The following is a 113,891-nucleotide window of genomic DNA, read 5'->3' as shown; positions in this document are numbered from 1 at the left end:
TCGCCATCAAGGCCCCCGTGCTGCAATCGGATCTCATTGAATGGCGGGGCAGCGTGGCCTACGACCATATCGCTAACCTGCTCAAGCACAAGCTAATCACCAAGCGCCGGGAAGGCCGCTCTTACCAGTTAAACGTGACCCGCCACTTTCATGAGTATTTCAAGCTGACCGCGGATCGCAAGGATTTGGCCCATTTAGTGAAGCTGATCGGCAAGGAAAACCGGGGGGAGCCTGAGATCCCGGAAATCCAGCGCCACGAGGGCGACTACGAAGACGCCGCCGCCGAGGATGTAGTGAGTTAAACCACCAGTCTTATGAACAAAACATTAAGAAATCAAGATAAATGGTTGATAATAAACCCGCCAAAAAGCATCACTATATTCCTCAAATGCTTTTATCGAGATTCACACCAAATAGCAGTAATAACTCAATGCTCTGGGCTTTGGATCATAAAACGATTAAGCAATTTTCTATATATCCTAAGAACATAGCCTTTGAAAACGACCTCTATAAGATTGAGAAGGTAAATGAAGATAGTCAAATAAAGCCTGACTACCTAGAGCAAAAAGTATTCGCGGCCATTGAAAGTAAGGTAGCGCCAGTCATAAAGTGGATTGATGAAAAGGAGTGTCTGCCAAATAAATATAGTGAAGACTTTTGCACACTGATGGAGTTTATTTGTCTCCTTTTTGTAAGAACTCCTCGATTCAAAGAGAATACCAACGAACAGTTCGATAAGGTCTTGAAGTGGTATCTCAATACAGATTTAGCCCACATGAAGCAATATGAATCTTACAGAGCCCAAACAGAAAACACCCTAAAGCAATTTGATCCAAGTTTGAATTTTGAAGGCTATAAAAAATACGTGAAAAAAGTTACAAGCGATAACTATCAATTTGAGTGGACCCAAAACCATTTTCTGAAATTTCTACTCGAAGCTTGGAAGGAAAATACTCCATACTTTTTTAAGAGAACTTGGGATATTTACATAGCTGACTCAAATGACAATGATAATTTTATAAGCTGTGATAATCCTGTCAGTCTTGACTGGAGTGATCCTAATTTTAATTCAGGCTTATACGGGGTGGGACTAGCCTTAAAAAAAACACAAATCAGTATCCCTTTAACAAAGAAGATAGCGCTTATCGGCACATTTGAAAATGAGGGTAAAGTTGTAAAAGCTTCTCGGTACGAAGTAGCAGCCATAAATTCTTTAACAGGTATGAATGCTAAGCGTTTTGTGTTTTCACCTTATAAGAACTTCTACTGGCTAGATACTGTTCAGAAAGTATGTCGCTCCGAAGAGCTAATCAGGCTTAAAAGACAAGAATCACTTGGTTCTTTCAAAGAGGCAACACAATGACTTCGAGTTAGCATTTTAAAAGGGAAATACGGGACGTCCCTATCCTTTCCATTCCCGACCGTAAGATAAAGGAGGGAGTGATTGCAGACTTCTGAGAAAAAGAGTGGTACCTGGAATCAAAACAAAAATTTTGCGAAGCTCTGAAGTAAAACTGACCTAGCGCAACTTGTCCAGCCGGGTACCCACGGTTTTGGGATTGCCCCGGGCGATGTCACCTTCCACTTTTTCCACCTGGGCCTGAAGCAACTGAATCCGCTGCTGGGCCATTTTCCGGTTCTTTCCCAGGTTGGCCAGGGTATGAATCATGCGGCCGATATCCCCCACCAGTATTTGAATGGGATTCCGCTCCGTCACAAAAGAATTCAGGCTGGCCGCGTACAGATAGGGATCCACAGGCGGCTGGGCCGGAGGAGGAGAATCATTCGAATTTCCGGTCGGAGAACGATCCATGGCAACAAATCTCGTGGTTCTCTGTTCAATGAGCGATACCCGGGAAGTGGCGAATTTTGAAGCAGACTCCGCCTAGATATTTTCCAACGCTTTTTTGTCACCTTCTACGGATTCCTTGAGCAACTTCCGCAAGATTTCTTCTTGCGCGTCGATCTGCTTGACCGTGGTTTCCAGGTTTTTGATTTTGGAGGACAAAATCGTATCGGCGTTCACCAACAATCGGTTGGAAATAGTCTGGAAACTGGACAACACCGCCCCGGAGACGCCACTTAAAATCGATCCGCCCGCGGCGGCGGCCAGACCAAACGGCCCGAAAAATGGCCCTAATGTGGTCAGTAAGCCCCCAATCCCGCTGACAATCCCTGCGGCAGGCATGACCCAGTTTCGTCCGAAACCAGCACCGGCAGCCGTACCCAAGGCCAATCCGCCCGCCGTGGCCGCCCCCCCAATACCAGAGGCACCCCCGGCGATAAAACCGCCATTCAAGGCCCCCACATCGCCACCAATGGGACTGGCCCCACCAGTAAAAACACCACCAATGGTGCCCGTGGCCATGGGAAAGCCAATGCTTCCCAATCCGGAAAACCCCAGCGCACTGGCCCCCAGTGAGCCAGCACCCAACGCTGAAAACAAACTCAGTGGCCCAATGGCTGAGTTGCCAATGGGGGCCGCGCCACCGGTGGTAATACCGGTCACATTGGAAAACGGTGCCAGACCAAAGGCGGCCTGACCGCCCGGTAAAATGCCCGTTCCGCCCGACATTGGAGAGTAATAGGACGTGCCGGGAATGTTAATGGCCTCGCTGCCAAAAGTAGGAAGAAAAGGGGAGCCACCGATCATGCGGGCCACGTTCATCAGCAAACTGCCGAATTTACCCACGCCGCTGCCACCGAGAGCAGGGCCCGAGACCGTCAAATCCCGCAAACGATCATAGGTTTCAAACAGCTCGGCTTTGGCCGCGCTGCCCGCTTTATCGTAGCTGCCCATAATGACAAGGTATGAATCGTTTTTGTAGCTCATGGCTTTGGGTGGACCTCCCGGTCAATTATCCAATCTGATAGATCCGCGGTATCTTGATGGACTAAATTTTCCTCAGTCTGATTCTCTCTTCGGCTGTTATGCAAAAGTCTTGAATGTAAGTTCAACATTCTTATCAATTACTTTTTTAACCGCTTCCAGTTCGGTCTGTACAGCCTGCTGCTGAGTGTCTACCCGCCGCAATTGAAGCTCCAGCGCTTTATCCAGACTCTGAATGGCGGTGATCCTTAACTGAATCCGGATGGCCTCATCAGAGTCAGGTTCCAGGTTGGTGCTGGAGTTATAGAGATCATTCTGAACATTGGCAAGCGTTAACCGTGACTGGTTAATTTGTTGTCCGGTTAATTCCAGGTCGTTCTTGCGGGCGGTCAGGCTAAGATACCTGGATTGGCTGGCTGCAAGTCCCATGATGGATCAATCCTTTTAATCAAGTGTCTTTCTCAAGCGTTTAAAAAATAGTTCCAAGTCTTCCAGATTACTATCGGACCGGGCCATCCAAACCTTTAATCCACAGTCTCATCACAAGGCGGAATTCCTCTTTTTGGGGGAATTTTCAAATTCGCGCAAAAATTGTCTTTTCCCGGCTTTAAGCATCCCTTTTGGGTTTTCAGCACTGCTGCCGACTCAGTCGATTACCGAGATATTGGAAGTATAAGCAGATTCAGGACAAGATCAGGTAAAATTTGTGAAGAAATGGCGCACTGAAATTTGGCAGGCCTTTTGAGCAAAATCACCAACGTTTTTCCCTAACCAAATGGATAGAATCACAAGCAAAAGCATAAAATTTAAAAAAGCAATGATACAATAACACTGATAATTTCTGGATAGCGAGAGGAGTTTCAACATTGAAAACCAAGAAGGCGACAGCCTCCAAAAGTTCGGCAACCAAGAAGCCTGCCAGCATCAAAAAAACCACTAAAAGCAGTGTGAAATCCGCGGTTAGTAAAGCCAGCACCAACGGCAAGGCACACGTTAGCCCCCGGAAAACTCAAAAAAATGATTCTCTGGAAGGCTTGAAAAAAGCGTTTCTGATCGGCTTGGGCGCCACCGTGATGACCGCTGAAAAGCTGAAAGACGCGGTCACTGATCTGGTGGATGAGATGGTGGCCCGGGGAGACATCAAACCCAACGAAGCCAAAAAAGTGGCCGAGGATCTGAAAAAGCGTTTTCAAAGCAGCAAATCCGATTTTGACAGCACCCTCCGCAAGGCCATTGCCTCTGCCAGCCAGACCATTGGCAAGGTGGCCTCTGATTTAAAGAAAGCCGCCAGAAAAAAAACGACGGCCAAAAAGCCCGCCGCTAAAAAAGTCACCGCCAAAAAACCGGTCGCTAAAAAAGCGGTAGCCAAGCCCGCCGCTAAAAAAGTCACCGCCAAAAAACCGGTCGCTAAAAAAGCGGTAGCCAAGCCCGCCGCTAAAAAAGCCACCGCCAAAAAACCGGTCGCTAAAAAAGCGGTAGCCAAGCCCGCCGCCAAAAAAGCCACCGCCAAAAAACCGGTCGCTAAAAAGGCAGCCGCCAAGCCCGCCGCTAAAAAAGCCACCGCCAAAAAACCGGTCGCTAAAAAGGCAGCCGCCAAGCCCGCCGTGAAAAAAGTCGCCGCCAAAAAACCGGTCGCTAAAAAAGCGGTAGCCAAGCCCGCCGTGAAAAAAGCCATCGCCAAAAAGCCCGTTGCTAAAAAACCGGCAAAACCGGTGAAGGCTCCTGTCAGCAAAGCACCGGCAGTGGAGTCCAAACCAGCCCCGCAAGAGGCTCCGGCAACGGCTTAGACCTTAATCAGTCCGGTCACGGTAGCGATGGCATAATCGCCGTCGTGAGAGAGGCTGAAACGCCAGCATTCAATGTTTAACTGTCTTGCGCATTGCAGAGCCCTCCCGCTCAAAACGAGTTCGGGGGGGCTTTGTTTATGGGCAACCACTTCCACATCCTGCCAGTCAATCCCCTGCCCCCAGCCCAGCCCATTCAGACCCGAGCCCAGAGCCTTGGCCACGGCTTCCTTCACCGCGATGCGCGCAGCCACCCGTTTCAGGAAAAACGCTTCCCGAAAAACGCCGTCTCCCTGACAGTAGGCCAACTCCCGGGGTGTGAGCAGACGTTGTACAAAACGCAGCCCCAATCGGGCATAACTCCGGCGCAAGCGAGGGATATAAACCAGATCGGTACCCACGCGTAAGTCTCTAAAAGTGTGTTGATTCAACGGACACTCCTGCAAAAATAAACGGCACCCATCAATTCATAACCCGACTCTCAACATCAGGGAACCGGGTTTAAAAAACCGAGCCATCGGATTTACGGCATGCCAACGATTCACCGGGTAAGCCCCATTGGGGTGAGGAAAGGGTCGGATGCCAAATTGTACCAGACCCGCTGGCGAGGCTGCGGCTGCCACAGTCGGTCTGGGGGCGGGCTGCGGTGGCAGAGTGGTCGGGGGCGGCAAGGTGGCCGGTTTCTCATCCTTGGAACCCAGACGGTTACTCACGGCGTCCACAATTTGCTCGGAATGATCCCGGGTCATGCGCTCCAGAAAATATCCGGCCAAAGCCACACTGGGAATAGAACCCACCAGAATGGGAGCCAGTTTGTAAACGCCGTTGACGATAAAGGCTTTGTTTTTGGCCAAAGCGGCGGCAGCTTCCGACAAGCCTTCCGTTTTCACCTGGGCAGCCGCTTTTTCTTTCAACCCGTTAAGAATCGGCGCATCAAAGACACGGGACACCAGCCGGGCCAGTGGTTTTAACTCCCCGGGAGCCATGAACGGATCGGTACTGTAGGCCAGTTTCGGATTAAAGGCAGCCGGTCTGGTTTTGGAAGTCAAATCCTGCCAAAGTTGCTTGAAACTGTAGCCGTCACTCAGAGAGGAAACTTCAACGCCCAAATGCTTGCGCAAGGCCTTTTGGGTAAAAACCTGAAATCCCCGCAGTAAGACAAAACCACTCAGGAAGCCGCCGATTTCACGCATATCGGTACGAATCGACTCTCGGTAGCGAAACGGACCCTCGGAAGTGCCCTGAGCCTTGACCGCTGAAATATTGGCTACCACAATCCGGGAAATGACCAATGCCAACGAGGCCAAAATAAGGGATTGATCCCGGAAAAAGCCGGGTTTATTCACAATACTGCTGCCCACATTTTGCAGGACCCGGGGCGTATTTTGAAGCACATGCATCATACGCCACCGCCCGGCCAGGGTTTGGGCGTCAGGCTCATGGGGGTAAGGACTGGCTGCTGGGCCTTAAAAATAGGCGGACGCGCCTGTGTCTTGGGGTTGGGCAAATAAACGGGCACCGGCGGCACAAGGGGCATTACCGATGGAGCGGAAACCAGAGACAGGGCCTTGTGAGTCACCGCCGGATCGCTGGCCGCAGAGGGCACGGGGGACAATGGGGAAGCGGCCAGCGGGATCGCCCCTTTTTTTTGTTGTTTGCGGTTAAAAAACTTTTTGGCACTCGGAGCGATCACCCGGTCATTCATCCATTGGGTCAAGGAACCGCCCACCAGCGCGCTGCCCACCACGCCGGTAAAAATACCCAAAACCGCCAGCTGGTTATTGCGCTTGGCGAAATCTTTCAAAGGCTTCACTTCATTCACAATCTTGCTCAAAGCGGCATCCAGCTGTTGATGCTCTAGAGCCACGCCGCTTTTTTCAGCGACCTGCTCCACTTTTTTCTTGAACTGGTTTTTCACCGTGACCAGGTTGGCCTTCCCCAAGAGCGTTTTTTTATCCGTAGAGCCCGGTAATTCATGTTCGTATAGGGTTTTAAATACAGGGCTTTTAAATGCCGATCCTTGGGGACCATAAGTTTCGGCCACGGATTCTTTCAGCTTGGCATCTAAATCATTGACGGTGATGTTGAGCTTGTCCAGCATTTTTTTGATGCCTGAGAACTGGGACTCATCAAGACTCTTCAGATCTTTCACCAGACTTTCATCGGAAAATTTCAGGACACGGTCTTTACATCGGGTCAGCCCATCCACCAGATCCTGCCCCAGATGCAAACAGGCCATATAGCCCATAGTGCCCAGAATTTCCACAAAAAAGCGTTCCGCCATGGCCTGCTTTTTTTGACCCTCGGACAGGGTGGGATTTTTCTGCTTGGAGGGCCGGTTTTCCAGCACACGGGTCAATCCAGTGGCCAAGCGGGTCAGCACGGCTACTTCCGCCAGGTACATTAAGTTCCTTGGCCGAGGCAATAACTTGGATGTAACAGGCATAAAACCGCCCACTACAAGGCCCTCGTGTTCTTCAGTTGATACAGTGTGTCAATGTATACCGGTGTATTTAACGCAGCAAAACTTCCAGAATGAAGATGATCCCAAGGAAGCAGATAATCCCGACGGGCTGCTTTGTCTATTATAAGAAACCCACTCACGCCAATTTGATGCTAATTAAGCTCAAAAAAAAGACTTATCAAGCCTTTTGAGGTCGTCGCGCCTCAAATTGTTTTGCTTAACATTTTTGTTTACAATAGACTGATATTTGCTCTTGGGGGCTTAAGTTACCATATTGAGCATCCTTACAGTATGAGGAAAAGCACTTTAGTTATGGCCTTATCGTATTTTTCCACACTCCGGCGTTATGCCCCGTATCGGCCCTCGATGATTGCCACAGTCATTGGCGCCTGGCTATTGATGGTGCTTTGCGTCAACATGGCCGGAGTGGCCCAACAGACCGCCTCTCCCACGGAGAAAAAAAGCACCGCCGACACCGTGGCACCTCCGTTGGCCCTTGAGCGCAAGCAGTTTCCCCAAGGCGAAATTTTCGTTTTAAAAGTGCCCGTCCGCAGCGGTTACAAGGTGATACCCGCAGTTTCCAAAACCCTGCTTACCCTGAAGTCGCCCGGCTGGCAGTCCATCCCGCAACCCGGCATGACAGGCCAGAAGCCTCTTTTTATCATCAACGGGGGCTTTTTTGACCCCGGCAACAGCCTGACCACCTCCTTCATCTTTCAAGGCGGCTCCCTGGTGGCCGATCCTCGCATCAACCCCAATCTGGTCAGCAACGAAAAACTGGTGCCCTACCTGCCCAAAATTTTTAACCGCCCGGAATTGCGGCTTTACCTCTGTCAGGGCTCTAACGGCTCTTTCCAGACCCAATATGACATTACCCCCCGTAATGCCAGCATCCCCAAGGACTGCCTGCTGCAATCCTCACTGGGGGCAGGCCCCACGCTCCTGCCCCAGGTTCAGGATCTGGCCGAGGGCTTTGTGGATTATAACGCCGCGGGCAAGCGCACCCGGGATCCCATCGGGGTATGTGCCCTGAACGCCCGCAGTGCTGTGGGCATTACCGCCAAAGGGGACATTCTACTGCTGATGGGGGCCCAGAACGCCAGCAAGCCGGGCGGCTCCGGCTTTACCCTAAGCGATGTCGCCAATCTGCTAAAGGCCCGAGGCGCTGTGAAAGCAATGGCTCTGGACGGTGGCAGCTCATCCAGCCTGTGGTATCAGGGGCAAACCATTTTCGGCAAATACGCCGCCAATAAGGCTCCCGTCATCCGACCGGTAAAATCGGTATTAATGGTAGTCCCCAGCACCTGAGAGTCAATTTAGCCTCTCAGGCCGCTGACTTTACAAAAAATTTCTACATTCGGGCCAGTTTCCATTACAATAAACCGAATTGCAGATCTTGACGGGCGCGTTTCTTTCTGAAAAAAGCTGAAAGGCCAGTTAGAAACCTTACGCTGAGGATCTCCTGATTGCCAGGGCCTGCAAACTTCGGGGGGCTTCGGGTATTAGCCCCTTCCACGTGGCAGAATGACGCGAGAGAGCCGCTGCCCAACCAGACAGGTATTACAAGAAATTCAGACCAAAAGAGAATAAACCCATGTTTAAAAATCCCAAAGTCAACCTGCTCATCATCGTAGTGCTGATCATGGCATCCCTGTGGACCGTGGTCAAAGACAAGGATAATATTCGTCTGGGTCTGGACCTGAAAGGCGGCACCCGCCTGACTCTGCAAGCGGAGCCCACCCCGGACGTCCCCAAAATCCGACCGGCAGATATGGACAGCCTGCAAACCGTGATTGAGCGCCGTGTGAATGGCATGGGCATTGGGGAATCGGTCGTTCAACGGGCCGGAGAAAACCGCCTGATCGTGGAAATCCCCGGGGTTAAAGACCCCGATGAAGCCAAGCGCCTCCTGGGGCGGGTGGGCAAGCTGGAATTTAAAAAGCTGGATGCCCAACGCCAGTGGGTCAACACGGGTGTATCCGGTAAAGACTTCACCAAGGCCGATGTGGCCACCCAGCAATCCGGAGAGTGGATTGTCCAGTTCACCCTCAGCCCGTCAGGCGCCAAAAAATTCGCCGATTTAACCCGTGAGCTGGCCCCCACCCGAGCCCCCATCGGCATCTTCTTTGACGATGAACAGGTTTCCGCCCCAGCTGTGAACGAGCCCATTCTGGATGGCAGCGGCATGATTGAGGGGAACTTCACCCATGAAACCGCCAAGGAGCTGGTGGATACCCTGAACGCCGGTGCCTTGCCTGTGGACATTGACGTAGTAGAAGAAAACACCATTGGCCCCCTGCTTGGACAATCCTCCATCAAGCAAAGTCTTTTTGCCGGACTGATTGGACTGGGGCTGGTGCTGGCCTTTATGATTCTGTGCTACCGCATGCGGGGCTTTGTGGCTGGAATGGCCCTACTGGTTTACACCTTGCTGACCTTCGCCATTTTTATGACCGTTGGGGTGACCTTCACGCTGGCGGGCATCGCCGGTTTCATCCTCAGTATCGGGATGGCCGTGGATGCCAACATCCTGATTTTCGAGCGGACCAAGGAAGAGTTACGGGCCGGGCGCTCCAAGTGGAAAGCGGTTGAAGTCGGCTTTGACCGGGCCTTTCCCTCCATTTTCGATAGCAACACCACCACCCTCATTACCTGCCTGTTGCTGTGGGTGATGGGCACTGGCGCGGTGAAAGGCTTCGCCCTGACCCTGGCCATCGGGGTGGGCGTCAGCATGTTCTCCGCCATTACCGTCACCCGAACCTTCTTACACCTGATTGACAATGCCAGTGGCGAGCCCACCGGCGCCCCCGTGAAGGCCTAGCCTTTGCCTTCCCGCACAAGCATTTGATGAAGAGATCGCACGATATGTCGAAACAAATCACCCCTGAAACCACTACCACCGTCAATGAAGGCCCCTTGAACCTCTACAAGTACCGCTGGCTGTTTATTGGCATTTCCCTGCTCTTTCTGCTGCCGGGAATCTATTACATTGCGGCCAACATGTTGGACCCGGAAATCCGGGCCCCACTGAAGCTGGGCATCGACTTCAAGGGCGGAACCCTGCTGGAATACGGCTTCTCCAAGCACGTTTCCCAGCCGGATGTGGAAAAAATCAAGCACGTGTTCGATGAGCATGGCTACGCAGGCTCGGTGGTACAAATTCAGGAGCCCCGAGTGGGCATCAATAAAAAAGCGGTGGAAATCGGCGCCGAACGTACGGCCCCCTCCCAGGCCGAAGCCCCCACAATGACGGGCGACGCTTCTGCGGAAAAAGCTGGCGCCCAGACGGCAACCGTGACCACGAACCAGCACGAAAAGCAGCCTACCGGCGAGATTGCCTCCATCGTGTCTGTTCGGGCCAAGCACATGCAGGGTCAGGTGGATCAGGAAATCCTGAAAGATCTGGAAAGCCAGTACGGACACATCACGGTGCTTCAGAAAAACTCTATTGGCCCGGCTTTGGCCAAGGAGTTACTGAGCAACGGTTTGCTGGCCCTGGTTTTGGCTTACATCCTGATTGTGGGCTACCTGACCTATCGCTTCCAGTTTGACTTTGCCGTGTGCGCCGTGGTGGCGTTGCTGCACGATACCGTTTTCCTGCTGGGCATGTTCGCCATGTTCGGTCGCCTGTTCAATACCGAGGTAGACAGTCTGTTCATTACCTCTGTGCTGACGGTGATTGGTTTCAGCGTCCACGACACCATCGTGGTCTTTGACCGTATTCGGGAAAATTTAAAAATTTACTACACCAAAAAACTGCCCTTTGTCACCATTATGAACATGAGCGTGAACCAGACCCTGACCCGCAGTATCAACACCTCGCTCACGGTTCTGCTCACCATGCTGGCCCTGTACTTCTTTGGCGGGGAAACCACCAGGGACTTCGTTTTGGCAATTATTATCGGGGTTGCCGCAGGAACCTACTCCAGCATCTTCAACGCCAGTGTCATGCTGGCCATGTGGCGCAACCGGGCAGCGGCCCCGCAGGCACTCAAGCCAGCCACGGCCTAAGCCAGCCCAGCTACTAGCTACAATACCCAACGTTTAAAGCCCTTGCCCAAGCCACCCTTTGGTAAGGGCTTGGGGTTTCAGGGCTTCAGCAAGGGCCCCATCACCCGTCGGCGGGCCGCAATCAACTGACGCTGCTTGTACTGGGCATGGGCCCCATCCCCAATTCTGCTGTCCAGATAGCTGCCTTTGTCCAGCACCTGAATTTCGTAGGGGAAGGCAAAGCGGGTTTCCGTGTGCCCGGCCCCGGATTTCACCCGCAGCAAATGGCGGCAGGTAATATGCAGGGAGCGATACTGCGGAGAACTCAACGGATTGGCGTTGTGGGGGCCTTCTTTGGGCTGAACGTAGTCTGCGGTCTGAAAGAAGTCCTGAAGGCTCTGCAAGCTCCGCTGCCCCTGTTGATACTCGGACAGGGCCTGCTCGTAAAGGGCCTGCAAATGCTCAAAATCCACCAGCATATTGCGGGAACGACTGGGAATGACGTTAGGAAACAGAATGACCTTCTGCTCCCGCAAAATATCCACGGCCAGCAACGCCTCCGCCGGGCGAAAGGTCACCAAACGAACACCCACCAAATCCCACACATTCTCAGCCACGTTTTCCTTCTTGCAAAGGAGTTTAATCAGAATACTCTCTCTGGGCTTGTGATGCTTGGCCTCAAAGGCGTACAGCCTGAGTTGGCGTGCCCGACGACCCTTCAGCAGAATGGTGCCGTCGCCCTGCGGCAGTAATACCTCCCGAAAGCGGGACAGAATGGCTTCGCTGGCCTGGGCATGATGCTTGTAGAGGGGGCTATTCTGGATATAAACCAGGGTGTGAATCACCTTAAGCAGGGCGCAAGCCCAGGGCCGGTTGGGGTGATTGGGCTGAGAGGCCAACAACAGGAGATCCAGCACGTTCCGGTTGGCTGTCACCGACAGCGGGATTTTCTCAAGGGGGATGACCGGCTCACCAAGCGCTTCCCAGTCCACGGAGCGGGTCAGAAAACGATGCTCGATAAAATGAACTGCCTCGATAAAATAGGCTTCCATCTCGGCCTGATCTTCCGGCAAATCCAGATCAAAGCCATAACTGGCCACAAACTCCCGGGCCTCTTCCTCCGTGTAAACCGGCATGGCCGTCAAATCAATGGAGGATCGGCCCTGAATCATGGCCCCCAGAACCTCCCAGGGCATTTCAATCCCGAAGGGGTCCGGCAGGCTCAGCTCATATCCCGTCAGGGCCAGCTCCGCTTCAGTGCCTGTGAGGAGGCCGGAGGGAAGCTGGGAATCATCGGTAAGAAACGTATCCGACACGCGGGCGTGGTCCCTTTCTTGCGTTCAAACAGAATACAAAGCCCCGAAGTTCAACTTGTTAACCGGTGTAAGCTTTGGGCGAATACTAAATCCTATCGGCAGCCGTTTAAAAATATTGAGCCCCTGATGAAAAAATTAATTTTATGGCGAAACATACTCCATTATCAGGAGTCGAGCCGGTTCTAACACCTCTAAACTAATTATAGATCAAGTTTCAGCGTTATCGCTGCCGGATGTCACCCCACGGCCTGCGGGAATAAAAGCAGCCTGTTTTCCGGGAGCCTGCCCTGAATGGAAGCCGGGACGCCCCCGGGCCCTACGTTGGCAACTTCCATTCAAGTCCTGATGAAACTTGCCGATAGCCGATTTAAATATTCCCCCCGAAGCGCTACCAAGCCCCAAAGGAGTGCAGTCCCATGAAATCCAGCCATTTCCCCGCCGACCGATTGATTCTGACAGCCAGTGCCCTTCTATTGCTGGCCAGTCCGTGTCTGGCCTACGCACCGGACGGGGATCTCATGAAAATCAAAGGGTACTCGCCAGAAGTTATTCAGACGGCCAACCAGCAACGCAGCCGTCAGGAGTGGAAAGAACCTTCCGTGCAAACCAAGTCCACCACGGAACAGTTTTTCCACAACATTTACTACGGCAACTGGATGGGCCCATTGGATGATTTTGGCTCTGAGGTCATTCGCAAAAACTAGATCCGGGCTGCCAGCGGACACACCCTGTCAAAGTTCAAAGTCAAAAAATTCAAACGCAAAAAACGACGGGAGCAACACCCGTCGTTCTTGCCAGTTCTTAAAAACCAAGGCTTACAGCAAGCCTTGCAGCATCAGCACCGCCTGCGCGCCCAGAAAGGCCTCTTCGCTTTGCTCGTCTTTTAGCAGCAATTCACGAGCCTGTTTCAATGCTTCCTCGCTGCCGTATTTCTCACCCAGCACGTCCCGTTTTTTATGCCACTGCATCATAAAGTTCCATCCTCCCGATCCGGTCATCTACCCAATAACCCAGCCTGGTCGCTCTTGTTAGTTCAACTCAGCCCTAAAACCTTCAACCCAGCGTTTCAACCAGCCTAACATCCAACCTGTATAAGCATAAAAGCAAACATTCGGGATTTGATGTTAGCTTGTAAACGATCATTAACAAAATAACGCTCAGGCCCTACAATAAAGGGATGGAACTACGCATTGCCTACCTGTACCCGGATCAGCTGAATATCTATGGCGACCGGGGCAATATTCTAACCCTGTATCAACGCTGCCAATGGCGGGGCATTGCCGTGCAAATCCTGACCCCGGGTCTGGGGGAGCGGCTGAACCCGGAAGAGGCGGATTTATATTTCATGGGCGGGGGGCAGGACTCCCAGCAGATTCAGGTCTGCCAGGACCTGCACAAAGTGAAGGCCGACAGTTTAAGAACCGCCGCCACCCTGGGCGCGGTGTTTTTGACCATCTGCGGGGGGTACCAGTTGCTGGGCCATTATTACAAACCGCACAACGGGGATGAACTGAAAGGGCTGAGCCTGATTGACGCCTATACCGTGGCAGGCGATACCCGTTTCATCGGCAACGTGGCCATTGAACGGCCCAACGGGCAACGGGTGGTGGGCTTTGAGAACCACAGTGGCCGCACCTATCTGGGAAATGGCCTGACCCCGCTGGGCAAGGTGATCCACGGGCACGGCAACAACGGAGAGGACGGCTTTGAAGGGGTGGCCCACGATAATTTTTACGGCACCTACCTGCACGGATCGTTGTTGCCCAAAAACCCGGCGCTGGCCGATGAAATTATCGCCAAAGCGCTACAGCGCCGTTATGGTAATGTCCAGCTAGCCGCCTTGGACGACACGCTGGAGCAGCAGGCCCATCAGCGGGCATTGTCCTTAAAGAATTAGGTGAGGCTGCCCCCACCCAAATTCAAGACCGACGCCCATCAAACGGGGCCCCCATCATTCAACCCTTTCCTTACCGGTTTGCCTGTAGGAGAATGGAGCCACTGTAAAGCGTGACTCCGAACGAGGCTAACCCGACTTATGACCGCATCCCCTCACTCCAACCAATACCTGCTGGAAATTGGCGCAGAGGAACTCCCGCTGGAGTTTCTGTTGTCCGCCCCCACCGAGCTGACCGACAAAGTCAAGGCCGCTCTGGATGAACAGGCATTGCCCTATGGCGAGATGGCGGTTTACGTCACCCCCCGACGACTGGCCCTGATCATTCAGGCCTTGCCGGAATTACAGGCAGAACGCACCTTTAAAACCAAAGGCCCGCCCATTCGGGTGGCCCTGGATGCTGAGGGCAACCCCACCCAGGCCGGTCTGGGCTTTGCCCGCAAGCTGGGCGTGGAGTTTACCCAACTGGTGCAGGAAACCATTGAGGGTGAAATCTACATGGTGCTGAATCAACAACTTAAAGGCCGCCCCACCCGGGAACTGCTGGCGGAACTGCTGCCCGGCATTGTGCTTGGCCTGAGCGGCTCCCACTTTATGGCCTGGGGCAGCAACACCATTCGCTTTTCCCGCCCCATTCGCTGGCTGGTGTCCTTGTGGAACAACCAGCATCTGCCGCTCAGCATTGGCCCGGTGAACTCGGACACCGTCTCCCACGGGCACCGGGTCATGGCTCAGGGGCCGGTGACCATCGCCTCGGTGGATGAGTACCTGAACAAACTGAAAGCCGAAGGGGCCGTGCTGGCGGATCAGTGTGTGCGTCGTCAACTCATTTGGGAAGAGCTGCAAGCCAGCGCCCAGCAACTGGGCGGCACCGTTGTGGAAAACGAGCGCCTGCTGGATACGGTCACCATGCTGGTAGAACAACCCTCTGTGGTCGTCGGACGCTTTGAGGAGCGCTTTCTGGACATTCCCGAAGAGGTGACCACCACGGTCATGACCGCCCACCAGAAGTATTTTCCGGTGCGGGCCGCCGATGGCCGACTGATGCCCTATTTTATGACCGTTTCCAACGGGCGCAAACAGGCCGCGGAAACCATTCGCCACGGCAACGAGAAGGTGTTGACCGCCCGGCTGGAAGACGCCCGATTCTTCTTTCTGGAAGATCAAAAAATCCCCCTGATCGACCGGCTGGAAAGCCTGAAGGGCATTACCTTCCAAAAAGGGCTGGGCAGCATGTACGAAAAAGCCTTGCGTCTGGAGAAACTGGCCCAGCAGGTAGCCGCCGCCTTGGGATACGATGCCCCGCAACAGGCCCTGACTCAGCGGGCCGCCCAATTGGCCAAAACCGATTTGGTGACCGGCATGGTCTTTGAGTTCACTGAACTCCAGGGGGCCATGGGTCGCAAGTACGCCAGCCTTTCCGGAGAGCCCGAGGCGGTGGCCGAAGCCATTTTTGAACATTACCTGCCCCGCTTTACGGGAGATCTGGTGGCTCAGTCCCCGGTGGGCATTGCCGTCAGTCTGGCCGATAAGATTGACACCATCGTGGCCGTGTTCAGCCAGAAGAACGCAAAACTGCCCTCCGGCTCCAAAGATCCGCTGGGTCTGCGCCGCATGGCCAGCGGTATTATCCAGACGGTGCTGGAAAATAAACTGACCGTGGATTTGCTGGCCCTGATGGGGCAGGCTTATCAGGCGCTGGTGAGCAGCGCCCCCCCCACGGCCAAATTCGAGGATGAGAAAACCACGCTGAATTTGGTAAACACGTTCATCCTGCAACGATTCCGGGGCTGGTTACTGGAGCAGGACAACCGGTATGACCTGATTGACGCCGTGCTGGAGTCCGACACCTCACCCTTACGGGATTTGGCCGACGTACTGACCCGTCTGGAAGCCCTGAAGCAACTGACCCAGAACGAGGACACCCTGAAAAAGGTCTATGAGCCCGCCAACCGGATTTATAAAATTCTGGGGCAGCATTATAACCCGCAAGCCACCGTGGCCCTGGTTCAGGCGGCTCACTTGCGGGACGAGGCTGAACAGGCCCTGCTGGATCAGTTGAGCCATCTTGAGTCGCAAGGCATTCACGCCAGCTATACCCAGCTCAGCGAACAATTGTCCGCTTTGTCTCCCGCCGTGGAATCGTTCTTTGAAAAAGTCATGGTGAACGATCCGGATGATGCAGTGCGAAAAAACAGATATAATCTTCTCAGTGTGCTAAATCGTTTTTATCTGAAATTGGCCTGCTTCACCCGGTTGGTTGTTTAAGGATTTTCTCAAGCCAGTTCAGAGTTTGAAAAACGTTGCTGATGAAGAGTGATGGCAGAAAATGGCTGACCGACAATTTGAGTTGCCCGTAGACGTTCGCCGTAAAAGCGAAGTGGTTCAGGACAGGCTGGGGTTAATCATCCTCATCACCACGGTGTCGGTCTTTACCTTCCTGATTTTTCTGCTCTCCGTACTGTTGGGAAACAAACTGGCCGAAGCCGCCGCCGCTTTACCCAACGTCAAGGTGCTGCATGAGTGGCACCCGTATGAAAGCACCCGGATTTACGACCGTAACGGCACGCTAATTGCCAATATCCACGGGGATGAAGACCGGGTGGTGGTCCCCCTGAAAGACATTTCCCCCAACATCCAGCGGGCGGTCATGGCCATTGAGGACAACCGCTTTTATGAGCATAACGGCGTTGATATCCGGGGGACCCTGCGGGCCGCGTCAGCAAACTTCCGGGGCGAGGACGTGCAAGGGGGAAGCACCCTGACCCAGCAGCTGGTGAAAAACCTGTTTCTGAGCCCGGAACGGGCCATTACCCGTAAGGTGGCGGAAGCCCTTCTGGCCATGCGGGTGGAGCGGCACTACGATAAAAACAAGATTCTGGAAATGTACCTGAACCAGGTGTATTGGGGCAATCAAAGCTACGGCATTGAAAAAGCGGCCCGCCGATATTTTAAAAAACCCGCCCGAGACCTGACCATTGGAGAAAGCGCCCTGCTGGCGGGCTTGTTAAAGGCCCCTGAAGGTATCTCCCCCTACGCTTACCCCAAAGCGGCCCGCAAACGTCAGCTGGAAGTATTGGGAGCCATGGTGACCTTTGGCTATATTACCGAGGAACAACGGGCCAAGGCCGCCACCGAGCAACTGGAGCTGAACCGCCAGTTGCCCAAGCCCTCCAAGCACCCGTTCTTTATTCAGTACGTGGTAGAGCAACTGAAAGAAAAGTTTGGGGACAGCGCGGTGCGTCAGGGTGGCTTGAAAGTCTATACCACCATGGATCAGCCGGTACAGGAACTGGCAGAGAAGGCGCTGTATGATGAGATGGATAAAATCAAATACTCCGGCGCTTCGGAAGGCTCCTTCATCGTCCAAAACCTGGCCAACGGGCATATTTTGGCCCTGGTGGGCGGCCGGGATTTTGAAAAAAACCAGTTCAACCACGCCACCCAGCAGCACCGGGCCATTGGCTCCACCTTCAAACCGCTGGTATACCTGACGGCCTTCCGCTTGGGGCTGGTGTCCCCGGAAAGCCAGATTTCCGATAGTCCGGTGTGCTTTAACAACGGCTACAGCAACTGGTGCCCCCACAACTGGGACGGTCGCTACATGGGCTCTATGACCATTCGCAAGGCCTTAACCCTCTCTCGTAACACCCCCACGGTTAAACTGGGGTTAAAAATGGGCATCGATCCGGTCATTGAGACCGCCCGGCTGGCGGGTATCACCTCCCCCATTGACGCCAACTTCTCCAGCCTGCTGGGCTCCGCGGGGATTTCTCCGCTGGAAGTGATTACGGCCTACTCCACCATCGCCCGTGGCGGAATTTACCTACCCCCCACGGTGTTGATGAAAGTGGAAGACAGCCGGGGCCGAGAAATCCATCTGGAGCGCCCCCAGCCAGAGCGTCGCTTTGAGGAAGGGCCGGTCTACAACCTGATTTCCATTCTGCAGGACGTGGTGGAAAAAGGAACCGGCAAGAACGCCATTATTCCCGGTCGGGCCGTTGCCGGAAAAACGGGTACCACCGATGAGATGCGGGACATCTGGTTCAGCGGCTTCACCGCCGACATGGTGGGCAGCGTGTGGATGGGCAACGACAAATACGTGCCCCTGCGTGGCGTTTTCAGTTCCAACTCGGTTACGGTGTGGGGTAACTTTGCCCGGGAGTACTACAAAATGTACCCCATTCAGGCCGTTGAATTTCCCAAACCGCCCAAAATCCTGGTGGAAAAAAAGTATCTGGGGCCAAAGCAGGAAAGTGCTGAAAGTGCAGCGCTGGATGAAGAGAAGCCCAGCGCTTCGCCCGCCAGCCCCACCGCCAAGGCCCCAGCCGTGGACGATCCGGCCTATGGCTATTCTCCCTTGCATCCCGGCGCGGGCGGGGTTCCCATGAACAACGACAACAACAGCGGAGAACTCAAACCCCTCATCGATCCCAACGCCAACCGCCGCCCCGCCACGCTGGCGGCGCCGTTACCAATCACGGGCGGCGGGGCCAACACGAACCCTGAAAGTGGTGTACACTAGTGCTATGAAGTATCATTTTGTGCCCGAAGAAACGCCTTATACAGGCAAGGAACTCAACAACCACTGGATTTACCGGAACTACGGTATTCTGGGGGACTCCGTCGTGGCGTTTATCGGCCCCTGCGAAGTGGATCAGGACAGCATGGTCGATCTGGAAGACGTGCTGAATGATGACTACATCTATTCTAAAAAAATGCTGAATTTTATTGTGGAAGTGTTCGGCATCACCCTGCAGGAAGGCGTCCTGCTGCAGCGCCTGTTCACCTCCATCATTCAGGATCGCATCAACCTGTTAAACCCGGAAGCCCGCATCCGGCGGCGGGGAGATGATCTGTTTTTTGAGGACACCGCCAAGCTGTCCGTGTCGATTTGCACGCTCAGCCCCACCTCCATCCTGATTCATACCGGGATCAATATCGACCCGCAAGGCGCTCCGGTGGAGGCCTCCGGTCTGGCCACCGAGCTGGGCATGGGCGATCAGGTAGAACCCTTTGCCCTGGCCTGCATGCGCACTTTGGCCGAAGAGTGGGCCGACATCCGGTTATCCTGTTGCAAAGTCCGGGCCGTGGTCTAGGGAACCACAACCCTCGTATTTCAACCAGAAAGCAGAACCAAAAGCAGAAAGAGACTCAGTGTAATGGGCCCCAAGAACTTATTAATCCTCTTTTTCTCCACCGTGGCCGTTTCTCTGGTGATTCTGATCATCTTTTTCAGCCTGTTTTTCAAAAACGTGAATCTGGACTTTAATACCCGACTGCCAGAATCGGCCCCGGACATTGGCGGCGCCTTCAACCAGACCTCCACCATGAGTCCCGACAGCAAGGCCGATGGGCTGACCCGCTCCACGGTCAACGTACCGTCAGACTCCCGGGAGATTGACTTCGGTGGAAAAGCGGGAGAGGCCGGTAAAAAAGACGCGGATGAGCCCCCCATGGCCAGCGATGTAAACCTGCCGCCCATTTCAGATGATGCGTTGCTGGAAAACGAGTACCCTCAGCCTTTACCGGACAAACTACCCCCGCCGCCCACGGGTAGCGAAAAGCAAGCCCCGCCGGGCAGCGATAAAAGCACCGTAGGCCCCAGTGGCAATCGTGCGGCAATGACAGCCCCGCCCCCCCGTCTGCCACGTCCCTCGCAGGGTCCCTCACAGGAAATACGCCGAGAGGCGCCACCGCCTGTGCAAGCAATGCCCCAACCCCTGGAAGCCCCCATGAGCCCGGAGCCTGAGGCGCAACAAGGTCCACCCGTACCCTGAAGCACCTAAGCGGACGCAGGGTTGAAACGGACTGAAAAACGGACGGAAAAGTGAAAAGAGACAGCCATAAGCCGGGTTCTGTTGTAAACGATCATCTGTCTCGACTGGCTGTTTCCAACCAGCTCTAGCGGGATACGGGAAGCGGACGAGCAGCCCTTGCAATTCAATGCGGCTTCCATTGGAGACTTGTAAACAGTTGCCTACAGTATCTCCGGCACCTTGCACCTGTCGGGGTTTACCTGGCCAGGGCCTCTCGACCCTGCCGGTGGGCTCTTACCCCACCGTTGCACCCTTACCTGTGCCTCGCCTTGCGGCTCGGCCATCGGCGGTCATCATTTCTGTGGCACTATCCTCACGGTCGCCCGCACCGGGCATTACCCGGCTACATGCTCTGTGGTGCCCGGACTTTCCTCAGGCGTAACGCGTACGCCCGCGATCGTTTGTCCGTCTCTTTTCAGGGGCCATCATACCCCTTCCGCACAAAACTGTATAGGGTTAACAGGCGCAAAAACTATCAACATTTTTGAGGTTTCTGGTTTTAAATAATTAATGTGTGTAGTTTGTTGGATAAATCGACTTATAATCTTAATGGTTGTTGGTTTATTCGAAGTTAGGAAAACCAGTTATGCTTCCCCCTGTGGGCTTCTCCCTATTTCCGACCAACCTGGCCATTGATAGTGCCGGTGCGGCTTTTGGGGCCAATCAAGCCAGAATGGCTCTGGCCAATACAGCCCCCGCCGATGGCAATCCGGCCAGCGTGGTCTCTTTGGCCGCCCAGGATAAAGCGCTGGCCTTGCAAGGCATTAGTGCCCAAACCAACTATCTGGTCGCCCAAGCCATGCAGGAAGGCACCCGGGGACTGCTGAAAAAAAACTTTGAGCAACGTCAGCGCATGATGGATAACGGGGCGCTATTCTTCTAAACCACCTCAAAATGCGCTCATGACAAAGCCGCCGGATTCTATTTGCGTTAAAACGCCGTGGTCACAATAGGCATGTGCTGACCCGACAGGTTGGGAAAGACCATCAGCTTGCCGTCATCGTTCCGCCAGCGTACCCAACCAATGGGGGTGTTGCGCTCAAAGTCCAGCACTTCCACCAGTAGCCAGTTGCCACGGACGTGCTTGACTTTTAAATCCCGGATAATGGTCACCGGAATGAGTTTGGCCTCATCCGCATCGCTGCTGCGAATGGAGCGATTGTATTCTTTCACCCCGGTCAGCCAGTAGATCCCGTGGGCCTTGGCATTCAGCTTCATAAACTCCTGCCAGGTCTGATAAACCCCAAAGTGGGCGGGTTCCGTAGCCGCTACCTTAGAGCCGGACTGGGCACTGGCCGGACTGGCCGCCGCCGGTTCCGGTTGCAGCCGGGTTTGCACCCAGCCGGTTTTACCACTGGCCTGATCGTAAATCACTTCCACCCAGCCATCGTCCGTATCACTGGTCACGGCCATCATGGCCACATCCAGCAGGGGATAGAAACAGAAGAAGGTGTGATCGGCGTAAATGGCATGGCGATCGCCAGCCGGAGAAATCCACTCAATATTGTTGCCGCTGGTTTTATGGCTCCAGCGAATCGTCCCAATAGACTGCGCGCCTGATTTCGGCTCGCTGTAAAGGGTAAAGGCGTAGGGGGCAAAAAAGATGCCATTCCCGTAACTGTACCCGCTTTGGTAGCGCTGCGGGGCAAAGCCGTAGCCGTTTCCAGCCGCCTGGGCCACCTCAGTCAGAGAGGGAAACGTCATCGACGGGCCCAAAAGCGTCATCATCAAAGCCATGCCTGTCAGCGCCACCCCGGCCAAAAAGGGTCGTTTTAATCGCTGGTAAATCCCGTGCATCAACCGATTCTCCCCAGTTTGAGAAACTTTTGAGAAGCCCTGTGACCGACTACTGACTCGACGGGTCTCCCGCCCCGTGAAAAGGGTTCGACTTCCCCGTTCGTGCCTGATACTATTCTTTTCTATTCTTTTTTCATTTATTATCCCCTTTTTCAACGCATTGGCCACCCCTTGGCTGGTGGAGAAACCGAAACCCTCATGAAAATCCTGACCGCCGATTACATCATCAGCGCCCCCAGCCTAAAGGACTGCCCCGACTTTCAGGGCTGCCCGGAAATTGTGCTGGTGGGCCGCTCGAATGTGGGCAAATCCTCCTTTATCAACAGCCTGACCCAGCGCAAAAACCTGGCCCGCACCAGTAACACCCCCGGAAAAACCCGCTACATCAACTTCTACGATGTCAACTACGCCAAAACCAAGTCCAGCAAAGACAAAGTCATAATGGTGGACTTGCCCGGCTACGGCTTCGCCAAAATCTCCAAAACCGAGCAGGAGAAGTGGCGTAAGAATCTGGAAGCCTACCTGTCCAAGCGGGAAAGCATCCGGCTGGTCATCCAGCTGATCGACTCTCGCCATGGCCCCCAGGATAACGATATCCAGATGTATGAATGGCTTCAGTACAACGGCAGGCGGGTTCAGGTCATCCTCACCAAAACGGACAAACTGTCCAAAAACGAAGTGGCCAAACAAATGGCCCTGTCCGCCCGGGCCCTGGATTTGAGCGCCAGTGACTTAATCGCCTTTTCCGCCGAAACCAACGCGGGCCGGGATCAAGCCTGGGCCGCCCTGCTGGAAGCGTTGTCCATCCCCCCGTTACCCGCCCTCGATAATGACAGCGAGGACTCGGCAGAAGGTGTGGCCGAATCAACGACGACTTAGGCTGGTGCCCGCTTGAGCTTTTGTTTGAAAACGGGGTGTGTTCCGGCTACGCTATGGGGATATTTCAATGATTCTATCCAGAGAAGGAGCATCCCATGCCTGCCACTGAAGTCAATGAAGTCCCTCAAACCGCCGTTAAAGGCTTACTGGCCGGAAAAACCGGCTTAATCTTTGGGGTGGCCCACAAAACCAGTATCGCCTGGGCCATTGCCCAAGCCCTCAGCGCCGCCGGCATGCGGTTGGCCTTCACCTACCAGGGCGAGCGTCTGGAAAAAAACGTGCGTGAACTGGCGGAAACGCTGGAAGGCTCTTTAATTTTGCCTTGCGATGTCACCAACGACGCTGAAATCCAGTCCGTATTCGATGCCGTGGGGCAGGAGTTCGGCCAACTGGATACGCTGGTACACAGCGTGGCTTTCGCCAAAAAAGAAGATCTGTCCGGTTCCTTTGTAGATACGTCTCGTGATGGCTACCTGCTGGCTCAGGACATCAGCGCCTATTCCCTGACCGCTTTGACCAAGGCCGCGGTTCCTCTGTTTGAGAAAGCCGGTGGCGGCAGCGTGGTGACCTTGACCTATCTGGGTGGCGAGCGCGTGGTGGAAAACTACAACGTCATGGGTGTGGCCAAAGCCGCTTTGGAGATGAGCGTGCGCTATCTGGCCGCCGACTTGGGCCAGAAAAACATTCGGGTGAACGCCATTTCCGCAGGCCCCATTAAAACCCTGGCCGCCCGTGGTATTTCCGGGTTCTCGAATATTCTGGGCTACATGGAAGAACATACCCCCCTCAAACGGAACACCGAAACCGGCGAAGTGGCCGATACCGCCTTGTTCCTGGCCAGCCATCTGTCCCGTGGCGTCACCGGTGAAGTCATCCACGTGGATTCCGGCTTCCACATCATGGGTTTCTAAACTTTCTCCAAAGAATGCACACCCTTTCAAAGCCCGCTTCTGCTACCAGTGGCGGGCTTTGAGCATTAGCATAAAGTGTTATGTTAGCGTGAGTCGGTTCGTTCCGCCGACACTTTGCCCATGTCATCGGTGGGCAGGGAGTAACAGGTGCAATTGGCGTGCCCGCACCCCGGATAATTCTGGTGCCCTTCGGCACATTGTTTGCCGCAATAGTACAGACCGCCCTTAATCACCACACCGGGGTCCTGGTGATCCACCTCACACAAACAACGGGGACAAGCGCAAACTTCCATAATCGTTGTCATTCCCAAACCCTCCCGTTCAAAAGTCCCGACCTCGGCAAACCGTTGAATCCGACTCCCCCCTTTCAAGCATCAGGTTTTCTGCGTCAGATTTCCCGCATCAAATTTCCAGCGGGATCAAACCCCTGCGGGAAACGCGTCTGTCCATCATAGAGCGCCCCAGCCAGCAAAGCCTGGCTTAAATGGCTCTCCTCATCAAAACTGGTATCGCGCAAATCGGCTTTTTCCAGATGGGAATCAACCATATCGGTGCCCTGAAAATAGGCATGCCGCATATTGGCTTCTTGCAGGTTATTCTGATGCATAGGCACGCCTTCCAAATGGGCACCCTCCAGATTGGCCTGTGACAGATCCACTTCCACCATGCTGGACGGGTTTCCCTGCGGGGCCATCAGATGTCCCTCATGCCCCATATCCATGCGAAACAGATTGGCCTGTCGCAAGTTCACCTGCTTCAGCCGGGCCCCCTCCAGATCCGCGCCGCTCAGGTTGGCACTCATCAGGTTGGTGCCGGAGAGAATGGCGTTAAACAGGGTGGTACCGGTCAAGTCCGCCCCTTGCAGGTTGGCATCGGTTAAATCCACCCCGGTTAAACTGGCGTTAAAAATTTTGGCCCCTCGCAAGTCGGCCCCTACCAGAGAAGCGCCTTTTAAAACCGCACTGGCCAGGTTGGCGCCCACCAGACTGGCCCCGTCCAGAATGGCCGCCGACAGGTCGGCATTGACCAGACTGGCCTGATTCAGGTTGGCCCCCTGCAGGCGGGCCTGCTTGAAATTGGCCTCATCCAGAGTGGCCCGGGCAAAATTGGCCTCGTGCAAAAAGGCGCTCTCAAAAACGGCCTGGGGAAACCGGGCATACGCGTAATTCACCCCTTCCAGATGCTGGCCCTTGCAGCAGCGCATGGCTCATTCTCCCCTGGATTGCTGACTGGAAAGTGCAGAGTTTGCAGGCTTTTTTCTGGATTCAGTTTAGCACCTTGCCCCAATCCCGCCATTCGCCACTCGGACATTTCGACGGTCAAACCCCATAGGCAAGAACCGACGGGGCGGACACCGCCTCGCATCTACCCCTATCCTACCTTAGGAGATACTTGGGGGATACTTGCAGAGCCGCTTGTGAGCGTCCTTCTGAAGTCGAGGCCTTACAAGCCCCGCAACCGTTCCGCCGGGGAGATAATGCTGGTAATCCGCAAGCCAAAGTTATCTTCAATCACCACCACTTCGCCCTTGGCAATCAGCTTGCCATTGGCCATTAAATCCACCGGCTCCCCGGCAATACGATCCAGCTCAATGACGGAACCTCGGGTCAACTCCAGCACATCCTTGATGGGCAACTCTGTTCTGCCCAGCTCCACAGTCAGGTTGAGGGTCACATCCATGACCAGAGACAGGTTCTTGTTCTCCTCGCCGTACACATTGGGCTGATGATCGAACGAGCCAAATTCCACCGGGCGAACGGTCACCGGGTCCACGTGAACCCCACTCCCCACCGCGGCCCGGGCGTGAGGCATGGCGGTGCCAGCCATGGCCGGTTGCGGCTCCGCGTGGGCATTAATCTGGGCCGAGGCCTCCATATCACGGGTAGCCATTTCGGGGGCGGCCATTTCGGGCCCACCCTGAGCGGCCTCAATGGACATAAACAGGGCCACCTGCTCTTTCAGCTCCGATGACACCCGCAGCTCCATCATTTCCAGCACCGTTTCCTGGTTGGCCTTCATCTGTAAGTTGGTCAACACAAACGGTTCCGATAAGACCTTGGGCAGGCACTGGGCCAGCATATCGCTGGAATAGGGAATCACTTCAGGATTGTTGATTTCCACCGTTTCATGCAACACAGAGGCCATCCCGGTGGCTGCCGAATTCATCATCTGACTCATCAACTCGCCCACAGCGCCCAGTTGCAGTTCGGTCAGTTCCTCATCACTGCCTTCCTCCGTACTGCCCAGCATCATGCCAGCCAGCTTGCGCACATCGGAGTTTTTAACAATATACAGGGCCGTGGTGAAAATCCCTTTGACAAACTGCACCATGATAATTGTCTTGGGCGCATCGCCAAAGGGGATGTCCATGCCCGCCAGATTTTCGTATTCACTAATCTGAGGCGGGGCAATCTCAATCTCCTGACCCACCAGAATGCCCAGTGTGGAACCGGCCGCACCCATGGCGATACTGGATACTTCGCTAATCGCGTCAAGCGCTTCTTTGGTTAAGCCGCCATTCAAATCGTTCATCACAGGCCAAATCCCTCAATCGATTCCTCAATTTCCACACTGTCATACATATACACAGCCAACTTGTCTTTCAACCGCCCGGGACGGCAATAAAACTTGGGGCGTCCATTCACGCAGGCCAGCAAATCATCGGTGGCAGCCCTGTCCAGACGAATGACATCCCCCACCGAAAGACCCAGCAGATCACCAACGGTCAATTCGGTGCCGCCCAGCAAGACCTGAATGGGAATTTTGGCGTAATTCAGTTTTTGCAGAATTTTTTCCTGCTCTTCAAACGGGATATTAGACTGCTGACGGTGGAAAATATGCTGAGCGCTCAGCTGACTAATGACCCCTTCCAGCACCGGGTAGGGAATACACAGACTGATTAGCCCTGAGTGCTTGTTGCCCAGATTCACTTCAAAGGTAATCAGGGCCACGATTTCTCCCGGGGTGGCCACCTGAATGAGGGCGTAGCTTTCCTCAAAGCCCACCATACTGGCGTTCACGTTCATCATGGAACGCCACGCTTCTTCCAGCGATAAAATGGCCCGATCCAGCACCCGCCGAATCAGGGATTGCTCAATATCGGTCAGTTCCCGCGCCTTGGCCTCCGGTGTGCCCGGCCCACCCAGCATGCGATCAATCACGCTGGAGGTCACCTCGTAGCCAAAGCCCAGCAACACCTGTCCCGGCAACGGGTCCAGCTCCAGAATACTGACGGTCATGGGGCTGGGCATGGAGCGCACAAATTCATCGTAGGTCAACTGATCGACGGAAACCACGTCAATTTCCACGGTCATCCGCAAATAGGCGGTCAGCACCAGGCCCAGCTGCCGGGCAAAACTTTCGTGGATGGTTTGCAGGGCCCGCAGGTGATCCTTGGAAAATTTATCGGGCCGCCGAAAGTTGTACAGCTTGTAATTGCGTTTCTCATGATGCGCCGAAGGCATGGCCGACTCGGAACCCAGGGCGGCGTTACCGGTGCTGGGCGATGGCGCGTTTTGATCCACCCCTACGGAGAGGGAGGAAAGCAGGCTATCAATTTCTTCTTGAGATAGCATTCAGAATCGATGAACCTCTGTCAATTTCCACTAATGACTGATGACCGTGAACCTGTCACAAAAACCGGGTAAAATCCGATGCCAGAGTGATGTTTCCGTAGGGCGTGCTGAACGTCTTATACCCTAACGCTGGATAATGAAATCCTGGAAATTCACTCGTAAAACTTGATAATCCGGGGCCATAATGGCGTTGAGCTGTTCCTTGATTTCGTCTTTCAAGGCTTCCTGCCCCTCCAGAGTGGCCAGCAGTGTGGCATTCCGTTTCATGAGGGAGCCATTGACCACATCCCGAATGGTGGGCACGTACTTGGACATATTTTTCTTGAACACGTCCTCACAACTGGGCCCCGCCTCCCCCCCGCTGGCCAGCAGGGTTCTGTCCACCGGTGCCGCAGCCCCCACGATCTTACCCTCACCCAGCGTTCCCTCCTTCAGCGGGATCGCCTCGGCATGATGCTCAATGTAGCAATTCTGGGCATCGGGCACTTTCACGCTCAAGGCCATTTTGGCCCGTAAATACTGACTGCCCGGCAGGCTGGGGTCTGGTTTTAAATTCACCATAAACTCATCCAGCTCCAGGTTCATGCCCACCTGGCTTCCGGGCGTTTCCGTGGATGCCCCATCGTGACCCGTGGGAGCTTCCCCCTCGGCCCCATGGCCGCCACCGCCAGCCTTGGCCAGCTTGCCAATTTCGGGCACCACAAACATGGTGGTCATAAGATAGGAAGAACCAACAGAACCACCGATAGTGGCCACCAGAATAACCACCACCATGATGATGAACTTTAAATCGAAACCACTCCCACCGCTGCCGGAACCGCCTTCTGCAGCCGGAGTCGCCGGGGCCGCTGCGCCACCTTCGCCTTCCACTTTGGGTTTTAAATCCTTCGGCTTGGTCGGTCTAGCCATTGAAATTCAATCCTCTCGACTTGGGGAAATGCCGCCAGCGCCTGATAAATTCTGTGTGGCGGCAGGGGGTTCTTGAAGGGCCATACTCTCATTCAATACCACTATATCCACTCGGCGGTTTTTCTGTTTCCCTTCAATGGATGAATTCTGGGCCACCGGTTTGAACTCCCCGTAGCCGGTGGCGGACAATTGCTCGGGTCGATAATGCTTGCCCTCAATCAGGTAGCGCACGATATTGGTGGCCCGAGCGGTGGATAACTCCCAGTTGGAGGGATAACGGGAGGTGGTGATGGGTGTATTGTCGCTATGTCCTTCTACTCTTATTAACCGAGCCTGAGGGCCCAGTGTTTTTTTGAGTTGACTGATCAATTGATGCAGGGTGTGGCGGGCCGTCGGCGATAAATCGGCACTGCCCGGGGCAAACAAAATGTTATCTTTCAGGGAAATGACCACACCCCGTTCCTGCTGACGAATTTCCACACCTTGCATGTGGAGGCGCTGTTTTAGTTGAGCGGATAGCGCGTCTGAGTCAGCCATTCTCTTTTTCGGCAGATTTTGCGCAGACTTTAGTTGCTTCTGAGTGGCTGTGACGGATGCAACCGACTTGGGCGTTGGCGTCTGCGGAAGGGGTTCTGACTTGGCCGCCGTGACCAATACCAGAAACAAGCCCAGTAACAGCGTCAGTAAATCGGCATAGGGCACCATCCAACGGTTGTGCCCGGTATGCACGTTTGCTTCCATCTCCCGTTCCAGCGTCTCCAGCTTGCGGAACAGGGCCCGCACCGGGACAGCCTGAGCGATAGAGACTGTGGAAGAATCCGGTTGGTTGCGCCGAGTGCCAATGTGCGTCATGCCCCTGCCTGCCCCTTCATTCCATCATGTCCACAGCGGCGCCCACTTGCAGAAAATCATCCCGCAAGACGGCCTGTGGAGGCAGTGGGGTGGCATATCCCTCTGGCCGTGCCGCATAGGCTTTTCGTCCCGGGCGAGGTACGGTCAGGGTGTCTGAGCCTGAGACAAAGGCGTTCAGTCGCTCTTCGATAATCATGGGATGCTCACCGGCTCGAATGCACAGAATGGCCTCCAGCAACAAAGTCAGCATAAACCATTCATCCCGGGCCCGTTGCCGCAACTTACCGGCAATGGGCAGTAAAAACAGGTTGGACAAGGCCACCCCATACAGGGTGGCGCTAAAAGCGCTGGCCACGCCCTGACCCAAAATGGCGGGCTGATGGGAGGCCTGCACAATATGAATGAGGCCAATCACCGCCCCGATAATACCCATGGTGGGGGCGAAACCGCCAGCCGTTTCGTAAACGCGGGCGCAATCCTGACTCTCCCGGTAACACACCTCAATCTCGGTGGATAAACTGTCCCGGATAAACTGGTCCGATCGGTTGTCCAGCACCAGTTGCAAGCCCTTGCGAAAAAAGGGAATTTCAATACTCTCAATAATGGGCTGCAGGGCCAAAATGCCTTCATCCCGCACAAAGCCCACCACCTCCAGCACATACTGAATGGTCTTGCGGGTTTCCAGATGACTTTCCGCGCTGCCCCCCCGCAAGGCCTGCAGCGCCCGCTTCAGCGTGGGCACATGGAAACTGACCAGCGTGGCGGTCAGGGTGCCCCCAAACACCACCAGCAAGGCCTCGGCGTTCAACAGGGTACTCAGCGGGACGTGTCCCAAAACCAAAGCGCCCCCTAAAATCAGGAGCCCCAGGATTAAACCGGCCAGGGTTGTAAAATCCATGCGCAACACACCTTCGCTTTCCACAGAGGATGAACCACTCTCAGCCTAAAAGATTAACCCGGCCCTTTCCTCCTCCGAACAGGGGATCAGCGTTTCGCAAAAGCCGAAATGGCAGCGGTCATTTCGCCAACCGGGAAATTCTCTTCTTCCGCAGTTTGAGCCCCCTCAGTGTTGCCTGTTTGTGTTTTAACGTATAATGATGCTTGCAGTGGTTCGCTTCGTGAGGGTACATTTCATTCCGGGGAACACAGCCACCCGCAAAGCCATGCTATAAAATGACACACCACCTGCCAGCATCAAGGTTTCTTAAAAAAGCGTCAAAACCAGTCAACACCAAGTATAAGAGTGATTCGGGGTACTTATTATGAATTTTGAATTGACCGAAGAACAACGGCAAATTTGGCAATGGGCCAAGGAATTCGCGGATCAGGAAATTGCCCCGGTTGCCGCCATTAACGATCAGGATTCCAAATTTGATTTTGACCTGCTGAAAAAAATCGCCGATCAGGGCTTTTTCGGGGCTATTTTGCCGGAAGAATACGGCGGACAGGGCATCGATCACATCTCCTACGCCCTGATGACCGAGGAAATCGCCCGGGTCTGCTCCTCCACCCGCACCCTGTTTTCGGTGCAAATTTCTCTGGTGGAAAAGCCCATCTGGTACTTCGGCACCGAGGAACAAAAAAAGAACTACCTGCCCCGTCTGGCCACCGGTGAAATCATCGGTTGCTTTGGCCTGACTGAACCCAACGCTGGCAGCGACGCCGGGAACCAGCAAACCATGGCCACCCCGGATGGCGATTATTACGTGCTGAACGGCCAGAAAACCTGGATCTCCAACGGCTGCATCTCGCAAGTGGCGCTCATCATCGCCCAGACCGATAAATCGAAGGGCCACAAAGGCATGTGCGCCTTTTTGGTGGAAACCGACACCCCCGGTTTCAGTACCCGGGAAATCAAACCCAAGCTGGGTTTACGGGCGTCCATCACCTCCGAACTGTTTTTGGACAATGTGCGGGTGCATAAATCCCAAATGCTGGGCAATCCGGGGGAAGGCTTTAAAGTGGCCATGTACTGCCTGGATCAGGGACGCTTCAGCGTAGCCGCCGGATCCGTGGGTGTCAGCCAGGCCTGCATTGATATTTCCACCCGCTACGCCATGGAACGGGAAGCCTTTGGCCAGAAAATCGGTGAGTTCCAGATGTTGCAACAACTGATTGCCGATATGGCCGCCGACTGTGAAGCCGGTCGCTTTTTGGTGCTACACGCCGCTGACCTGAAGGACAAGGGCGTGCGCAACACCCGGGAAACCTCCATGGCCAAACTGTTTTGCGCCGAAGCGGCCATTCGGGCCTCGAATAGCGCCGTGCAGATCTTTGGCGGGTACGGCTTCTCCGAGGAATACCCGGCGGCCCGCTACTACCGGGATGCCCGTGTCCTCAACCTGTACGAGGGCACCAGCCAGATCCACCGCCTGATTATCGCCCAGGATGAACTGGGGATTCGTCCGGCCAACGGACCTGGCAGCCCCATGACCCCGCTGGATCGGCTGTCTCCACGTGTGCCTTTGCCAGCCCGGATTTGAAACAGATAAGCCCAGCCTTCCCGGTTCAGGCTGCTTCATGCCACTGTCCATGATGGGGATGAACCCAAAGGAAGGCACAGCGCCCCACCCCCATTTTCCGCTATGATAGTGTCAGACTTATAGCGAGAAAACGCAAAAAACCGCTTGAGATGAGGGCCTCCATGCGCATTCTGGATCAACTGGTCGTGCTTGCTTTACCCTTTGCCCCCAAGGCATTGGTTAAACAATTCGCCTGGCGTTATGTGGCCGGAGAATCGCTGGAGGAAATGCTGGAGACGGTTCGTCAGCTGAACGAACAAGGGGCCATGGCCACCGTTGACGTACTGGGCGAATTTATTCACATACCGCAGGAGGCCCATCAGGCCGCCGCCCTTTATAAAACCGTGCTGGAGGCCATTGCCAAAGAGCGGTTAGATGCCAATATTTCCGTAAAACTGAGCCAAATGGGCCTCTTGCTGGACAAAGCCCTGTGTTCCGAAATAATGCACGATTTGGTGGCCACTGCGGCCAAAGCCCGCATTTTTGTGCGCATTGACATGGAAGATTCGGCCTGCACCAGCGATACCATTGCCCTCTATCTGAAGCTGCGCAGGCAATTCGATAACGTGGGCATTGTGCTACAAGCCTACTTGCGCCGCACCGTGGGCGATGCCCGACAGATTATGAGGAATTTGAGCAAGATTAGCAGCCCGGCCAATTTCCGGCTTTGCAAAGGCATTTACCGGGAACCCCGCACCCTGGCCTGGCCCAACCACACGCTCATCAACAAAAACTACACCCTTATTCTGGAAGAAATGTTCAAGCAGCAAGCCTATGTGGGCATTGCCACCCACAACGAGGAACTGGTGTGGGAAGCGTTGCGCCTGATTGATCAGTATCGGTTAAAGCCCCACGAGTATGAATTTCAGATGCTCTTGGGCGTGGATCCGGAATTGCGGCAAATTCTGCTGAACGGCGGACACCGGGTGCGGGTTTATGTCCCCTTTGGCAAGGACTGGTTTGCCTACTGCACCCGCCGCCTGAAGGAAAACCCCTCCATTGCCGGACATCTGCTGAAAAATTTATGGTGAGGCAGACCCGTCGCAACCCGTATATAAAGCTGCGCGCAGCTCGAACACACAATAGAACTATTTCTGGCAGCACTGCCAAACATCCATTTATAACTCGCTGTACTCAAACCGTTATAAACGGGTTGCGACGGGTCTGCCTCACCCAATTGATGATTACAGGACGTCGGTAACGAACACGCCGTTATTAAGATCGGCTAAAGCGTTTCAGCAGGCGCCCGCCAATGCGCTCCTGCAAATACTGGGCCTCACTGACTTTTAACTGCAAGGTTACCAGCACGTACACCAAAATACCGATAGCGGCGGCCACAGCGATCCGCCCGTATTCCCACAGGGCAGGGGCCACCGGTAACCCTTGGAGTAATGGCACAAGTTGCGGCAGTAATTCCAACAACCACTGACTGCCAAAACAGGCCGCCATCATCAATAAACCCGCCATGGCCAGTTTGCCAAAGGGCAATATCATTCCCCGAAATCCCAAGTCCGGAATGTGTTTTTTGGACAGAATGCCCAGCAAGGTCATGTTGATAAAGGTCACCAGCGTGATAGCGGCGGTAATACCCCCCACGCCCAGGTGCAACTGGGTCACCAGTAGCCAGTTCAGCGCCGCTTTGACCCCAATGGCCAGCAGACCCACCATTAAGGGGGTTCGGGAATCCTGAAAGGCATAAAAAACCCGGGTAATGGAATCTCTGGCGAAGTAGGGAATAATTTGCAAGGCCTGATAAACCAGGGCCAGCGACACCAGCTCGGTGGCCCGGGCATCGAACTTGCCGTGCTGAAAAATCAACCGAATGAGCGGCTCGGTATACATCATCATCAAAATCAGCAGGGGAATGCTGATCAGCCACAGGGAAATCACCCCGGTTTTGAAAGTGCGCTTGATCTCTTCAAAATTGCCCTCGGCGGCGGCCCGGCTGAACCGGGGGAAAATGGGCACCAGCAAGGCCGTTTGCAGCACCCCCAAGGGCAACTGCACCAAGCGATTGGACAAGGTGACCGCCGACCACCCCCCGGCCCCCAGCGAAGCGGCAAAGAACATATCCACATAGGTCACCAACTGCCCAATAGTGGTGCCCACGGTGGCCGGAAACAACAACTCCCCGGCCTGACGAATTTCCGGCGCTTTCCAGTCCAAAGCGGGCTTTAACGTAAACTTCTGGCGAAAAAATTCCGGCAACTGCATGACCACCTGTAAAATGCCACCGGCCAACGTGGACCAAGCCAGCACCATGCCCGTGGTATCGCCGGGCACCAGCCACAATCCCAGGAGAATCGTCACGCTCATGGCCACTGGCGATAACGACGGCCACACAAAGCAATTGTAGATATTGGACAGCCCGTACAAAATGCCCACCACCCCACCGGCCAGAATACAGGGACTCATCACTTGCAACTGGGCGGCGGCGGACTCAATCAGGGAAGGGGCCGCTCCGTGCAAAATCAGCCCCATAATGGGGCGGGCCAGCAAAAAGGTAAGAATCGACAAGGCCGTAAACACAATGCCAGTCAGGGTGATAAAGGTACTGGCCAAGTGTCTGGCACGCTCAGAAGGGGCCTCCTGATCTTTAATCAGGCGGGAGAACACAGCCACGGTGGCCGTATGAAACGGCCCGCCCAGTCCGCCCAGCAAAATAATGGCGAAGGAGGGCAGTTGAAAGGCGGCGTAATAGGCGTCACTGACCAGCGAGGTGCCATAGGCGTACATGACCGCCCAATCGCGAATAAAGCCCAGCAGCTTACTGAAAATGGTTACGGCGGCAATGAGCCCAGCGGCCTTTAACAGGCTGGGAGTCCGGCTGGGTTTGGGTTGCGGGAGGGAGGACTGCTCGTCGGCGATGGGGGATTCTGCGCTCATAGTATTGCCCATTATACGCTGAGGTCACGGATTGGGATCGGTGGCGTTAGTAAGGAACTCGCAAATTCAGGGCCTGCTGAATGGGCAACAAATCCACGCCCAACTCCGTAATGCGAAACAGATTGCCCTGCTGCAAGGCTTCCACCGAGATGCTGGGGCTGTAGGCAATCTCTCCCAGATAGGGAATGTCCGTATGCCCCCGCAGAAACAGGACATCCTGCTCCCAATCCGGTACCCGCACCGGTTGGGTTTCCACAGCCATCCAGCCAATGGCCTTGGCATCCCGAGACCACAGGTAAGACAACATGGGGGCCAGCGTGCCAATGACGTCAGGACTTTTGGTCGTCACCAGCACCAAAGGGATCTCCAGCGCCTTGGACAAATCCACGGCGTCATTCAATTCCACATCCACAAAGCGAATGGGAGAGGCCAAACTGCCGGGAGCTTCCAGAATGTAGGGGTACACCCGCTTGCGGCAAAGCTCTTGCAAGTGTTGCCAATCTCCGGCGGTCACCTTGCGGGGAGATGGCTTGGCAAACAATTCCAGCGGCTGCTGGGGCGGATTGAGTCGATCGAAAAAAGCCTGCTCATAACCATCGCGAATGGTCACTTCCGGCTGAAAGCTGAAAGGCTTGATGGCCTGCACCGTAAAGCCCAGATCGTTCAACACCCCGGCCAGCCCGGCACAGGCCACGCTTTTGCCACATTTGGGATGGGTGCCGACCACCAGCAAGCCCCGGGCATCCAGCAGGTTTCGATCGGGCGGCTTCACCTCCCACATTGCCTAGCCCCCCGCTTCAGGGGCATGATTCCGCCCTGATTCGGCTTTTAATTCGGCCAGTCGCTCCGCGTGAGCGGCCAGCTGATTCTGGATGTACTGCACCTCTTCCAGTCGATCCGGCACCTGTCCGGCCAGTTTGGCATGCAGCAACTGATCCAGCAACTGGCCAATCACCTTGCCTTCCGGCACTCCCAATCCGATTAAATCGTTGCCGTCCAGCTCCACCTCGGTTTTTTCCCACTTGCGTTTGTATTTTACAAAAGCCTCCAGCACGATTTTATAGCGATTTCCCCCGGCCAAGGCCAACTCCAATATGCAGACGACCACCGTAATCAAATGCAGCCCATAGAAGAGATCGTAAATGGCCCCCGGGGATGAATACTCATGCAAGGTGCTGAAACGCTCCGTCACCCCGTCCCTCAATTTGCGGAACTGCTCCACAAACTCCCGCTCGTTGCGGGTTAAGCCCAATCGGGCCAGAGTCTTCTGAAAGTCTTCCGGTTCCAGATCCCGGAACAAAAAGCACAGGTAAACATCGAACACAAAATCAGCGTCCACAAACGGGCTCAGCGGCTCCATCAACTCCGGCAAAACTGGCCCAACGCCCGCCAGTTTTTCAATCAATTCCGGGCTGGGAGAAAAGACCGTTTCCATATTGAACAGCCGATAACACTGATGCTGCATAAAATAGCGTAACCACTTGCTTTTGGCCGGTGACTCCTCCACCCGCAAAAAGCCTTTCAGCTCTTGCTTAATACGCTCGCCCCCGCCTTTATAGCAGACGGCTCCCACCTGTAAAAACCGCTGCAGCAAAGTGGCGGTTTCCTCGGCCAAATCAAAATCAAAACGGGCGCAAAACTTCAGGGCCCGCAAAATACGACTGGGATCCTCAAAGAAGGAGATGGGGTGCAGCACCCGGATCGCTCGCACCTCAATGTCCCGCAAGCCATTGGCGAAATCCAGTACCTGCCCCAGATGATGCACGGAAAACGAGAGGGCATTCACGGTAAAGTCCCGACGCACAATATCGTTGACCAGGGGTACGCCCCGGTTGACCACCACCGGCAAGGCCCCGCAGTGCGGATAGATTTCCTGCCGGGTAGAGGCCACGTCAAACATCAAATCGTCTTTGTAGCTGATTTTGGCCGTACCAAACTCGGGAAATTTCTCGATCAGGGTGAAATTACGGGAATTGGCCAGCAAAAAATCGGCCAAGGCCAAGGCATCGCCTTCCACGGTGATGTCCACATCCCGCACGGACAGGCGCTTTTCCTGATACAACAATAAATCCCGTGTAATGCCCCCAATCACATAGGCCTTCAGGCCCATTTTCTGGATCAGGGACTGCAATTCGTAAAGGGCCGCCACAAAATAGACCGGAAAAAACGCGGACAAGCGCTTGGCCAGGTCAAGTGTGGCCTGCATATTGGCCCGGTTCTCATGGCACAAGGGAGAGCGCTCCGGGATGGCCACACTGTCCACGGACAATTCTCCCAAACCCATGGTGGCCATTTTACTAAGGTCATCGCAAAAAGCCAGCCAAATCCGCCCCTGCGGGTCACTGAAGCTGACCGCGTCGGCGTGCTGCTCCCGGGCCAGACTTAAGGCATCGGCAATGGGCAGGGAGTGGGCCACCTCAATTCGGGCATCCTCCATTCGGGCATCTGGGTTTAAGGGGCGTTTATCGTTCATGATGGTTTGTTTATGGGTCGTTCTTCAGTGGATTGGCCCTTTTCGGGTCGGTCGTCTTTGGCGCCTGTTTTGACAAGCCTGCCAGCTGTACTATAATTCCTAGTATGCCAGAAGATTTCCGAAAGCCCAAGCTGACCCATTACCCCCGCATGACTTTACATTGCGAGTGCGGCAATGAGTTCAACATCAATGTCATTCGCCTGAAAAACGGCGAACCGGTGCTGTGCCACATCTGCGGCGAACTCTTCCCGGAGGAACTGGGCAAAAAATTCGCCAACGCCCTGCAAGAAATGTTTACCGTGAAATACGAGCTGGAAAAAATCAACAGCGGCTTCGACTTGTCCTTCATTTACAAATCCACCTTTAAGCAGCCACCGGCGCCTTACCCGTTTGAACCCACCGATTTCCCCGAATAGTCCTTTTCTTGGCACATCCGGCACCCTGTCTTTGCCCCAGAATAACAGCAAAAACTGACAACAAAATGGGCTGACCGGTTTTAGTACCACTACAAACACTGCAAAAGGCTAACAGCGATGAGTAGTATTGCCGGACTGGCGCTCTCCAGAAGTGCAGGAGCATGGAATCAGCTTCAGCAAAGACTGGGCGATAATTTATCGACGGAAAGCCTTCAAGGGATTACCAAACAGCTGGAAGGACAGTTTCCGCAACTCGTAAACGGGGCCTTTCCCAACCGGGAGAATAACCCGCAGGTTGCCAGTCCCCCCACGCAGCAGCAACCGGGCCTCGCCGCCCATGCGCCCACGCTGGTTTATCCGGGCTATACGTATCTTGGCTATTATGGGTATGGCAGGCCCTTGCCAATCAGGCCCAATCCACCCGCTCCTCTGGCAGGCTTGGCTCCAGCAGCAGCCGGAGCCGCAGCAGGCAGTAGAGTGCCTAGGGTTGCCCCGGGGCCGATGAGGCCCCAGCCGGTGGGATATGTTGCCCCCAGCGGGTATACAGGTCATGTCCCAGCCCAAACTGGTCCAGCACCTTACCAATGGTATAGTTAATCTGCCCGTCGATGCTGCCAAAGTCCGGCAGATAAAAGGTCAGCATGGGGGGCAGAATCACGGCTCCACACTGGGCCAGCATGCTCAAATTACGCAGATGAATCTGGTTGAAGGGGCTTTCCCGTGGCACCACCACCAGCTTACGATGCTCTTTCAGGGTGACATCGGCGGCCCGAGCCACCAGGGTATCGGTAATGCCGTTGGCGATGCGGCCCAGGGTTCCCATGGAACAGGGAATGACCACCATGCCCTGGGTCATGTGCGTACCGCTGGAGGGGGCGGCGTCCAGCCGGTTGTTTTCAAACACGTCCAATAAATCCACCATGGATTCTGGCAGATTGAGATGGTCCAGCACCCGCAGGGCCTTGTTTTGGCCGCCCATTTTCAGGCCGGTTTCCTCAAAAATAACCTGATAGGACTTCTCGGTAATGACCAGTTGCACCCTTTGACCCAGCTTCAGCAACTCTTCAATCAAACGAAAGCCCAGAATACTGCCGGAGGCCCCGGTAATGCCCACCACAATGGGTGGCTTGGGTCTTGGATTGGCCGGGGAAGGCTCAAGGGTCGAAGGCTCAGGGGTCGCAGGTGACATGGCAAGGCTCTCCAGTTGGTAAGCGCATGGCTATTGTATCCAAACGAACCCGTTTTTAATATGAGAAAACAGACCAGCCAGCGCTTGGCCTGTCCATTCCGTAAACCGAAAAATCACTAACAACTGTGCTTCCTGTTTGGGTTTGTTTCAATCAAGCAATTCATTCAAAGGGTTTCATAATGCTGCCTGCTCCACTACCACTACTGAACCCACCATTGTCCTATCCCTATCCGCTAGCCCCCTACCCGCAGGCCTTGAGCGGATCTCGGCATACCCTCGCAGGCCCTCTGGGCCTTTACCCGCTTCCCCAGCACGCTTCTAGTTCAACGTCATCGACTTCAGGCCCTTCCGGCTGGCCTACGCCGCCTGCTCCGTCCATATCCTCCATCACCCCACCCAAGCCGAATCCTTCACAGACGCCTTTAGGGGATCAAATGCTCAAAGGAAGACATGGTGTGGGCATTGGGGTCAAAAACGGTTTATTGTTCAGCCTAATCGCCGCTTTGCCCATTTGGGGCGTGGAGTCCTACGTCAACAACGCCGCACGAAAAAAAACGGGTGAACTCAAAGGGAATCTGATTCAAGAACTGGTAATCCTGACGGAAAGAGCCCGCCGACCCCACAACATGGTTTGGAGCAAGGCCCTGCTAAAGCCCATGCCCACCTTTTTAACCAGCGTGGCGGGCACCGCCTTGATCGGCATTTCGGCAGGCATGGCCCTGGGCCCCTGGTTTGTGGGGCAGGCCGCCAGCCGGTTTGAAGAAGTTAAAAAAGCAAAAGAAGAAGCCCGGCAAGGGCGTTTTCAACCCAAGCCGCCCACCCTGCGGCAACGGTTAAAGCTGGCCAAACCGCCCATCACCAACCCCGATCAGGCTTATCAACAGTTACTGGACAAGGAACTGAACAGCCAACATGCCTTTAAAGAGGGGGCCACTGCCGTTTTGCTTTTAAAAATGCTCCCCGCCCTGGCCCCTATGGCCGCAGTACTGGCCCTGTGCGGCATTCGAAACCGGCAGCTGGGCAAGAAAATCCCTTCAGCAGTCTGGCAGGCCCTGGATCAGTTCAAGTTAATCGACAACTTGAAACTGCTGATACAACCCGTGTTTCTGGTCAAAACTGCGGCCTTGCCCATCATGGGCGGGTTTATCGCCCAGCAAACCATCCCCTGGATCAGGCAGCAACTTGGCATCGACCCATCCTGAGAGATCCCCTATCAGACGGCGTCAGACCCAAGCCTGTTTCTGGATCATGATGCAAGCGTCATGCACCACTTCCATGCCGCCATCCTTGGCCTTTTGCACGGCCTCATCGGACTCGGAGCCGGGCTGGAACCAGATGCGCTTGATGCCCGCCGCCAGGCAGTCTTCCACCACTTGCAAGCTGGCCGCAGGGGGCACCACCAAATCCACCACATCGGGGATTTCAGGCAACGCCCTCACGGAAGCGTAGCAAGGATCGCCTTCCACGGTTTGCAGCTTGGGATGCACGGCAAACACGGTGTAGCCAGCGTCGCGCATGTCCCGGTAAATCTTGTTGCCATATTTGGCCCGATCCTCGGACACCCCGACCACGGCCCATTTGCGGTACTTGGGAAATTCAGCGATATAGTTGGACATAGCAGGCGCTCCTTCTCATCAGCCTCTCATACGGCCCTCTGGATTGGCATTATTATATCTGGCGGGTGCCCCGCCGAACAGGCATTGGGCCGTCTCAAAAAACCAGACGCATGCGGTAATGGGGAATGCCCGCTTCCATAAACTCAAAGCCCTCTTTCACAAAGCCCAGACGCTCATAGAAAGGCACTGCCCGGGTCTGGGCATCTAAAATGGCCTGCTGATAACCTTCCGCCTGGGCAAAGGTCAGCAGCTCCCGCATCAGTTTTTCGCCGATGCCTTGCCCCCGGCAAGCCTGACTGACAGCCACCCGTCCAATTTTAGCCACCGGACGGGCCTGACAAGCCTCCTGATAAGAAAGTATGCGGGCCGTGGCCACGGCTTGACCGGACTCTGCCTGCATGAACAGCCAATGCAAGGCATCGGCGTCAAATTCATCCCATTCCAACTCCGGCGGAATCCCCTGTTCTTCGATAAATACGGTGGTTCGTAAGGCCTGAGCCTTCACAAAGGCTTCCGGAGACTCCGACGGACGGAATCGTAGCATCTGTAAAACCTTGCTCATCGCTGAACCACCCTTTCTTTGCATGTTTTTAAACGCAGTAGCCTGAGGCCTTCTGGCATTCAGCCAAGGGGGATGTTCCTGCCAAGGGGCCTGGGGTATTCCCGGGGTTTCATATCCCCAGCGTTTAAATTGGTCTATGATCTTATAATACAAAAGAGGATTCATGGCGCGACCTTCTCATGGCTCGGGAATCCTTCCGATACCATCAAACGGGAATCAGAAAACGGCCACACACCCATCCCGAAAAGCCGTGGCCCCCTTCCAAGAGACTTTTGCAGACGGAGTTCAATGTCCATTCCACAGTACATTCTAAAACGACTGCTGGCAGCCATTCCCACCCTGCTGATCATCTCCATGATAGCCTTTTTCATGATGCGCTACGACTTTACGGTAGGCCCCATCAACATCCCCACCCCGGGAGGATCATGGCATATTATGGACGCCGTGCGGGTTAAAAACCCCATTAACCCGCTGGCCGGCATCGAAACCAACCCACAAATCTCGGAGGCCGCCAAGGCCCAGCAGCGGCACATGATGGGGCTGGATCAACCCATGTACATCCAGTACTGGCGCTGGCTGACCAACTTTTTCGCCTTCCACCCGGAAGCCCTGAAAAGCGGCAATCTGGCCGGATTTTTCACCCCCAGCCTGGGAAAAACCTTTGCCAATGAGGACGTGCTGGAGCTATTGCTTCAACGGGGCTGGAATACCGTGCAACTCAATCTGGTGGTCTTTTTCTTCTCCTGGCTGGTGGCCCTGCCCCTCGGCATTTTTGCCGCCCTGCACTGGCGCTCTTACACCGATCGGGCCATGACCGTGCTGGCCTCGGTGGGCATGTCCTTCCCCGGCTTTTTACTGGCCTTGCTCATGGCCGTTTTCGCCGTGAAAACCGGCTGGTTTCCCCTGGGCGGCATTCAAAGCGAAAATTACCCCAGCATGAACATTCTGGAAAAACTCTGGGATCGGGCCCTGCACCTGGCCCTGCCTGCCACCGTGCTGATTGTGGGCTCCCTGTCCAGCATTCAACGGCAAATGCGGGGGAACCTGCTGGATGTGCTGGCCGCCGAATACGTGCGTACCGCCCGGGCCAAAGGCCTGCCAGAGCATGTGGTCATCTACAAGCACGCCGTACGCACCGCCCTCAACCCGCTCATCACCATGCTGGGCTACGAGTTTTCCTCCCTGCTGGGTGGGGCCATCCTCATTGAAACCGTGCTGGGCTTTCCCGGGCTGGGGCAACTGGCCTACAAAGCGGTGCTGGAAACCGATACCAATCTGGTCATGTCCACCATCATCCTGTCCGCGGTTATGCTGGTGCTGGGCAACCTGATGGCCGATATTCTGTTGAAGTTTGCCGACCCCCGGATTGAACTGTAAGGAAGGCCCGGCCATGCTGAAAAAACAGCCCAACACCCCCGAACTGAACCTAATCCGCCAGATGTACCAGCGGCTGTACCGGGATCGGGTGGCCTTTGTCTCCCTGCTGGTGCTGGTTGGCCTGTACCTGATGGTGGCCCTGGCCGATTTTTTGGCCCCCTACAGCGAATCACGTTTTGATCGCAGTCTGGCCAAAGCCCCGCCCACCCCGGTCTATATGCTGGATGAAGCCGGTGGGCTGAGCTGGCCGTATGTGTTTCGCTACGAAAAACGCTACAACCCGGCCACCTTTACCCAGGAATTTACCCCCATCCTGAGCGAGAAATACCCCATTCGCCTGTTTCCAACGGCGGAACCCTATCGCCTGTTCGGCCTGATTCCCGGCACGATACGCCTGTTCGGGGTGGACGCCCCGGCCCAGATTTCCCTGCTGGGCAACGACATCAACGGTCGAGACGTGTTTTCCCGCATGTTGTACGGCGGGCAAATTTCACTGACCATCGGCTTCCTCAGCCTCTTTGTGGTGTTTCCCATTGGCATGATTTACGGCGGACTGGCCGGTTACTTCGGCGGCAAGGTGGATGATTTAATGATGCGCGTCGCTGAAATTGTGATGTCCATTCCCAGTTTTTTCCTGCTGATTGGTTTGGCGGCCATTTTGCCGCCCGGCCTGCCCAGTACCCAGCGCTTTGCCCTGGTGGTACTGATTTTGGCCTTCATCGGCTGGGCCGGACTCAGTCGGGTCATTCGGGGCATGGTGCTGTCCATTAAGAACGAAGAGTTCGTGGAATCCAGCCGGGCCATTGGCATGAACCCCTTTACCATTATTGTGCGGCATATCTTGCCCCAAACCACCAGCTACCTGATGGTGGCCCTGACCCTCAGCGTGCCGGGCTACATTCTGGCCGAATCGGGCCTCAGCTTTTTGGGGCTGGGCATTCAACAACCGGATGCCAGCTGGGGCAACATGCTGAAAGAGGCTCAGGACATTAGCAACATTATTGAACGCCCCTGGATGTTAATGCCAGGTTTCCTGATTTTTCTGGCGGTACTGGCCTTTAACGTGGTGGGCGACGCCGTGCGGGATATTCTGGACCCCAAGTCCCGCCTGGCCCGCAAGTAAGTTTTCTCGACCCCAAAAAATAAACCGGGCTGAAAAACAGGGCTAAAAATGAGAAAGGGGCAGAACAATGTCTGGCCCCTGGGGATAAATTCCCCTCACTTTCTTATTGTACCTCGGAAGCTCAGCTTGGTGTAATCCTCCAGCTTCCTGATAAAGCCCCTCACCCAAGAAATCCACTGGAATTGCCAGCGTTGGTTTTTCAATTGCTAATAGCGCGCTCTGTATCCAATCTCCCTATACATACATTCACTTCAGACAACCGGGCAGGCCCGTTAAGGACGATACTGGGCATAGGGATACGCCCTCTCCATGGGGGTAGGCTGAGAACCGTTGGCCTGCAACCGTTGTGGGGGCAGCGGCGGAATCACCTGGCCGGTAAACTTGGCGGTAGAAGCGCCGTTCGTGGCGGATTCATGATTACGGTAACCAATGCCGGTGCGGTACCCGGAAAAGGCAAAAAACAGGGGAATAAACGGTTCCATAATTTCCATCCCGGCTAACGCCAGCGCCGTGGGCAAATCGTCCACGTGCAAAATGGCGTCGGCGAATTCAATGCGCCGTTTTTCAGGGGCGTTCTGCGGCTGAGGGGCTTTGCCCTGTAATTTATCAAAGAAGGGATTCACCACTTTGGTGCCCAACTGGTTGGCGATTTTGCCCCCACCCAGAATGCCCAGACTCAAGCCCGTCCCAATAATGCCAAATTTGCCCACCCGAGCGACAGCGGGGTCTAACTTTTGCAAAAGTTGCTGCACCTGGGGCAGTTCCACAGTCACCAGCCCGATAGAAGCCCCCACCGCGCACAGGGCAATATTGGCCACAAACTGGAAAATTCCCTCTTTGCACATGTTCACGATGGCATCAGGATCTTGCACTTTGTTCACTTTATTAGCCAAAACACCGCCCAAGCCACCACTGATAACCGAGGCCAGACCCACGCTGAAGAAGTCGCGCATTTTCCACAGCTCGCCTTCTTTCACCGAAATCTCGCCTTTTTGCTCCACCTTGGTCAGCTTTTGCCAAATGGCTTTGGGCAATTCCCATCCTTTGCCCTCTAGAACTTCATTCTTCCCAATGGGCAGCAGTTCGTCCAAATCCGCCTCAATCTTAGCTTTGTCCAGGGCTTTATCCAGCTTCGGGGTATCCCGCATGCCCTTAATCAAATCCTTGAATTCCCGGACACTCAACTGCTGCCGTTGCTCAAAGGGCTTTGCCTTCAGCAGCTCCTGAATGACCGGGTACTGGTCCTTCAAATTCGCCAGCTTTTCGCCCAGCTCTTTCATTTCATACTGAATCAGCTTCTTGCTGGGTGGCTTCATCAATACGGCAGCGGCAGCCAGAGTCCCCGCCGTGGTGGCACCCAGTACAATACCATCCCGAATCAGCACTTTTTTTCGCTCCTGAGGCTGCGCCTTCCAGGCATCGTAGCCCATTAAGGCCCCCAGACCCGCCACGCCAGCAACGCCAGCCACCTTGGTGGAGGAGCGAACCACGTTGGGCTGATCCAGATAATGCCCCATAGCCCTCAGGTTAAGTTTCGTACTTGCGATTGCACTGCTCAAATCCATGCCGACGCGCTCCTGTAAAGGCCCCGACTGATGTTGAAACGGGGCCACTGACTTGCAATAACTAATCTGACGATTCGGTTGATATAGGAAACCCATTTGGCTGAGAATTATTCTCAACAATAAAATTAAATGATAAAGATTCTCACTTGTAAAGCACTACTGAGAGAAGTTCTCAAAAAAGATCTTGCCCCGGGTGCCCTTTTGCTTTAAAAAGAAAGCATCCAATTCAGGCCTAATCCGGTTTCTTGTTTGTGGCAGCGTTGAATAAGTGGGTGCCAATACCAACCGCCACACCATAGTGTTGTCGAGGGTGTTTTAGGGGCTTTGATTGTCCTGAGTGACGGAGACCAGTAGCCACCCGGGCGGGTTGCTGAACGCAGGTTAGGCCCGGCGCCCGAGCATTCTACATTTGTAATTATCATTTTTCTGTCTCTCTTTTTTCTTTATCTTCTTTTTTATCGATTTATGGAAGGAGTCGACTCACAATCATGATGACGCGTGCGCTGATCCCTCAGGCTGTTGCCAGCCCCCATTTCCCCTGGCGGCACTCCCAGCATAATGATGGCGACTCCCGTAAAAAAGCCAAAGACATTCCACCTCTGATCCGTCCCCATCATCCCACCCGCCCCGTTCCCTCGCAGGAGAAGCGCGCGACCACCCAGCGCGTTTTTGAAACCCTCAGCCATGAAAGTGAACGAAGCACAGGCAACCCTTACGGCCTGAAAAACTACACGCTGAAATACGTGTTGTACCACCCGCCCACCCAAACCTACTTCAAAGTGGATCGCCACAAATACCCACAAGTGGTCACCGCCGAACAGGCCAAGCTGATCTTTGAGAACAAGCTACAGAAAAACCCGCATGCGGGCCGTCTGAGTTTTGTGGATGGCTTTCATCAAATTAAACTGTCAGCCGCTCCGTTACAAGACAAGGAAGGCAGAGTGCTGGTGCGACTGAAGGGCCCCATTCTCTGGCCGCTGCCATCCGAAAAAAACAGTACCGAAGGAGCGTCTCCGGCAGACCCGGGAAGCGCCAGCGCAGCTCCCGCCAAACAGCACGGCAGGGCCTACCGTCCCTGGCAAATGGCCATCCGACGCTTTCAATCGGAGCAGGAAAAAGCCAAAGCCAACCAGTCGCCGGAAATGGACATTGTGGTGGAATTTACCAGCCTGCTTCCCGATGGCTACACCGAGGAACTGGAGGTCTTTCCCACCGAGGATTTACCAAAACTGTGGAGCCAAAAGCGCTTGGATCTGGAAGCCTAGACTTGAGAAACAAACGCACAAGATAGCCGGGAAAAACCAGCGATAGAGTGGATAAAAACAGAAAGAGGGAATGGATGATAGTCAGCTTACAGGCAAGGGCCACAGGCCCTCAAGCCAGACAAGACTCAAAGGGCAAAAACCAGCGGGCCCACACGCCCCACCAATCCCCCCATGCCCCCAAAACCCCTTGGGAGCGGCTGAAGAACAGCCACCTCATCGTGGATCGTAACACAGGAGACTGTTTCAGCCTGAACAGCGAACAGGTGCAAAAAGCAGGGCTGCTGCCCGGCAAATGGATTCCCCTGCCCAAAGAACAAGCCGATGCCCCCACGGTGGAGTACCTCAGCCCCCTCAAACACTTCAGGCTTTGCGCCCAAAAAATTGGGCCGGTTTCCGGGAAAGACCCGGTGGATTTGAGTATTTCCCTGGATGAAAACGACGAAAACGGACGGTTTCAGGTAATCTTCTAGCGCCTTGAGCCCGAGGCCGGTCTGGGTTAATTTGGAGACACCCAACCATCCAACCCCAAAAAGTGCCCGCCTTTGAGCCTCCTGATTCTCGACAACTTCGACTCCTTTACCTACAACCTGTACCAGATGGTGCAGGCCAGAACCAGCCTGCCGGTGCAGGTTTATCGTAACAATGAACTGGACTGGGAGGCCGTCAAAACCCTCAGCCCGCAAGGCATCCTCATCTCCCCGGGGCCCGGGCACCCCTCCCGCCCGCAGGATTTTGGCATTTGCAAAACGGTGATTGAACGCCAACAGGAGTTAAACTGTCCCATTCTGGGCGTCTGTCTGGGTCATCAGGGATTGGTTTACACCATGGGCGGACAGGTGGTTCCGGCCCCCCAAATCATGCACGGCAAAACCTCGGCAGTTCGCATTGTAAAAAACCATCCCTTGCTGACCGGGCTGCCCAATCCGTTCACCGTCATGCGGTACCACTCCTGGATGGTAGAAACAACCAGCCTACCGGCGGACTGGGAAGTATTGGCCGAGACGGAGCCCACCCCCACGGAACCCACGCCTCTGCTCATGGCCGTGGCCCACCGGGAGCGCCCGCTCTATGGGGTGCAATTCCATCCAGAATCGGTGGGAACCCCGGAAGGCGGCCAATTGTTGCGTAATTTCATTCGACTGACAAACGGTCTGTCAGGCTCATCGGACACCTGAGCGCGCCAAAGGCAATTTGAAAGGCAATTTTAAATCCCGAGCGTTTTTCTTTTACTCACGTTTCAGTTGCGGCTCACCACTTTTTGCCGTATGATACCCCTGTTTGACGTTGCGCCCTTATTTGTGGAGTGATGATTTGCCAGCGTCAAAATGAAAACAAGAAAATTAAAACAAAATTGACACCAGATTTGGCACTGAGTCGTCTGAATCGCAGGAGTCCCTGGATCATCACCCAGCGATTATTATTCCGGCTTTCAGTTCGACCCAGTAGATCTCAGTCTTCTCGTCATCCACTGGATATGTAGTTAAAAATAGCATCTTCAACCCATAAACCGCGATTAACCCGTGCGATTAACCCAAAGGAGGATTAACCGTTGCTGACGACTATGACTTTTAGAGCGGGCTTGAAAGGCCTTCGCTCCCTGAGCCACACCCAAAGTCAGCAAGGGCATTTTTCGCCGGTTCAACAGTACCAGCCCAGACAGCTGACTTTTGCCGCCCGCCACCCCTCGCCCTCCGGTGAGTCCTCCACCAGACTGACCAGCGAATCCGCCACGCTGGACAGGTTGGACTCTCACCCGGTGACCCTTTCCAGCACCAGCAGCAGTACCAGCAATATTTTCAGGCGACTCTCCGCCCTCAGCAGAAGCAGTCAAGCCCTGAAAGAGGCCGTGCATCGACCCGAGCCCATTAAAAGCGGATTTCTGGATCGACGCAGCATCCAGCTCCCCTTGGACAAGCAAAAATTGACCATCAGCCAAAAGATCCTGCGCTTGCTCAACGATGAAGAGCAGGCCGTTCAGCAGGACTTTAGACAGCTGATGCAGAACCACCTGAGCAATTTACCCAACCCGGAGGCTCAGGCTTTAACCCTTCAGGCTGTGGATTTTTTCAACAACGGCTTGTCTAAAACCCTGCGCCAGTGGTTTTTACAAGATCTGAACAGTCATCAGCCCAAGCACTTTACCAACACCCAGGGGTTAAGCGCCGGACTCAAAAGCTATCAGGGGAATCTGGAAGCCGTTGATGACTTTTTAAAGCAGGCCATGGAAGGCACCCGGCAACCGCACAGCGCCCAGCCAAAAGCCGCCCTATCCCCGCAGGCCGCTGAGGCCACCCAAATGCTGGAAAAAACGGAGCAAGACGTTCACGATTACCGGGACGCCCTGAATCACCTGATTTTAAAACCCGGCGAGTTTAAACCTTAACCGGACGGACGCTCAGGAAAGCGGTCTTTAGGGCTGCTCAGTCTGGGCCTCAGCCTGGCTTTTCTTCGCTTCAATATGCTCGGCCAGATCCCGCACGTAATGCACGGCGTCTTTCAGGGAAGCCTCCAGCAACGGCGCGCCCTCCGCTTCTGCGGATTGGGCCTCACTGTTCAGCGGTTGCCAGTCCATGCGAAACTGCACCACCGGCAAGGCCTTGGGGTCGTCATTGGCCGGGGGGATGAGGGCGTTATAGACAGCGCCCTGAAACAGCGGATGATCCTCCAGCGCATAGCGCACCTCGCCAAGACGCTCGTCAATGGTAATGCGCTCTCTCAGTGGAAACCCCTGAATCAGGATCTCCCGCACCGCAAAGTCTTCGGTACTCTCCACAAACTCAAAGGAATCGATGCCCTGCATGTAGCGTTCAGGATGCTCAATGCGATCCAGCAGTACGTCCCAAATGGTTTGCAGCGAGGCATTGACGGGAACAAAATACTCCAGCTTGGGCATGGCAGTCACACTCCTTCAAAGCAGTAAACGAGGAAGGCCTCATCATACGATGAAAGAAGCAGCAGGGTCTATTCTCGGGCCGTGAATGGCCACTCTGAAAAAGTGAATGGCCGATTTCTCAAAGCGCCACAGGCAGGGACTGCTGTCCGCTTACTGGAACATCTCGCTCACAGACTGGTGATCGTGAATCCGGCCCAGCGCTTCGCCCAGAATTGGGGCTATAGAGAGCTGCACGATTTTTCCGGTGCGCTCCAGTTCCTGAGCCGCCGGACTCAGCGGGATGGAGTTGGTCACAATCACTTCGCTAAAAACGGAATCAGCAATGCGCTCTACAGCGGGGCCAGAGAAAACCGGATGGGCCGCCATGGCGTAAACCGCCTCGGCTCCTTCGTTTAAAATCAACTGGGCGGCGGAGCAGACCGTACCAGCGGTATCAATCATGTCATCCACAATAATGGCCGTTCGGTTGCGCACATCGCCGATAATATTGAACACTTCGGCCACGTTGTGGGCGCTACGGCGTTTATCGATAATGGCGATGGGGGCGTTCAGCTTCTTGGCGTAAACCCGGGCCCGCTCCACGCCACCGGCATCGGGGCTGACCACCACGATATTTTCCAGATTCTTCTGTTGAATGTAGCGCAGCAAGACCGGGGTGGCGTAAAGGTGATCCACCAGAATATTGAAAAAGCCTTGCAACTGGCCGGTGTGCAAGTCCATGGCCACCACCCGGGTAGCCCCGGCGGTGGTGATGAGATCAGCCATTAACTTGGCGGAGATGGGCTCACGGCCCGCCGTTTTGCGATCCTGGCGAGCGTAGCCATAATAGGGAATGACCGCAGTGATGGTATTGGCGCTGGCCCGTTTCAGGGCGTCAATCATCATCAACAACTCAATAATGTTGTCGTTGACCGGGTTACAGGTGGGTTGCACGATAAAGGCATCGCAGCCACGCACATTTTCCTTCACCTGCACGTAGGTTTCCCCATCGCTGAAGTTTTTGATTTCCACTTTGCCGAGTTCGGTACCGAGATAACGGGCGATTTCCTGAGCCAAACGGGGGTTTGCTCGCCCGGTGAAGATTTTAACCTTGCTGGTGTCGTGAATACCGCTTTCGATTTCCAGATCCGGCAAGCGAAGCTCGATAGCCAAGTCGTTATCCTCCATAATGGTACCTTCTTGCAAGAGGTGCTTTTAACGAGAGGGAATACTGTAAGACGTTGATACCTTCGATTGGTGTCGTGAGAGAGAGTGAGAGGGGTAGGGCAATCGGGCGGCAACGAGAACTCTGGCAGGACAACGCCTGACCTTTTATGCCAATCTGCCCGCAGGAAATTTACCAGAGGGTTCGAGTGAATTTCCCGACTGTTGGATTCGCCTATTTCTATAAAAGATTAACAGAAAAAAAAGTGCTTTTCAGCCTGTAAAAACAGGATTCGTAATTTCAGAATCCCACTGCCCGGGGGATATCGGAACATCCAAAAACGGGAAAGCCGCCTTTTAAAATAGGCAAGGCTGCCTTAAAATAACTGGTTGACGAAGGCCAAACCGTCATCGGTCAGGCTGTACTCGCTGACTTCCGCAGTACCGCTGAGATCCGGCACCATGGACAAGTGCCCCCGGGACAAGGCCGTCTCCAGAGCGCTGTGGTTAACCGGCGTCAGGCCCGATTTCACCAGATTGGCGTTTATCCGCTTCAGGGAGAAGCAGGCTTGCGCCTCCACCTGGCTGAGGTAATAGGCAGCCAACAACAGATAATCCTCGGAACTGCCGGGATGGGCCTGATCGCACAGGTCGGCCAGCGAGTTCACCAAATCCAGATTCATGGGCTGGGCAGCCGACACCGGGGACTGCTCATAAAGCGTCTCAATCACCGGAGCGGTGGGCAGCGGCGGCGGGGGGGCCTCCAAATCACGCATCACCGTGTCCATGACCGACTCAAAATCATCTTTGGGCGGTGTTATATCGGGGGGCGTGGTGCTATCGGGCTGGACTGTCACCGTTGGGGGCACCACCGATAAAGCAGGCGGGGCGGAAACGTCTGAAGGCGCCACGGCTAGAGCAGCCGCAATCAGGGCAGGCGATTCAACCGGGGGCGACAAGGGGGCAACAGGCTCCGGGGGCGTTTGTATCGGGGCCGCCATGGCCGGAGCGGACGGCTCTGGCACGGAAGGTTCTGACACGGAAGTCGAGGAAGGTAACACGGGCGCTTCCGGGACGCTGACTGCTGGCACAGGTGCTAGTTCAGGTTCAGGGGAAGGCGCTACCGGGACCGAAGTTTCTTTCGGCGGAGATGCAAGCACCGGCTCAGGAGGGGGAGCTGCCGGTACGATTTCAGAGGCTACAGGTTCACTGGGCGGCTGAACCGGAAGGGGCGGAGCCACCGCAGCGGGCTTGGGCAGGCTGACTGGCACATAGCTGTCATCCAGCAAAATCCGAAACCACTTGTCCATTTGCTTGGAGACGAAATAGACGTCATCCGAGGACAGGTTGATAAACAGCCCATCTTTTTTAAGGCTCATTTCATAACGATGTGGGGCATCCATGACTACGAGACTCCTTGCCGTGCGGGCCTGGGCCAAATACTATCTCTCTATCAGCGGGTGTTTACCCAAAGAACGGGGCCTCACCATCAGCAACCTGTAAGACATCGGTAAGGTCTGGCAACTGGAGAGGAGCGGAAACCCGCGGAATTTTTGTGCCCAGCCTATTGCCGATTGAAATCATTATATAAGAGGTAATACGCCATAATACATTCTACGCGTGGTGTAGATTTGAAGCACCGGCCCAACGGGCAGCCCTGGTCCTAAATGGGCCTGAGCCGGGCGGAAACGACTACTTCTCTTCCTGGGTCACCAGCATGTTGCGCCAGTTGTCCATCTGGGTCTCAATAAACTTGGCGTCATCGCTTTTCAGCTCCAACTCCAGATCCCCTTTTTTCAGCTTGAAAACGTATTCGCTCACGGTACTTCCCTATCCTTTTCAGGTCCAATCAATATCGGCCCATTCTATCAAATAACTTGAGCCCTATTATAATACGCCCGATCTTGATGAGGAAACCTTTCCCTGACCGGCCCACGTAAAAACTCCCTGAAGCCCAAGGCGTTCAGGGAGTTTGAAGCAATCATTGAGCCGGGCTCAGACCAACTAGGCTTGCGTGTCCAGCTTTTGCCCGCAACCGAACATGGGAGCGGCAGGGGCTCCAAAGGCTTGCGCTGGAAAAGGCTGGGCGGTAGGAAACATGGGAGGGCCAAAGCTCGGGGCAGCGGGCGGAAAGGCGCCCGGCAGAGGGGCAGCGTTAGCCGGGAATGGCTGAGCGATGCCTGGCGCCGGGAATGGGGCCGCACCCGGGAAAGAAGGCGCTGCGGGGAAGGGTGCAGGGCCGGGAAGAGGGGCAGAGCCCTGTGGAATGGCCGGGTCTCCGTAGCCAATGGCGGGCGGAAGCTGCGGCGGGAACTGAGGCGTAAAAGGGGCCCCGGCGGGAGGAAAAGGCATTGCCATTAATGAAGTCTCCTGTTGGAAAAGGGTCGGGAAAACCCCACAAGATCACCCATTCAAATTGTTCTGGTGAGGTGCATCTTGTGAAGGGATGGTAGCTATGTAAACCCCCTACAGCCAAAAAGCTGCGAAAGCGTTCTGAATTGCAACAAAGTTTGTTTTTTAAAATTTAAAACCCGGGACGCTCATTCCACAATCTCCGTCCTCTTGCCCAAATCGCTGAGGTTGGCTAAACTGGGCTTATCGAATTTTTTTTCGATGTTTATTGTTCAACCAATCTGTAATCTCCCATTTAAAAGACGCCAGCCCCCATGACACCGCCTTGCCGAAAAATCATTCACATCGACATGGACGCCTTTTACGCCGCCGTGGAGCAGCGGGACTTTCCACAGTATCGGGGCTTGCCGCTGGCTGTGGGTGGCACCACGGCGCAACGCGGGGTAATTGCCACCGCCAGTTACGAGGCCCGGGCTTTTGGTGTGAAATCCGCCATGTCCACCTACAAAGCCCTGAGGCTGTGCCCCCACCTAATCGTGGTACCGGGTCGCTTTGAAGCGTATAAGGAAGTCTCCCGACAGATTCGGGCCATTTTTGCCGATTACACCCACCTGATTGAGCCCCTCTCTCTGGATGAGGCCTATCTGGATGTCACAGGCCAGGGCGAGGGCAGCCCGTCGGCCACCCTCATCGCCTACGAAATCAAGCAGCGGGTTTTGCGAGAAACCGGCCTGACTGCCTCCGCCGGGGTGTCCTATAACAAGTTTCTGGCCAAAGTGGCTTCCGACTACAACAAGCCCAACGGCTTGTGCGTGATCCCGCCCCACAAGGCCCAGCGCTTTATTGAGGAACTCCCCATTGGACGCTTTTACGGCATTGGGCAAAAAACCGAACCCAGGCTGAAGGCCATGAACATCCACACCGGGGCCCATCTTAAAGCACAGAGCATGAAAACGCTGGAGTCTATTTTCGGGAAAAGCGCCGCATTTTATTATCACCTGGCCCGGGGAAGAGACGATCGCCCCGTGGAAACGGACTGGGTTCGAAAATCCATAGGATCAGAGACAACCTTCAGCCAGAACCTCTGCGATCCGGCTCCCATGCTGACAGCACTCTCCACGCTGGCCGCCGAGGTGCTGGCGTGGATGCGGCGGCATGAGACCTATGGCCGAACCCTGACCCTGAAAGTAAAATACGCCGATTTTCAACAAATTACCCGTAGCCGGACCCAGGCCACCCCCTTTGACACCCTGGAAAGCATGATGCAGACCTTGGCAGAGCTACTAGCGCAAACCGAAGCGCAGAACCACCGGCCTGTCCGCCTGCTTGGAGTCTCTGTATCCAAGTTGTGGCATCCCGGCGAAACCGATTCTCCCGTAGCGCACCAGTCGGAACAACTGAAACTGGCATTGGGCGCATAAGCCCTGAGGGCCAGCATTTCGGCAAAGCAACTTTACAAAACGAAATAAATCGTTCCAGACCGACAAATGTTTGTTTTTATGCAATCACAAGGACAAGGCTGGAACAAATTTAAAACTCTTCTTTCATATTGCGCTTTAACGCCATACCCGATTGCATTTGGGTTCGGCGTTTTTTATTTTGTTAGGCAGTGCCCAACCCCATAACGCAACAGAAAGAAGATGGACCCATGGCCCTCATTGGTGTTTCTGATTTTGTAAAACGACAAACCCCAGATAGTAAGGACGACCACTTCGCCGGAAACTGGGATGAGCTGGTAAACCTGGTCGAGCGCCAGTGGGAACAACGCCAGCCCTCTCCGCACAACAGCGGCGTACTGCTAATTCCCATGCCGGAGGCTGAGTGTCATCGCTTCTTGGGCAGCGTGATTGCCGTGGATGAAAATACGCCCCTCACCGCTCATTTTGCGCCCCGCATGGCGGGAGAAGCCGGGTTTATTCAGGTGGAGGTCTGTGGCGGGCAAAAGGCGCCCGCTCACCGGGCGGAAATTATCCTGTACAGCCATGAAACCCTGGCCCAGGACGGGGACGCCCCGGCCACCCGGGAGGCCGATTACTATATTATTTCCATTAACGCCTACGCCTCCGGGCAAGCCGAACCGATGAGCCCCATGACTATGGCCCGTAATTTTCTGGGACTCAAAGGGGGCACACGGCCAGAAACGCCCTACACCGCCCAGGAGTTCGCCGAGTCCATTATTTATTGGAGCCAGCACGCCCGCATCGGGCAGGCATCCCCCGGCGGGTAAGACGCTCCGCCAAGTGTTTCGATCGGCCGTTCAGCGCCGATCAGCAGGGCTATCCGATCTCAAAAATCAGACCGCCAAATCAAACACAGGGCAGGCCGGTCAAGCGCTTGTTCTGATACTGAATCACGCTGATACGCAATCACGCTGCGCAACGACCGCTTTCAACAGCCCCCAGAACGGGACACTCCCCGGATAGGCTTGAGAACACGAGTGAAAACAAAATTCGTAAAAGTAGAACCCCTCTATCGGCTAGGTTTAACTTGGGTGATTTTAAACCATATAACTCATGCTGGAATTCTGGAGTTAGCAGAGTCGCCAAGTGGAGCGTCATACCATGCGAAACGCCATGTCAGTGTCCAAGTTGAAATACGCCACTCTCAAAAACAGCAGCGGGCTTTACAACTGGAGCGCCACGCACCGGAATGAATCCCGTCAGCAAGCTGAGGACACTGAGACAACACACCCGCGACGCCCCGAAACAGACACTTCCAGCACCGTGAATCCTCCACCCCGACCCAAAGAACAGGCCTAAATAAGAACAGACCTAATCCCCCCTAAAAATCTTCCCCAATAAAATACCCGAAGAGACAAGAGGGCTTTACCATGTTCAAAAGTCAAACCCTGTCGACTGATGATTTCACGACTCAGGCCACCCAAACCTGCACACAGTTGCGGTCGATGGACATACAAAGCTACCTGGCCCTCATGTTGTCCCAATATCACGAGGATCAGGAGCAGTGCCTATTTCTGCCCTCCTTGCTCAGTATGGCTGAATGCTTTGAATGCTCCGCGGTCGAAGTGCATCAAGCCCTGGAGCAACTCAAAACCTTTGGCTTCGACTTTTTTATTATGGGCTTTGAAAGCCCCATTACCCTGTGGTACCCAGAACGGCTGAATGGCGCTGCCAGTCGATCCGCCTAGCCGCTTTCCACCTAAACGCTTTGCAGCGTTCTGATTCCTGACTCTGACTCCTGAAATTCATGCCTGAAAAAAATCCCGCCCTGGCCTTAAACCGGGACGGGATTTTTGAATTTAATCCGCTATAGCAGACGACTACCAGTAGCCACGAACGGTGGTGCCACTGGAAGCGCTGCGGGAAGAGCGGCTTTCATAGTAGCGAGGCTCAGGCTTGGCGGCAGGCTCCTGATAGGCCACTTTCTGGTTCTCGATGACCTGCTGCAGGGTGCTGCCCCAAGCGGCAAACTGCTCTTTGGAAGCGGAAGACACGTTGGGAACCTGACCTTCCATGCGGCCATTCAAATCCCACTCGGCCACGGTAGCGCCATCGGCGTCCACCACTTTGTAGGCATCACCCGCCTTGTAGGGAACGGTCACGGTGTTGTTGGAAACCAGGGGAATGTACTGGCCATCATTCCCGTTGAAAAACAGGGCCTTGCCGGTGTTGTTGATAATGTGGAAAGACACCTGATCCTTGGTAATGGGGGCAACAATAGCGGGACTCAGGTTGGAGACCGACGGATTGGAATTGACTTTAATCTCAAACGTGGCGTAAGGGCCTTCTTCTGCGAATACGTTGGCCGGAACCATGGCCACAGCAACGACGGCAGCCAACAGGGCGCCTTTAAAAAAACGGTTCATTTGATTCTCCTTCAACAAATAACTCAACCAAATCACACAACTAAAAAGTGATTCTGCAAAGCAAAATGCCCTGCCAAATTACAAACTAAACTGCCAAACGTACATCACTCAATAATTCAATTAAAAATATCATAACACACTTTCAGTAAGGGCCTTTTCACCCTTTACAAGCCCTTACATTTCAGACAGAAACAGCCCTGCTGCCCATTTTGCAAATCCGGAATTTAGAGATACGCTTACAGACAGATCATCATCGTTTTACGCCAAAGGAGCCTCCATGCCAGCCAGTTCTTCCACCGCCCTTCAGGGGCAAGTCGCCATCATCACCGGGGCCAGTCAGGGCATTGGGCAAGCCATCGCTCACCATCTGGCCCTCTTGGGCATTCATCTGGTTTTGTGCGCCCGCAACGTGGAAAAATTAACCCAACTCTCCCGCGATTTGGCGCTGGCCCACCCCAACATACAAACCCTGCCCCTGGCCTGCGATGTGCGAGACGTCGAACAGGTGCAACGGGTCATTGAAACCACCCAGAAAACCTTCGGCAAAATCGATGTCCTTATCAACAACGCCGGGGTGGCCGCAAAACTGGGACTGCTTCAGGAAATGAGCATTGCCGATATCGATCGCACCATTGATACCAACCTGAAAGGGGCCATTTACTTTATGCACGGGGTGTTGCCGGTCATGGTGCAACAGGCGGGCGGCATTATCATCAACATCAACTCGGTGGCCGGAAAAACCGCTTACCCCTTCTGGGGCGTGTACGATGCCTCCAAGTTTGGCCTGTACGCCATTACCGAAGCGGTGGCCGAAGAGCAACGCAGCAACAACATCAAGGTCATCGGTATCTATCCCGGCGCGGTGGATACCGCCATCTGGCAGGGTCTGCACACCGATGAAGCCGCCCCCAAGCGAGACGGCATGCTGGACCCGGAACACGTGGCCGAAGCGGTGACCTATATCCTCAATCAGCCGGAGAAAGTGTTTATCAAGGAGTTGACCCTGACCCCGCTGAAGCCGCTGGTTTAAGGTTCATAGGCGAGAGGCGCTCCTAACTCAAATAATCAGGCATCAAATTCCAGTGAGCCGCGTTTAAACCGTAGTTCCTCATCCCAACTGGAATTGCCTAAAAATATGTCGTTCACCGCTCTCTTTTCATTGCCGGCCACACCAATCGCTGCGATGTCGGAAGCCCTGCACGGGCCAAAACCCGGCACAAGCGAGCGAGAATCGCTTACCGGCCTGATTAAGTCCGAGCTGTTAAAGTCCGGCCAAAGCCTCCAGCGCCAGGCAACCCGATGGCTGAGCGCAACACTGATTCTGCTTGGCCTCTGCACCCTCTACGATCAGGGGGTGGGAGATGGCACACTGCCCGGCCTCAACGATCTCTCCGGCATCCGGGAAATCCGGAGCGCAGCCCGGCAAAACAGCTCCCGAAGCCTGAAAGGCCCCGCCCACTGGCAAAGCCTCTCCGGCGGGCGCAGCCTGCTACTGGCCCTTTCCCCGTCATTGGCGGACTGGTTGTATCAACTGCATCATCAGCGAAAAATTGTTTACGCAGCGCCTGCGCACTGGCAGTCCGCATACGGACAATCTTCAGAAACACCCCTGTTGGCCGCCTATGAGCCCTGGAGCGGGAAACTTTATATTGGCGCTGATTTTTGGACGCTGAGTGACGGAGAAAAAGCGGCTATTTTGGCCCATGAATATCGACACGCCCGGCAAAACTGGCCCAAAGTAATCAGTCATCGGTTGGCCCAATGGTTGATGCACGGACAATTGCAATACCACACCCCGCTAGAACGCGAGGCCTTTGACTATGAGCGTCAGGCCCGGGCCGCCTTGGGCTTGTCCCCACTAACCGCCCACTTGAGCCCCTGAGATACGGTACCCTCTTGCGACCACCCACAGCGGCAAGGCGTATAATATGAAACAAGGGGTTCATCAGAAAAGGCTGAATACAATTTCGCCTTTCTGAGCGACCCAGCTATGTTGAATGGGGACTGAGCGCTATGAGTACCGCACCTGCCATCGAAAACGATTCCGCCTTTTTGCAAGCGCTGGAAGAAGCCTTTTCCAGCTCGAACAAGGATTTTGCCCGAGCCTACTACCTGTTTGCCACGGCCAAACTGGCGGAAACTTACAACTCTCAGGAAATTTACGCCAAGTACCCCATTCTCAGCGAGGAGGCCACCTTTCATCGCCTCAAGCGACTGTACGATCAGAACCCGCAACACGAAGAAACCAAACGCCTGTTCACCTCGGTGCTGGGCACCTATATTGGCAGCCAGTTGGCCGCCCTGTCCGATGCGTTTCAGAACGCCAAAAACCAGCTCAAGGTGCATGTGGCCGATTTGGGCCTGAGAAACGGGAACGGAGAAATTATTGAATCGCTGTTGTATGAAGATGTCTCCGAGTGGTTGAAAAAAACCGCCAACAAGCCCACCCGGCAAGCCTTGTACGATCGCATGGCCCAGGCATACACCGAAAACCTGTCCGGCCAGTTTATTGAACTGTTTGAAAAAGAGAACCGCCTGCTGGCAGGGCTGGGATACGCTAACATCATTGACTTCTACAGCCACACCAGCGGTCATGATCTCAAAAAGCTGGGGGAAAACGGCAAAAAACTGGTCACGGAAACCCAGGCTCTCTACACCCGCTTGATGGGACAGCACTATCATGCGGTCACCGGGCTGGATTTCGCCACCGAGGCCACCCGGGCCGATATTTCCTATGTCCTGCACGGGCACGCCTCCCCGGAAATGGACGCCATTAACCGGCAATTCCCCCAGAGCAAGCTAGTCCCCTTGGCCACCCAGACCTTTGACGGTCTGGGCCTGAATTTTTCCACCATTGCCCAACCCGCCAACTTCGAGAATCGCAGCACCTATGAGCAGGAAGTGGTTCAAAAAACGGATCAACACGATCCCAGCCAGCCAGCCCTGCGCCGCATTCTGCTGGACATTGCCAACCGGGAAGGCAAGCGCTCCAGAGCCTATGTATACCCCGCCGCCGTGCCCGCCGAGATTTATCTCTCGGTCAAACCGGAAGGTGGGCTGGATGATTACTCGGCCTTTTTCCATGAATCCGGCCATGCCCAGCACTTTGCCTATGAAAAACCGGAACTCAGCTTTGCCATGGCCTTAATGGGCAACAACACCACCACGGAAACCTATGCCTACCTGTTCCAGAATCTGTTTATGAACGCCCACTGGCTGACCCACATGGCCGGGCTACCCCCGGAGCAGGCCCAATTGGCGGTACAACGGCGCGCCCTGGAAGATTTATACATGCTGCGCCGCTATGCCAGCAAAATGCAGTTTGAGTTGGCCCTGTTTGAAGGCGTCAATGAGGCGGGTTACACCCTCAGCGACAAGGGAGGCGTTTATGCCGGGTTGCTCAGTCTGGGTTGCGGCTTTCAATACGACGCGGAAGGCTGGACCCGGGATGTGGACGCCGGCTTTTACGTGGCCGACTACTTTACGGCCTGGAGCCTGGAGGCTCAGCTGAGAGAATACCTTTGTCAGCACTTTGGCACAGCGAAAACAAACGGGGAAGACTGGTACGCCAACCCCGAAGCGGGCGCCTTTCTCAAAGCCCTGTGGGCCGATGGCAATTTACCCCAGCAGGCGTTAAGCGCTCGGCTGGGTTATCACGACCCTACGGATTTAGAACCACTGCTGCGGTTTATGAACACCCACCTGCAATAATAGGGCGTAATAGGCGAAATGGTCATAAAGGTTTAATTTCTGATAAACTAATCCATAAAAAGTATATTCAGAAAATAGCATTGCAGATGCACTTGCTTCTGAAACCCTTCAAACAGCCAAAACACCCAGGGAAAGTGATTCAACCCGTATTATGCTTGCCATCAAAAGCCAAAATGGCACTTTGCTGCTGGAAATTGCCGCTGAAAATCTGCTTTACGCGGATTTAAGCGGTCAAGAGCTGCCGAATGCGGAATTCTGTCACTCTGTGCTGTTCAATGCCAACCTGGCCGGGGCCAATCTGGCCAATGCCAATTTTCGGGGAGCCAACCTGACCAACAGCAATCTAGGGGAGACGAATTTAGGCAAAGCCATCTTCAAAGGGGCCAAACTGGAGGGCGCCAACCTGAGCAGCGCCATGCTGGAGAAAGCCAACCTGTCCACCGCCCACTGCGTAAAAGCCAACTTTACCAGCGCCAATATGCGGCTGGCCGATCTCAGCCAATCCGATTTTGGGCAGGCCACACTGGTCAAAGCCTACCTGGAAATGGCCGAACTGTGGGAGGGCAAGTTTGCCCATGCCAATTTCACGGAAGCCCATCTGGTGAAAGCCAACTTTTTGAAAGCGCAAGCCCAGTCCGCCAAATTTATTCAGGCCAACCTGGACAAAGCGGATCTGGAGATGGCCCAAATGGGTTGGGCCGATTTGACTGAGGCCAGCCTGCAGGGCACCTTGATGCGGAACGCCAAGTTCCCCTCAGCCACCCTTCACCGGGCCAACTTGCAGCAGGCCAACCTGAACCAGGCTCAATTCACCCAGGCCAACCTGAGCGAGGCCTCCTTGCAGGGGGTCAAAGCCTTTCAGACCAATTTCAGTCAAGCCAATCTGAAAGGGGCCGATCTCGGCAGGGCCTCCCTGCAAGGGGCCATTTTCAGCCTGGCCAATCTGGAAAACGCCAATCTGAAAGGGGCTGATCTGCAAGGAGCCATCCTGAAAGGGGCCAAATACAACGATAATACCGTCTTTCCCAGCGATATCAAGCCAGAGCAGCAAGGCCTCATCTACGTCAAACTCATCGAGCAGGACTAACGGCGCTGGCCTTGACCACAGCCCCTAGGCAGGAGTTACCTGACAGTACAGATCCGGTAAATTGTCCCGCTTGCGCTCGTCAAACGGCTGATGGGACAGGTAGCGCTCTATGTAGCCGCCGCCCAACAACTGCCGGAATTCGGTGTCGTAAAAAGCGGCGATCTGGCCCGGGGTAATGGCCGACTGAGGGGTATGCAACGTCACTTTCAAACTCTTAGCGGCGTAATCCAGCCACTCCACTCGGCCCAACACCGGCGGGGAGTTGTAGCGAATCTTGACCATCAATTCCCGCGGGAAGGCGTCCGGCTCGTCCAGCCCAGGGACTAGCCAATTGGGAGAGAGTACGCTAAAAGTGGTACTCTCCAAATGGTGGGCGTCGCCCAAATAGACCGTCTTGGTATGGGGGTCGATTTTGGTCACGTAAACCGGGCGACCGGCAGCCACCCCGATGCCTTTGCGCTGGCCCAGGGTAAACCGGTAGTAGCCATCGTGCTGACCCAGCACTTTGCCCGTATCGGCATCCACAAAGTTGCCGGGCTGCTTGCCAAAGGTTAAATCCATGTAGTTGTGCTGCCCGTTCAGCACAAAGCAAATGTCCTGAGACTCCTTGCTGTAGGCCGTGGGCAAATCCAGCTCGCGGGCCAGGGCGGTCACTTGAGGCTTGGTCATTTCTCCCAGCGGAAAGAGGGTCTTGCTCAGGTCTTTGGGAAACACCCGAGCCATCATGTAGGTCTGGTCCTTATGCTCGTCCACGGAGCGATAGACATTCACCCCATGGGCCGCCGGGCTGAGAATGGCGTAATGACCGGTGGCCACATAATCGACCCCCAGCACATCCACGGCGTAGCGCACCAGCAACTCCCACTTGACGTAGCGATTACACTCCACACACGGATTGGGGGTCAGTCCAGCCTGGTAGGAGTTGTTGTAGTAATCCATCACAAAGTGGGAGAACTCGGCCCGCAGATCAACCGTGTCGTAGGGCACGTTCAGCATTTCACAAACGCGTCCGGCATTGACCAGCGCGTCATTGCAGCACTTGCCCGGCCCGTTCAGCGTCCAGGCGGTCAGGCCCACCACTTCATGTCCGGCCTTGGCCATTAAATAGGCGGCCACACTGCTATCCACACCGCCACTCATGGCAACGGCGACTCGTTTTGGCGTGTCTGGCAAAAAGTTCAGTGACATAAAAGGGAAGTATCAGCCTTGTAGCATCTTCTTGCCGGGGCGGGACAGATAGTAGGAAACGGCCAGAAAAACCGTTGGGATCAGCCATAAGGCTCCCCGGTGGATGGTGCTGATTATATCAAAGTAATGCTTGGCCGGCATGGTAAAGTCCGCCAGAACAAACATGACCAAGCCCTTCAGCAAACCGGGCATCAAAATCAGGGCGTAGCAAACCAGCCAGACACCCAGTAACTTGCTGACAAAACCGTGGAAATCTTTCATCGCCAATATCCTTTTTTTCTCTAGACGCCTTGATTTCAACCCAAGGCGAAGCCCAAACGCTTGATTCTTACATCCATTGGCCGTTACTCGACCGGCAATACACAGTGAGGTTTATACAATAAAAAAAGAAGCCTGATAAGAGTTGCTTCCATTTCGGGTAAGAAGAAAAAAAGACCCACCCCCAAAAAATTTCAAACTCTTTTAAAAATCCTTCATTAAAATGACACAGATTAGCCCAAAGGAGTGATAAAGTATTTACAGTTGGTGGCATATAAGGACTACAGACTCTAGCCGAATGGCGTCATCCTTCAAGACGACTGGCCGGTGATGAACAGTCAAAAAGATCCAGCCCATGCCATCCACCTTTAGAACTTATCATTATGGTCTTTAGCTAGAACATTCCCAACAACCAAAAGCCCCTCAGAGCTATAATCCGAGGGGCTTTTTTTTATCCAAAGCGATATGAGGCAGGCTAGGAAAGCACTTCGCCATCCAGCTCCTTGTTCAGGTTGCTATTCCAGAAGCCGTAGCCGAAATACAGGGCCATCCCCAGCAGGAACCAGGCACCGGTGACCACCCAGGTGAACAGAGGCAGGCCCGTCATCACGTACAGACAGCCCAGGGTACCCAGAATGGGGAAGGTCAGCCCGAGGGGGGCTTTAAAGGGACGGTGACGATTGGCATCGGTAAAGCGCAGGATAGCCACCCCAATGCACACAATCATGAACGCGCCCAGGGTACCGATGTTGCACATTTCAGCCAACAGGTTGATGGGCAACAGCCCGCCCCCAATGGCCACAAAAGCGCCCACCAGCAGGGTGCAAACATGCGGGGTCTGAAACTTGGGGTGAATCTTTGCCAAAGCGGCAGGTAACAGGCCATCCCGGGCAATGGCGTAGAAAATACGGGTACCACCCATTTGCAGCACCAGCAATACCGAGCTTAAACCGGCAATGGCACCAATGCTGACCAGCCAGGACGCCCACGGATAGCCCATGTACTTCATGGCGCCCACCACAGCGGCCTCTTTATTAATCTCGTGCAGGGGTACGATCCCGGTAATCACGGCCGTCACCAGAATGTAGAGCAAGGTACAAATGGCCAGAGAGCCCATAATACCGATGGGAATATCCCGCTGAGGGTTCTTGGTCTCTTCGGCGGCGGTGGAAACAGCATCAAAACCGATGTAGGCAAAGAAAATGGTGGACGCGCCAGTGATAATCCCGTTAAACCCATTGGGCGCAAAGGTTTTCCAGCCATCCGCAAACCAGTTGTGCTGCAACACATCCATGTGCCCACCAAACAGGAACAGCGCCCCAATAACAATGAACAACAGCACCACAAACGTTTTTACAAACACCATCACCGCGGCGGTTCGGGCGCTTTCAGAGACACCTACCAGCAACAGGGCGGTCACTGCCAGCACGATAAAAAAGGCGGGCAGGTTGAAAGCACTTTGCACCAGGAGGATTTTCTCTTCCGTGGTGAAGGGAATGACAAAAGGGATGGCCTTAAGGACGATGGACATATCCACGGTCTTCAATCCTTCCCGGGAAACAGTGTCAATGGTATTGCTGACCAGCCAGCTGGGCAAGTGAACGTGGAAGGCCATGGCCAGAAATTCCTTGATACTGCCCGTCCAGCTGACGGCGACCGCCATGTTACCCACGGCGTACTCCAGCACCAGCGCCCAACCGATGATCCAGGCCACAAACTCGCCCATAGTGGAAAAAGCGTAGGTGTAAGCGGAACCGGAAATAGGGGCCATGGCCGAAAATTCGGAATAACAGAGGGCACAAAAGCTGCAGATAACCCCTGTCAAGACGAAAGATATGGTCAAAGCGGGCCCTGCGGCGGCATGATCAGGAGAACCAACGGCAGCGGCACCTGTCAAGGCAAAAATACCGGCCCCAATCATGGCTCCAACACCAAAGATAATCAGGTCAAAAGCACTCAGGGTTTTTTTAAGCTGATGCTCCTGATTGGCGTTATCGGCCAGGATTTTGTCCAGGTTCTTGGTACGAAAGAGTCTGGACAATAACGATCGCTGCTTGACGCTAGCTATTCCTGACATAAAGTGGGGACTCCCTTGAATTTGTGTACTTTTTATATCCACGCTGAGCCTTTTATCGACTCGTAAAACCCGCTTCAGACAGCGATTGACGAAAACCCGTAAATTCAGCCAGCTGTGACATATTTTGCTTTATAAAGCCGGAACATATCACAAAAGCAAACAACACTCCATCAGGTGGTGGATGCCCGCCCGAATCATCGTGGGCCCTTGTTCCATGTAAAAAAAGGAAAACACCATAAAAGTGCTGATTCCGGACCGACTTGTAACGGAGCATTTACAGGGCCGGGCTTAAAATTTCACCCGAATGGGTGAGCGTTCCCTCAGAGCGATTTTCCCCCGCCACCCAATGACGCCCCAAAAACCAATTCATTAATAAAAACGATTAAACCACCCGAGAAGTGGGTAATGATAAAAAAAAGGTTTGCTGCAAAACCCTTTGAATAAACACTTGGCACTCCTGCCCAATCGAAGGATCATCGCGCATGAGTAGCAACTATTCCCTGGGAGGCGTTGGGGGTTTCAACTCCGGCTTCGACGTCAATGGCATTATTTCTCAGTTGCTGGCTATGGAACAACGCCCCATCGCCCTGATGACCCAGAAACGATCAACCATCAGTCGGCAACAGGCGGCCTATACCAGCATTCAAAACAAAGCCCGCAGCCTGTTCTCGGCCATCGATCAGCTGGCCCGTCGGGACGTGGCCACCCAGAAAACCCTGTTTGAGAACATGAGAGCCACCACCTCCGACAGTAAATCGGTCACGGCCAGCGTTTCCAGCAGCGCCGCTCCGCAAACCCTGAACGTGGAAGTGTTGGCTCTGCCCACGGCCACCATAGCCACCAGCACCGCAGGGGTGGGTCGCTTCGATACAGCCATGACCAATACCGACCTGGGGATTACTGCCGGAAACTTCACCCTGTACACCCAGGTGGGGGCCAGCCAAAAGGCCTATCAGATTAGCATCGCCGATGGTGATACCCTGGGCGATATTATCGCCGATATGCAAACGGCTATTCAAACCGATATCCCCGGCGCCACGGTGGGGATTGTGGACGGCAGAATCCAGATCAATCGCGGCGGCTCGGGAAACGCCGTCACCTTTGGCGCGGGGGGCGATACCAGCAACTTTCTGGAAAAAACATTCCTGAATACGGCAGTGGCCATTAACGAAGGAGGCGTTTTTACCACCACGGCCTCCCAAAGGGTCAGCACCATTAACCGGGACACCGCCGTGACCACCGCCGGGGCCAACCTGGCCACCACCGTCAACACCAACAGCCAGTTTAAACTTAACGGCGTTACCTTTAACGCCGAGGGCAAGTCCATTAACACCATCATTGATGAAATCAACAAGTCCGAAGCCGGTGTCACGGCCAGCTTTAACCGGGGCACCAACAGCTTTCAGCTCACGGCCAAGGGAACCGGCAGCAATTTAATCAGTATTGAAGACTTGCCCGGTGGAAACTTCCTGCAAGCCATGAAACTTGTCAACGGTACCGATGCCATTTCCTCCCAAAAGGCAGGCAATAACACCAAGTTTGTGCTGAACGGCCAAACCCTCTACGCCACGGGCGATACGGTGGATGAGACGGTGACCGGCCTGACCGGCGTGACCCTCAACCTGAAAAAAGTGGCCGTCGGAACCACCACCCAAATCACCATCCAGAAAGACAACGACGCCATCGTGAATCAGGTGGATGACATTATTAAAAAATACAACAGCCTGATTGATGAAATCGCCAAACAAACCAAAATTGACACCGAAGCCAGCAAAACGGGAGCCAGCGCCTCCAACGGCCCTCTGGCGGGCGATAGCCGAATCAAAAGTTTTAGAAACCAGCTGCGTTCCATTTTTACCCAGTCCGTCGGTGGAGATTTAGCCAACACCGCTTTTGAAAGTTTACAAATGGTCGGAATTTCCTCCAGCCCCAAAGCGCTTGGAAGCACCGATACCACTGATACCACCGACGAAAACAATTCCGAAGGCGACAGCAGTTCCAACCCCACGACCAACAACACCAATAATACGCCCAGTACAAGCGCCTCTTCCTCCTCGGCGGATGGCAAGCTATACCTGGATAAAAATGCCCTGCGGGCCGCTTTAAGCGCAGATCCCAACAAGCTCAAGCGCCTGCTCATCGCCCAGGATTTACCAGTCGGGGCCAGTGGCGTTGATGATGGCCTGGATGGTACCTTTACCAAGTTACAACGATTCCTGACGGATAAAACCTACACCGATGGAACGGGCAGAACCGGGTTTGGTGCGTTATACAACCTGGGGGACTCCGGTAAAGGGCTATTTGCCACCTATCAGGACTCCGCCGGGAAACGGATCAAGGCGCTAGAAGATAGCATTCAGCGGGCCAATGACCGACTGGCCATCAAGGAAAAAACCCTGCGGCAGCAGTTTCTGGCCATGGATCGCATGGTGGGCCAATACCAACGGCAAGGCACCGCACTGGCAGGGCTTTCTGCCCAGTTAGGCCGCTAAACGTTGCCCAGCCATCTTTAATTCCCTCTGATTCAAAGCATCTGGAGATTCCGGACTCTTTGGGCTGGCCCATTTTTATATTCGAATTCATCCCGAGGCAACCCATGGGGCGCTCCTGCGATTGTTTTGATCTGCTTTTCACCTGCGGTCCGTCACTCCCCTGAATGGTGGACTTTCCACGCATCCGCTGGACTTTCGGGCAAACTTGCCGACATCCCAAACAGCAGGAAAGTCACGATCGTGGAGACCGTTTCCATGTTTGGATTTATTCGACTCAACCCCAATCAGTTGCAAAGCAACCCGGCGGCAGCCCGACAGGATCTTCTGGTCAGCAGTGAGGACATTTACCGTTTCGATCGCGGTCTGGAACCCATCCTGCTTTTAAGGAAAGGCTTTGAGCTGACCCCGGAGGAGTTGCCGCGCTTCCTGAAGAGTGGCGCCCAACCCCACCAGTTCCATTACAAGCACACCGGGCACCGTCTGGCCAAAGCGCCGGTAAACGCCCAGGGCATTCGCAAGCAAAACGGGATGGGCAACTCCATTCTGGACCCCTTTAAACGACTGCAAAAATCCACCCAGGTACCCCATAAACAGGTTCTCATCATTGAACCGGATCACAAACACATGAAGCGACTGGTGGACTGCCTGTTTGTGTGCGGCATCCCGCTGGATCAGATTCATCCGGTGCGGGTAATCGCCAGTGTGCCCTGGGCCGTGGAAAAATACCGTCCGCAAATTCTGGTGGCCAACTATGAGCTGTCCAACGCCATAGACGGGCTGAGCCTGTTGCAGATTTTCTCAGGGCTGTCCTTTGTGGAAACCCTCATTCTCATTACCCCTCCGCATATTGATCTGTCCGATGCGGAACAAATGGCCTTGCAAGGCATCAACCCGAATAAACGCATCAAACTGCTGACCCGGCCAGTCAACCGCTTTGATCTGCAACTGCTGCTGAACGAGGCCAACCACCGGCCAAAGCGCAGCCCGAAGCGGCCCATTGAAAAACCCGTAGCCTGAGAGTTTAACCGAAGCCAGCCATGAACAAGTTCACCTCGGGAGCCCACGAACTGATCCTGAAGCGCATTCGGGATATCCCGTCCTTGCCGGATGTGGTGAATCGGATTCTGGCCATTATCAACCAGCCCAACACCCCGGCCTCAGAAATCGCCAAGCTGATTTCCTATGACCCCGGGCTGACCTCCAAGGTGCTGCGCATGGTCAACTCGGCGGCCTATGGCTTTCAGCGACAAATCAGCTCCATTCAGCACGGCATCATGATTCTGGGCTTTACCAACGTGCGGGGGCTGGTGCTGAGCGCCAGTATTTTTAAACTCTTCGAGGGACACACCCACCCCGGCGGCCTCAATCACCAACAGTTCTGGGAGCATTCTCTGGGGACCGCCGTGGCCGCCCGACTGCTGGCCAAATCTCTTGGAATGGCCGATAGCGATGACGTGTTTAGCGCCGGCATGCTGCACGACATTGGCAAAGTGGTGCTGGATGTCTACTTCAAGCAGGATTACAGCCAGGTGCTTCATCAAGCCCAGCTTAAAGGACTTCCCCTGCACGGATTGCCCTTTTACCAGCTGGAGGAATCCGTTTTAGGGGTGAATCATGCCAGCATTGGCAATTATCTGGCCAGCAAATGGAAATTGCCGGTGGGCATCAGCGAGGTCATTCTGCACCATCATCAACCGGCGCAGGCGGAATCCTGCCCCCGTCTGGTGCATCTGGTAGCCCTGGCCAACGAGTTGGCCGTGGTGCGGTATGAGCGGCAGGGCATCTACAACCGGGAACATTTCAGCCCGGCGCTGATGGATTATTTCGGGCTGGATGACGCCTCACTGGAACGGTATTTGCACGCCCTGAAGGCCGAGATGGATTCCGCGCAGGATTTGCTGAACGCCATTTCAAGCGGCTGATTTTTTGTAAATTTTTCATACAGTTTGTCCGCAAACATTCAAGAGAGTCGCCCGATCTCTCGATATACCGACTATGTTGAAGCGTTCTTTTGTTTGCTTGCTGCCGGGCCTTTTGCTGGTGGCCCTGCTGTTTCCCGAAGCCAGTGGGGATTACTACGGGGACGGGGTCAGTGCCTACAAAGGGAAAAATTACAGCCGGGCCGCCCAACTGCTACAAGCCAGCCTGAGCGAATCGGGAAAGCCCAACCCGGATGCCCTGTTTTATCTGGGGTTGAGCTATACCCAAATGAAACGCTATGAAGAAGCCCGGAAGGCCTTTGAGTATGTCATCCAGCTGGTTCCAGCCAGTCACGAACTGGCGGCCAAGTCCCGCAATAACATCAGCTACCTGACCAGTCAGCAAATCGCCCTGGCCAGTAACAGCGGCAAGGCCAATCAGATCATTAAAACCGCCCTGTCCCGAACCAGCAAGGACAACTACCTGACCCATGTCATCCCCAACGGAAAAATCGTGCATTTTTCCAGCCAAAAAATGCCGCTCAAAGTTTACATTAGCAACGGCTTTCACGTCAGTGGCTGGCATACCGGCATGAAGCAAGCGGTCAGCATGGCCATGCGCCGCTGGCAATCGGCCTCCGGGGGAAAAGTCTCCTTTGTGCAGACCGCCAACGCCAATCAGGCGGATATTACAGTGCGCTGGCAAAAAAACTTTCCCGATAACATTCTGGGCGTGAGCCCCTTTCAATCGGTGGGCGATACCCTCGTTCGCTCCGACATTACTTTGGCCGTTTATTACCCCAACAGCAATCAGCCCATTCCCTACAACAGTCTGGTGACCATCGCCACCCACGAAATGGGGCATGCCATTGGTCTAAAGGGCCATAGTCCCTACCCGGACGATATTATGTACTACTCCACCAGCCACAGCGGCGATCAAAGCCTTAGTCAACGGGATATCAACACCATCGGCATGTTGTACAAATTAAACGCCGATGTGCAGAACAGCACCAGCGGCAGCACCGCCCAAACCCAGAGATCCTACGAACTGTACCAATTGGGGGTGCAGGCCCAAAAACAAAACCGCGTAACGGAGGCCATGACCTACTACCGGCAAGCCCTGCAACTGAACCGGGATCTGGTAGAGGCCAAGTTCAACCTGGGGGCCTTGCTAATCAATGAAGGCACTCGCCTGGTCCGAGGACAACAACTGCAAGCGGCCCAAAAAAACTTTGAGGAGGCCAGTCGGCTTTACACCGAAGTCAGTCGTCATCGCACGCCTCCCAGCGGCACCCAGGAAAACCTGCAAATCGCCCAAAGCAACCTCAATATAGTGACGCAAGCCCTAAAGCCTTGAGGCCCTAAAGTTATGAGAAAAAAAGAAGCTCCCCTTCACCGGCCCCACTCAATCCCGCAACCGACACTCACCCCGTCTGACTCATCCAAATAAAGGGGATTAGGCCCCAAACCCAACCGCTACCAACCTGCACTGATATAATTTTTTTGTCTTTCAAAAAGCACCCGCTTGAAACGCACTGCCCACAAAACCCGATACTGAGGTCGCATGAGCATTTCCCAGAAAAAGAAACCCGGTATTCGACAATCCGCTGCCTCTCTACGCAAAGGATCCGCCCCCTTGGACGAACCCCGTAAAGCCAAACGCCAGGACGAGTTCATGGCTCTGGATGACGAAAACGAACTGCCCTTCAACGATGGTCAGGAACGGGTCGATTTTTTCGAGGAGGAAGAAGAGGAAGAGGGCGCTGAGCAGGAGAAAGTGCAAGCGGAACGGGGCTCCGCCGATGATTCGGTGAAAATTTATTTGCAACAAATCGGCAAGGTAAAACTCCTTAACTCCGAGCAGGAAATTGAACTGGCCAAACGCATTGCAGAAGGCGATGAAGTGGCCAAAGGGCAATTGGTGAAAGCCAACTTGCGGCTGGTGGTCAGCATTGCCAAAAAATACATTGGCCGGGGGCTTTCCTTTCTGGATCTCATTCAGGAAGGCAATCTGGGCCTGATTCGGGCCGCTGAAAAATTTGACTACAAACGGGGCTTTAAGTTCTCCACCTATGCCACCTGGTGGATTCAGCAATCCATCACCCGGGGCATTGCCGATAAATCCAGAACCATTCGCCTACCGGTTCACATGATTGAGACCATTGGCCGCCTGAAAAAAGTGACCCGCGATCTCTCCCACGATTTGGGCCGCACGCCCACCAAGGAAGAGTTGGCCGGTAAAATGGGCATTTCACTGTCCAAATTGCGATTGGTGCTGAAAGCCACCCAGTCCACCATCAGCCTGGAAACGCCCTTGCACACCAAGGATGAGGCCTCCAAAATCGGGGATTTTCTGGTGGATGAAAATACGGAATCTCCCGATAGCCGGGTGTCTCAGGAAAATCTGACCGAGGAGCTGGATAAAATTCTGGACAGCCTGCGGCCCCGGGAGCGGGATGTATTAAAACTGCGCTTTGGTCTAAACGACGGCAACAAGCGCACCCTGGAAGAAATTGGCCAACTGTTCGGGGTCTCCCGGGAGCGGGTTCGCCAGATTGAAACCCGCGCGCTGAACAAGCTGCGCAAAATGTGCCGCAGCAACCGCAATATTAAAAGCCTGAAAAATTATTTGAATCCCTAACCGGCTGGTTTCCCCATCCTCGGTTGTGGGGTATGATCGTGGTATCCAAATCGGGCAGATGAGTGAGTGTCATATTTCAGGTCGGCATTATTAGCCAGTGGCTTGTCTTTCCGCTGATTTCTGTGTTGAGCGTCGCTGCAAAGCTCAGTCAGCCACTGTCCAGACACCGTTAAAATTCCGAAGCAACCGGAAAGGCTGGAATAATCATCATGAAGTTGCTGTTTATTTGCCACCTGACCCAACACACCCTGGACGACACCGTGCGGGCCATGCGTTATCTGGGACGGGAACTGGCGATGCGAGGGCATGAGGTCGATTACTTTTTTCGCCGCCCGCAAGACAGTGACGAGCAACCAGAGCCCATTTCCCTGCTGGAATGGCCCATGCGCATCGCCCCCCTGGCCAGCCGTAAATGTCAGCAAAAACAGTATGACATTGTCCTGGCCACCGGCAGCAGTGGCTGGTGTCTGTCTTCTTTTCGGGACTGGTTGCTGCCACCGGAAACACGGGTAGTCTCCTGGTACTTGCACGACGATCCGGCCATGGGCAAGCCAGTGGAGCCTTTACTGGAGGACCTGCCGGATGCCGCCCCGGATCTGACAATCCCTCCCATTCCAAAGGATTGCCTGCTGCGGCAACTGAACGTGTGGACGGTGGAACAAGCGCTAAAAACCCAGGACGGCTGCTTTTTAACCGGGCTGGAAGATGTGCATCACATCCGCCGGAAATACCCCCAGTACGCCAGTAAAGCCATGTATCAGCCCCGTGGCGTGGACGCCAAGTTTTACAGCCCCCAACGGCTCAAGCAAAAGGCCACCCCGCCTTCCAGATTGCTCCTCATTGGCAACAATCACCCGGAAAAACCCATTGCACAGCCCGTCGTGGAGGCCTTTCAGCAAATCCTGAAAGCCCACCCCCAAGTGACCCTGACCGTGGCCGGCGACAACCAGTTGCCCTCTCCCGATGAACTATTCGCCGATTTTCCAGAGCCGCTTAAGCCCGCCTTGCATAGCGTTCGGGTTCAGCAAGAAGAAACCCTGCCGGACTTGTACTTGCAGCACGATCTGTTCATTCAGCCCCACAGAACACCTGCCCAACCCCTGGCCGTGCTGGAAGCCATGGCCAGCGCCATGCCTGCGGTAGTCGTGCAAAATCCGGATTTTCAGGAAGTGGTCACGCACTATGAAAGTGGCTTGTTGGTGCCGCCCGATAACCCGCAGGCCATGGTGGAAAGTGTCACCCATTTGCTGGGAAATCCCACCCTGTGCCAAGCCATGGGCGAGGCCGCCTTTGAGACCGTGACCCGCTGCTACACCTGGCATCAGGTCTGCGATATTTTCGAGGTCAATTTAACCCGCATTCTGGAACAGGCTTTTGCCTGAGCGCAATTGCGATCCGGCCCCCGCCCGCCCCTAATGGCAGTTCTGGCAACTTGAGGCATCATTTTCAGCAGACTCAGGGGCATGTACCACAACCGATAGCGGCTGATCCTGACGGCTATTATTGCGATACACAGTCACCCCTTTAATGCCGGATTCGTAAGCCAACCGAAACGCCTGCGCCACATCCTCAGGCGTGGCCGATTCCGGCAAATTAATGGTTTTAGAAACCCCATTGTCCGTAAATGCCTGAAACGCCGCCTGCATGCGAATGTGCCACGTCGGGGCCACATCGAAGGAGGTCACAAACACTCGCCGGGCCGGCTCGGGCAAGCCTTCAGCGGTGTTGTGCCCGGCTAAAAGATGCGCAGCGTTTGCTTCAAAACAACCATCGAAAACCGAATCCAGACGCCCTGTTGCCTGTACCCGTTCAAAAATGGCTTGCGGATCCATGGCATGGTGTTGCACCCATTTAGCAAACACCGGATGCACCTCGGAAAGCCGCTGGCCGTTCAGCACGGTGCGAGTAAAAGCCAGGGCGAACACCGGCTCAATCCCCCCGCTGACGCCCGCAATCATGCTGATGGTGCCCGTGGGGGCAATGCAGGTGGTGGTGGCGTTCCGAAGCCCCAGCTGCGACATCCGCTGGGCCAGCGCCTGCCATTGGTCGATAGACACCTTCCCCACTGGCACGGCCCCCACCCGATCCAACAGCCAATCCGCCTGAACATAGCGGCTTTTCGGAAAATTCGGAAAAGCTCCCCGGGGTTCCGCCAAGGCTACAGAGGCCAGTTTGGCCTGATAATCGATCCAGGCGGCCAGCTCATGGGCCAAGGCCACAGCCGCCTCGGAATCGTAGGGAATGCCCTGGGCCATCAGGCAATCGGCCCAGCCCATGACCCCCAGCCCGATTTTACGGTTCCCGGTCACCATCGCCTCGGTTTGCGGCAAGGGGTAACGGTTCACGGTAATCACGTTGTCCAGAAAGCGAACCGCCCAGTGTACGGTTTCGGCCAATTTTTGCCAATCCAGCTGATTTTGATCATTCAGCATTTGCATCAGGTTGATCGAACCCAAATTGCAGGCCTCATAGGGCAAAAGCGGCACTTCCCCGCAAGGGTTGGTGGCCTCCAGCGTCCCCAGCGCCGGGGTGGGATTATCCCGATTGACCCGAGCCAGAAAAATCAAACCGGGCTCCCCAGTGCGCCAGGCACAATCCACAATGCGGGCCATTAACTCACGGGCAGGCAAAGTTTTCGAAACCAGCCCCGTGTTGGGATGAATCAGATCAAAATCGCGATCCTCAGCCAGCGCCCGCATAAAGGCATCGGTGATGCCAATGGAAATATTGAAATTGGTCACCCGCCGCAAATCATCTTTAGCGCTAATAAAGGCTTCCACATCGGGATGATCCACCCGCAACAGGGCCATATTGGCCCCTTTGCGCTGCCCGGCCTGCTTGATGCTGTCCACAGCGGCGTTGTAGACTTCCAGAAAACCCACCGGCCCAGCGGCCACCGATTGGGTTTCCCGCACCTCATCTCCCACGGGCCGAAGTTTGGAAAAGCAAAAACCGGTGCCTCCGCCGCTTTGATGAATCAGGGCGGCATGCTTCAGAGTTTCAAAAATACGTTCCAGAGAATCCTCAATGGGCAGCACAAAGCAGGCCGAAAGCTGCCCCAGGGGACGTCCGGCATTCAGCAAGGTGGGGCTGTTGGGCAGAAATGCCAGTTGGGCCATCAAGTTGTAAAACTGGTGGGCCATTGCCGTTACCTGCTCCGAAGTCGCCCCATAAGCCCGCTCCCCTGCGGCTACATGACGGGCTACCCGCCAGAACAAATCCGCTGGCGTTTCGCAAACCGCTCCCTGCGCATCCCGCAGTAAATAGCGATGCGACAGCACGGTCAAGCCGTTCGGCGGAATGTTCGGTTGCAACAGAGGGGGTGGGCTATTGGACATTACTTACTCTGATTTCTCCAAATAATATGAACCAATGCCTGGGGTAGGCTGCGGGGCAGGCAATGGTGGGATCAGGCAATCCCACTCACCTTTTCATAATAACCGAGCTTTGCCCGGTTCACAGATGCACCTCCAAAAATCCAACAAACAACCGCTCCCCATTGTGTGGAAAGCGGCAGTTTGTGGTTTATTTTGTGATTTATTTTATAAAGTGGGTGTTTATACGGCGGCTTTGGGCAGATTGACCGCGTTCATGGCCGAACCCGCCTTGAACCAGCGAATCTGCTCGGCGTTCAGGGAGTGGCTCAGTTCAATGCTAGCAGTGGTGCCGTCGACATGGGTGACCGTCGCCGTGATGGTCTGGCCCGGCTTGAGATCGCTCAACCCGGCAATGGTCAGGTGATCGCCCTTGCTGACTTTCTCGTAATCCGCTTTGTTGGTGAAGGTGAAGGGCAACACCCCTTGCTTCTTCAGGTTGGTTTCGTGGATGCGGGCAAAGCTGCGGGCAATGACCGCTTTTACGCCCAAATAGCGGGGGCACATGGCGGCGTGTTCCCGGCTGCTGCCTTCCCCGTAGTTTTCATCACCCACGATGATGCTGCCGTTTTGCTGCTTGTACTCCATGGCTTTCAGCGCCCAGGGGGAAGCCCCACGCTCCACGCCGTTCACCAGCATTTTGACCGGTTCCGCCGGTTGGCCGGTGGTGGCATCCACAGCGCCCAGCAACATGTTGTGACTAATGCCGGACAGGTGACCCCGCAGGGGCAGCCAGTCTTTCCCGGCAGGAGAAATGTGATCGGTGGTGGTTTGGCCCTGGGTTTTCACCAACACCGGCACGTTCACAAAATCCTGACCATCCCAGGCGCTGAAGGGAGCCAGCTTTTCCAGACGAGGGCTTTTGGGATCAATGGAAACCGTGAGGGCAGCCCGATCGGCAGGCGGCTGCAACAGGCCCTCATGGGAAATCTGAAAGCCTTTGGGCGGTAATTCCGGCGCGGTGGGCGCTTCCAGCTTCACCCCATCGATGGTGTCGGTGATGGGGTTGAAGGTGGTTTTCCCGGCAATGGCCATAGCAGTGACCAGTTCCGGGCTACCGATAAAGGCTAGCGTTTCGGCGTTACCATCGTTCCGCTTGGGGAAGTTACGGTTGAAGGACGTAATGATGGCGTTGGTTTGGCCCTTTTTAATATCGGTCCGATCCCAGTTGCCAATACAGGGGCCGCAGGCGTTGGCCATGACAATGCCGCCAATATCGGTGAAATCCTGCATTTGGCCGTCCCGCTGGATGGTTTCATGCACCTGGATGGAACCGGGGGTGATCAGGAAGTAGGACTTGGCTTTCAAGCCCTTGGCTTTGGCCTGACGAGCCACGTTGGCCGAACGCTCCAGATCTTCATAGGAAGAGTTGGTGCAACTGCCCACCAGGGCGGCGCTCAGGTCTTCCGGGAAGTTGCTGTTTTTCACGTCCGCGGCAAATTCGGAGAGCTTACGGGCCCGATCCGGGGTGTGGGGGCCCACCACGTAAGGCTCCAGCTCGGACAGGTTGATTTCCACGATTTCATCGTAGTAATTCTCAGGATGCTTCAGCACATCCTCATCGGCCCGCAGATCGGCTGCGTACTGCTCGGCCAACGCCGCAATCTCCGCCCGTTCGGTAGCCCGCAGATAAGCGGCCATCCGGGCGTCAAAGGGGAAGACCGAGGTGGTAGCGCCCAGCTCAGCGCCCATGTTGGTAATGGTGCCTTTGCCGGTGCAGCTAATGGTTTCCGTGCCGGGGCCAAAGTATTCCACAATTTTGTTGGTGCCGCCCTTGGTGGTCAGCAGGCCACACAGGTACAGGATGACATCCTTGGGAGCCGTCCAGCCGCTGAGTTTACCGGTGAGGTGTACCCCAACCAGCTTGGGCGCTTTCACTTCCCAGGCCAGACCAGCCATGACATCGGCGGCATCCGCGCCACCCACCCCAATGGCCACCATGCCCAGGCCACCGGCGTTGGGGGTATGGCTATCGGTGCCAATCATCAACCCGCCGGGGAAGGCGTATTTTTCCAGCACCACCTGGTGAATAATCCCGCTGCCGGGCTTCCAGAAGCCCATGCCGTACTTGGCGGCGGCGGAGCGCAGGAACTCATAGACTTCCCGGTTTTCATCGCAAGCCCGTTCCACATCGGCTTCCGCGCCGGAGAAGGCCCGGATCAGGTGATCGCAATGCACGGTAGAAGGCACGGCCACGGTGTCCCGGTTGGCCTGCATGAACTGTAAAATGGCCATCTGGGCGGTGGCGTCCTGCATGGCCACCCGGTCTGGCTGTAAAGAGAGGAAGGTTTCACCCCGCACGATTTGCGCTGGGTAGGTTTCAGGGATGAGGTGCGAAAACAGAATCTTTTCCGCAGCGGTGAAAGCCTGCTTGCCAAAGTGTTTTTTTGCTTTTTCAAGGCTGGGGCCAATTTTGGCGTAATGCTTTTTTACCATTTCGATATCAGTCGAGTTGCCGCTCATGAGGGTGTGTCTCCTATCCAAACTGAGATTGGCGGGATTGTATGAAACAAAACTCCCTTGATTCTACTCCGGGCAAGGGGCAGGAGCAAGGCAGGCGGCCCAAGGGCGCAAACCGGCGCCCCTGTGGCAATCATCCGGGGATTCAGCCCCTCATCCCACAAATAGCCTACTCCGACTGCCCGTTTTTTGTCCGCCGCAATGGTTTATGCTAGATTGGAAATGCTTTACGCATTTTAGTATTGTTTCATCGTCACGCGACCCACTGGAGGCACTTTATGACCACGGCCGGCGAAAAAATCACCATCAATTCCGATTTATCTCTCAACGTCCCCGATCACCCCATTATTCCCTACATCGAGGGGGACGGCATTGGCGTGGACATTTGGCCCGCCACCCAAAAAGTGCTGGATGCCGCCGTGGAAGTGGCCTACAACGGCAAGAAAAAAATTGTATGGAAAGAAGTGCTGGCCGGGGAGAAAGCCTTCAACCAGACCCAAAGCTGGTTGCCCGAAGAAACCAACGAGGCCATTCGCGAATATAAAGTGGCCATCAAAGGCCCCCTGACCACCCCGGTGGGCGGCGGTATCCGCAGCCTGAACGTGGCCCTGCGTCAGATTCATGACTTATACGCTTGCGTGCGCCCTGTACGCTGGTTCCAAGGCGTACCCGCCCCGGTGAAAGAGCCTCAAAAGCTGGATGTGGTCATCTTCCGGGAAAACACCGAAGACATCTACCTGGGCATTGAGTTCCAGCAAGGCAGCGCTGAAGCCAAAAAGATCATCGACTACATCAAATCCGAGTTCAAGAAAGACATTCGCCCCGATTCCGGTATCGGCATCAAGCCAGTTAGCGTGGAAGGCACCAAGCGCCTGGTACGTCGGGCCATCAACTACGCCATCGCCAACAACCGCACCGTGGTGACCTTGGTCCACAAGGGTAACATCATGAAGTTCACCGAAGGCGCTTTCCGTGACTGGGGTTACGAAGTGGCCCGTGAAGAATACGCCGATCAGGTCATTTCCGAGGCTGAAGTCTGGGAAAAACACAACGGCAAACTGCCCACTGGCAAAATCATGATTCAGGATCGCATTGCCGACGCCATGTTCCAGCAATTGCTGCTGCGTCCCGATGAGTACCAGGTGATCGCCACCATGAACCTGAACGGCGATTACCTCTCCGATGCCTGCGCCGCCCAGGTGGGCGGTTTGGGTCTGGCGCCCGGCGCCAACATCGGCGATCATGCCGCCCTGTTTGAGGCCACCCACGGCACCGCCCCCAAATACGCGGGTCAGGATAAGGTCAACCCCGGCTCCCTGATTCTTTCCGGCGTTATGATGCTGGAGCATTTGGGCTGGACGGAAGCGGCCAAACTGGTAGTGGATGCCTTTGAGAAAACCATCGCCAGCGGTAAGGTCACCTACGATCTGGAACGCCAGATGAGCAACGCCACCCTGGTCAGCTGCTCCGGCTTTGCCAACGAGATTGTGAACAACCTGAAGCTGGTTCGGGTATAGGGTTCACCACTCTAAAAAATCCGGCAGGGAGCGTTGAAAAGCGCTCCCTGTTTTTGTACGACTCAAACGGTGTCAGGAATATTCTTTTTCAATTTGGCGCAAGCCATCCAATTGCTTTTGGCGCTGGGCGGCACTCAGCTTGCTGTCTTTCAAAATGTCCTGGCGGGTCTTGGCGATTTGATCCAGCGCGTTTAACCGTTTCGCTTCCGCCTGATATTGTGCGGGCGACATCCGCACCGCGGGCGAGATGGCCTGCAATCTGTTCAAGTCCGCGGTCTCCCGGGCCAAGGACGGTGCCACCCTGGGGTTGGGGGGAGTGGGTCGCTTCAGCTCGGCAAAGCGCTTCTCCAGCTGGGCCCATTCTTGCGCCTGCGTTTGATTGGGGTCACGCCCTTTTAACCGGGCAAAGCGATCTTCCAGGTCTTTGGAAAGCCCTGTCTTTGAGCCAGCTCCAGCGGATGTGGGCGGCTTGCTGAGCGCCTCCTGAGCCTTAACGGCGGGCGACCCAGCGGGAACCGGTCTGGCAAAGCCTGAGGCGGCAGGAGTTTGCTTCTGGGCTTGGCGAAACGCCCCAATGTCTTTGGCCAACTGTTGCTTGTTTTGCTGGGCGGCCTGCTTAAAAAAGGCCTGATCCGCTTTAAGGGCAGTCAAATTATCCGCCTGCACCTGAGCCCAATGGTTTTTGGACGTATTAACCGTCGATGCCCCAGACTTGGATTTTCCAGCGAATAACTTCTTGAAAAAACTGCCAGCCCCACCTGTTTTTGGGGCAGCTCCCACCGATTTACCAATCATTGCATGATCCCCCTAATCTGGCCTGTGAGCCCATTGCTAAATTTTTAAAATAAACCTTCGTTCAACGATTCATCGTGCTTTTGTATTTGCTCAAAACCTGACTTGAAATCATGAACCGAAACGTTCGTAACGGTATGCCTGTGAAGGAGCAGGAGTGTGTGGCGAGTTCTCAGCAATGCCCAACATTGATTTGAACTTCTGTCCAACTTGCTTAAACCAGCCAGAACGCTTTAACTGGGCAGATTCATCGATACTTGGAGCCAGATTAACAGGAGCAGAAGACTCAAACTGATCAGATGGCAACAACGGCTCAGAGTTGCTATTCACCCGAGGAAGTTGCGTTACATTGTCATCGGCTTGAGGCCGAGCGACAGGAGTGACGCCACTAGCGGTGGCAGTGGCACGTAAATTTTTTGGATCAAAAGGATTTCCAGTTGTCGCTGGCCCAGCGGCAACAGCTGAATAGGGTTCAGCAAAGGGATTTCCACTGGGAGCTGCCCCAGCATTAGGAGCGGCAACGCTACTTGCCCCATTCTCTGAGCCCGCTACTGAAAACGCACCATCAATGCCACTCAGATTTGTAAAGCTGTCCTGCGATAGTGTCCGACTATGAGAAGGAGCGGCGGCAGGAGATTCAGGCGCATCGTCTGCGGCAACAGCTTCAGCAGCAGCGGCGGCAGCAGCAGGAGCAGCGGCAGCGGCAGGAGCGGCGGCAGCGGCAGGAGCGGCGGCAGCGGCAGGAGCGGCGGCAGCGGCAGGAGCGGCGGCAGCAGCAGGAGCAGCGGCAGCGGCAGGAGCGGCGCCAGCAGCAGGAGCGGCGCCAGCAGCAGGAGCGGCGCCAGCAGCAGGAGCGGCGGCAGCAGCAGGAGCTACCTTTTGAAACGCCACAGCACGGCCTTCTCGACGAGCTTGCAACTCGTGAATCCTGTTTGTGATTTCCTCAGTAGGCTTACCGGCCAATTCCCGGCGCTCCAGCTTGCGATTTAAATTTTTCAGCTCCAACACATCTTTGTGATCGGCCCCAATAAACCGTTTAACCTGGCTTGCCGCCTGCGGGTCCGAGATGAGTCCAGCCCGCAAAGCGTCCTCAGCGTCCATCACATTATCCAGATTATGAACGCCACCATTCACTTTCTGCTTCAGGTCTTTCAAATGCTCCAGAGAACCCTGATTCGGCCTGAAGCGGCTCATGATTTTATCGGTGGATATTTTCAGCCAGTTGGAGGCGTTGCCTTTGCTATCCACATAATGGTTGCCGCCCCACAGGGTTTTAAAACGCCCCATCAAACCCAACGGCTTGGTGGGATCGCCACCCAGTAAAAAGCTACGACCATTCATCACAATTTTACTGGGCGCGCACCGAATGGCCAGTAAGCCACCCAAACCCAGCAACAAGCCCTTGGTAAACCCTTGCCCATCCTGATTGAGCAGGCCTTTGGCGGTGTTGTAAACCCCCACACCCGCAGCCAGGGCACCCAATGGAATGAGGGCCGCCCCACCCGTGGCCACCGTTAATCCGACCGCGCCCACCGTCGCCAGCACGCCCGGCACCGTGGTAAACATCTTGCGGATACCATCCCAGGTACCACTGAATAATCCTTCTAAAAATCCTTTGGATTTCTGCGGGCGCAGACCGCCGCCAGGATAGGCCTCCGAACCGGGGGCGCTCCCCGGAGGATAAATACCCGAGGCGAACCCAGGCGTGCTGCCTAGTCCCCCGTAGCCACCATACCCACCAAAACCGCCATAGCCGCCATACCCACCATAAACCATAGTCTAAACCTCCCATACCCGACAGGTGTCCCTATTGCCACCTGCTATCCCTGTAAACGCATAAAACCCGCCCGCCTCTATTTTTTGTTATTAAATTTATAAAAATATTTAAACTTTAAATTTAACATCTAGCGAGGCTGCCCTCACCCCAAATAAAAACACCGGCCCGAAGACCGGTGAATGAATAGGAATGTTTCAATGGAATAGAATCCATGGGAACAAGTAATGGGGGTTAGAAGGCCCACTCCTCGGTCCCGCGGTATCGATGCGTCATTGATCGACCTCCTGGGTAGTGTTGTTTGTGTGTGGTGTGATGAAATCCTGAAAAAAAAACCTGAAACCCGATACAACGTTAGAAAATACTGGTTATGCCATCCCAAATTTTACCGAACAATCCCTTTTGCTCCGCCGGTGGCTGTGATGCCTGAGGTGGTGATGCCAGTGGCCCAGCGGGCGCTGAAGCCCTTTGCGCCATGGCCGCCTTGTACCGGGGATCGGTGGTAATCATGGCCCGCTTGAATTCCTGATTGGCCGACGTCACCGTTTGATTGATCTTGGCAAATTTGGCATCACTCGCCGTCATTGGCATATAACCACCGTAAGGCCCTGTTGGCCCACCCGCCCCTGCTGCCATGTTAAAGTCCCCTATTGATCCGCGTCATTGGCATATAACCACCGTAAGGCCCTGTTGGCCCACCCGCCCCTGCTGCCATGTTAAAGTCCCCTATTGATCCGCGTCATTGGCAATGAGTCTCACCAGATGATTGCCCAAAGGCCGCTCCCTGGTTCGATTCACTGTCCCTGTGTCCCTGTGTTTGCATAAAAACAATTCGATGCTTTTTTGTGCCACGATTGTAAAATTTGTGTTCAGGCGTCCCCCAAGAACTCGGCCAAAAGGGTGTTGCTAAGCGGAATGGCCGACTCTTTCAATCGAAGTTGATGGCCATTCAGAATCAGTGCGGTACCGGTATATCGATCTAAAATATCAGCGTATCGCTGCCGGAAATCAATGCCAAAAGTCTGCTCCAAGGCTGCGATATCAATGCCTTCTGCTTTGCGCAAACCAAAAATAATGGCGTTTTCCAGTTGCTCGGCAGGGGGGCAATCCTGAACCGTTCCAGCCAGTGGATTGTTTAAGTACTGCTTGATATCGGAAATGGTTTCGTAACGCTGGCCCTGCCAATAGCCGTGCGCCGCCACGCCCAGCGCTAAAAAGTCGCCATTGTTCCAGTAGTTTAAATTATGGCGGGACTCAAACCCGGGCTGGGCCAGATTGCTGAATTCGTAACGGCGAAAACCCGCCTGAGCCAAGGTGGACAGCCCGCTAAAATACATCGCCACAATGGCTTCCTCCTCCGGCAAGGGATAGCTGCCTTTGGCCATGGGCAAGGTGGTTAAAGTTTCCAGCGGGGTATTTTCCTCCACTTTTAAGCCGTACATGGAAATATGCTGCACGTTCAAGGCAATGGCCCGGCGTAAGGTCTCCTGCCAGGAGGCTTCGGTTTGCAGGGGAATGCCGTACATTAAATCCAGCGAAATATTGCGCCAGCCAGCCGCTTGCAACCCTTGGATGAACGTCTCAGCCTCTTCCGCCGCATGCAGACGACTGAGCTTTTTCAATTCGGCATTGTTGAGGGTTTGCACCCCCACACTGATACGGTTAAACCCGCACGCCCAATAGGCCTCGGGATGATCGGCCATCTCCGAGCGCTGCGCGCCCGGGTTGGCCTCCAGGGTGATTTCCGCATCGCTGGCAAAAGGCAAATACTGATTGAGCTTCTGAAAAATACGCCGGTAAGCCGCCGAATCCAGCAAGGAAGGGGTGCCGCCGCCCACGTACAGGGTTTGAATGCCCTGCGGAAAATCAAGCGGATTGATAGAAGCGAAACGCAGGTCAATCTCTCGGCACACGGCGTCCACATAAGCCTCATGCCCGCCGTATTTGTCCAGCACCACGTAAAAATCGCAATACACGCAGCGGGACAGGCAAAAAGGGACATGCAGGTAAATAAACATCGTGCCTCTATTCTAATCGAAATATCATGACTGACTGCGCGGCAGGCTTTGGGGTAAGATAAAGGCCAATAAAAACAAATGGCGCCGGTATGCCCTTTACGTTCAACAATCTGGTGGTTTTCCCATGATTAACCTGCAAGCCCTGAAACAGTTTAAAGAATCGCATTACACCCGGCATCTGGTTTTCAAATCAAACAGCGTGGAAATTCTGGTGGTGTGCTGGCGCCCCGGCCACACCAGCCCCATTCACGGCCATGGCCCCTCCGATGGGCTGATGATCATTCTGGAAGGGGAAATTGTGAATACCAGCTACTTCCCGGATGGTAAAAAAGTGTCCACGGTATGGCGAGCGGGCGATGTGGGACACACTCCTCTGGGCGTCCGGCACGAGGTCAAAAACACCTCCGAGCAGGATGTGGTCAGCCTGCACATTTACGCCCCCCCGCTGGATCGGGAGTTACAAGGGGCGGACATGGGCTACCACAACGATGTCATCCCCAAAGAAGTGACCCTGCCCAACAATGTGATCCGTTATTTTCTGGGGGCCGCTTGCGAAAAAGTGCCCCAAGCCCTGCTCGATCCCGGCCTGTAGAACCAACCCAAAGGATTTTACCCGATGCATTACCTGGACAATGCCGCCACCTCTTGGCCCAAACCGGAAACCGTTTACACCGTCATGGATCAATCCTTCCGCAGCCTGTTCAGCCCCAAGCGAGGCACGGCCAAGGCGGCCCGACTGGGGGCCAATCAACTGCAGGAGGCCCGGCAAACGCTGGCCACCCTGTTCAACGTGGCCAACCCGGAGCGCATCAGTTTTACCAGCGGGGCCACCCACGCCCTGAACCTCGCCATTCAGGCCTACCCGTGGCAAGCGGGGGATGGCATCATCATCAGCGCCGTGGAACACCACGCCTTATCGCGTCCCGTTCGCAAAATGGCCCGGGAAAAAGGCATCCAGTTTTTTGTGGTGCCTTACACCGACGCCCTCCCCTTTGACCTGACCGCCTATGAAGCGCTGCTAAAAAACCATCCGGAAATCAGGATGGTGGCCACCACCCACGCCAGCAACGTCATTGGCTCGATTCTCCCGGTGGCGGACATTGGCCGTCTGGCCCATCAGTATGGCAAATTATACCTGGTGGACGCCGCCCAATCGGCAGGGGTGCTGCCCGTGGATGCGCAAACCCTGAACATAGATATGCTGGCCGTTCCCGGTCATAAGTCCCTATACGGCCCACCGGGCGTGGGTGCTTTGTACGTGTCCGAGGCGGTACAGCTGAACACCTTTATGGAAGGCGGCACCGGTAACGACTCCGGCAAGCACACCTTGAACGCCTCCCCGCCGGATGGCATTGAAGTGGGAACCATTCCGCTGCCCCAAATCCTGGCCCTGGCCGAAGGAGCCCGCTGGGTGCAGGAAACAGGCCTGAGCAATATTCACCGGCACGAAATCACCCTGCTTGCTCAACTGCTGAGCGGCTTGCAGGAAATCCCGGAAGTGACCATTTACGGCCATACGGATGTCGCCCACAAAACACCCGTTGTCTCCTTCAACATACTGGGACAAGAGCCTAAAGTGGTGGGCGAGCGCCTGTTTGAACAGTACGGCATCGCCCTGCGGGCCGGTTTCCACTGTGCCCCCATGGCGCATGAGGCCATTGGCAGCATTCATCGGGGTGGGACGGTGCGGGCCAGCATTGGCTACTATACCCAGCCCGAGGACGTGGCCGCCTTGATCAACGCCCTGAAAAAACTGCTCAGCGAATCACTCAGCCAGGTTTAGCTGAAATCTTCGGGACTGACCCGAGGCCGATTCAACCAAACGTATTGGCCACGACCCGGTTTTTACCGGTTTGCTTGGCCTGATACATCAACGCATCGGCCTTGGCCAACAAGTCAGCGGAGGTCAACGCCATCTGGGCCAACGTCTCAGAAAATTGCAGCGTACAGCAACCCACACTGGCGCTAATGGAATGCTCAGGGGCCAGATCCAGTTTGAGCTTCTGGATATAAACCCGAGCCGTCTCCGCCACTTGCTCTGCCTCCACCGGGCTGGTGTTGGTCAGTACCACAACCAGCTCCTCCCCTCCATAGCGAAAGGCCATGGCCTTTCCTTGTGGCGGTTTGATGTTCAGCAGCACGGACGCCACCTTTTGCAAGACCTCATCGCCGGAGGCATGACCGTAGTGATCATTGATCTGCTTAAAGTTATCCACATCCAGCAATAAAACCGCCAAAGCCGAACCATTCCAGCGGGCTTTTTGCAATTCCGCGTCCAGATAAACATCCAGATAGCCCCGGTTGAATAACTGGGTCAACGGGTCCAGATTCACCGACTGATTCAAAGCGGAAATTTCATTTTTCAGGCCCCGCACCACTTGGTTGAACAGCAAGTTTTTGGACGTCGCGACCGACGGCTCCTCTGAACGCGCCTCTCCCCCTTGAAAAGAACGCAGCAAAGCCTCATCCCGCTGACGAATCTGATGCCGATAGAGGCGAGCATCCACAATGTTAAGGCCCTTTAAAAAGAGGGACTCCACCCAGCCCCAAAAGGCAACGGACAACAACAGCCGCCAATCCAGCACCCCGGGGAACTGCGACTCGTAATGAACATCCAGCAAGGCAGGCGCCAAGGGGGAGGTCATCATACCGGGCAATTGCAGAAACCCATCCACCAGCGCTTGCGCGCACCCGGCCGCCGAACTGACCGGGAAACCACCTTGCCAGGCAGTCGGTAAAAAATGTTGAACCCACTGGCAAATCTGCTGAACCGGCCAGCTCAGAATCAAGGCGGCAGTGTCCAAAACCGGCTGAATCAGGGCCAGCAGTTGAAAAAACGCCGCCGTGTCCGGGTTTCCGGGAGCAAATACCCGAATGACAAAAACCAGCACCAGCAGAAATGCAATGCAAGAAGCGCTCAAACGCACTAAAAATCGAGGCAGTGACATCATCATCAATGATTTTACCAGTGACAGGTTTAAAAACGAATTCAGCTTGGTATAAGTACTGCATCCACAGGAGTCAGCCCTGTCTGTTAGCAGGACAAACATCACTCCAATTTTCTGGTTCATTCTTGAAGTCAGTGCAACGCCTTGAATCAGCGCATGAGGAAATTCTTACCATGGAATCGACATTGGCCTGGACAGGCATGTGGACTTCTATTCTCGTCAGTGGCCTGGTGATCATTCCTGTCCTGATAGAATTTTTTAAACGCAATTTACCCATTGGCTTCGGGTTACTGGCTACCATCCTGACCATTTACTGCCTGACCCCCTATTCGGCGGGTGCCCGGCAAATCTGGAGCCCCCTGAATAATGCGCAAGTCAGCATGACCCACGTCGTGCAGGAACTGTCGGCCCGTCTCACCCCTCCTGAACCATCAGTCCTCTCAAACACGCAGTGAATAATCGGTTAGCAGCAAAATGCCTGGAACTGAAAAGCTCCAGGCATTTTTTTGTATTGGAAGGCTGAATGCCAACCGAAAAAACTAGCCTTTCAGGGCGCGGGCTTTTTCGGCGTTCAAATCGATGTACTTGGCTTGATCAGCGGGGACTTCGGCGTCCATAAAGATAGCGCTGACCGGGCAAACGGGTTGGCAAGCACCACACTCAATGCACTCATCCGGGTGGATGTAGAGCTGGTTCTCACCATCAAAATCATAGATACAGTCTACGGGGCAAACGCCAACGCAGGCTTTGTCTTTAACATTAACGCAAGGTTCGGTAATTACAAAAGGCATCGAATACTACCTCCAATACAATATTGACTTGAAACGCGTTCTGATACGGTGAAGTTGAGAGATAAAACAAAGCACTGTTCATCAGTTGATGCTGATTGCATTATAACTGCTTAAGGGGGGATGTTTTTGAGTTTTCTCAAAGAGCAACCCATCAAGAAGAACTCATCCGTATCCCTGATGCCGTTAAACACCCAGGGGGCTCTTTAGGCCACGGGCTTCCGATACCAGCCCTTCATACCCCTTGCGACCCATCAGGGCGTAGGTGTACTTCTTGGCCAGCTCCACCCCGGGCTGATCAAAGGGATCAATGCCCATCAAGGCCCCTGCGATGGCCGTCTGCACTTCCAGCAGATACAGAAGCTGGGCAAAGTGATAGGCATCCACCTGCGGGAGGTGCAAAGTCATGTTAGGACGCTGGTTATTGGTAATACTGGCCCGGGTGGACTCAAATTCCGCTTGCATCAGCTGGCTCATGGGTTTTCCGTTCAGGTAATTGAGATCCTCCACGTCGCTAAACTGATTGGCCGGAATCTGAATATCCTGGGCGGGCTTGCCCACCGAAATAAAGGTAAACACCTTGTCAAAGGGGCCTTCATTAAACAACTGTACCTGAGAGTGCTGATCGGTCACCCCAACGGCCCGAACCGGGGTGGGCCCCACATGCACCACATTGCCTTGCAAGTCGTGCTTTTTGCCCAGAGATTCCGCCCATAACTGCACGTACCAATCTGACACGGAGGCCAGACGATAGGAATAGGGCATAAACACGGAAATGGGCTTGCCTTGCTGATACAGCAGGTACTGAATTAAAGCGCCTTGCGCCGCCGGGTTTTGCTGAAGATCGGGGTTTTGCAGCACTTTATCCAGATCCTGAATGCCTTTTTGAATCTCGGAGAGTGAAATGCCGCATAACACGGCAGGCAGCAGCCCCACCGCACAGAACACGGAGAAACGACCGCCCACGTCATCGGGCACTTCAAAGGTCTGGTAATGCAACTGGTTGGCCACCGGGCGCAGCACACCTTTTTGAGCATCCGTAATGGCCACAATGTGCTGCTTCACCTGATCCGCAGGCAGTTTTTGCTCCAGCCAGTCCTTGGCGATCATAAAGGCGCTCATGGTTTCCGCCGTGGTGCCCGACTTGGAGATCACCACAAACAGGGTGCGCTGGGGGTCCAGCATGTCCATTAAGGGGTTGATCTGGTCGCTGTCCACGTTTTCCACAAAATAATACCGGGGAAACCCGTTGCGCTGGGCATCGCTGAGCTGGTTCCAGTAAGGGTGCAGCAAGGCCCGCAGCATGGCATAGCCCCCCAACGAGGAGCCGCCAATCCCCAAAATCACCATATCGCTGAAGCGACCTTTCACAGACTGAGCGTAGGCGTTCAATTCATCCAGCAGTGTTTGGTCATACCCCAAATTCAGCCAGCGCTTCCAGCCGCCGGGCTGGTCTTTTTCCGCGTAAATGCGACTGACAATGTCCTGAATCTGTTCGCGATAGTCCTCAAACACCTGAGGCAAGTTCAATCCGTGGGCTTGACCCACTTTTTCAGTGGAAATATTGCCGTAATCCAGTTTAATCATCAGTGGCCTTCTCGTCTCAATTCAAATGCAATCAATTCAAACTCAGTCTCAAAATCAATCAAGGGCTGCAAATCCCGGGTTTCAAATTGCCATGGGGCCCCGCGCGCCAGTTTGCGCAAGCGCTGCATGAAGGCCCAAAAACCCTGACTGCCAAAGCAGCCACCCCTAGAAAGGAGATGACATATCATACCGCAAAGATGGCACAAGCCAAGAGGGCGGACGCTATTCAGTGGCCATCCGCACATTCCGCTGAAGGCCCGCCAGCTTGGGGCGCTTGATGGGGCTTTTGCGAAACGCCTCCCGAAACTGCTCCTCATCCAACGCCATCAAGGTTTCCCGGTGTGGATGCCTCGTCAAGGACCGGGGCTGAAAGGCCGCTTCCTCGGTGGGGCGGGCGAACTTGATATTCCAGGGGCACACATCCTGACAAATGTCACAGCCGAACACCCAGCCGTTCAAATGCTCACGTATGGTTGCCGGGAACTGTTCGCCCTTGTACTCAATGGTCCAGTAGGCAATACAGCGGTTGGCATCCACCACGGTTGGCTCTACAATGGCCTCCGTGGGACAGGCTTCAATGCAACGCCTGCAACTGCCACACTGATCCGGCACCACAGTGGTGTCATAATCCAGCGCAACATCCAGCAGCAACTCCCCCAAAAAGAAAAACGAGCCCATTCCCGGCAGAATGAGGTTGCCGTTTTTGCCCATCCAGCCCAAGCCAGCCTGCACGGCCAACGGCTTTTCCATAATGGGGGCGCTATCGGTCAAGGCCCGCCCCTGCACGTCAGGTTGCAGCGTTTGCACGTAGGCCAGCAGCTCCTTCAGCCGATCCTTGACCACATAATGATAATCGGTGCCTCGGGCGTATTTGGCGATTTTTAGCTCCTTGGCATCCTGAGAATCGTAGGCGTCCGTGTTGAAGTAATTCAGGGCCACGCACACAATCGAGCGGGTGCCCTCCATCAGCGAGGCCGGGTCCTTGCGCTTGTCGTAATGGCTGACCATCCAGGCCATGTCCGCTTGAAACCCCTGCGATAGCCAGGTCTGCAAGCGCTCCACCGCTCCATTCCGAAACGGCTCGGCGGGCACGATGCCCACCTTGGCAAACCCCAACGCCAGGGCTTTTTCCTTGATCAGGCGGGTCAGTTCGGTTTGCGTTAAGGGCGATGCGGTCATGTTCTCATTGTAGTGGAATGGGCCTCCCCCTGCCAGAAAGCGTATAGCAAACGCCAGCAAAAAGGGCACCTGAAACAGATGCCCTTTTCATTCCCCCTCGAAAAATCTGGCCCCCTGGAAAATCTGGGTTTCCTGAAAAAGCGGGAGCCTATTCAGCCGAACGAGTCGCCGAACGTCCCCGACCACTGGCTTGGCCACCTTTGCGGCCAGCTGCGGCTGCCTCTTCAGGCGTAAACTCGTGAGCGGTGCCTTTTTCGTGAGCGGCCTTTCCGCCTTTGCTAGCGATTTCCCGCTGTTTGACCGGATCCATGGAAGCGAACCCGCGCTTGCTGGTTCCAGACCCTTGTTTACTGGTCATAATACCCTCCCCCTGCTTGTGCGAAACAGAAGTTATTGCGTAATCGACCTGTCAGGAATCAACTTCATTCCTGTCACCATTGCATCGGATAGGCAGTATTATGGCGGCAGGGTTCCACTGTGACAATTGGTCAGCCGGGCAAGCTGAGCCAGACAACTGACTAATTGCGTCTCCACGATTTTGCCCGGACAGCAGGCTTTGGGTAGCGTCTTCCGTCGGGCCACAGCTCAGAACAACGATCGACGAACGAGTCCCCCTTCGTTATGATAGAGAAAGGATAAACACAGGCATTTCTGGAATAGCCCGTCTCTGTTTGTTGTAAAGAACCGCCCTCATGCGCCAAACCCTCATTGATATTTCCATCCCCCTGTCGCATCAAATGATTGCCTGGCCCGGCGATCCGGGAGTCGAAATTACCCGAACCCTGGATGTGCGCTGCGGCGACCCGGCCACGGTGTCCTTCCTCAAACTGGGATCTCATACCGGCACCCATGTGGACGCTTTTTCCCACTTTAAGCAGGACGGCAATAGCCTGAGCGAGATGGATTTATCCCCCTATATTGGCCCGGCGCTGGTGGTAGAGATTGAAGACCCGGAAAAGATCACCCTGGGCGAATTGCAGCGCAATCCCTCCTTTCTGGATCTGCGCAAAGCGGAGCGGGTGCTGTTTAAAACCGTGAACTCGGAGCGGGAGTGGTACAAACAATCCTTCAACGAACACTTTTGCCACCTTAACCCGCATGCCGCCGATTTTTTGGTGGAATTGGGCGTCAAACTGGTGGGCATCGACTATCTTTCCGTAGAAGCCTTTCACGCCAAAACCCTGTACGAGGAAGAGGCCCCCACCCATCACCGGCTGATGAAGGCCGGGGTCTATATTCTGGAAGGCCTCACCCTGAAGGGGGTAAAACCGGGCTGGTACGAGTTGCTGTGCCTGCCACTCAAGCTGGAAAACGGAGACGGTGCCCCCGCCCGTGCCGTGTTAAGACCCGTCAGCGAAAAGGGTCACTCCTGATGGAAAGCAGTCCCTCCCCCGAGATTCAGAACTCCGAAACTGCCAGACGCCAAAAGGCGCTGCACCAGTTGGGCCAAGCGAAACTCATCGCCATTGTGCGCACAAACTCCCCGGAAAGCGCCTTATGGGCCAGTCACTTACTCCTTCAGTGTGGCTTTGGGGCCATTGAAATCCCCTTTACCGTCCCCGAAGCCGCTGATGTGATTGAATCCCTGACCGAAGAGTATCCCGAGGCCCTGATTGGAGCCGGTACGGTTTTGGATGTGGACACCGCTTATCAGGCACTGTCGGCCGGAGCGGAATTTATTGTCTCGCCTGCCCTGATAGAGAGCATCATTCCCATGGCAGAAACGGACGATGTCCTGATTTTACCCGGTTGCCTAACCCCTACCGAAATGCATCGGGCCACCCAGTTGGGCGCTTTGGCCGTTAAATTTTTCCCGGCCCAGTGTTCGGGCGGGGCGGAGTTTTTAAGCGCCCTGCGAGGCCCCTTTCCCCAGTTGCAAGTGGTCCCTACCGGGGGTATTCTGCAAGAACATGTCCCGGGATACCTGAAGGCGGGCGCCTTGGCCGTGGGCGTAGGCGGCCCCTTGCTGCCCAAAGCGCTGGTGGCCAAGCGGGAGGAAGCGGCCATTCGGGAGCTGGCATTGTCGTACCTGAAAACGGCGCAGTCACTATGATTCATCTTTCTCTCTTGTCATTCCCACGCCGGCGGGAATCCATTGCGCCAAAGGGCCCACCAGCCTTGAAACGAACCACGGAAAAGGATCATGCGCAAACAATCCCAGTGGACTCCCGCCGGCGCGGTAATGACAGTTTACGCTTCAACGAAAAACACCCACGAGAACAACACATACCTGAGAAACAGAAACAAGAATCTCACACAGGGGAGAGAAGCGCATGAATCCCATTAACGCCATTAGCCAGCAAGGGCGGCAGCAATCCCCGGAAGCGGATTCCCTACGGATGGGCTGCGGCTGGGGCAGGCAAGAAACGGACAAGGCCTGGATTTTGGTGGAAACCACCCATGGAGACTCTCATCCGGGGTCGATTCATCTGGGCGATTTGGCCCAATTTGTGGACAAAGGCATCATCAGCGCCGGGGGAACACCCGCCCACTATACCTGCACCGATATTTGTGACGGCATCGCCCAAGGCACCGCCGGACAGCATTATTCGCTGCCCTCCCGGGAAGTGATGGTGATGGCCTGTGAAATGCACGCCAAAGCGGGGCATTTCGACGGGGCCGTGTTTCTCTCGGGGTGCGATAAATCGCTGCCGGCCCACCTGATGGCCATGCTGCGACTGAATCTGCCCTCACTGGTGGTGCCCGGCGGGGTCATGGAAGCGGGCCCGGAAGGCTTTACGCTGGAGGGTGTGGGCACCATCTACGCCCAAAAACGCCGGGGGGAGATTGACGAGGCCAGCTACGAGTTTTTACGCAGCGGGGCTTGCCCCTCGGCTGGGTCCTGCGCCTTTTTTGGCACGGCGGCCACTATGCAGCTCTTATCGGAGGCCATGGGCCTGGCCATGCCTGCCACGGCTCTGATTCCGGCCCATCTGAACGCCCTGAAAGAGGCCGCCCGGCAAGCCGGCAAGCGGGTGTTTGAACTGATCGCCGAAGATCTGCGCCCTCGGCAGATTTTCACCCAAAAAGCGCTAGACAACGCCCTGATGGTACTTGCGGCCACCGGGGGCTCCACCAACGCCCTCATTCATCTAGCCGCTATGGCCAAAGAAGCCGACCTGGATTTTTCCTATGAGCGCATCAATGAAATCAACGGCCAAGTGCCCTTTATCCTGAATTTAAAGCCCTCCGGCAAGTTTACCTCGGATAAAATCTGGTACGCAGGCGGAGTCTACCGGATTTTAAAAGAACTCAAGCCCTTCCTGCATTGGGATGCCCTGACCGTGACCGGGTTGACCCTGGGCGAAAATCTGGAAATATTGGAGAAAACGGGCCATTTCATCAACATGCCCCGCTGTTTAAGCAATTACGGCGGAAAGCCGGAAGATATCATTCGCCCCATCCACGACCCTTTGCGCCCGGAGGGGGCCATCCGCATCCTCACCGGAAACATAGCACCCGGTGGGGCGGTGATCAAAGTCTCGGCACTGAATCCGCAAATGCGCCGCTTTGAAGGCCGGGCCAAGGTGTTCAACAATCAGGATGACGCCCGTGAAGCGGTGCTGAGCGGCAAAATCCAGCCGGGCGACGCCGTGGTCATTCGCTACGAAGGCCCCGCCGCCACCGGCATGCCGGAACAGTATTACATCACGGAAGCCATTGCCTCCAGCCCACTATTGGCCAGCAGCACCATGCTAATCACTGATGGTCGCTTTTCCGGAGCCACCCGGGGGCCCGCCATTGGGCACGTGGCGCCGGAAGCCGCTCGGGGAGGCCCCATTGCTACGCTGATCGATGGAGATTTACTGGAATTTGATCTGGACGAAAGCGCTTTGAATATAATAGGAGTGAACGGGCAACGGTTGGCCCCGGCTGAATTGGAAAGCATTCTGCGCCAACGGCAAACACAACTGGAGACAGGCATTAATAAACCCAAGCCCCAATACACCAAAGGCTTGCTGGGCATCTATTGTCGTTACGCCTTGCCGGCGAGCGAAGGAGGCGGATTATCGACATCATTTCCATAGGCGAAGCCATGCTGGAGCTGTCCAGTGAGGGCGATCTCAAACAGGCCCGGGTCTTTAACCGCAGTTTTGGTGGCGATACGCTCAATACAGCGGTGGCGGCGGCCCGGCTGGGTTCCAACGTGGGTTACATCACCCGTTTGGGCAACGATGCCTTTGCTCTGGCCCTGCAAGAAATGATTTTGAAGGAAGGCATCCAGATTAGCCCCAAGCGCAACGGCAAAGGCCCCACCGGGCTTTATTTTGTCTCCGTGGATCACGAAGGGCAGCGGGATTTTGTCTATTACCGCCAGCATTCAGCCGCCACCCAACTGGGCCCGGATGACATTTCCGTGGATTTGATTAAACAGAGCAAGATCGTGTACTCCTCAGGCATTACCCTGGCCATTTCCCCTTCGGCCCGGCAAGCCACCCTGAAAGCCTTTCGCCTGGCCCGTGAGAACGGGGTCATGACCGCCTTTGACCCCAACTACCGGGAAGCGCTGTGGGAAAGCGAAGAGAAAATGGTGGACGCTTTCAACGAAGTACTGCCGTGGGTGGATATTTTCCTGCCCTCTTTCCCCGATGACACGGTCAGCATGATCAACTTTAATAAACCCCAGCAGGTGGTGGACTACTTCCTATTCAAGGGCGTCAAGCTGGTGGTGGTCAAAGTGGGAGCCCAAGGGTGCTATCTGGGCTACAAGCGAGAAATTCAGCAGATTCCTTCCATGTCCATCAAGGCCATTGACACCACCGGCGCTGGAGATGCCTTCAACGGTGGCTTCCTGCACGGGCTGGCCCAAGGGGAAAGCCTGATCAACTGCGCCAAACTGGGCATTACCACGGCCAGCCTGAAAGTCCTCAACCGGGGATCGGCCATTGCCATGCCCAACAGAGACGCCGTTTACAACCGGGCCTTCAGCCACTAAAGGCGGCCAGCACCTGTTCTGGACTTGCCTGGCTTCGGGCAAACACAACCCGCTGCTGATTATCCAGCACGTAGACGGCCCGCCCAGTCACGAATTTAGGAATCCAGGCGGCCTGGTAAAAAGTCGCTTGTCGGCAACACTGGTCAAACAGCAGGGGAAACGGAAGATCCAGGCGCTTGGCCAGATGAAACAGCATCTCCCAGTTGATGCTGGACAGCGCCAACACCTGCAACCCAGCTTCAGTCAGGGCACCATACGCATGCCGGAAGCCCTGCAGCAATGCCACATCGCCCGGCAGCCAGTCGGAGGCGAAAAACAGCAACACCACCCCGCGCTGATCCGTAAAATCGCACAGTGAGACCAGATGGCCCTGCTGATCCAGCAGCGCAAAGTCAGGCACAGTCTGGCCAAGAGATAACAGTTTAGCGGGCAACAGGATATTTAGCACGACAAGACTCGGAGCAACTCAAATAACGGTTTACGGTTCCCGATCAGACATCATCATACCGAAAATAGTCGGCCCGGATACAAGCAATCTCTCAATCTATGGCTATCCATGGGCCCGTTTCTCCCAATCTGTTGCTGTCGCCACGATTTTCAGAGAGCGCCATCTGTCAGGCCAATCCGGATCCCTGAATTGATACGGATAATTAAAAGCCCTGAAAGGCTTTGACCACCTTGAATTACAGCCAATGTATCAAAAGTGCGGCTTGAAAGTAGGGGGCTTGAGGCATACAATAGGGCCATTGTTATGGTCTGGTTTATTTTTGATAGGAGATTACACCAATGGTCGCACAAATTGGCAAACCGGCTCCTGAGTTTACAGCAGCCGCCTACCACGAAGGCAAAATCACCGAAGTGTCCCTGAAAAACTACCGTGGCAAATGGGTGGTCCTGTTCTTCTGGCCGCTCGATTTCACCTTTGTCTGCCCCACCGAAATCCAGGGCTTCAACGACAAAAAAGCCGAATTCGACAAGCTGAACGCCCAAATCATCGGCGCCAGCGTAGACAGCGTTCACTCCCACAAAGCCTGGAGCGAAGGCGCTTTGGGTCAAATGAACTACCCCATGGTCTCCGACATCAACCACCGCATCAGCCGTGACTATGGTGTGTTGCTGGAAGACAAGGGCATCAGTCTGCGTGGTCTGTTCCTGATCGATCCCGATGGCAACCTGCGTAGCTACCTGGTGAACGACCTGGCTGTGGGCCGTAACGTGGATGAAGTCATCCGCTTGCTGCAAGCCTTCCAATCCGGCGAACTGTGCCCGGTTGGCTGGAAGCCCGGCGCTCAAACCTTGGGCAAAGCTTAAGGTTTGTAAGCCTCAACCCTTTCAAAAGCCCGGTAGAGCCTTCTATCGGGCTTTTGCCTTGGGCGATCTTTTTTGCTTTAGCCAAAATTGCGGTGGGTATTTTACATTGGTGAGGCTGCCCTCACATAACATTCGTAAAACTGCGTGTATCCCAAAACAAATAGAGAGCGCCGTCCCCAATGCAAAGAAGAAGCCCCTTCCAGACGGAAGAGGCTTCTCTCAGGTGAGAATAAAATTTAGTTGGCCAGATAATCCCGAATCTCGGAACTCAGCTTGGAAGCATCCAGCTTAATGCTGGGCCCCATCGTCGAGGTCAGGTAAACGGATTTTACATAAGCGCCTTTGGCAGCGGCCGGTTTGGCACGCAGAATGGCGTCATACAGGGTGGAGAAATTTTTCAGGATTTGCTCTTCAGTGAAGGCTTTGCCTTTACCAATGGCGGTGTGGACAATCCCTTGCTTGTCGGCACGGAACTCCACTTTACCGGCTTTCACTTCTTTAATGGCCTGAGCCACATCGAAGGTAACGGTGCCGGTCTTGGGATTGGGCATCAGGCCTTTGGGACCCAGCACTTTACCCAGTTTGCCCAGCAATGCCATGGCATCGGGGGTGGCAATCAAGACATCAAAGTCGAGCCAGTTTTCTTTTTCCATTTTTTCGACCAGGTCTTCGCTACCCGCGAAGTCGGCACCTGCATTTCTGGCTTCGTTGACTTTTTCGCCTTTGGCGATAACAGCCACACGAACGGTTTTACCGGTGCCTTCAGGCAACACCACGGTGCTACGGACTTGTTGATCGGCATGCTTAACGTTGATGCCCAAACGAATGTGGGTTTCAACGGTCTCATCAAACTTGGCATGCGCTAACGCTTTTTTCAGCAGAGCAACGCCATCCTTGACGCCTACAGGCTGGGTGGCGGAAGCCATCAGCTCCTGGAAATGTTTTTGACGCTTGGTTAATTTAGCCATTTTTTTACTCCTTGTGGTCAAGCAATTGCTCGGGGCAATCTCCCACATTGCATTACAACGTTAATAATGGACAGTTAGGCTTCGCAGGTCACGCCCATGCTGCGGGCGGTACCACGCACCATTTGCTCAGCGGATTCTACGGTGTGAGAGTTCATGTCAGCCAGTTTGATACTGGCGATTTTGGTCACCTGCTCAGCGCTCAGGGTTCCTTTTTTCTCGGTGTTGGGCTTGCCTGAGCCTTTGGGGATGCCTGCTTCCTGAATGATCAAAAAGGCGGTCGGAGGGGTCTTCAGGATGAAGGTGAAAGAGCGATCTTCGTAAACGGAGATCTCAACCGGAATGATTTGGCCGGTTTTATCAGCAGTCTGGGCGTTGTACTGCTTGCAGAATTCCATAATATTGACGCCGTGCTGACCGAGCGCGGGACCCACCGGGGGGGACGGATTGGCTTTGCCTGCGGGCAATTGCAGTTTGATTTTACCGGTTACCTTTTTAGCCACGGGGAAATATACCTCCAACGATAGTTTGGGAAAGTTAAATATGAATGTAGATCAAAAAAAAATTTCGATCCACTACTTGTAGATTTTGCCGGAATTTTGTGACAAGAAGTCCGGCAAGCCGTGAGGGTTGAGGAATTAGTGAGATTTTTGCACCTGGTTAAAGGCCAGCTCAACCGGCGTTTCGCGTCCGAAGATGGAAACGGAGGCTTTCAGGCGCTCTTTTTCCGGGTTGATTTCTGTAACAGTACCTTCAAAGTCGGCAAAGGGCCCGCTGACGATCTTGACGATCTCGCCCACCTTGAGGTCGATTTCGACCTTGGCCACCGTGGTACCGGTACGCTGATCCTTAAGCAGAATCCGCTTGATCTCAACGTCTTTGGCGGGAATGGGCTTCTTCTGGGAGCCCACGAACTTGGTAACCCCGGGCGTATGGCGAACCACGTACCAGGAATCATCATCCATCAGCATTTCCACCAGTACATAACCCGGGAAAATGCGCTCTTCCTTCTCAGTCCGCTTACCATCCTTAATTTTGGTCACGGATTTTTGAGGCACTTCCACCCGAAAGATCTTATCGCCCATGTTCATGGACTCAATCCGGCGCTCCAGGTTCACTTTCACCTTGTTTTCGTGCCCGGAGTAGGTATGCACAATATACCAGCGACGCTTGGGAGGGCGCTTGGTAGCGGTTAAGGAATCTTCGGCACTGACGCTGATGGCCTTGTCGGAATTTTTCTCGGACAGCACGCTGACCCGGTGATCACCCGACGAAGCAGGCGCCTCATCTTCAAGATCTTCATCATCCAGGGCGAATTCATCAGCTTCCAATTCTTCGGAGGGAATTTGCGGTTCTTCTAAAAATTCCATGTCAGTTTCCTGTAAGTTCTCTTTTAACTGCGATGGGGTGTAATGGCGTTAACGATAGAGTGGAACGAGAAGTCCATAACCAGTAAAAGCAGGGTCATTACACTCACAACGGCTAGCACCACAATGGTTTGCCCAATAATTTGCTGCGTGGTGGGCCAGCTGATTTTAGTCCATTCGGCGCGCACGCCTTTCAGGTAGGTGGTCAGTTGTTCCATGGGTGAGCCTGATACTTCTTGTTGACGGGACTGTTTTCCGGCGGGGCCGGGCGTCTTCCTGGAGTCCGCTTGCTGCAATGTGGTCATAGTAAAGCGCTTAAACTCCCGAGCTGACTAGCCAGCAATCACTGTTTAACGAGACAGAAAACAAAAATCGCGCCCTGGAGGACTCGAACCCCCGACATTCGGTTTTGGAGACCGACGTTCTACCAACTGAACTAAGGACGCATAACATAAAGAGGAATTGCCTTTACTGCTTGGGAGACGCTTGTGGCACCTATACTCACCAGATTACTGGATATTTAAACCGGATAACCTCTTGATTGAACGGTTTTAAACTTGGATGAGCAAGGTTTCAGGGTCAGCCCAGGTACATTGTAGTCTGAAAACCAAAAGAAAAGAAGAATCGGTTTATCTGACAGAATACTCTCTCAATGAATCCGTTCAACTCCCTTTATCCGTTTTTAGACCATTCGAGAAGAACATATACCATTTTCAAGAGTCGACTCACAATATCCAATCACAAAAAACTAGCGCGTTTCGCGATGAACGGTATGACTCGTGCAACGAGGGCAGTACTTCTTCAGCTCCAGCCGCTCGTTGATTTGATTCAAGCCCTTCTCCGTAGAGTAGTTCCGTTCAGAACAGTCCACACAGGCTAAAATCACTTTCTTTTTTTTCTTGGCGTTGCCCATTGTCTGTTGTGTCAATCATGGTTTTTTGAGGATCGTGATAATAGCCCCAATAGGAAAGACTGTCAATGAAACCTGTGACACAAAGGGAACCTTTTGCGGACTTTAACTTCTTGCGTATCAATATCTTAAGAAATCTTAAGCATCCTTAAGATCATCAGCATTCAGGCAGATCCCAGCGAAGCGATCTCGCTGCAAGCCTCTCAGGCCTTTTGCTTTGCGTGATCAGTCGTAAACTTTTCTTACAAATATAGTCAACTCGTTGTTTATTAACTTTTCCATATAGTAAACTGATTCTTGTCTACAGTTAGCCCAACACCTTTACAAGTAAAGGGTAAGGCTTTTCCAGGAGAGTTACGAGGCAGTGACCATAGCGGTTTACCCAGGCAGCTTTGACCCCATCACGCTTGGCCACGTGGATATTGTCACTCGGGCCAGCCAGATGTTTGAGCGCGTCATTATGGCCGTGGTGAAGAACCCGCAAAAGCGCGCCAACATCGAACTCAGCACTCGGGTCAGCCTGGTGGAACAAAGCCTGAAGCACTTACCCAACATTCAGGTGGAATCGTTTGAAGGACTGACCGTGGATTTAGCCAAAGCCCATCAAGCCAAAATCATAATTCGTGGGCTTCGGGCCGTATCAGACTTTGAGTTCGAATTTGCCATGTCCCAAATGAACAAGCGACTGTGCCCCAACGTAGAAACCCTGTTTATGATGGCCGGGCTGGAATATCAGTTTTTATCCTCCAGCATGACCAATGAAGTGGCCCGCTTGGGCGGTAGCATTGAAGGACTGGTGCCCGAGCAGGTTCGTGAGTATTATAGGTCTCAGTCTCAGGCTGCTGAAAAGGCAGGAACCTGATGATTGAACGCAGCGACGCCATGAAAATTATGGATGAACTGGAAGCCCAGATGATGAAAAAGGGCTGGCCCATCCCACTGACTCCGTTTTACCTGGTGGATCACGAAAAGATGGTCATGTTACTGGATCAACTGCGGGTTTGTCTGCAGGATGAAATGGATGCCCGCTTTATCAAGGCCTTTTCCAACGCCAGCGAAGCCGAAAAAATACTTTATCAGAAGCAGCCGAAGAACCAAGGAAAGGAGAGAAGCCATTAATACCTTTGCCAGAATGATCGAGCGAATGGAAGACTTCATTCTTACAGGAATGGGCATTCCGTTTACGCCTTTTACCATTGTGAATGGTGAAAAACTGGTGCCTCTCCTGGATCGCATCCGGGAAAACCTGCCTTCCGAAATCCAGCAGGCCCAACGGGTGCTGGATCGTCGGGATGAAGTGGTCAACGAAGCCCAGCTGAAGGCCAACCAGATTTTGCAAGAAGCCAAAAAGCAATCCGAGTTCATGCTCAGTGAATCTGAATTGCTGCGGGCCGTGCACGAAGAGGCCAACCGGATTCGTCAGCAAATTACCATGGAACTGGAAGCCATGCGCAAAAAGGCCTTTGAAGAGGCCGAAGCGGCACGGGCTCAGGCTTATGAAGAAGCCGCTGCCGTTCGGGTGGGTGCTGACCAATACGCGGAAGCCATTTTAGGCAGTCTGGACAAAAGCCTGGTGGAATTTCAGACCGTGGTTCGCAACGGCCAACGCCACCTGAAGAAGGTTCGTATGGACGCTGCCCAGCAAATGCCCCCGGCCATCAGTGCCAGCCACGGCGGCTACCGTCAGGAAGCAGCCTATGCAGAAGCCATGGAAGCCCCCGGCAATCAGAGCACCATGGATTACGCTCAGGAATTCTTGAAACAAACCACGCTAAGTAATTCGTAATGAATGATTGGGGGCTTGTCCCCCACTTCAACGAAGCATTTTCTTCTTACATCGTTTCTGCGCACTTTGATTCCCATCAAAGTGCTTTTTATTTAAAGAAAAGCACAACAGCCTGCACATCGCCTTATCCCTCTAGACAGACGTTCGTCGTCGGGCCAACCCAAGTCCGCTAGCGGATGGGAATTTCGCTACTCAGCACCACCCGGCGCAGCAGGTTGACCAACTGATTGTCATACAGCGTCATGCGGCCCTGCCCGATGACCGGCAAGGCATCCATGGGCTCGTGGGCATGGGAGCGATAGGGGCGATGCGAGGTCAAGGCGTCAAACACATCGGCCAGGGCCAGAATGCGCCCGCCAATGGAAATCTCAAAGCCCTTACGGTGAGCCGGATACCCCTTGCCGTTCATGCGCTCGTGGTGCTCGCTGACCCATAGGGCGATATTATCAAACCCGGGAATGAACTTCAAAACATCCTGCCCCAACAGCGGATGATCCTGAATCACGCTTCGCTCATCAGCAGTCAGCGGGCCATTTTTCATCAAAATATGGGCCGGTGTGGCCAAATGACCAATATCCATCAGCATGGCCGCCATGGCGAGCTCCCCACACTGCTCTCGGTGTATTCCCAACGATTCGGCCAGCGATGTGGCTAAATCCGCCACATGCCGGGAACGGCCCGTTTTATACAGGGGCATCAGCCCATCGGATAAACCACCCATGGCCGCCACAATGCTCAGCAGCACCGGGCCGCTCATCAGCATGGTACGCTCAGGCAACAGACAGCGCAGCATGTTTTCCACCTCCAAAGAGGCAATCATGCGCAAGAAGTCCTCATTCTCGGAAATCAGTCCCCGGAAAACCCGAACCACATCCGGATCAAAGCGTCCCGGCGTTTTGATGTCCATGAAGTTTTCCAATGCGTGACGACGGGAGGTCAGGCCCGACAACTCCTTGGAGCAGCCTTCCAGAACACCTTCTACCACATCGGCAAAGGCCAGAATTTTACCCCCCATGGGGATTTGCTCGGCCGAAAGGCCGAAGGGATAACCAGAGCCATCGCACAGCTCGTGGTGGGTGGCAATAATCTCGGCGATGTCCTGGGAAAGGTGAACCTTGGACACAAAATCAGCCGCCGTCAGCGGATGCTGGTGAAACGTCTCGTAAAACTGACTGGAAAACGGGCGATCATGGGGAGAGCCGATAATGCGGGCGTTGACCAGTTGATGATTCTGGAAAAGCTGCTTCTCCGTCACCCCGGGCGGCAAATGCGGAAACAAGTCGGACACCAGACGCACCAGACCGATATCGTGCAGCAGCGCCGCATACACAATGGAAGCCACTTCCCGGTCGGGCAGCATCAAGATTTTGGCAATTGACCCGGCAATGACCGCGACCTTCAAGCCGGTTCTTAACGGGCGTCCTTCAAGCAAATCCATGGCTTTGGAAGTGGCGATCATCAAATCGTTGATGCTGGGCAGTTTCCCCTGACTATGCCTGACCCGCTGAGGGGTTTCCGGGCCCCTGAACCGCTCGGCCACTTCCGAAAAAACACCCAAGTCGCACTTCCTTATCCACGCTAAACGAAACTCTATTCTATTACATGCGCTGCGCTTACAAAAGCATTGACCCCAAAGATGGCACGGGTCGCTTTAGAACAGGCCTTGCAAAAGGCGCACTAAAAGGGGCTTCACCGGATGGTTAGGTGGATTCCTGTTTTTTCAGTTTTTCAGCGTCCTTCTCGATCCATTTTTGATATTTTTCGTTGATAGACTCCCCCCTGGGATCCTGGCACGTATGAATCAGGGCCAGGGCGGCTCGTCCGGCCAGAAAAAAGGCAAAGGTGGTGGGAATGGTCACGGCCATGACCGGGGAGCCAATGGCCAACACGGCCCCAATGCCCAGGCTCCACAAGGAATCACCGAGCAAAGGCCCCCGGGTGACATACTGCTTCCCCAGATCCGTCAGCACTTTGAATCGGGTCCGCTTATTCCGGGGCGTCCAGTTGGCCGCCGCCTGCTTCTTGAAGTCCTTGTCATCCTTGGCGCGTTCTTCTGCGCCCTCTTCTCCTTTGCCTTCTTCCCCCGGCTCAACAGAAGCGGCTGGGGTGGCAGGGGCAGTGGCCCTCAGTTGAACCGAATCCTCATGAACACCATCAAAAACGATACCGGCAACATCTGCGTACTTTTGCGACACCCGATGACCCCGCTCCTCTAGCAAGGCCAATTTCTCTTTTATTTTCTGGTCATACACTTCCTTGTTTTTGATGCTGTCCTGCAGTAAGCCCATATGCTTATCGTAAGTTTCCCAGTGATTCACCAAAAAATCGAGTTCAGGCTCATCCCCGGCTTGAAAATGGATGACCCGTTTCTGGAAGTGATCCACAAAAGGAACCACAGGCAACAACCTAGACGGAAAGCACTCCTTGACGGTTGCGCCGTTTCCAAAGCGAAGGGTTCCGGTCTGAAGGCGAGTGCTGGCGTTTGGGTTCAGGGTAACGGGCATACGGGAGACTCCTATTAAACATGGATGGTCTGGGCGAATTAAACCCAAAGCATTTAAAAAGTTGCAGATTCTCTCCTTTTAAAAAACAAAAAGGCTCACCACACGCAAGCGCGGATGAGCCTTCTGTGAGATCCAAAGAGGGGCCTAAACCGGAGTCGCCGACGCTTCCAGCGCCTCCAGATATTTTTCAGCGTCCATAGCGGCCATACAGCCCGTTCCAGCGGCGGTAATGGCTTGGCGGTAATGGTGATCGGTCACATCGCCGCAACCAAACACCCCTTCCACGCTGGTACTGGCCGTACCGGGCTGCACTTTCAGGTATCCGTTGGGGTGCAGCTCCAGCTTGCCCTCAAAAATGCCGGTGTTGGGCTGGTGGCCAATGGCCACAAAAACGCCCTGGGTGGCAAAGTCAGTGACTTCACCGCTTTTCAGGTTTTTCAGCTTGACCCCGGTCACGCCGGTTTCCTTGCTGCCCACAATCTCTTCAATGGCCGTATCCCAGATGAATTCGATCTTGGGGTTGGCAAAGGCTCGATCCTGCATGATCTTGCTGGCCCGCAGGCTATCCCGGCGATGCACCACCACCACCTTGGCACAAAAGCGGGTCAGGAAGTTGGCCTCTTCCATGGCCGTGTCGCCGCCGCCCACCACAATCACTTCCTTGCCCCGGAAAAAGGCCCCGTCGCAAGTGGCGCAGGAGGACACCCCATGGCCCATCAGTTTTTTCTCGGATTCCAGGCCAATCCACTTGGCGGAGGCGCCGGTGGCCACAATCACGGTATCAGCGGTATAAGTCCCCTCATCGGCCATGACCGTGAAGGGGCGCTTGCTGAAATCCACCTCGGTCACGGTGTCATAGACCACCTTGGTGCCAAAGCGTTCGGCCTGGGCCTGAAATTTTTCCATCAGCTCAGGGCCCATAATGCCTTCCGGAAAGCCGGGGAAGTTCTCCACATCCGTGGTAATGGTCAGCTGTCCGCCCGGTTGCGTGCCTTGTAAAACCAGCGGGGACAGATTGGCCCGCGCCGCGTAAATGGCCGCCGTCCAGCCAGCGGGACCCGATCCGATGATAACGACCTTGTAATGATTTTCGGCCATAACAAACAACGCTCCATTCAGGGCTTTATGCTTTCAACAGTCCAGCATCTTACCACAATCAGCCGTCACATCCTTACCCAGCCCGGATTTAAATGCGGGGCGCCGTATTTTTATGAAGATTTTTTAAACAGCCAGCGCCCTTGAACCCGACTGGTTCTCTTCAGCGAAAGCCCCTATAAATAGAGGATTCTGGACTGTGTAAAGCGTTTGTATATTAAGAGTTGTTGCCAGTAAAGGGCCAGCAGGTTTAGACCGGGGGGTGGATTGGCATTATACCGGTGTAGCAAGGTTCTACACCTTAAAGAGTGAAAGTCAGTTGTGCAGTAGAAATCAGAATTGGCAAGCGAAGGAGACAAGTTCCTATGTATCAAATGTTGATTGCAATGATGGCCAGCAATAAATCCAAAAAAGGCCAAGGCGTTATTGAGTACGCGGGCGCCCTGGTAATCGCGGCGGCCATCGTGGCAGGGGTACTGTTGATTGGCCCTCAAGGTCTGTCGGATTTGTTCACCACCATTCTGGACACGGTAACCGCCAACTTTACAGCGGCACTGAACCAGTAACGATTAAACCGCCTTGCAGTAACAGGCCAGTTAGAACAGTTAACCCGGAGGGGGCAAGGCATTTTCACCTTGCTCCCTCTGCATTTCAAATCACTATTTAAAAAATACAGAGCGCGAGTTGAGGTGTATCGTGAAGCGATTTCTTGGGAAACAGTGGCCTGTAAATGGCAAGCAGTCTGGCCAGGCCATTATTGAAATGATTGGGGGCATGATTATTTTCACCCTCCTGCTGACCATGGTCATGAGTTTATCCGTGTACCTTTACTTCCAGCAAGCGCTGGTCACTGCCGCCCGGGAAGGGGCCCGGCACGCCTCCCTGAATAACAACCTGGGCAGCGCCAGCACGGAGCGAACCGGCATTTCAGAAATTCAGAGCTACGTCACCACCGCCATCCGCAACCTGACGGGCCAGACCGTCAGCCCCTCGGTGGCCACCATCACCGTGGTGCCCCCCTCAGCATCCGCCTCCCAGAGCGCGGGAAATCGAAACGTGACCGTCAGCATCCAGTGGCGCATGACGAATCCTCTGGGGGTGGCAAACTTTTTAGATGCCCTGGGTGCCGACGGGGATAATTTCCGGACTTTCCCGGTGGCCGCCAGCGCCACCATGCGCTACGAAGAATAACGAGCTTTCGACATCGCCCTGACTCGGCTTTTGCCCACCACAGGCAACACAAGCGCCCGTCAGACTTGGGCTTTTACCGAATTGCGGCTATTTTTTCAAGCTCTGCCATAGCCTTTGGGCAACAAGAATAATCTTTCCAGAGGATCTCCTTTGCCTGAAAAATCCGCATAAATAGAGAGGGATTCTGGCAGCATTTTTATGCCCATGCACCCGTGCCAGCAGACGCTCAACGCAAGAGGAAGTCATTCATGCCAACGTCCAATTTGCCCATTAAAGCAGGACAACTCTACATCGTGGTGGCCGTGGTTCTGGGCATTGCCACGGTGGGACTGTTCAGCAACGGAAAACCATCCGCCAAGCAGGCCAGGGTAGAAAAAATTGAAACGGTCGATGTGGTGGTGCCAGTAGTTCAGGTCAATCAGGGACAAACGCTTTCCTTGAACGATATTACCCTGGTCAAGTGGCCCAAAGCCTTCCTCCCCAAGCAGGCAACCTTTGATCAACCCTACATGGTCTCAGGCCGGGTGGCCAGGCAAACCCTGTTTCCGGGCGAGCCCATCTTTATGCAGAAAGTCTCTGGCAGCAACTCAGCCGGTGGCTTAACGGCCCTCATTCCCCCGGGAAAAAGAGCGGTGACCATCGCCGTCAGTGAAATCAAGGGCGTGGCTGGCTTCGTAAAGCCGGGCGATCACGTGGATATCTTATCCACCCTTGAAATTGATCAAGGGCAGGATCAGTCGGTCAAAAAAACGCAGACCGTTCTGCAAAACGTGCTGGTTCTGGCATCCGCCCAAACCATGGTCAATGATGAAAACTACAACATCGAAACCCCGGAAGGCGTCGAGCGCGGTACCGCTGCCACTCCAGACCTGACCGTCAAGAAAGACGAAAAAGCCAAAGACACCGCCAAAGAGAAAAAAGAGCGCAAACCGGAAGACATTGAAAAAGAAATCAAGGAACGGCGCAAGGCCGCCAAGGAAGCCGCCAAGGAGGCCAAGCTGGTTTCCTCGGTAACCTTGGCCCTGAGCCCGAGTGAAGTGGAACTGGTGGCCCTGGCCGAGGAAAGCGGTGACATACGCCTCTCCCTGCGCCCAGAAACGGACAACAGCATTGCCACCCTCTCTGGCAAGCGGAGCGATGAACTTCAGGGCAAGCCTGACTTTATGGCCCCAAGCACCCGCATGCCCGCCCCCGGCCCCATGCCCGGCGTCCCCACGCTGCCCCCGCCCACGTTGGGCACCCAGGTGGAATTTATTCAGGGAAGTGACAAAACCCTCTACAACTTCAATCAGTAATTGCCCCGCAATCGCTATCCCGGCCTTCCTGCAAACCCAGTCCAGCATTCTGGAAAAAACCCTTTGCAGCCCGTTGCCGTCCCACAGTCGCCGTATTACATCTTCCAGAGAGTTTGAACAAACAGCCTTATGGTGAGGAGAGAGCCAATTATGACCTTTAAAAAAACCGCCTTACTGGGACTGAGTACCCTGTTGTTAAGCGGTCAACTGATCCTGCCCGAAGCGCAGGCCCTACCCTTAATGGCCAGCAGTCAGCTGCAGGGCAATCCGCAACTGCAAAAAATGATTCAAGGGCCGTTGTACGGCAGTATGCCCATGAGCAACCGGCACGCCAAGGGCCAAAAACACGGCATTCTGGACTGGTGGAAAAACCCACTGGGATTGTTCCACAGCACCGCCTTGCCATTGATGGCCCAAAGCACGCCGCTGCAATCCGTTAATCAGGCAGCCGTCCCCTTGCCCTTTTCCAAGACCGCTTCCAAGCCGCTTTCCAAAGGACAGTTGGCCGGAAACACGGCCAATGGACAGCCCTTGCCCGCCTCAAACCCGGGCCGGGAGAAGTCCCTGAAACCGATCGTTCAGGCGGCCAAACCGATTGAGGCCACCAGCACCCCCAATGCCGCCCTCACCCGGAACAACACCCCAAACAGCGGACCGGAAAAGCCGGGGCAGGATCACCGTATCGAGCCCGATACGGCGGCCAGCCAGAACAGGCAACCCCAGCCGAGTGCGGTCAAAATCACTTACAAACAGGTCTTCTTGCCCCAAGCGCAGGATCAAAAACCGGTGACGCCAGCCCAGCCCAAGCCCATCGCGGTTAACCCGATTTTCCACCCGATCTACCAAACCTACGATCCCACCGAGCATCAGATGGCCAGCAAGCCCAGAAGCAAGCAGTTTGAGGCCTTCCAGATGCTGGCCACCAGCGCACTGGATCAGCTGGCCATGAGTACCAAGACCAGCGATCTGGTCTACACACCAGCTTTGGATACCAGCGGTGCGGCCAACGATACCTACAACAACCGCAGCAATCTGAGAGTCCTGAAATCGGGCATCAGCCAGAAAATGACCAGCGTGGATTTGACCATCGGTAAAGCCGAGGTCATTTACCTGAGCCGTCCGGCCTCCCGGGTCTCCGTGAGTAACCCGGAGGTGGCCACCGCCGTTATCATCAGCCCCACCCAGATTCAGCTGGTGGGGAAGGCGGTTGGCGTAGCCAACTTGCTGGTGTGGGGAGATATGGTGTCCCCGGATCATACCGTGGTTGACATCAACGTCCACAAGGACGTCTCCGTACTGGTCAACCAGTTACGCTACGTCGACCCCGGCATTCAAATCGTCCCCCTGGCCGCCGAAGATACAGTGATTCTGACCGGGCAGGCGGAAACCCGGGAAACCGCCCAACTGGCCGTGGAAATGGCCAAGGCCTTTTTCGGGAAAAGCACCAACATGGTCGCGCCCAGCGGCGGCAACGGCCCCAACTCGCAGGCACCGGGTTCCGCCCTGCCGGGACTGAACTCCAACGTGATCAACCTGCTCAAAGTCAAGGGGGAACCCTCCACCAAGATTGAGCTGGTGCGTCAGCGCCTGATGGACATTGATCCAAACATTCACATTGACGTGGTTCCCGGTCCCGATGGGGATGAAAAAGTCATCCTGACCGGGCGCGTGGCCACGGCCAGCGTGGCCTCCAAGGCCCTGAACCTGGCCAGTGTGTTTTACGGCCAGCCCGGCATGAAAATGATCACGGCCCAGGGTGGGAACGATTTCACCCGCATGCAGGTCAACAGCGCCTCCAGCTCCTCCTCTGGCGGCGGCGGAAGCACCGCCAACACCCAAAGTGGCAGCGCCGCCGGTGGCGCCAACCTGCTGCAAGGCTCGGTCGTCACGGACGCCACTGGCAACGTGATCAGCATGCTGGAAATCGCCCAGAAACCGCAGATCAAATGCAGCATCAAATTTCTGGAACTGAATAAAACCTCCCTGAACGCACTGGGGGGCAGTGTCAGCGGCATGAGCGGCAACACCGGCTTTGCCAGCTGGAGTGGGGTTCAAGGGGCCGCGCCCGGTAAATCCATCTCCGCGCTCAGTACCCAGGATCGCTCCGGTTCTGCCTTCAGCAACTCGGCCAATCGGGCCAACAGCGGGTTCACGGGCAGCAACATCATCCAGAGCCGCTTCAACGAAGTCTACCAGAATGGCATCACCCAGGTGCTGACCATCAACAATCAGGTGGCCGCCGCAATACAAGCCCTGCAGGAACGGCGTCAGGTGCGCACTTTGGCCGAGCCCACCTTAACCCTGCTCAGTGGAGAACAGGGCAGTTTCCTGGCCGGTGGCGAAATCCCCATTGCCTTTGTGGGCGGACAGGGACAGGTCAGTATTGAATATAAGGAATTCGGCATTCGCCTGAACCTGCTGCCCAACGTAACCGATGACGGTAAAATCCAGATGCAGGTGGCACCCGAGGTCAGCTCACTGGATCAGGCCAATGGGGTTTCCACCAACTCGGTCAGTGTGCCCGCCTTTATTACCCGCCGCATGAACACCACCTTGCTGGTGGAGCCGGGCCAGAGCTTCATTCTGGCTGGACTTTACAACCAGCAGGACACGGACTCCATGAGTCGCTTCCCCGGACTGGGCTCCATTCCGGTGCTGGGCACATTTTTCCGCAACAGCTGGAACAGCCGCAGCAAGAGCGAAATGGTGGTTCTCATCCGCCCGGAAATCATCTACAGCAACACGGGCAGCGCCAGCCCTCAGGCCAGCTTTCTTCCGGTGAACGCCACCCCGTCGGAACTACCCAAAAAATAAATTCAAGTCCCCACCGTTCCAACCGATGATAGACATGATGCCCATGGGCCCTGCCCTATGGGCATCCCCCCCCCCCACGATTACCAGAAGTGATTTTCCACCCCTCCGATTCTGCGTTGTCCTGAAATGGAATGAGTCTGCTCACCGATGAATTCAATTAAAGTCGTTGCCGTCGCCAGTTCCGAGGAAACTCGGCTAAGCCTGTACAACCAGTTGCAGGCACTGGATTTTATTGACTTTAATGGCGTTTACATTGAGTTATCCGACGCGGTTCGCGAATGTCAGGAAGTGGGGCCGGATGTCATTCTGGTGGATCTGACCGCCAGAGAACTGGACGCAGGCCTGTTTATTCAGGCCATTGGCATGAACCCGGAAACCCCCTGTGTCATTTTCGCCCTGCACCGGGAAATGGATCTGACCGTCTTCAAGGAAAGCATCCGTCAGGGGGCCAAGGAGTTCATTCAGTACCCGGAGGACAAGCCGGGCCTGGAAGTGGCCCTCAAAAAGCACTTTAACTACCTCAGCCGCTTGTCGTCCCAGAACCAGAAAAATCACGCCAGCGCCAAAGATAGCAAGGAGATTCCGGCCAACGGAAAAATCATCGCCTGCTTCGCCAGCAAAGGCGGGGTGGGATGCTCCACGGTGGCCGTCAATCTGGCGCATGAACTGCACGCCCTGAAGCATTTATCCGTGGCCTTTGTGGATCTGGATCAGGTCTTCTGCAACAGCGCCATTATGCTGAACCACAAGCCCAGCTATTCCTTGGGCGATATCGCCGAAAACGATCCCAAGGATGTGGACGAGTCTCTGCTGAATAAAATCATCGTCAAGCATGAGTCCGGGCTGCACGTGGTGGTGGGCAGCAAAAGCGTACTGGATGACAACGAAATGATTTCCGCCGAACTGCTGGAAAAAGCGCTGGATTACCTGACCCTGAAGCACCACTTTGTGATCATTGACCTACCCACGCACGTTCTGGACCCCTATCACCAATACGTGGTGGAGCGGGCGGATGAGATTCTGGTCATCTCAGCGTCGGATATCCCCAGCCTGTACCGCACGCGTCAATATCTGGATCTGGCCCAGAAGTACCTGGACATGCGCAAGGTCAAGATGGTACTGAACCGCTACAACCTGAAAGCCGCCTATCGTATGAGCAATCAGGATGTGGAAAGTGAGTTTCGCTACGAGATTTTCGCCCGATTGCCCAACGACTGGGAACTCAACGTGGAGGCCAACAGCTTTGGCTCCAGTCTGAGCAAGGTCAATCCCAAGTCCGAACTGGTGAAGGCCCTGCAGAAACTGGCCCTGCAATTAACGGGGGAATCCCCGGCTGTGGAGCAAAACAGCAAGCCTGCCAACGGGCAGGGACTGCTGGGCAAACTGTTTACCGCCAAGACCGAGCCGAACCAACCCAAACGCATCTAACCACAACTTTAAACTGATTCACAATCTGGTATTTCCCCTGAAAAACCGGGTATATCACCATTAAAAAGGATCCATGACCCATGTCTCTATCCAGGCAAAACCGATGGGGGTTTGGCAAGAAAGATACCCCCAACATCCCGGAGGCTGAAAGTCTTCAGGCTGGCGTACCGGCAGAAGTGAACCCGGTGGGCGGTGGAGCCATTCCGCCAAAGTTCAGCCAGCCCGCCAGTCCATCCCCGGCCCCCAAGCCGAAAAAGGAAGTGGCCCCTGAAGATCCTTACTATGAGCTAAAATCCAATATCCACCGGCGCTTGATTGAAGAGATCGATTTAAAGCAACTGATGGAAAAAGGCAGTACCGGGCTGCGCGATCAAATCCGGGACGCCATCAGCCACCTGCTGATGGAGGAAAGCAACCTGCTGACCCTCTCCGAGCGGGATCGCCTGATTGAGGACATCGTCAACGAAGCCATGGGCTTAGGGCCGTTGGAGCAATTGCTGCGCGATCAATCCATCAGCGAGATTATGATTTTAGGGCCGCATCTGGTGTATGTGGAGCGCAATGGCAAACTCACCGAGTCCAAGGTGCGCTTTAAGGACGATGGCCATTTGCTGCAAATTATTGATCGCATTGTATCCGCCGTGGGTCGCCGAGTGGATGAAACCCAACCCCTATGCGACGCCCGCCTGAAAGACGGCTCCCGGTTTAACTGCGTGATTCCGCCCCTGGCCCTGGATGGCCCCTTGGTGACCATCCGTAAGTTCTCCAAAGATCCGCTGACCGTACAGGACCTGATCAACTTTGGCTCCCTGACCCCGGAGTCAGCGGAATTGCTGCGAGGGTTTGTGCAAGGCCGCATGAACATTGTTATTTCAGGTGGTACCGGTTCCGGTAAAACCACCCTGTTAAACGTCCTTTCCAGCTTTATACCGGATGATGAGCGGATTGTGACCATTGAGGACACCGCCGAACTACAGCTGCAACAAAAGCACGTGGCCCGCATGGAAACCCGTCCGCCCAACCTGGAAGGACGGGGCGAAATCACCATGCGGGATCTGGTGAAAAACTCACTGCGGATGCGGCCGGAACGCATTGTGGTCGGAGAATGTCGCTCCGGCGAAACGCTGGATATGCTGCAAGCCATGAACACCGGCCACGATGGCTCACTGACCACCCTGCACGCCAATACCCCCCGGGACGCCATCCGACGCATGGAAACCATGGTCATGATGGCCGGTTACGACCTGCCCCAAAAGGCCATTCGGGAACAAATCGCCTCCGCCGTGCATGTCATCATTCAGGCCAGCCGCTTGAGCGATGGGAGTCGCCGGGTCATGAACATCACCGAAGTAGTGGGCATGGAAGGCGAAGTGGTGCTGCTACAGGATATTTTCCACTTTGTGCAGCAGGGCGTGGATGAAAACAACAAAATCATCGGCGCCTTCAAGCCCACCGGCATCCGCCCCAAATTCCTGGATATTCTGAAAGCGGAAGGCATTGAAATTGACGAATCGCTCTTTGCGCTATAGAGCTTACGTTGAGGACTCACGCTCATGGACAACAACCTGTTAACCAGCCTGATTCCGGGCCTTGCCCTGATTTCCCTGGCCATGTGGGCCTACGAAACCTTTTTCAAAAAACAGGTGCAGGCCCAGGAACATATTCAAAACCTGCTCAGCACCACTACGGCGCAAGGAAAATCCGGCAAAGAGCAGGAAAACATCCTCAAGCGCCGCAAGAAAAACACCACCGGCAAAGCCACCAGAACCGAAGAGCTGGAAATTAAGCTGGAACGGGCCAACATGCTGATTACCACCAATGAGTTTTACCTGATTTCAGCAGGAACGGCATTGGGCGGTGGGCTTCTCGGCTGGCTGATTACCGGACAAAACCTTCTTTTGGCCTTACCCGTGGGCGGCGCTTGCAGCGCCTTGCCTTACGGCTTTATGACCCTTAAAGGCATGCTGCGCATGAAAAAAGCCGCCGCCCAGTTTGCCGATGTCTTAAACAGCATGGTGAACGCCTTTAAAACCGGTTTTGGCTTTAGCCGGGCCGTGCAAATGATTGCCGACAATTACGACGACCCGTGGGGCACCGAATTCGGCAAGATGGCCGCTGAAATGAACCTGGGCGCCACCATGGAAGATGCCCTTTACGTCCTCTCCAGCCGGGTGCCCTCCCCGGATGTGGATCTGTTTGTGACCGCACTGCTCATTCAAAAGGAAACCGGGGGCAGTATGGCCGAACTGCT

The 113,891-nt window shown here is 54.7% G+C and carries 110 protein-coding genes, 1 tRNA gene and 1 other RNA gene (2 of these 112 only partly in view); 58 read left to right on the top strand and 54 right to left on the bottom strand.

The window, feature by feature from the left end; translation table 11 throughout:
- Both scpB and DF283_RS03950 read left to right on the top strand, forming a co-directional pair.
- Window positions 1–302: the 3' portion of an SMC-Scp complex subunit ScpB gene (gene scpB, locus DF283_RS03955; protein WP_303673412.1), read on the top strand. Its footprint begins 358 nt before the window's first position; the window shows 302 of its 660 coding nt (coding positions 359–660); the start codon falls outside the window, past its left edge; it ends in the stop codon at window positions 300–302.
- Between the two features lie 41 nt (window positions 303–343).
- Complete coding sequence (locus tag DF283_RS03950; RefSeq protein WP_303673411.1) at window positions 344–1,363, top strand: DUF4238 domain-containing protein; 1,020 nt, start codon at window positions 344–346, stop codon at window positions 1,361–1,363.
- Window positions 1,364–1,519: 156 nt separating this feature from the next.
- Here the strand turns inward: DF283_RS03950 and DF283_RS03945 are convergent, their stop codons facing one another.
- The 3 genes from DF283_RS03945 to DF283_RS03935 all read right to left on the bottom strand — a co-directional run bounded on the left by DF283_RS03945 (window position 1,520) and on the right by DF283_RS03935 (window position 3,259).
- A complete protein-coding gene (locus DF283_RS03945; RefSeq protein ID WP_303673410.1) occupies window positions 1,520–1,813 on the bottom strand; it encodes a hypothetical protein in 294 nt (97 codons plus the stop codon).
- Between the two features lie 72 nt (window positions 1,814–1,885).
- Complete coding sequence (locus DF283_RS03940; protein ID WP_303673409.1) at window positions 1,886–2,833, bottom strand: hypothetical protein; 948 nt, start codon at window positions 2,831–2,833, stop codon at window positions 1,886–1,888.
- A 96-nt stretch (window positions 2,834–2,929) separates the two neighbouring features.
- Entirely contained in the window at window positions 2,930–3,259 is a 330-nt protein-coding gene (locus DF283_RS03935; RefSeq protein WP_303673408.1) for a hypothetical protein, read from the bottom strand.
- A 437-nt stretch (window positions 3,260–3,696) separates the two neighbouring features.
- Between DF283_RS03935 and DF283_RS03930 the strand changes: the two genes are divergently transcribed.
- Window positions 3,697–4,617 (top strand): phasin family protein, encoded by a 921-nt coding sequence (locus DF283_RS03930; protein ID WP_303673407.1) that lies wholly within the window; start codon window positions 3,697–3,699, stop codon window positions 4,615–4,617.
- On the opposite strand, the gene acpS is transcribed toward DF283_RS03930, so the two are convergent.
- The 3 genes from acpS to DF283_RS03915 are packed head-to-tail and all read right to left on the bottom strand — an operon-like array spanning window position 4,614 to window position 7,018.
- Window positions 4,614–5,045, bottom strand: a complete 432-nt coding sequence (acpS, locus tag DF283_RS03925) for a holo-ACP synthase (protein WP_303673406.1) — start codon at window positions 5,043–5,045, stop codon at window positions 4,614–4,616. The genes DF283_RS03930 and acpS overlap by 4 nt on opposite strands.
- A gap of 36 nt (window positions 5,046–5,081) precedes the next feature.
- Entirely contained in the window at window positions 5,082–6,017 is a 936-nt protein-coding gene (locus DF283_RS03920) for a hypothetical protein (RefSeq protein ID WP_303673405.1), read from the bottom strand.
- Window positions 6,014–7,018: a hypothetical protein gene (locus tag DF283_RS03915; RefSeq protein ID WP_303673404.1), complete on the bottom strand. Its 1,005-nt coding sequence runs from the start codon at window positions 7,016–7,018 to the stop codon at window positions 6,014–6,016. Before DF283_RS03915 ends, DF283_RS03920 begins: the two co-directional genes overlap by 4 nt.
- 372 nt (window positions 7,019–7,390) lie before the next feature.
- Here DF283_RS03915 and DF283_RS03910 point away from each other — a divergent pair, with 372 nt between their 5' ends.
- The 3 genes from DF283_RS03910 to secF all read left to right on the top strand — a co-directional run bounded on the left by DF283_RS03910 (window position 7,391) and on the right by secF (window position 11,089).
- On the top strand, window positions 7,391–8,386 hold the full coding sequence (locus DF283_RS03910) for a phosphodiester glycosidase family protein (protein WP_303673403.1): 996 nt from the start codon (window positions 7,391–7,393) through the stop codon (window positions 8,384–8,386).
- Window positions 8,387–8,672: 286 nt separating this feature from the next.
- Window positions 8,673–9,899: a protein translocase subunit SecD gene (gene secD, locus DF283_RS03905; RefSeq protein WP_303673402.1), complete on the top strand. Its 1,227-nt coding sequence runs from the start codon at window positions 8,673–8,675 to the stop codon at window positions 9,897–9,899.
- 44 nt (window positions 9,900–9,943) lie between these two features.
- The gene (secF, locus tag DF283_RS03900; protein ID WP_303673401.1) at window positions 9,944–11,089 is read left to right on the top strand and encodes a protein translocase subunit SecF; all 1,146 of its coding nucleotides are present in this window, start codon (window positions 9,944–9,946) and stop codon (window positions 11,087–11,089) included.
- A 77-nt stretch (window positions 11,090–11,166) separates the two neighbouring features.
- Here the strand turns inward: secF and DF283_RS03895 are convergent, their stop codons facing one another.
- Window positions 11,167–12,384 carry a TIGR04552 family protein gene (locus DF283_RS03895; RefSeq protein ID WP_303673400.1) on the bottom strand — a complete coding sequence of 406 codons (1,218 nt, stop codon included), beginning with the start codon at window positions 12,382–12,384 and terminating at the stop codon, window positions 11,167–11,169.
- Window positions 12,385–12,800: 416 nt separating this feature from the next.
- On the opposite strand from DF283_RS03895, the gene DF283_RS03890 reads away from it, so the two are divergent.
- On the top strand, window positions 12,801–13,088 hold the full coding sequence (locus tag DF283_RS03890; RefSeq protein ID WP_303673399.1) for a hypothetical protein: 288 nt from the start codon (window positions 12,801–12,803) through the stop codon (window positions 13,086–13,088).
- Window positions 13,089–13,199: 111 nt separating this feature from the next.
- Here the strand turns inward: DF283_RS03890 and DF283_RS03885 are convergent, their stop codons facing one another.
- Window positions 13,200–13,355 (bottom strand): YbjQ family protein, encoded by a 156-nt coding sequence (locus DF283_RS03885; protein WP_303673398.1) that lies wholly within the window; start codon window positions 13,353–13,355, stop codon window positions 13,200–13,202.
- Between the two features lie 206 nt (window positions 13,356–13,561).
- Between DF283_RS03885 and DF283_RS03880 the strand changes: the two genes are divergently transcribed.
- From DF283_RS03880 to DF283_RS03860, 5 genes are all read left to right on the top strand, one after another.
- The gene (locus DF283_RS03880; RefSeq protein ID WP_303673397.1) at window positions 13,562–14,281 is read left to right on the top strand and encodes a type 1 glutamine amidotransferase; all 720 of its coding nucleotides are present in this window, start codon (window positions 13,562–13,564) and stop codon (window positions 14,279–14,281) included.
- Window positions 14,282–14,419: 138 nt separating this feature from the next.
- A complete protein-coding gene (glyS, locus tag DF283_RS03875; protein WP_303673396.1) occupies window positions 14,420–16,546 on the top strand; it encodes a glycine--tRNA ligase subunit beta in 2,127 nt (708 codons plus the stop codon).
- 61 nt (window positions 16,547–16,607) lie between these two features.
- Window positions 16,608–18,803 carry a transglycosylase domain-containing protein gene (locus DF283_RS03870; protein ID WP_303673395.1) on the top strand — a complete coding sequence of 732 codons (2,196 nt, stop codon included), beginning with the start codon at window positions 16,608–16,610 and terminating at the stop codon, window positions 18,801–18,803.
- A gap of 4 nt (window positions 18,804–18,807) precedes the next feature.
- The gene (locus DF283_RS03865) at window positions 18,808–19,377 is read left to right on the top strand and encodes a DUF366 family protein (protein ID WP_303673394.1); all 570 of its coding nucleotides are present in this window, start codon (window positions 18,808–18,810) and stop codon (window positions 19,375–19,377) included.
- A 63-nt stretch (window positions 19,378–19,440) separates the two neighbouring features.
- Window positions 19,441–20,058: a hypothetical protein gene (locus DF283_RS03860; protein ID WP_303673393.1), complete on the top strand. Its 618-nt coding sequence runs from the start codon at window positions 19,441–19,443 to the stop codon at window positions 20,056–20,058.
- Window positions 20,059–20,110: 52 nt separating this feature from the next.
- On the opposite strand, the gene rnpB is transcribed toward DF283_RS03860, so the two are convergent.
- Window positions 20,111–20,510, bottom strand: an RNA gene (gene rnpB, locus DF283_RS03855) — RNase P RNA component class A.
- Between the two features lie 173 nt (window positions 20,511–20,683).
- On the opposite strand from rnpB, the gene DF283_RS03850 reads away from it, so the two are divergent.
- Window positions 20,684–20,980, top strand: a complete 297-nt coding sequence (locus DF283_RS03850; protein WP_303673392.1) for a hypothetical protein — start codon at window positions 20,684–20,686, stop codon at window positions 20,978–20,980.
- 47 nt (window positions 20,981–21,027) lie between these two features.
- On the opposite strand, the gene DF283_RS03845 is transcribed toward DF283_RS03850, so the two are convergent.
- Entirely contained in the window at window positions 21,028–21,894 is an 867-nt protein-coding gene (locus DF283_RS03845) for a hypothetical protein (RefSeq protein ID WP_303673391.1), read from the bottom strand.
- 198 nt (window positions 21,895–22,092) lie between these two features.
- Here DF283_RS03845 and yihA point away from each other — a divergent pair, with 198 nt between their 5' ends.
- Window positions 22,093–22,773, top strand: coding sequence for a ribosome biogenesis GTP-binding protein YihA/YsxC (yihA, locus tag DF283_RS03840; RefSeq protein WP_303673390.1), 681 nt, complete (start codon window positions 22,093–22,095; stop codon window positions 22,771–22,773).
- A gap of 95 nt (window positions 22,774–22,868) precedes the next feature.
- On the top strand, window positions 22,869–23,684 hold the full coding sequence (locus DF283_RS03835; RefSeq protein ID WP_303673389.1) for an enoyl-ACP reductase FabI: 816 nt from the start codon (window positions 22,869–22,871) through the stop codon (window positions 23,682–23,684).
- An 83-nt stretch (window positions 23,685–23,767) separates the two neighbouring features.
- On the opposite strand, the gene DF283_RS03830 is transcribed toward DF283_RS03835, so the two are convergent.
- The 7 genes from DF283_RS03830 to DF283_RS03800 form a co-directional block, all read right to left on the bottom strand.
- Window positions 23,768–23,989 (bottom strand): metallothionein, encoded by a 222-nt coding sequence (locus DF283_RS03830; protein WP_303673388.1) that lies wholly within the window; start codon window positions 23,987–23,989, stop codon window positions 23,768–23,770.
- 83 nt (window positions 23,990–24,072) lie between these two features.
- A complete protein-coding gene (locus DF283_RS03825; RefSeq protein WP_303673387.1) occupies window positions 24,073–24,888 on the bottom strand; it encodes a pentapeptide repeat-containing protein in 816 nt (271 codons plus the stop codon).
- Window positions 24,889–25,127: 239 nt separating this feature from the next.
- Complete coding sequence (gene fliY, locus DF283_RS03820; protein WP_303673386.1) at window positions 25,128–26,216, bottom strand: flagellar motor switch phosphatase FliY; 1,089 nt, start codon at window positions 26,214–26,216, stop codon at window positions 25,128–25,130.
- Window positions 26,216–27,259, bottom strand: a complete 1,044-nt coding sequence (gene fliM, locus DF283_RS03815) for a flagellar motor switch protein FliM (RefSeq protein ID WP_303673385.1) — start codon at window positions 27,257–27,259, stop codon at window positions 26,216–26,218. The genes fliY and fliM overlap by 1 nt, the downstream gene beginning before the upstream one ends.
- 123 nt (window positions 27,260–27,382) lie before the next feature.
- Window positions 27,383–28,168: a flagellar basal body-associated FliL family protein gene (locus tag DF283_RS03810; RefSeq protein WP_303673384.1), complete on the bottom strand. Its 786-nt coding sequence runs from the start codon at window positions 28,166–28,168 to the stop codon at window positions 27,383–27,385.
- 6 nt (window positions 28,169–28,174) lie between these two features.
- The gene (locus DF283_RS03805; RefSeq protein ID WP_303673383.1) at window positions 28,175–29,020 is read right to left on the bottom strand and encodes an OmpA/MotB family protein; all 846 of its coding nucleotides are present in this window, start codon (window positions 29,018–29,020) and stop codon (window positions 28,175–28,177) included.
- Between the two features lie 16 nt (window positions 29,021–29,036).
- A complete protein-coding gene (locus tag DF283_RS03800; RefSeq protein ID WP_303673382.1) occupies window positions 29,037–29,918 on the bottom strand; it encodes a motility protein A in 882 nt (293 codons plus the stop codon).
- Window positions 29,919–30,282: 364 nt separating this feature from the next.
- On the opposite strand from DF283_RS03800, the gene DF283_RS03795 reads away from it, so the two are divergent.
- Both DF283_RS03795 and DF283_RS03790 read left to right on the top strand, forming a co-directional pair.
- Complete coding sequence (locus tag DF283_RS03795; protein WP_303673381.1) at window positions 30,283–31,503, top strand: acyl-CoA dehydrogenase family protein; 1,221 nt, start codon at window positions 30,283–30,285, stop codon at window positions 31,501–31,503.
- Between the two features lie 161 nt (window positions 31,504–31,664).
- Window positions 31,665–32,573: a proline dehydrogenase family protein gene (locus tag DF283_RS03790; protein ID WP_303673380.1), complete on the top strand. Its 909-nt coding sequence runs from the start codon at window positions 31,665–31,667 to the stop codon at window positions 32,571–32,573.
- Between the two features lie 184 nt (window positions 32,574–32,757).
- On the opposite strand, the gene murJ is transcribed toward DF283_RS03790, so the two are convergent.
- From murJ to DF283_RS03775, 3 genes are read right to left on the bottom strand one after another with little or no spacing between them, the layout of a single operon-like run.
- Window positions 32,758–34,428 (bottom strand): murein biosynthesis integral membrane protein MurJ, encoded by a 1,671-nt coding sequence (gene murJ, locus DF283_RS03785; RefSeq protein ID WP_303673379.1) that lies wholly within the window; start codon window positions 34,426–34,428, stop codon window positions 32,758–32,760.
- Between the two features lie 46 nt (window positions 34,429–34,474).
- Window positions 34,475–35,209, bottom strand: coding sequence for an AAA family ATPase (locus DF283_RS03780; RefSeq protein ID WP_303673378.1), 735 nt, complete (start codon window positions 35,207–35,209; stop codon window positions 34,475–34,477).
- Between the two features lie 3 nt (window positions 35,210–35,212).
- On the bottom strand, window positions 35,213–36,901 hold the full coding sequence (locus tag DF283_RS03775; protein ID WP_303673377.1) for a tRNA nucleotidyltransferase/poly(A) polymerase family protein: 1,689 nt from the start codon (window positions 36,899–36,901) through the stop codon (window positions 35,213–35,215).
- Window positions 36,902–37,005: 104 nt separating this feature from the next.
- Here DF283_RS03775 and DF283_RS03770 point away from each other — a divergent pair, with 104 nt between their 5' ends.
- Window positions 37,006–37,317 carry a hypothetical protein gene (locus DF283_RS03770; protein WP_303673376.1) on the top strand — a complete coding sequence of 104 codons (312 nt, stop codon included), beginning with the start codon at window positions 37,006–37,008 and terminating at the stop codon, window positions 37,315–37,317.
- Between the two features lie 481 nt (window positions 37,318–37,798).
- Here DF283_RS03770 and DF283_RS03765 read toward each other — a convergent pair whose 3' ends face one another.
- Complete coding sequence (locus tag DF283_RS03765) at window positions 37,799–38,506, bottom strand: UbiX family flavin prenyltransferase (protein WP_303673375.1); 708 nt, start codon at window positions 38,504–38,506, stop codon at window positions 37,799–37,801.
- A gap of 434 nt (window positions 38,507–38,940) precedes the next feature.
- On the opposite strand from DF283_RS03765, the gene DF283_RS03760 reads away from it, so the two are divergent.
- A complete protein-coding gene (locus tag DF283_RS03760) occupies window positions 38,941–39,708 on the top strand; it encodes a hypothetical protein (RefSeq protein WP_303673374.1) in 768 nt (255 codons plus the stop codon).
- A 21-nt stretch (window positions 39,709–39,729) separates the two neighbouring features.
- Here DF283_RS03760 and DF283_RS03755 read toward each other — a convergent pair whose 3' ends face one another.
- Both DF283_RS03755 and DF283_RS03750 read right to left on the bottom strand, forming a co-directional pair.
- Entirely contained in the window at window positions 39,730–40,122 is a 393-nt protein-coding gene (locus DF283_RS03755) for a CoA-binding protein (protein WP_303673373.1), read from the bottom strand.
- Window positions 40,123–40,216: 94 nt separating this feature from the next.
- Window positions 40,217–40,684: a GNAT family N-acetyltransferase gene (locus DF283_RS03750; RefSeq protein WP_303673372.1), complete on the bottom strand. Its 468-nt coding sequence runs from the start codon at window positions 40,682–40,684 to the stop codon at window positions 40,217–40,219.
- A 288-nt stretch (window positions 40,685–40,972) separates the two neighbouring features.
- On the opposite strand from DF283_RS03750, the gene DF283_RS03745 reads away from it, so the two are divergent.
- Window positions 40,973–42,061 carry an ABC transporter permease gene (locus DF283_RS03745; RefSeq protein ID WP_303673371.1) on the top strand — a complete coding sequence of 363 codons (1,089 nt, stop codon included), beginning with the start codon at window positions 40,973–40,975 and terminating at the stop codon, window positions 42,059–42,061.
- A 13-nt stretch (window positions 42,062–42,074) separates the two neighbouring features.
- Window positions 42,075–43,184 (top strand): ABC transporter permease, encoded by a 1,110-nt coding sequence (locus tag DF283_RS03740; RefSeq protein ID WP_303673370.1) that lies wholly within the window; start codon window positions 42,075–42,077, stop codon window positions 43,182–43,184.
- 272 nt (window positions 43,185–43,456) lie between these two features.
- On the opposite strand, the gene DF283_RS03735 is transcribed toward DF283_RS03740, so the two are convergent.
- Window positions 43,457–44,749 carry a hypothetical protein gene (locus DF283_RS03735; RefSeq protein ID WP_303673369.1) on the bottom strand — a complete coding sequence of 431 codons (1,293 nt, stop codon included), beginning with the start codon at window positions 44,747–44,749 and terminating at the stop codon, window positions 43,457–43,459.
- 488 nt (window positions 44,750–45,237) lie between these two features.
- Here DF283_RS03735 and DF283_RS03730 point away from each other — a divergent pair, with 488 nt between their 5' ends.
- The 4 genes from DF283_RS03730 to DF283_RS03715 all read left to right on the top strand — a co-directional run bounded on the left by DF283_RS03730 (window position 45,238) and on the right by DF283_RS03715 (window position 48,397).
- Entirely contained in the window at window positions 45,238–46,014 is a 777-nt protein-coding gene (locus DF283_RS03730) for a hypothetical protein (protein ID WP_303673368.1), read from the top strand.
- Window positions 46,015–46,088: 74 nt separating this feature from the next.
- A complete protein-coding gene (locus tag DF283_RS03725) occupies window positions 46,089–46,484 on the top strand; it encodes a hypothetical protein (protein ID WP_303673367.1) in 396 nt (131 codons plus the stop codon).
- Between the two features lie 72 nt (window positions 46,485–46,556).
- A complete protein-coding gene (locus DF283_RS03720) occupies window positions 46,557–47,189 on the top strand; it encodes an anthranilate synthase component II (RefSeq protein ID WP_303673366.1) in 633 nt (210 codons plus the stop codon).
- 374 nt (window positions 47,190–47,563) lie between these two features.
- Window positions 47,564–48,397 (top strand): hypothetical protein, encoded by an 834-nt coding sequence (locus DF283_RS03715; protein WP_303673365.1) that lies wholly within the window; start codon window positions 47,564–47,566, stop codon window positions 48,395–48,397.
- A gap of 27 nt (window positions 48,398–48,424) precedes the next feature.
- On the opposite strand, the gene DF283_RS03710 is transcribed toward DF283_RS03715, so the two are convergent.
- The 5 genes from DF283_RS03710 to DF283_RS03690 all read right to left on the bottom strand — a co-directional run bounded on the left by DF283_RS03710 (window position 48,425) and on the right by DF283_RS03690 (window position 52,408).
- Entirely contained in the window at window positions 48,425–48,907 is a 483-nt protein-coding gene (locus tag DF283_RS03710) for an AtaL-like protein (protein WP_303673364.1), read from the bottom strand.
- Window positions 48,908–49,057: 150 nt separating this feature from the next.
- Window positions 49,058–50,074, bottom strand: a complete 1,017-nt coding sequence (locus DF283_RS03705) for a ribose-phosphate diphosphokinase (protein ID WP_303673363.1) — start codon at window positions 50,072–50,074, stop codon at window positions 49,058–49,060.
- A 353-nt stretch (window positions 50,075–50,427) separates the two neighbouring features.
- Entirely contained in the window at window positions 50,428–51,453 is a 1,026-nt protein-coding gene (locus DF283_RS03700) for a hypothetical protein (RefSeq protein WP_303673362.1), read from the bottom strand.
- 289 nt (window positions 51,454–51,742) lie between these two features.
- Window positions 51,743–51,871 (bottom strand): hypothetical protein, encoded by a 129-nt coding sequence (locus DF283_RS03695; protein WP_303673361.1) that lies wholly within the window; start codon window positions 51,869–51,871, stop codon window positions 51,743–51,745.
- 183 nt (window positions 51,872–52,054) lie between these two features.
- On the bottom strand, window positions 52,055–52,408 hold the full coding sequence (locus tag DF283_RS03690; RefSeq protein WP_303673360.1) for a hypothetical protein: 354 nt from the start codon (window positions 52,406–52,408) through the stop codon (window positions 52,055–52,057).
- A gap of 308 nt (window positions 52,409–52,716) precedes the next feature.
- Between DF283_RS03690 and dinB the strand changes: the two genes are divergently transcribed.
- The 4 genes from dinB to DF283_RS03670 all read left to right on the top strand — a co-directional run bounded on the left by dinB (window position 52,717) and on the right by DF283_RS03670 (window position 55,550).
- A complete protein-coding gene (dinB, locus tag DF283_RS03685; RefSeq protein ID WP_303673359.1) occupies window positions 52,717–53,823 on the top strand; it encodes a DNA polymerase IV in 1,107 nt (368 codons plus the stop codon).
- 227 nt (window positions 53,824–54,050) lie between these two features.
- The gene (locus DF283_RS03680) at window positions 54,051–54,629 is read left to right on the top strand and encodes a DUF3228 family protein (RefSeq protein WP_303673358.1); all 579 of its coding nucleotides are present in this window, start codon (window positions 54,051–54,053) and stop codon (window positions 54,627–54,629) included.
- Between the two features lie 334 nt (window positions 54,630–54,963).
- The gene (locus DF283_RS03675; RefSeq protein WP_303673357.1) at window positions 54,964–55,161 is read left to right on the top strand and encodes a hypothetical protein; all 198 of its coding nucleotides are present in this window, start codon (window positions 54,964–54,966) and stop codon (window positions 55,159–55,161) included.
- A 71-nt stretch (window positions 55,162–55,232) separates the two neighbouring features.
- Window positions 55,233–55,550: a hypothetical protein gene (locus DF283_RS03670; protein WP_303673356.1), complete on the top strand. Its 318-nt coding sequence runs from the start codon at window positions 55,233–55,235 to the stop codon at window positions 55,548–55,550.
- A 132-nt stretch (window positions 55,551–55,682) separates the two neighbouring features.
- Here DF283_RS03670 and DF283_RS03665 read toward each other — a convergent pair whose 3' ends face one another.
- Window positions 55,683–56,228 (bottom strand): hypothetical protein, encoded by a 546-nt coding sequence (locus tag DF283_RS03665; RefSeq protein ID WP_303673355.1) that lies wholly within the window; start codon window positions 56,226–56,228, stop codon window positions 55,683–55,685.
- A gap of 277 nt (window positions 56,229–56,505) precedes the next feature.
- Between DF283_RS03665 and DF283_RS03660 the strand changes: the two genes are divergently transcribed.
- The 4 genes from DF283_RS03660 (at window position 56,506) to DF283_RS03645 (ending at window position 61,026) form a co-directional block, all read left to right on the top strand.
- The gene (locus DF283_RS03660; protein WP_303673354.1) at window positions 56,506–57,258 is read left to right on the top strand and encodes an SDR family oxidoreductase; all 753 of its coding nucleotides are present in this window, start codon (window positions 56,506–56,508) and stop codon (window positions 57,256–57,258) included.
- Window positions 57,259–57,363: 105 nt separating this feature from the next.
- Complete coding sequence (locus DF283_RS03655) at window positions 57,364–58,110, top strand: hypothetical protein (RefSeq protein ID WP_303673353.1); 747 nt, start codon at window positions 57,364–57,366, stop codon at window positions 58,108–58,110.
- A gap of 131 nt (window positions 58,111–58,241) precedes the next feature.
- Window positions 58,242–59,939, top strand: coding sequence for a gluzincin family metallopeptidase (locus tag DF283_RS03650; RefSeq protein ID WP_303673352.1), 1,698 nt, complete (start codon window positions 58,242–58,244; stop codon window positions 59,937–59,939).
- A gap of 151 nt (window positions 59,940–60,090) precedes the next feature.
- The gene (locus DF283_RS03645; RefSeq protein WP_303673351.1) at window positions 60,091–61,026 is read left to right on the top strand and encodes a pentapeptide repeat-containing protein; all 936 of its coding nucleotides are present in this window, start codon (window positions 60,091–60,093) and stop codon (window positions 61,024–61,026) included.
- Between the two features lie 24 nt (window positions 61,027–61,050).
- Here DF283_RS03645 and mnmA read toward each other — a convergent pair whose 3' ends face one another.
- The 3 genes from mnmA to DF283_RS03630 all read right to left on the bottom strand — a co-directional run bounded on the left by mnmA (window position 61,051) and on the right by DF283_RS03630 (window position 64,549).
- Complete coding sequence (gene mnmA / locus DF283_RS03640) at window positions 61,051–62,214, bottom strand: tRNA 2-thiouridine(34) synthase MnmA (protein ID WP_303673350.1); 1,164 nt, start codon at window positions 62,212–62,214, stop codon at window positions 61,051–61,053.
- 12 nt (window positions 62,215–62,226) lie between these two features.
- On the bottom strand, window positions 62,227–62,475 hold the full coding sequence (locus tag DF283_RS03635; protein ID WP_303673349.1) for a hypothetical protein: 249 nt from the start codon (window positions 62,473–62,475) through the stop codon (window positions 62,227–62,229).
- A 472-nt stretch (window positions 62,476–62,947) separates the two neighbouring features.
- Window positions 62,948–64,549 (bottom strand): amino acid permease, encoded by a 1,602-nt coding sequence (locus tag DF283_RS03630; protein ID WP_303673348.1) that lies wholly within the window; start codon window positions 64,547–64,549, stop codon window positions 62,948–62,950.
- 482 nt (window positions 64,550–65,031) lie between these two features.
- Between DF283_RS03630 and fliD the strand changes: the two genes are divergently transcribed.
- The 6 genes from fliD to DF283_RS03600 all read left to right on the top strand — a co-directional run bounded on the left by fliD (window position 65,032) and on the right by DF283_RS03600 (window position 72,983).
- Window positions 65,032–67,041 carry a flagellar filament capping protein FliD gene (fliD, locus tag DF283_RS03625; RefSeq protein ID WP_303673347.1) on the top strand — a complete coding sequence of 670 codons (2,010 nt, stop codon included), beginning with the start codon at window positions 65,032–65,034 and terminating at the stop codon, window positions 67,039–67,041.
- Between the two features lie 255 nt (window positions 67,042–67,296).
- On the top strand, window positions 67,297–68,058 hold the full coding sequence (locus DF283_RS03620) for a hypothetical protein (protein WP_303673346.1): 762 nt from the start codon (window positions 67,297–67,299) through the stop codon (window positions 68,056–68,058).
- A 20-nt stretch (window positions 68,059–68,078) separates the two neighbouring features.
- On the top strand, window positions 68,079–68,963 hold the full coding sequence (locus tag DF283_RS03615) for an HDOD domain-containing protein (RefSeq protein WP_303673345.1): 885 nt from the start codon (window positions 68,079–68,081) through the stop codon (window positions 68,961–68,963).
- Window positions 68,964–69,036: 73 nt separating this feature from the next.
- A complete protein-coding gene (locus DF283_RS03610) occupies window positions 69,037–70,317 on the top strand; it encodes a tetratricopeptide repeat protein (protein WP_303673344.1) in 1,281 nt (426 codons plus the stop codon).
- Between the two features lie 279 nt (window positions 70,318–70,596).
- A complete protein-coding gene (locus tag DF283_RS03605; RefSeq protein WP_303673343.1) occupies window positions 70,597–71,601 on the top strand; it encodes a sigma-70 family RNA polymerase sigma factor in 1,005 nt (334 codons plus the stop codon).
- Window positions 71,602–71,810: 209 nt separating this feature from the next.
- Window positions 71,811–72,983, top strand: coding sequence for a glycosyltransferase family 4 protein (locus tag DF283_RS03600; protein ID WP_303673342.1), 1,173 nt, complete (start codon window positions 71,811–71,813; stop codon window positions 72,981–72,983).
- Between the two features lie 30 nt (window positions 72,984–73,013).
- Here the strand turns inward: DF283_RS03600 and DF283_RS03595 are convergent, their stop codons facing one another.
- Both DF283_RS03595 and DF283_RS03590 read right to left on the bottom strand, forming a co-directional pair.
- Window positions 73,014–74,939, bottom strand: a complete 1,926-nt coding sequence (locus tag DF283_RS03595) for an adenosylcobalamin-dependent ribonucleoside-diphosphate reductase (protein ID WP_303673341.1) — start codon at window positions 74,937–74,939, stop codon at window positions 73,014–73,016.
- 219 nt (window positions 74,940–75,158) lie between these two features.
- Complete coding sequence (locus tag DF283_RS03590) at window positions 75,159–77,438, bottom strand: aconitate hydratase (RefSeq protein ID WP_303673340.1); 2,280 nt, start codon at window positions 77,436–77,438, stop codon at window positions 75,159–75,161.
- Between the two features lie 275 nt (window positions 77,439–77,713).
- On the opposite strand from DF283_RS03590, the gene icd reads away from it, so the two are divergent.
- The gene (icd, locus tag DF283_RS03585; protein ID WP_303673339.1) at window positions 77,714–78,952 is read left to right on the top strand and encodes an isocitrate dehydrogenase (NADP(+)); all 1,239 of its coding nucleotides are present in this window, start codon (window positions 77,714–77,716) and stop codon (window positions 78,950–78,952) included.
- A gap of 72 nt (window positions 78,953–79,024) precedes the next feature.
- Here the strand turns inward: icd and DF283_RS03580 are convergent, their stop codons facing one another.
- The 4 genes from DF283_RS03580 to hemW all read right to left on the bottom strand — a co-directional run bounded on the left by DF283_RS03580 (window position 79,025) and on the right by hemW (window position 83,536).
- A complete protein-coding gene (locus DF283_RS03580; protein ID WP_303673338.1) occupies window positions 79,025–79,747 on the bottom strand; it encodes a hypothetical protein in 723 nt (240 codons plus the stop codon).
- 108 nt (window positions 79,748–79,855) lie between these two features.
- Complete coding sequence (locus tag DF283_RS03575; RefSeq protein ID WP_303673337.1) at window positions 79,856–81,520, bottom strand: hypothetical protein; 1,665 nt, start codon at window positions 81,518–81,520, stop codon at window positions 79,856–79,858.
- 352 nt (window positions 81,521–81,872) lie between these two features.
- Window positions 81,873–82,103, bottom strand: coding sequence for a hypothetical protein (locus tag DF283_RS03570; protein ID WP_303673336.1), 231 nt, complete (start codon window positions 82,101–82,103; stop codon window positions 81,873–81,875).
- A gap of 284 nt (window positions 82,104–82,387) precedes the next feature.
- Complete coding sequence (gene hemW, locus DF283_RS03565) at window positions 82,388–83,536, bottom strand: radical SAM family heme chaperone HemW (protein ID WP_303673335.1); 1,149 nt, start codon at window positions 83,534–83,536, stop codon at window positions 82,388–82,390.
- A 124-nt stretch (window positions 83,537–83,660) separates the two neighbouring features.
- On the opposite strand from hemW, the gene DF283_RS03560 reads away from it, so the two are divergent.
- Window positions 83,661–84,128 carry a cysteine dioxygenase gene (locus DF283_RS03560; protein ID WP_303673334.1) on the top strand — a complete coding sequence of 156 codons (468 nt, stop codon included), beginning with the start codon at window positions 83,661–83,663 and terminating at the stop codon, window positions 84,126–84,128.
- A gap of 24 nt (window positions 84,129–84,152) precedes the next feature.
- Window positions 84,153–85,319, top strand: coding sequence for an aminotransferase class V-fold PLP-dependent enzyme (locus DF283_RS03555; protein ID WP_303673333.1), 1,167 nt, complete (start codon window positions 84,153–84,155; stop codon window positions 85,317–85,319).
- 31 nt (window positions 85,320–85,350) lie between these two features.
- On the opposite strand, the gene DF283_RS03550 is transcribed toward DF283_RS03555, so the two are convergent.
- Window positions 85,351–86,490, bottom strand: coding sequence for a GGDEF domain-containing protein (locus DF283_RS03550; RefSeq protein ID WP_303673332.1), 1,140 nt, complete (start codon window positions 86,488–86,490; stop codon window positions 85,351–85,353).
- A 167-nt stretch (window positions 86,491–86,657) separates the two neighbouring features.
- Here DF283_RS03550 and DF283_RS03545 point away from each other — a divergent pair, with 167 nt between their 5' ends.
- A complete protein-coding gene (locus DF283_RS03545; RefSeq protein ID WP_303673331.1) occupies window positions 86,658–86,939 on the top strand; it encodes a hypothetical protein in 282 nt (93 codons plus the stop codon).
- A gap of 84 nt (window positions 86,940–87,023) precedes the next feature.
- Here DF283_RS03545 and DF283_RS03540 read toward each other — a convergent pair whose 3' ends face one another.
- The 4 genes from DF283_RS03540 to DF283_RS03525 form a co-directional block, all read right to left on the bottom strand.
- Complete coding sequence (locus tag DF283_RS03540) at window positions 87,024–87,275, bottom strand: 4Fe-4S dicluster domain-containing protein (protein ID WP_303673330.1); 252 nt, start codon at window positions 87,273–87,275, stop codon at window positions 87,024–87,026.
- A 183-nt stretch (window positions 87,276–87,458) separates the two neighbouring features.
- On the bottom strand, window positions 87,459–88,859 hold the full coding sequence (locus DF283_RS03535) for a hypothetical protein (protein WP_303673329.1): 1,401 nt from the start codon (window positions 88,857–88,859) through the stop codon (window positions 87,459–87,461).
- Between the two features lie 222 nt (window positions 88,860–89,081).
- Entirely contained in the window at window positions 89,082–90,038 is a 957-nt protein-coding gene (gene queG / locus DF283_RS03530) for a tRNA epoxyqueuosine(34) reductase QueG (RefSeq protein ID WP_303673328.1), read from the bottom strand.
- A 148-nt stretch (window positions 90,039–90,186) separates the two neighbouring features.
- A complete protein-coding gene (locus DF283_RS03525; RefSeq protein ID WP_303673327.1) occupies window positions 90,187–90,396 on the bottom strand; it encodes a KGG domain-containing protein in 210 nt (69 codons plus the stop codon).
- Between the two features lie 334 nt (window positions 90,397–90,730).
- Here DF283_RS03525 and DF283_RS03520 point away from each other — a divergent pair, with 334 nt between their 5' ends.
- The 4 genes from DF283_RS03520 (at window position 90,731) to DF283_RS03505 (ending at window position 94,974) form a co-directional block, all read left to right on the top strand.
- On the top strand, window positions 90,731–91,411 hold the full coding sequence (locus DF283_RS03520; RefSeq protein ID WP_303673326.1) for a cyclase family protein: 681 nt from the start codon (window positions 90,731–90,733) through the stop codon (window positions 91,409–91,411).
- Window positions 91,411–92,091, top strand: coding sequence for a bifunctional 4-hydroxy-2-oxoglutarate aldolase/2-dehydro-3-deoxy-phosphogluconate aldolase (locus DF283_RS03515; RefSeq protein ID WP_303673325.1), 681 nt, complete (start codon window positions 91,411–91,413; stop codon window positions 92,089–92,091). Before DF283_RS03520 ends, DF283_RS03515 begins: the two co-directional genes overlap by 1 nt.
- 220 nt (window positions 92,092–92,311) lie before the next feature.
- Window positions 92,312–94,066, top strand: coding sequence for a dihydroxy-acid dehydratase (gene ilvD / locus DF283_RS03510; protein WP_303673324.1), 1,755 nt, complete (start codon window positions 92,312–92,314; stop codon window positions 94,064–94,066).
- A gap of 8 nt (window positions 94,067–94,074) precedes the next feature.
- Window positions 94,075–94,974 carry a sugar kinase gene (locus DF283_RS03505; RefSeq protein ID WP_303673323.1) on the top strand — a complete coding sequence of 300 codons (900 nt, stop codon included), beginning with the start codon at window positions 94,075–94,077 and terminating at the stop codon, window positions 94,972–94,974.
- Here the strand turns inward: DF283_RS03505 and DF283_RS03500 are convergent.
- The gene (locus DF283_RS03500; protein WP_303673322.1) at window positions 94,964–95,374 is read right to left on the bottom strand and encodes a peroxiredoxin family protein; all 411 of its coding nucleotides are present in this window, start codon (window positions 95,372–95,374) and stop codon (window positions 94,964–94,966) included. The two genes, DF283_RS03505 and DF283_RS03500, sit on opposite strands and share 11 nt — an antisense overlap.
- A gap of 386 nt (window positions 95,375–95,760) precedes the next feature.
- On the opposite strand from DF283_RS03500, the gene DF283_RS03495 reads away from it, so the two are divergent.
- Window positions 95,761–96,285: a peroxiredoxin gene (locus DF283_RS03495; protein WP_303673321.1), complete on the top strand. Its 525-nt coding sequence runs from the start codon at window positions 95,761–95,763 to the stop codon at window positions 96,283–96,285.
- A gap of 236 nt (window positions 96,286–96,521) precedes the next feature.
- Here the strand turns inward: DF283_RS03495 and rplA are convergent, their stop codons facing one another.
- The 6 genes from rplA to rpmG form a co-directional block, all read right to left on the bottom strand.
- On the bottom strand, window positions 96,522–97,253 hold the full coding sequence (gene rplA, locus DF283_RS03490; protein ID WP_303673320.1) for a 50S ribosomal protein L1: 732 nt from the start codon (window positions 97,251–97,253) through the stop codon (window positions 96,522–96,524).
- Between the two features lie 74 nt (window positions 97,254–97,327).
- The gene (rplK, locus tag DF283_RS03485; protein ID WP_303673319.1) at window positions 97,328–97,753 is read right to left on the bottom strand and encodes a 50S ribosomal protein L11; all 426 of its coding nucleotides are present in this window, start codon (window positions 97,751–97,753) and stop codon (window positions 97,328–97,330) included.
- Between the two features lie 135 nt (window positions 97,754–97,888).
- Window positions 97,889–98,620 (bottom strand): transcription termination/antitermination protein NusG, encoded by a 732-nt coding sequence (gene nusG / locus DF283_RS03480; RefSeq protein ID WP_303673318.1) that lies wholly within the window; start codon window positions 98,618–98,620, stop codon window positions 97,889–97,891.
- A 23-nt stretch (window positions 98,621–98,643) separates the two neighbouring features.
- A complete protein-coding gene (gene secE / locus DF283_RS03475; protein WP_303673317.1) occupies window positions 98,644–98,922 on the bottom strand; it encodes a preprotein translocase subunit SecE in 279 nt (92 codons plus the stop codon).
- 68 nt (window positions 98,923–98,990) lie between these two features.
- Window positions 98,991–99,063 (bottom strand) — tRNA-Trp (locus tag DF283_RS03470).
- A 302-nt stretch (window positions 99,064–99,365) separates the two neighbouring features.
- Window positions 99,366–99,530, bottom strand: coding sequence for a 50S ribosomal protein L33 (gene rpmG / locus DF283_RS03465; protein WP_303673316.1), 165 nt, complete (start codon window positions 99,528–99,530; stop codon window positions 99,366–99,368).
- Window positions 99,531–99,891: 361 nt separating this feature from the next.
- Here rpmG and coaD point away from each other — a divergent pair, with 361 nt between their 5' ends.
- Genes coaD through DF283_RS03450 form a run of 3 tightly spaced genes read left to right on the top strand, consistent with a single transcriptional unit; the run spans window position 99,892 to window position 101,313 of the window.
- Window positions 99,892–100,389 carry a pantetheine-phosphate adenylyltransferase gene (gene coaD, locus DF283_RS03460; RefSeq protein WP_303673315.1) on the top strand — a complete coding sequence of 166 codons (498 nt, stop codon included), beginning with the start codon at window positions 99,892–99,894 and terminating at the stop codon, window positions 100,387–100,389.
- Window positions 100,389–100,646 (top strand): hypothetical protein, encoded by a 258-nt coding sequence (locus DF283_RS03455; protein ID WP_303673314.1) that lies wholly within the window; start codon window positions 100,389–100,391, stop codon window positions 100,644–100,646. Before coaD ends, DF283_RS03455 begins: the two co-directional genes overlap by 1 nt.
- 25 nt (window positions 100,647–100,671) lie before the next feature.
- Window positions 100,672–101,313: an ATP synthase subunit B family protein gene (locus DF283_RS03450; protein ID WP_303673313.1), complete on the top strand. Its 642-nt coding sequence runs from the start codon at window positions 100,672–100,674 to the stop codon at window positions 101,311–101,313.
- A 169-nt stretch (window positions 101,314–101,482) separates the two neighbouring features.
- Here the strand turns inward: DF283_RS03450 and DF283_RS03445 are convergent, their stop codons facing one another.
- The 3 genes from DF283_RS03445 to trxB form a co-directional block, all read right to left on the bottom strand.
- Window positions 101,483–102,871, bottom strand: coding sequence for an HD-GYP domain-containing protein (locus tag DF283_RS03445; protein WP_303673312.1), 1,389 nt, complete (start codon window positions 102,869–102,871; stop codon window positions 101,483–101,485).
- A 142-nt stretch (window positions 102,872–103,013) separates the two neighbouring features.
- Window positions 103,014–103,817 carry a hypothetical protein gene (locus DF283_RS03440; protein WP_303673311.1) on the bottom strand — a complete coding sequence of 268 codons (804 nt, stop codon included), beginning with the start codon at window positions 103,815–103,817 and terminating at the stop codon, window positions 103,014–103,016.
- Window positions 103,818–103,961: 144 nt separating this feature from the next.
- Complete coding sequence (trxB, locus tag DF283_RS03435; protein ID WP_303673310.1) at window positions 103,962–104,915, bottom strand: thioredoxin-disulfide reductase; 954 nt, start codon at window positions 104,913–104,915, stop codon at window positions 103,962–103,964.
- A 362-nt stretch (window positions 104,916–105,277) separates the two neighbouring features.
- Between trxB and DF283_RS03430 the strand changes: the two genes are divergently transcribed.
- The 7 genes from DF283_RS03430 to DF283_RS03400 form a co-directional block, all read left to right on the top strand.
- Window positions 105,278–105,478, top strand: a complete 201-nt coding sequence (locus DF283_RS03430) for a hypothetical protein (protein WP_303673309.1) — start codon at window positions 105,278–105,280, stop codon at window positions 105,476–105,478.
- 130 nt (window positions 105,479–105,608) lie between these two features.
- Window positions 105,609–106,103 carry a TadE family protein gene (locus DF283_RS03425; RefSeq protein WP_303673308.1) on the top strand — a complete coding sequence of 165 codons (495 nt, stop codon included), beginning with the start codon at window positions 105,609–105,611 and terminating at the stop codon, window positions 106,101–106,103.
- A gap of 248 nt (window positions 106,104–106,351) precedes the next feature.
- Window positions 106,352–107,398 (top strand): Flp pilus assembly protein CpaB, encoded by a 1,047-nt coding sequence (cpaB, locus tag DF283_RS03420; RefSeq protein ID WP_303673307.1) that lies wholly within the window; start codon window positions 106,352–106,354, stop codon window positions 107,396–107,398.
- Between the two features lie 150 nt (window positions 107,399–107,548).
- Window positions 107,549–110,212: a type II and III secretion system protein family protein gene (locus DF283_RS03415; RefSeq protein WP_303673306.1), complete on the top strand. Its 2,664-nt coding sequence runs from the start codon at window positions 107,549–107,551 to the stop codon at window positions 110,210–110,212.
- 147 nt (window positions 110,213–110,359) lie between these two features.
- Entirely contained in the window at window positions 110,360–111,640 is a 1,281-nt protein-coding gene (locus DF283_RS03410) for a CpaE/TadZ family protein (RefSeq protein WP_303673305.1), read from the top strand.
- An 80-nt stretch (window positions 111,641–111,720) separates the two neighbouring features.
- Window positions 111,721–113,169, top strand: a complete 1,449-nt coding sequence (locus DF283_RS03405; RefSeq protein WP_303673304.1) for a CpaF family protein — start codon at window positions 111,721–111,723, stop codon at window positions 113,167–113,169.
- Between the two features lie 24 nt (window positions 113,170–113,193).
- Window positions 113,194–113,891: the 5' portion of a type II secretion system F family protein gene (locus DF283_RS03400; RefSeq protein WP_303673303.1), read on the top strand. It continues 259 nt past the right edge of the window; the window shows 698 of its 957 coding nt (coding positions 1–698); it begins with the start codon at window positions 113,194–113,196; its stop codon lies beyond the right edge, outside the window.

Source organism: Vampirovibrio chlorellavorus, from assembly GCF_003149375.1.
GTDB lineage: Bacteria > Cyanobacteriota > Vampirovibrionia > Vampirovibrionales > Vampirovibrionaceae > Vampirovibrio > Vampirovibrio chlorellavorus_B.
This window is presented reverse-complemented; position numbering and strand designations above follow the sequence as displayed.

Coding starts and splice junctions, on each gene's coding strand:
- DF283_RS03950 (WP_303673411.1), top strand. CDS start 344: ATGGTTGATAATAAACCCGCCAAAAAGCATCACTATATTCCTCAAATG.
- DF283_RS03945 (WP_303673410.1), bottom strand. CDS start 1,813: ATGGATCGTTCTCCGACCGGAAATTCGAATGATTCTCCTCCTCCGGCC.
- DF283_RS03940 (WP_303673409.1), bottom strand. CDS start 2,833: ATGAGCTACAAAAACGATTCATACCTTGTCATTATGGGCAGCTACGAT.
- DF283_RS03935 (WP_303673408.1), bottom strand. CDS start 3,259: ATGGGACTTGCAGCCAGCCAATCCAGGTATCTTAGCCTGACCGCCCGC.
- DF283_RS03920 (WP_303673405.1), bottom strand. CDS start 6,017: ATGATGCATGTGCTTCAAAATACGCCCCGGGTCCTGCAAAATGTGGGC.
- DF283_RS03915 (WP_303673404.1), bottom strand. CDS start 7,018: ATGTACCTGGCGGAAGTAGCCGTGCTGACCCGCTTGGCCACTGGATTG.
- DF283_RS03910 (WP_303673403.1), top strand. CDS start 7,391: ATGGCCTTATCGTATTTTTCCACACTCCGGCGTTATGCCCCGTATCGG.
- secD (WP_303673402.1), top strand. CDS start 8,673: ATGTTTAAAAATCCCAAAGTCAACCTGCTCATCATCGTAGTGCTGATC.
- secF (WP_303673401.1), top strand. CDS start 9,944: ATGTCGAAACAAATCACCCCTGAAACCACTACCACCGTCAATGAAGGC.
- DF283_RS03890 (WP_303673399.1), top strand. CDS start 12,801: ATGAAATCCAGCCATTTCCCCGCCGACCGATTGATTCTGACAGCCAGT.
- DF283_RS03885 (WP_303673398.1), bottom strand. CDS start 13,355: ATGATGCAGTGGCATAAAAAACGGGACGTGCTGGGTGAGAAATACGGC.
- DF283_RS03880 (WP_303673397.1), top strand. CDS start 13,562: ATGGAACTACGCATTGCCTACCTGTACCCGGATCAGCTGAATATCTAT.
- glyS (WP_303673396.1), top strand. CDS start 14,420: ATGACCGCATCCCCTCACTCCAACCAATACCTGCTGGAAATTGGCGCA.
- DF283_RS03870 (WP_303673395.1), top strand. CDS start 16,608: ATGGCTGACCGACAATTTGAGTTGCCCGTAGACGTTCGCCGTAAAAGC.
- DF283_RS03865 (WP_303673394.1), top strand. CDS start 18,808: ATGAAGTATCATTTTGTGCCCGAAGAAACGCCTTATACAGGCAAGGAA.
- DF283_RS03860 (WP_303673393.1), top strand. CDS start 19,441: ATGGGCCCCAAGAACTTATTAATCCTCTTTTTCTCCACCGTGGCCGTT.
- DF283_RS03850 (WP_303673392.1), top strand. CDS start 20,684: ATGCTTCCCCCTGTGGGCTTCTCCCTATTTCCGACCAACCTGGCCATT.
- DF283_RS03845 (WP_303673391.1), bottom strand. CDS start 21,894: ATGCACGGGATTTACCAGCGATTAAAACGACCCTTTTTGGCCGGGGTG.
- yihA (WP_303673390.1), top strand. CDS start 22,093: ATGAAAATCCTGACCGCCGATTACATCATCAGCGCCCCCAGCCTAAAG.
- DF283_RS03835 (WP_303673389.1), top strand. CDS start 22,869: ATGCCTGCCACTGAAGTCAATGAAGTCCCTCAAACCGCCGTTAAAGGC.
- DF283_RS03830 (WP_303673388.1), bottom strand. CDS start 23,989: ATGACAACGATTATGGAAGTTTGCGCTTGTCCCCGTTGTTTGTGTGAG.
- DF283_RS03825 (WP_303673387.1), bottom strand. CDS start 24,888: ATGCGCTGCTGCAAGGGCCAGCATCTGGAAGGGGTGAATTACGCGTAT.
- fliY (WP_303673386.1), bottom strand. CDS start 26,216: ATGAACGATTTGAATGGCGGCTTAACCAAAGAAGCGCTTGACGCGATT.
- fliM (WP_303673385.1), bottom strand. CDS start 27,259: ATGCTATCTCAAGAAGAAATTGATAGCCTGCTTTCCTCCCTCTCCGTA.
- DF283_RS03810 (WP_303673384.1), bottom strand. CDS start 28,168: ATGGCTAGACCGACCAAGCCGAAGGATTTAAAACCCAAAGTGGAAGGC.
- DF283_RS03805 (WP_303673383.1), bottom strand. CDS start 29,020: ATGACGCACATTGGCACTCGGCGCAACCAACCGGATTCTTCCACAGTC.
- DF283_RS03800 (WP_303673382.1), bottom strand. CDS start 29,918: ATGGATTTTACAACCCTGGCCGGTTTAATCCTGGGGCTCCTGATTTTA.
- DF283_RS03795 (WP_303673381.1), top strand. CDS start 30,283: ATGAATTTTGAATTGACCGAAGAACAACGGCAAATTTGGCAATGGGCC.
- DF283_RS03790 (WP_303673380.1), top strand. CDS start 31,665: ATGCGCATTCTGGATCAACTGGTCGTGCTTGCTTTACCCTTTGCCCCC.
- murJ (WP_303673379.1), bottom strand. CDS start 34,428: ATGAGCGCAGAATCCCCCATCGCCGACGAGCAGTCCTCCCTCCCGCAA.
- DF283_RS03780 (WP_303673378.1), bottom strand. CDS start 35,209: ATGTGGGAGGTGAAGCCGCCCGATCGAAACCTGCTGGATGCCCGGGGC.
- DF283_RS03775 (WP_303673377.1), bottom strand. CDS start 36,901: ATGAACGATAAACGCCCCTTAAACCCAGATGCCCGAATGGAGGATGCC.
- DF283_RS03770 (WP_303673376.1), top strand. CDS start 37,006: ATGCCAGAAGATTTCCGAAAGCCCAAGCTGACCCATTACCCCCGCATG.
- DF283_RS03765 (WP_303673375.1), bottom strand. CDS start 38,506: ATGTCACCTGCGACCCCTGAGCCTTCGACCCTTGAGCCTTCCCCGGCC.
- DF283_RS03760 (WP_303673374.1), top strand. CDS start 38,941: ATGCTCAAAGGAAGACATGGTGTGGGCATTGGGGTCAAAAACGGTTTA.
- DF283_RS03755 (WP_303673373.1), bottom strand. CDS start 40,122: ATGTCCAACTATATCGCTGAATTTCCCAAGTACCGCAAATGGGCCGTG.
- DF283_RS03750 (WP_303673372.1), bottom strand. CDS start 40,684: ATGAGCAAGGTTTTACAGATGCTACGATTCCGTCCGTCGGAGTCTCCG.
- DF283_RS03745 (WP_303673371.1), top strand. CDS start 40,973: ATGTCCATTCCACAGTACATTCTAAAACGACTGCTGGCAGCCATTCCC.
- DF283_RS03740 (WP_303673370.1), top strand. CDS start 42,075: ATGCTGAAAAAACAGCCCAACACCCCCGAACTGAACCTAATCCGCCAG.
- DF283_RS03735 (WP_303673369.1), bottom strand. CDS start 44,749: ATGGATTTGAGCAGTGCAATCGCAAGTACGAAACTTAACCTGAGGGCT.
- DF283_RS03730 (WP_303673368.1), top strand. CDS start 45,238: ATGATGACGCGTGCGCTGATCCCTCAGGCTGTTGCCAGCCCCCATTTC.
- DF283_RS03725 (WP_303673367.1), top strand. CDS start 46,089: ATGATAGTCAGCTTACAGGCAAGGGCCACAGGCCCTCAAGCCAGACAA.
- DF283_RS03710 (WP_303673364.1), bottom strand. CDS start 48,907: ATGCCCAAGCTGGAGTATTTTGTTCCCGTCAATGCCTCGCTGCAAACC.
- DF283_RS03705 (WP_303673363.1), bottom strand. CDS start 50,074: ATGGAGGATAACGACTTGGCTATCGAGCTTCGCTTGCCGGATCTGGAA.
- DF283_RS03700 (WP_303673362.1), bottom strand. CDS start 51,453: ATGGATGCCCCACATCGTTATGAAATGAGCCTTAAAAAAGATGGGCTG.
- DF283_RS03690 (WP_303673360.1), bottom strand. CDS start 52,408: ATGGCAATGCCTTTTCCTCCCGCCGGGGCCCCTTTTACGCCTCAGTTC.
- dinB (WP_303673359.1), top strand. CDS start 52,717: ATGACACCGCCTTGCCGAAAAATCATTCACATCGACATGGACGCCTTT.
- DF283_RS03680 (WP_303673358.1), top strand. CDS start 54,051: ATGGCCCTCATTGGTGTTTCTGATTTTGTAAAACGACAAACCCCAGAT.
- DF283_RS03675 (WP_303673357.1), top strand. CDS start 54,964: ATGCGAAACGCCATGTCAGTGTCCAAGTTGAAATACGCCACTCTCAAA.
- DF283_RS03670 (WP_303673356.1), top strand. CDS start 55,233: ATGTTCAAAAGTCAAACCCTGTCGACTGATGATTTCACGACTCAGGCC.
- DF283_RS03665 (WP_303673355.1), bottom strand. CDS start 56,228: ATGAACCGTTTTTTTAAAGGCGCCCTGTTGGCTGCCGTCGTTGCTGTG.
- DF283_RS03660 (WP_303673354.1), top strand. CDS start 56,506: ATGCCAGCCAGTTCTTCCACCGCCCTTCAGGGGCAAGTCGCCATCATC.
- DF283_RS03655 (WP_303673353.1), top strand. CDS start 57,364: ATGTCGTTCACCGCTCTCTTTTCATTGCCGGCCACACCAATCGCTGCG.
- DF283_RS03650 (WP_303673352.1), top strand. CDS start 58,242: ATGAGTACCGCACCTGCCATCGAAAACGATTCCGCCTTTTTGCAAGCG.
- DF283_RS03645 (WP_303673351.1), top strand. CDS start 60,091: ATGCTTGCCATCAAAAGCCAAAATGGCACTTTGCTGCTGGAAATTGCC.
- mnmA (WP_303673350.1), bottom strand. CDS start 62,214: ATGTCACTGAACTTTTTGCCAGACACGCCAAAACGAGTCGCCGTTGCC.
- DF283_RS03635 (WP_303673349.1), bottom strand. CDS start 62,475: ATGAAAGATTTCCACGGTTTTGTCAGCAAGTTACTGGGTGTCTGGCTG.
- DF283_RS03630 (WP_303673348.1), bottom strand. CDS start 64,549: ATGTCAGGAATAGCTAGCGTCAAGCAGCGATCGTTATTGTCCAGACTC.
- fliD (WP_303673347.1), top strand. CDS start 65,032: ATGAGTAGCAACTATTCCCTGGGAGGCGTTGGGGGTTTCAACTCCGGC.
- DF283_RS03620 (WP_303673346.1), top strand. CDS start 67,297: ATGTTTGGATTTATTCGACTCAACCCCAATCAGTTGCAAAGCAACCCG.
- DF283_RS03615 (WP_303673345.1), top strand. CDS start 68,079: ATGAACAAGTTCACCTCGGGAGCCCACGAACTGATCCTGAAGCGCATT.
- DF283_RS03610 (WP_303673344.1), top strand. CDS start 69,037: ATGTTGAAGCGTTCTTTTGTTTGCTTGCTGCCGGGCCTTTTGCTGGTG.
- DF283_RS03600 (WP_303673342.1), top strand. CDS start 71,811: ATGAAGTTGCTGTTTATTTGCCACCTGACCCAACACACCCTGGACGAC.
- DF283_RS03595 (WP_303673341.1), bottom strand. CDS start 74,939: ATGTCCAATAGCCCACCCCCTCTGTTGCAACCGAACATTCCGCCGAAC.
- DF283_RS03590 (WP_303673340.1), bottom strand. CDS start 77,438: ATGAGCGGCAACTCGACTGATATCGAAATGGTAAAAAAGCATTACGCC.
- icd (WP_303673339.1), top strand. CDS start 77,714: ATGACCACGGCCGGCGAAAAAATCACCATCAATTCCGATTTATCTCTC.
- DF283_RS03580 (WP_303673338.1), bottom strand. CDS start 79,747: ATGATTGGTAAATCGGTGGGAGCTGCCCCAAAAACAGGTGGGGCTGGC.
- DF283_RS03575 (WP_303673337.1), bottom strand. CDS start 81,520: ATGGTTTATGGTGGGTATGGCGGCTATGGCGGTTTTGGTGGGTATGGT.
- DF283_RS03570 (WP_303673336.1), bottom strand. CDS start 82,103: ATGACGGCGAGTGATGCCAAATTTGCCAAGATCAATCAAACGGTGACG.
- hemW (WP_303673335.1), bottom strand. CDS start 83,536: ATGTTTATTTACCTGCATGTCCCTTTTTGCCTGTCCCGCTGCGTGTAT.
- DF283_RS03560 (WP_303673334.1), top strand. CDS start 83,661: ATGATTAACCTGCAAGCCCTGAAACAGTTTAAAGAATCGCATTACACC.
- DF283_RS03555 (WP_303673333.1), top strand. CDS start 84,153: ATGCATTACCTGGACAATGCCGCCACCTCTTGGCCCAAACCGGAAACC.
- DF283_RS03550 (WP_303673332.1), bottom strand. CDS start 86,490: ATGATGATGTCACTGCCTCGATTTTTAGTGCGTTTGAGCGCTTCTTGC.
- DF283_RS03545 (WP_303673331.1), top strand. CDS start 86,658: ATGGAATCGACATTGGCCTGGACAGGCATGTGGACTTCTATTCTCGTC.
- DF283_RS03540 (WP_303673330.1), bottom strand. CDS start 87,275: ATGCCTTTTGTAATTACCGAACCTTGCGTTAATGTTAAAGACAAAGCC.
- DF283_RS03535 (WP_303673329.1), bottom strand. CDS start 88,859: ATGATTAAACTGGATTACGGCAATATTTCCACTGAAAAAGTGGGTCAA.
- queG (WP_303673328.1), bottom strand. CDS start 90,038: ATGACCGCATCGCCCTTAACGCAAACCGAACTGACCCGCCTGATCAAG.
- DF283_RS03525 (WP_303673327.1), bottom strand. CDS start 90,396: ATGACCAGTAAACAAGGGTCTGGAACCAGCAAGCGCGGGTTCGCTTCC.
- DF283_RS03520 (WP_303673326.1), top strand. CDS start 90,731: ATGCGCCAAACCCTCATTGATATTTCCATCCCCCTGTCGCATCAAATG.
- DF283_RS03515 (WP_303673325.1), top strand. CDS start 91,411: ATGGAAAGCAGTCCCTCCCCCGAGATTCAGAACTCCGAAACTGCCAGA.
- ilvD (WP_303673324.1), top strand. CDS start 92,312: ATGAATCCCATTAACGCCATTAGCCAGCAAGGGCGGCAGCAATCCCCG.
- DF283_RS03505 (WP_303673323.1), top strand. CDS start 94,075: ATGCTGGAGCTGTCCAGTGAGGGCGATCTCAAACAGGCCCGGGTCTTT.
- DF283_RS03495 (WP_303673321.1), top strand. CDS start 95,761: ATGGTCGCACAAATTGGCAAACCGGCTCCTGAGTTTACAGCAGCCGCC.
- rplA (WP_303673320.1), bottom strand. CDS start 97,253: ATGGCTAAATTAACCAAGCGTCAAAAACATTTCCAGGAGCTGATGGCT.
- nusG (WP_303673318.1), bottom strand. CDS start 98,620: ATGGAATTTTTAGAAGAACCGCAAATTCCCTCCGAAGAATTGGAAGCT.
- secE (WP_303673317.1), bottom strand. CDS start 98,922: ATGACCACATTGCAGCAAGCGGACTCCAGGAAGACGCCCGGCCCCGCC.
- rpmG (WP_303673316.1), bottom strand. CDS start 99,530: ATGGGCAACGCCAAGAAAAAAAAGAAAGTGATTTTAGCCTGTGTGGAC.
- DF283_RS03455 (WP_303673314.1), top strand. CDS start 100,389: ATGATTGAACGCAGCGACGCCATGAAAATTATGGATGAACTGGAAGCC.
- DF283_RS03450 (WP_303673313.1), top strand. CDS start 100,672: ATGGAAGACTTCATTCTTACAGGAATGGGCATTCCGTTTACGCCTTTT.
- DF283_RS03440 (WP_303673311.1), bottom strand. CDS start 103,817: ATGCCCGTTACCCTGAACCCAAACGCCAGCACTCGCCTTCAGACCGGA.
- trxB (WP_303673310.1), bottom strand. CDS start 104,915: ATGGCCGAAAATCATTACAAGGTCGTTATCATCGGATCGGGTCCCGCT.
- DF283_RS03430 (WP_303673309.1), top strand. CDS start 105,278: ATGTATCAAATGTTGATTGCAATGATGGCCAGCAATAAATCCAAAAAA.
- cpaB (WP_303673307.1), top strand. CDS start 106,352: ATGCCAACGTCCAATTTGCCCATTAAAGCAGGACAACTCTACATCGTG.
- DF283_RS03415 (WP_303673306.1), top strand. CDS start 107,549: ATGACCTTTAAAAAAACCGCCTTACTGGGACTGAGTACCCTGTTGTTA.
- DF283_RS03410 (WP_303673305.1), top strand. CDS start 110,360: ATGAATTCAATTAAAGTCGTTGCCGTCGCCAGTTCCGAGGAAACTCGG.
- DF283_RS03405 (WP_303673304.1), top strand. CDS start 111,721: ATGTCTCTATCCAGGCAAAACCGATGGGGGTTTGGCAAGAAAGATACC.